Source organism: Azospirillum agricola (assembly GCF_017876095.1).
In the GTDB taxonomy this organism is placed as follows: Bacteria; Pseudomonadota; Alphaproteobacteria; order Azospirillales; family Azospirillaceae; genus Azospirillum; species Azospirillum agricola.
Genome location: NZ_JAGINM010000007.1, coordinates 1 through 115,343, shown reverse-complemented (window position 1 = coordinate 115,343; position 115,343 = coordinate 1). Strand labels below are relative to the sequence as shown.

The window sequence follows — 115,343 nt, the reverse complement described above, 5'->3', positions numbered from 1 at the left end:
CGGCGGGAGATCAGGCCGTCGTCCACATCGACGGGGCGACGGCGCGGGCGTGGCGGGGGCGGTGGTTCGTCGTCCTCGAAATCGTCGAAGGCCGGCGCCGGCCGCCGCGCCGCGGGGCGGGGCGGCGGGGGCGGCTCCGGTTCGGGTTCGTCGAACAGCGACGGGCGGGGCGGCGGCTCGGGAAAGGCGGGCTCGTCCTTCCACGGATCCGGCTCCGGCTCTACGAAATCCGGCATCTCGGCGACCGGATCCTCCTCGACCATCTGGGTGAGTTCCAGAACGTCGTCGTCATCCTCCTCCTCCATCATCGGAGGGGGCGGCGGCGGAGGCGGTGGCGGGGGTGGCGGAGGCGGGGGTGGAGGCGACGCGGCCTCGGTCTTCGCGGGCTCGCCGTCCTCGGAAATGATCCGACGGATGGAGGCGAGGATTTCCTCCATCGATGGTTCTTGCTGGCCCTTATCGCTCATCGTCGAAAACCCGAGACGTCAACCCGCCCCAAACCTAGGGCAGACGTCGGTAAAAAGCCACAATACAAAAACGGCCCGCTTTCGCGGGCCGTCTCGTTTCACTCGGACACCGAGGTGCCGAACCATTTGCCCCGCGTCTTGTCGTAATTCGCCTGGGGATCGTAATACTGGATCGGCAGGTTGAGCTGCTGCGCCGTCAATTGTCCCGTCGCCGCGAGAACATTGAAGGCCGCGACCATTTCGTCACGCTGGGCGCGCACCAGGAAGACCCGGCCGTTCAGCAGTTCCTGCTCCTGGTTCAGCACGTCGAGAACGGTGCGGGAGCCGACCTGCGCCTCCTGCCGGACGCCTTCCAGGGCGATTTCCGCCGCCTTAATCTGCGCCGAGTAGGACTCGATGCTGGCGCGGGCGGTTTGCAGGGCCTGCCACGCGCTGATCGCCGATTCCGTGACGGACCGGCGCGCCTCCTCGATTTGCAGGCGGGCCTGGTTCGCCGTCTGCTTGGCCTCGCGGACCAGGGCTTCCGGCTGGCCGGCCTGATAGAGCGGGATGGTCACCTGGGCGGTGAGCTGCGCGCTGTCCGACCGCTTCAGGTCGACGCCCGACGAGCGGCCCGGATCGTAGTTGCGGGTGCCGGTGGCCGACAGGTTGACCGACGGCAGCATGCGGCCGAACTGCTGGTCGACCGTCGCCTGCTGCGCGGCCTCCGTGTAGCTCGCCGACAGGACGTTCGGGTTGTTGGCGCGGGCCAGCTCGACCAGCTCGTCCAGCGTCTTGGGCAGCTTGAAGGAGGGCTTGGGCGCCTTCAGGTTGCCGGGGGCGGCGCCGACGACGCGCTCGTAGGTCGCGCGCGAGGCCTTGAGCTGGCCGTCGGCCGAGATCTTCGAGGCGATGGCGCCGGCCAGACGCGACTCGGACTGGCTGACGTCGGTGCGGGTGTATTCGCCGACGCGGAAACGGTCGCGGGCGGCGTCGAGCTGGCGGCGCAGCACCTGCTCGTTGTTGTTCTGGAGCTGGAGGACCGCCTGGTTCTGGACGATGTCCAGATAGGCCTGCGCGGCGTTCAGAAGGATCGTCTGCTCGCTGGCGATCAGCGAGGCGCGCTGCGCTTCGACAAGCCGCTCGGCCCGGCGGACGGCAGGACCTACGGTCGCGTCGTAGACCGGCTGGCTGGCGCTGAGGCCGAGGCTCTTGGCGTTCGCCTCCGACCCGGTCGAACCCCCGTCGAACTTGCTTTCGCTGATCGAGCGGGTGACGCCGGCGGTGGCGCGGACGGTCGGACGGTAGCCGGACAGCGCCTGCGGAACGCCTTCGTCGACGGCGCGCAGGCGGGCGCGCTGGGCACCCAGCGTCGGGTTGTTGGCGTAAGCCTGGGCCAGCGCCTGTTCCAGCGACTGGGCCCACGCCACGCCGGCCCCGCCACCCAGCGTGGCGGTCAGGGTCAAGGCCGTCGCCAGCAAGGGGCGCGCAAAACGGCTTCGCACGGTCATGTTCAATAGACCTTCATGTTCGGGTCGATTCGGCGCGCCCAGGCATCGACGCCGCCATCGAGATTGATGGCGCGGTCGAAACCCTGGGAACGCAGCCACATGGTGACTTGCGCGCTGCGGCCACCGTGGTGGCACACGACGACGATGTCGCGGTCCTTCGGCAATTCCGCGACGCGGGCCGGAAGGCCGTTCATCGGAATGTGCAGGCTGCCGTCGATGGCGCACAGGCCATACTCCCACGCCTCGCGCACGTCGAGGACGAGGGCGCCGTCGCCGGCTTTCCGGCGGCGGTCCAGCTCTTCGACCTCGATCTCGATCTCGAACGGTGCGGGCATGGGGCTATCACTTTCGCGCAAGGGTACCGGCGACGGTAACGCAGAACCGCAAGGATGTGAACTGCACGGTTCAGTTCAAACGATCATCAGAACACAAAAGACGTCTTTTTCTCGAATCCCGGCAGCGCGTGGGGCTGCGCCTCGAACAGGATGCGGCTGGACAGCACGCCGCCGGCGCGCTGGAACAGCCGGACCTCGCCGACTCCGCGCTCGTCCCGCACGATGGCGACCAGACGGCCGTCCTCGGCGAGCTGCGCGGCCAGAGCCGCCGGAACCTCCGGAATGGTACCCTCGATGACGATGACGTCGTAAGGGCCGCTCTGGGCGTACCCCTCCGCCATCGGGGCGGTCACGATGGTGGCGTTGGCGACACCCTGGGCGGCAAGCGCGGCGGTGGCGGTGGCGGTCAGGCCCGCGTCGCTGTCGACGCCGACCACCGAGGCCGCCAGACGGGCGAGAACCGCCGTCGAATAGCCGCCGGCGCAGCCGACGTCGAGCACCCGGTCGGTTTCCTGCACGGAAACGAACTGGAGCATGCGGGCGAAGACCATCGGCTCGAGCAGATAGCGGCCATTACCGAGCGGCAGGTCGTCGTCGACATAGGCGACGCCGCGGGCGGATTCGGGAACGAAGAGCTCGCGGGGGGTTTCGGACAGGACATCGACGAGGCGATGGTCCGTGACCTTGTTCGGACGAATCTGTCCCTCGACCATGAAGAAGCGGGCGGCGGCGAAATCGGTCATGGCGGTCGCTTGTATGGATGTGTTGTGACGGCACCGGCACCAAGCCGACCACGAGACGGCTCCTGCCATGGCGGTTTATATAGCCGCAAAGCCTTCAGGAACACAACGTCACAGCCGCGCGGCTCCAGCTTCGGCGCCCGGTCGCGGCGGCGCGATGAAGGAAGGTGATAAAAGCGTCACCATTCGCCTTGACCGGCCGGCGGCGGGTCGCTATACCACCGCTCCACACCGCGACGCTCTCCCGACGGGAACGGCGTCGACGCTGACAGGATGGCGCGGTGGCAGAGTGGTGATGCAGCGGACTGCAAATCCGTGTACGTGGGTTCGATTCCCGCCCGTGCCTCCATCCTAAAAGACAATCACATCAGATGGTTGGCCCCGCTCCGGCGGGGCTTTTTGTTGGCCGGCGCACCGCGCGGACGCCCATCCCGCTCCCGCGTCCAAAAGGAAAAGGCTCCGGCGATGGCCCGAAGCCGGCACGAATCGGGCATCGGCCGGAAGCGCCCTGTTTCCGGAATTCCCGCCCTCTTCGCGCATCGCCCGGATTCCGGACGGCCGGCATCGGAAGAGGGAAGGATCGCCCGATGGGCCGGTGTAGGCTTGGGCGACCGCCCCATCCATACCGGCGAGGCACCAGATGACCGACGACGCGACGACCGATGACCGGCAGTCCCCGCGAATCCAGCGACTGAGACCGACGCCCTGCACGCGATCACCCTGGAGGCCGGCTCCGCCCGGTCCGCCCTGTGCGAACACGAGCTGGTCATCCGGCTCGACAACATCCTCGCGCTGGCCCAGGCGGCTCTCCGGGACGGCACCGCCTAGCCACGGTCATTCGCCCCAATCCATCTGGCCGTCCCAGCTGCTGTCGGACGAGCCGGCGGTGACGCCGTAACCGCTCTCGTAGGAGGTCGGGCTGCCGCCGGAGGAACCACTGACGGCTCCGCTCGCCCCCGGGGAGTTCCCCGGCGAATCCATCGACACGCCACTGCACGCCGCGGCCGACAGGCAAAGCACGGTGATCGACATGGCCTTCGCAAGCATCGCTTTGCTCTCCCCTCTTCCTCATGGGTTTGGTTGCCCACAGGGAACTGACGCGGGAATGCTGCGAAGCAACACCAGCCAGAAGCATATGTCCGAACGGGGGACCGAAACGGAGCGGGACTACACCCGCGTCGGTTTCCCCCGTGGAGGGAAACGGCTGGAGGTCGCCCCGGCGGCCGGACGGCGGTAGTCCGGCGCGTCGGGATCGGGCCCAGGCCCGGCCTTGGCCGCCTGCGCGTGGGCGATCGCCGCCTCCAGGTCGCGGATCCGTTCCTGCAAGGGCTGGATCAGGGCGGCTCCGGCGCCGCGCCCCTTGAACTGATCGAGATCCTGCTTCAGCCGGGCCGCCTGGCTCTTCATCTCGGCCAAGCTCGGCTCGCCGGGCTTCTTGCTCGTGCGGTAGACGCTTTCCTCATGTCGGCTCACGGGAAGAACCTCCTGATTGCGTTCGGTCGCGTCGGCAGGACCGACGCCCGCATGCTAATCCGCATCCGCCGGAACCGCAGCAAGCTTCCGCGGTTCCGGAGAAACAATCCTGCGATCCGGCCCCTTTCGTTCAGAAAGGCCCGTCCTCTTGCGATGCCGCCAAGCTCCACCGCCGCCGCCGTCACCGCCCGCCCCTTTACAAACCCCGGAATCGCATCGACCATGGGATGAGGCCGCCCGGCCTTGCTCTCATCGAACGACGCCTTTCCGGAACGAACGCGCAGCATGATCGATCCCGACAGCCGGTACACGCCCGTCCTCAACTGCATTCCGTCCCGCAACACGCAGGCGGACTGGACATGGCAAGCGGCGCTCGACAGCGGAGCGGTGCCGGCCGTCTCTTCCCGTCATCTGCCCGATTCGGTGGATCTGCGCGACGACCGCTGGCCGGTGAGTTGCCAGGGAGCGAGCGGCGCCTGCGTCGGCTTCGCCACGGCCGACGGCGTGCTGCGCTACCACTTCGCCCGGAAGGCGGTGATCGACATCGCGGTCCGGCTGTCGCCGCGCTTCATCTGGATGGCCGACAAGGAAACCGACGAACTCACCAGCTACCCGACGACCTTCATCGAGGCCGAGGGCGCCCAGCCGAAACGGGCGCTGGAGATCGCCCGGCAATATGGATGCGCGCTGGACGACGATCTGCCGATGGACGGGCCGCTGTGGCAGGGCACAGCCGAGGCCTTCTACGCCAAGGCGGCCAGATTCCGCATCGCCAGCTTCCACAATCTCGGCGTCAGCCCGGCGGTGTGGCGGAAATGGCTGGCCACCAACGGGCCGATCCTGACCCGCCTCGACGCCGACGACTCCTGGATGGGGGCCGGGGCGGACGGCGAACTCGAACGCCACGACCCGCGAAGCGTCAAGGGCGGCCATGCGGTCTGCGTCGTCGGCTACCGCCGCGACGGCAGCTTCATCGTCCGCAACAGTTGGGGGCCGGGCTGGGGCGACCGGGGCTTCGCCTACGCCAGCGCCGACTATGTCCGCTCGGCGTTCCGCGAAGGCTACGGGGTCGTGGTCTGACAAGCCGCAGGCCGACACCGCGCGTGACGGCCGGTTTCGACCGTCACGTCTCCCCGGAAAGGGGCGGCGGAGGCAGCGCTCAGTCGTCGCGCTGCGTGCGCTCCATGCGCTCGTGACGCTCCTGGGCCTCCAGGCTCAGCGTCGCGATCGGACGGGCGTCGAGGCGGCGGACCGCGATCGGATCCCCCGTCTCCTCGCAATAGCCGTAGCTGCCGTCCTGGAGACGCTCCAGCGCCGCGTCGATCTTGGAGATCAGCTTGCGCTCGCGGTCACGGGTGCGCAGTTCCAGGGCGCGGTCGGTCTCGGCCGACGCGCGGTCGGCGATGTCCGGTTCCTGGATGCCGCCTTCCTGGAGGCTGTTCAGCGTCCCGCTGGATTCCGCCAACAGCTCGGCGCGCCAGCGCAGAAGCTTCTGGCGGAAATATTCCCGCATGACCGGGTTCATGAACGCCTCGTCTTCCGACGGGGTGTAGTTCTGAGGCAGAAGCGGCGACGTCATCCGAAAGCATCCAGCGCAAAAGGGGTGATCCGGGCGGCGCGGAGTATAGGCAGGCGGACGCGCGTCCGCAACCCCGTGGTTGGGGGCCGGAACGATCAAACAAGCCCTTGGAATGAAAAAGATTTGTAACCTTTTTGCGACCGGATCGGCAACCGCCGGCTGCGTTGCGGCGCAGCATGGGCGGCGACCGTCATGAGGTCAGCTTCGCCAGCTCGACCTGGGCGCGCAGATCGATCTCGTCGAGAATCTCGGCGAGGTCGGGGTCGTCCACCTGGGCGCGGCGCGTCTGCACCACCTTGGCGAGATCCATCAGCTTCTGCGTGGACAGCGTGCCGGCCAGCAGGCCGTGCTGGATCTCCTCCAGCCGGTCGAGCATCTCCTCCGCCCGCATCTTTCCGCGCGAGGCCCGCGCGGTCGCGTCGTCGGCCGCATCGACCTCCTGCAAGGCGAGCACGCCCGAGACGCCGGACACCGACGCGGTCGCGCTGACGCCCTGGGGGCCGCCGCTCTCGCCGACGAGCTGCTTGGAGAAGGCCGCACCGGAGGAGCCTTCGGCCTTGCCGGTCCGGCGGACCGGACCGCCGCCGCGTATGTTGCCGGAGCCTTCGACTTTCATGATCCGTGCGACCGTCTGAGGTAAATGGATGCTGTAACACGCGTACTTTAGATGGGCCAAGCTTAACACCCGGTCAAGGTTTGCCGCAATCGGGCAAAAATTGCCGCGCCGGCGTGACCAGAAGGCGCCATTTCCCGGCCATTCTTCAGGACAAGCCGCCATCCGCGCCGAACCGGGTCTTTGGCATGGGGTTTGTATGGGGACGGGGTGCCCGTTCAGGAGTGTCCGCGTCATGCTGTCCACCGCCCTCGCCTTTCTGCGCCGTGCCGCCACGCTCTCCGGCCTCGTGGCCGGCCTCGTGCTCGCCCTGGCCGCGGCGCTGCCGGCGGTCCCGGCCGAGGCCGCCTCGGCGCGCATCAAGGACGTCGTCGATGTCGAGGGCGTCCGCGACAACATGCTGATCGGCTACGGCCTCGTGGTCGGGCTGAACGGCACGGGCGACAGCCTGAACAACTCGCCCTTCACCGAACAGAGCCTGGTCGGCATGCTGGAACGGATGGGCGTCAACACCCGCGGCACCAACCTGCGCACCAAGAACGTGGCGGCGGTGATGGTGACGGCCACGCTCCAGGCCTACGCGGCGCAGGGCACGCGCATCGACGTCACCGTCTCGGCGATGGGCGACAGCAAGAGCCTGCTGGGCGGCACCCTGCTGGTCACCCCGCTGATGGGCGCCGACGGCGAGGTCTACGCCGTGGCCCAGGGGCCGATCGCCGTGTCGGGTTTCTCCGCCCAGGGCCAGGGCGCCAGCGTGACGCGCGGCGTGCCGACCGCCGGCCGCATCTCCGCCGGCGCCATCGTCGAGCGCGAGATCCAGTTCTCGCTGGCCGAGTTGCCGGTTCTGCGCCTCAGCTTGCGCAACCCCGACTTCACCACCGCCCAGCGGGTGGCGACCGCCATCAACATCCAGCTCCGCGGCAACCGCGCCCAGGCGACCGACCCGTCCTCGGTCCTGCTGACGGTGCCGGAGGTGAGGCGCGGCGACATCGTCGGCCTGATCACCGAGATCGAGCAGCTTCGCGTCACTCCGGACCAGGTGGCCCGCGTGGTGGTCGACGAGAAGTCCGGCGTCATCGTGATGGGTGAGAACGTCCGCATCTCCACCGTCGCCATCGCCCAGGGCAACCTGACCATCCGCATCACCGAGACGCCGCAGGTCAGCCAGCCCAGCCCCTTCAGCCAGGGCCAGACCGCGGTGGTGCCGCGCACCGACATCCAGGTCGACGACCAGTCCAACAACCGCCTCGCCGTGATGAATTCCGGGGTGACGTTGCAGGAGTTGGTACAATCCTTGAATGCTCTGGGAGTGGGCCCGCGGGACATGATCGCCATTCTCCAGTCGATCAAGGCCGCCGGAGCCCTGCAAGCCGAGATCGAGGTGATCTGATGGACCTGAGCCCCGCCCTTCCGCCGCCGCCAGCCCCGCGCCTGCCGACGCTGATCGAACGGGCGAAGGCCGAGGGCTACGGCGTCCGCACCCAGGCAAAGATTTCCGACCTCGAGGCCAGGGTCGACCCGGCAAAGCTTGCCCAGATCCGCAAGTCCGCCAACGAATTCGAGAACGTCTTCGTGTCCCAGATGATGGGCCACATGTTCGAAGGCATCGAAACCGACGAGACCTTCGGCGGCGGACGGGGCGAGGAGATGTTCCGCCCGATGCTGATCGAGCAGTTCAGCAAGCAGGTCACCCAGCGCGGCGGCCTCGGCATCGCCAGCCAAGTCTACCAGGAACTTCTTCGCGCCCAGGAGGCCAGCCATGGATAAGGTCGACGTCCGCTTCCCGCAGCCGGCCAAGGCCGCGCCCTCCAACCTGCCGAAGAACGCCCTCGAGCGCGCCACCGCGCTGGTCGAGCTGATGGACCGGCTCGCCGCCCTGCTGGAGCGCGAGGCCGCCGCCGTCCGCGCCCGCCGCCCGGCCGCCGAACTGGCCCGGCTCGCCAAGGACAAGCAGCCGATGTCGCTGGTCTACGAGGAGATCTCCCGCCTGCTGCGCGTCGACCGCGAGGGGGTGATGGGGCTGCCGGCGGAGCTGAAGCTGGCGCTGAGGGAGGCCACCGGCAAGCTCTACGCCGCCACGGCCGATAACGCCGAGGCCCTGCGCGTCGGCGGGCAGGCCCAGAAGATCGTGGTCGACACCGTCGTCGCCGCCGTCAGCCGGGCCCAGAAGGCGCCGGTTTCCGCCTACGCCGCGCATATGGGCGGCGGGCGGGGGCACAGCCCGCAACCCAGCGGGCCGCGCACCGCCTCGGCGCTCAACACCCGGCTCTGACCCCGGAACCGCCAGTCGGAACCGCCAGTCCGGACCGCCACATCCAACGCATGGGGCCGCTCCACCCGGAGCGGCCTTTTCTTTTGCGGAAAGCTCGCGCCCGACGCGGCGCGGCAAGAAAAGCCGGGACGACCCGGCGGTTTTTGCCGCCCTCCGGCGGGAACTGCCGCATCGGAACGGCCCGCGGCCGGACGGGACGGCCGATCCCGCACACGAAGGCCGCCCGGCGGTTGGCCCGGCAGTTGCATTATTTCCGACGCGCCCCGCCGTCTTGAGGAACCGTCCCATGGAAATCCAATCGAACATCGCAGCGTCCTCCCTGTTCGACGGCCTTTCCCAGCCCCAGGCCCAGGGGACCGGCACCAAGGACGACCTGTTCTCCAAGATGATGGATCGCATGCTGAGCGACTCCATCGCCCGCAAGCGCGACCAGGCCGACGCGGCCGCCAAGGACGCGGCGAAGGACGCAGCCCGCGAGGCCCGCGACGCCAGGGCCGAGGCGCAGCGCAAGGCGCCGATCCGCGCCGAACGGCCGCGCCTCGACGCGCCCCCTCCCCCGCGCCAGCCGGAGCGGCCGGAGCCGCAGACCGCCGCGCGCGCCGAGACCACCCCGCCCGCCCGCGAGGCGGCGAAGGACGCGGCCCCCGCCAAGGCGGACGAGCCGGCGCGCAAGACCACGGCCGCCAGGACCGACAAGCCGGCCGCCAAGGACACGGCGAAGATCGCCAAGGACACCGCCGCGCCGGACAAGGCCGCCGGGACGGCCACCGACGCCGCCACCGGCGGGACGGACGGCGCGTCGGAGGCGGACGGCACCGATGTGCTGGCCGACGGCAACCAGACCACCGGCGACCGGGACATCGGTGACCAGACCACGGTTGTCGACGTGACGGTGACCGTCACCGAAACGGTGGTCGAGGTCGTGACGCCGACCGCCAGCGACACCCTGCTGGCGAGCCTGCAACTGACCGGCGTCGCCACGCAGGGTCCGGCGCCGGAGGCCGCCACCGCCGCAACGCCCACCGTCGACGGCGACGACGCCGTTGGCGCCGTGGCCCAGCCCCAGGCCGACCCGGCCGCGCAGCTCGCGGCACAGCTCGCCCAGGCCCGGCAGGCGGCGACGCAGGGTGCCGGACAGGCGGCCAACAAGGCCATGGATGGGACAACCGGGCAGGCCGCCGACGGCAAGGCCGCCACGGATGCGGCGCCGACGGGCGACGGCCTGCCACCCGCCGAGCTCGCGTCCGACGCCGGCCAATCCGTCGAGGCGCTGCCGACCGACGAGGATGCCGCGCTCCCCGCCAGCTTCGCCGACATGATCGCCGCCGCGAAGGCGAAGATGGGCGAAAAGGGCGGCGCGCGTCAGCCGGGCACCGAATCGGGAAGCCAGAACAACGGCCAGCCGCAGCCCCAGCCCAACATTGCCCAGGCCCAGGCCCCGACGCCCGCCGCGCCCGTTCTCGAATCGCTGAAGAGCACGGCCGACAGCCAGGCCGTCGGCGCGCTTGCCGCCGCCGCTCCGGCCGCCATCGCCGACTCCGGCGCGGCCCAGCAGACCGGCGGGTCGCACGCCCACGCGGCGCTCGCCGCGATGGAGGCCCCGCGCGCCGCCGCGTCGGTCGATCCGGCCCAGGCGGCGGCGGTGCTGCGGCCGTCGCGCGGCACCGCCGGCCCGCCGATGGGCGTGCCCGATCAGGTCGCCGTGCACATCAAGAAGAACGTCGCCAGCGACGTCGACCAGTTCACCATCAACCTGCACCCGGCCGAGCTGGGGCGGATCGACATCAAGCTGGACATCGGGGCCGACGGGCGCGTCAACGCCATGGTCGCGGTGGAGAAGGCCCAGACGCTGGAACTGCTGCAACGCGACAGCCGCGGCCTGGAGCGCGCCCTTCAGGACGCCGGCCTGCAAGCCGATTCGAACAGCCTGAACTTCAGCCTGCGCGGCGAGGGCAACCCGTTCCAGGGCAACGCCAAGGGCGGCTCGGGCAAGCGCGGCCGCGGCTTCGGCGGAGGCGACGAGGAGGTGGCGGAGGCCGGCACAGCCGCCTACACCGTGACGGTCGGCAACGGCCGCCTGGATATCCACGCCTGAGCCATCCACGCCTGAGCCATCCACGCCTGAGCCATCCACGCCCAAGCCCCCGCACCCCGCCTTTCCATTCGGCCGAACGACGGCCACCGAGTCTGAAGGACAACCGCCATGACCACCACCACCGGCACCTCCGATGCGGCGCTGAACCAGTACGGCACCTACGCGGGCACCAAGTCCACCGGCTCGAAGACCGTCACCAAGAACACCAACCTGACCGACGAGGACAAGACGGCCAGCGCCACGAAAGGTCTCGGCGACAATTTCGAGACCTTCCTGACCATGCTGACAACGCAGATGAAGAACCAGGATCCGCTGAAGCCGATGGACACGAACGACATGACCAAGCAGCTGGTCGAGTTCGCCAACGTCGAGCAGAACATCGGCACCAACAGCCGCCTGGACAAGCTGGTGAAGCTGCAAGGCGCCGGCACCGCCTCGACCAACCTCGCCTATCTCGGCCGCACCGTCGCCTACGAGGGCGACCGCTTCCAGTACACGGACGGCATGACGACCGCGCCGCTGGGTTACGAGCTGGCGACCGCCGCCAAGTCGGTTCGTGTCGACATCCTTGATTCGCAAGGGCGAATCGTCCGCTCGATGCCGGGTGAGACGACGGCCGGCACCAAGCACGCCGTCAATTGGGACTTCAAGGACGACAACGGCAAGGCGGTGCAGCCCGGCATCTACCGGCTGAACATCGCCCCGGTGGCGGAGCAGAAGGACACGACGATCAAGGCGACCACCTACACCTTCGGCACCGTCGGCGGCATCGGATCGGGCAAGGACGGCGAAACCGTGCTGACCATCAACTCGCAGGAAATCCCGCTGTCGAGCCTCACCACCGTCTACTGAGGCCGGACATTATCCACCCCGTCCGGGTAAGCTTCTACCCCGCGCGGACTCATTAACCCTTTCGTTTAGGTATTTGTTAAGTGCCGGCGCCTAAAGTACCCCGAAATCGTGGAATGCACAGTCTGGGTCGGAGCGTCCGCGCATGGCACTTATCGAGTATGAAACCAGCGAGGATTTAGCCGCTGGCACAGCGGTCATCGGCCCGGAAGGGCGCCCCATGACCGAGAACGATCTTCCGCCGCCTGACACCAAACGCTGGGTCATGCGTCGCAAGGCCGAGGTTGTGGCCGGTGTCCGTTCGGGCTTGATAAGCCTCGAGGAGGCCTGCCGCCGCTACACCCTGTCGGTGGAGGAGTTCCTGTCCTGGCAGCGGCTGATCGACAGCCACGGCATGCGGGGCCTGCGCGCCACGCGCCTCCAGGACTACCGTGGCGACGGCCAGTTCCAGGTCCGCCCGCGCATCGACGCCGCCGAGTAAGCGACGCCGCCATTCCGTTCCGGTCACGCCGCAGGCATTCCCTGCGGCGTTTGTGCATGGCCGTCCGGGCCACGTTGACCGCCGAACGACGCCGGGCGCCCGTCAGGCCATGCGCGCGCAGGCGGCGTCGATCAGGACCGCCGCCGCCGAGGCCACCATGCCGGAGTCGCCGTCCGGCCCCAATGTCTGCCCGGCCGAATAGGCCCCCTCCATCAGCACCTGGAGATGCCCGGCCAGCCGGTCGGGATCCGCCGCTCCGGCCGCCACCGCCAGCGCGCGCAGCCGGTCGCGCACCGCGCGTTTCTGCGCCAGCGCCACCCCGCGCGCCGGGTTGTCCGGATCGCGCAGTTCCGACGCCGCGTTGGTGAAGGGGCAGCCGCGGAATTGCGGATGCTCGATCCAATGGCCGAGCGAAACGAACAGCGCCTTCAACTGCGCCACGGGATCGCCGGGGTGGCGGGCGACGACCCGGTCCCACCAGTCCCGGTGAAGCGCCGCGTTTCGCTCCAGATAGGCGCGGACCAGATCCTCCTTGGACGCGAAATTGCGATAGAGGCTCATCTTGGCGACGCCGGAGCGGGCAATGATGGTGTCGACCCCGACGGCCCGGATGCCCTCGCGGTAGAACAGCTCCGCCGCCGTGTCGAGAATCCGCTCCCGCGCCGGCGTCCTGCGCGTCTGCGCCACCGTGTCCATCCCAACCCCTCCCCCGCATCGTCGCGCCGTCGGGTCGAGGCGCGATTCACCGGATTGACAATGATACAGACCTGTCTCTACCATGAAGAAAGAGACAGACCGTTCTCAATCATAAACGCCGACCGCAGGGAAAGGAACCAGGGATGCGCTATTACGAAGACCTGAAGGTGGGCGACCGCTTCAGCGGCGGGCCGCTGACCGTCACCGAAGACGACATCGTCGGCTTCGCCGCCCGCTTCGATCCCCAACCCTTCCATCTCGACGCCGAGGCTGCCAAGGGCACGTTGTTCGGCGGACTCGCGGCCAGCGGCTGGCATACGGCAAGCCTGACCATGCGGATGATCGTCGGCAGCGACACCGAACTGGCCGGCGGCTACATCGGCGTGGGGGTGGACAGCATCGCGTGGCCGAAGCCGACCCGTCCCGGCGACCGGCTGCGGGTGGAAAGCGAGGTCGTCGAGTTGCGGCTGTCGGGGAAGCGGCCGGACCGTGGCATCGTTCGTATCCGCACCGTCACGCTGAACCAGGCGGACGAGATCGTGCAGACGATGGTCGCCAACCTGCTGGTGCCCGCCCGCGCCGCCGCGGCGGCGGTGCCGGCGTAGGAAAAGGGCCCCGGCGGTGAACCGCCGGGGCCCTTGCGATGCCCGTCCGGGCGCGTCCGCTCAGCCGCGCTTGGCCCCGGCCGTGAAGACGAAGTTGTCGAAGGAGCTTTCGCCGACACGGAACCACAGATACTCCTCCTCGCGGAACTTCTTCCACGGCTCGAAGATCTTGGCGAATTTCGGGTTGCTCTTGGCGGTCTCGTCGTACAGCTCGAAGGCCGCCTTGTAGCAGGCCTCCATGACCTCGCGCGGGAACGGCTTCAACTGCGCGCCGCCGGCGACCAAGCGGCGCAGGGCGGCCGGGTTCTCCGCGTCATACTTGGCGTTCATGGTCAGGTTGGCCTCGAAGCAGGCCGCCTCCAGGATCGCCTGGTAGGTCTTCGGAAGCTGTTCCCACTGCTGCTGGTTGACGTAGAGCGAGACGTTGAGCCCGCCTTCCCACCAGCCCGGATAGTAGTAGTACTTGGCGACCTTGTTGAAGCCGAGCTTCTCGTCGTCGTAGGGACCGATCCACTCCGCCGCGTCGATGGTGCCCTTTTCCAGGGACGGGTAGATGTCGCCGCCGGCGATCTGCTGCGGCACGGTTCCGAGCTTGGCGAGCACCTGCCCGGCGAAGCCGCCGATGCGGAACTTCAGGCCCTTCAGATCCTCGACGGTCTTGATCTCCTTGCGGAACCAGCCGCCCATCTGGACGCCGGTGTTGCCCGCCGGGAAATTCACCACGCCGTAACCCTGGAAGAACTCGCGCAGCAGAGCCATGCCGCCGCCGTTGTAGATCCAGGCGTTCTGCTGGCGGGCGTTCAGACCGAAGGGAACCGTGGCGTCGAAGGTGAAGGTCGGATCCTTGCCGACGTAATAATAGCTGGCGGTGTGGCCGCACTCGACCGTGCCGTTCTGCACGGCGTCGAGCACCTGGAGGCCGGGAACGATCTCGCCGGACGCGAAGGGGCGGATCTGGAACTTGCCGTCGGTCGCCGCCGCGACGCGATGGGCGATGGTGTCGGCGCCGCCATAGATGGTGTCCAGGCTCTTGGGAAAGCTGGAGGCGAGACGCCAGCGGATTTCGGGCTGCGACTGCGCGATGGCCGGAGCCGCGAGCGTGCTGGCCGCGACGCCGACGCCTGCCGAAGTCAGAAAGGAGCGACGCTTCATGGACGTTTCCTCTTGGTTATAACAAGTCTCATAGGACAGATGCACAGCCCCATGAAACTCCACTCTGACGATATGCTCAATTAGATGGGGTTGTCAGAACAGCACAAATCCGCAAATTGCATGGCAATCATGCTTGTGGGGTATTTCACGGAAAGCGCATAGGATTACACTGAAACTTTTCGTCACAAGGGAAAGCACGAGCCTGTCCTTGACAATTCCCGCTTCCGCGCAGTGACGGAACACACACGGCAGACCATGCGGGCACACCACGGCAACCCGGCCTCCGAAGCGCACCCCCGCGCCATACCCAGGGGATCGGCTCGCCGCTTGTGGCGGCGATCGTTCGCATCGGGAACGGTATAAGCCGCGGACCGTCCAGCCCACCCCTACTTTCGTTTATGGGGTGAAGAATGCAAAGAGCCCGCCAAGCGCGGGGCATGGCGGGCTCTTGGACAGGCGGGGGCCTGGACCGGACCGTCACCAGTGGCGAAGCGGCCCGACGTCGACGTGGATGAAGTTGCTGTCGGGGTAATAGCCGACCCCGCCGCCACGCAGGCTCAGCGCCGCGCGCTGCAACTGACGGAGACCGAGGCCGGGAACCCGCAGGTCGATGGCCTTGCCCTGCATGTGGTAGCTGTTCTGGGCGACGCCCGATCCGTCGGCTTCGCGCAGCATCGCGTTGGTTTCCGGCGAGCGGTAGGCCGACACGATCTGGATCGGCCCGCGGTTGCCGATCTTGCGGCCGAGCGCGTGGACGAGGTCCAGCAGCTTCGGGTCGATGGCGTGGACAGCCCCGGTGCGATGGTCGCGCAGCAGCCGGTTGATCTCACGTATGCCGTCGCGCAGGTAACGGCCCTTGGCCCAATATTCGGCGCGGATGCGTTCGCCGGTGTGGAGATTGATCAGCGAGAGCTGGCGCGGGGGAGCGCGCAGCGCCGCCTCCGCCTCGACCGGCGCCAGCATGGCGGCGGCAGCCAGACCGAGACCGCCGCGCAGCAGATGGCGGCGGCCAAGCGGGCCAGCGGTCGGGTGGCCCATGGAATCGTCCGGGCGTGCCGTCGTTTCGGACAAGACGTCCGCGTCCTTGATCATGCTTCCTCGTGTCCCCTGTTCCGGCCCCCGCCGGATTCGCGCTGCGGCGCAATACCCCGAAGGGTGGGACACTTTTAGGCTGACGGTAACTCTTTGTGTCAAGGGACCAATGGTTAAGAACCGCCAAAAAGCTTGAAATCCCTGGATTTCCATGACATTGCGCGCAACGGCCCAGCCCCCGCCCCTTCATTGCCGGTCTGTAACAAATCCGGCATGGCCATCGATTCGCCCGTCGGGGCCTCCGCCGAGTCGCAACCGAGTCGCGCTGGTGTCCCGACGGAAACGCCCGCCCGCGCCGCGCCAGCCCCTCCCCATGCCTGCGAATGAAGCGTCAGCGGAGCTTCGGCGCACCGAAACGGAGTGGCGGGCGGCAACGGACCCGCCTCCCCGAAAGAGGACGCGCGAATGGAGAATCATTCAGCCTTCGGTAAGGAATCACGACGCATGATTGTCGCAGTGAAACCATCACGTGGCGTCGACTTCCCGTGCCCACGGCCACCATACCCACCATGTCCTCCGTGTCCTTCTTCCGGCCCGATCAACTGGCCGAGGTGCTGGACCGCCATGCCCGCTGGATCAAGGGCCAGCCGGGCGGCGTCCGTGCCAACCTCGCCATGGCCGACCTGGAAGGCGCCGACCTGTCGCAGCGCGATCTGCGCGGCGCCCGGCTGGTCGGGGCCAAGCTGGCGCGCGGGCGGCTGAACGGCACCAATCTGGCCGGCGCCGACCTGTTCGGGGTCGACCTGCGCGACGCCGACATCAGCCGCGCCAACCTGATGCAGACCGACCTGCGCGGCGCCCGGCTGCGCGCGGCGGATTTTTCCAACGCCAACCTCAAGGGCGCCGACCTGCGCAGCGGCACGCTGGAGCCGGGCGGCACCGCAAGGCGCGGCTCCGGCCCCGACGTGCAGGACGCCGAAGGGACGCGCCTGATCCACAAGGCCGCCCTCGCCCGCCTACAGAACGAGACGACGGCCACCGGCGGCATCCCGACCGACCTGACCGGCGCCGTGCTGCGCGGCGCCAACCTGTCCGACGCCGACCTCTCCGGCTCGATCCTTCAGAACGCCGACCTGTCGGGCGCGACGCTGAACGGCGCCAACCTGACCGGCGTGCGGCTGAACGGCGCCAACCTGTCCGGCGCCTCGCTGGACGGCACCCGCTTCGACAACGCCGATCTGGTCGGCACCCGGATGGCCGACTGCGACCTGTCGCAGGCCGACATGGGCACGGCGCAGATGACCCGCCCCATCGACAGCGTGGGGTCGGAGATCCAGCACGCCATCTTCGACCACGAGCGCTGGATCGACAGCTTCGGCCAGCGCGGGCGGCGCGCCGACCTCGATGGCGCCGACCTGCGCCGCGCCGACCTGCGCAACGTCAATCTGAGCGCCGCGTCGATGCGGGGCGCCGACCTGTCGGCGGCGGCACTGACCGGCGCCCGGCTGATCATGACCGATCTGTCCGGCGCCAACCTGGAGGGCGCCAACCTGATGGGCGCCGACCTGTCCGGCGCCAACCTCAGCTACGCCGTGCTGAACGGCGCCGACCTGACGCGGGTGCGGCTCGGCCCGGCGGAGATCAAGGATCCCTCGGGCCGGCCGACCGGCCGCTCCTGGGCCGCCAACCTGATGGGTGCCGACCTGCGACGTGCGTTGATGGTCGGGACCTGCCTGGTGCAGGCCAATCTGGCGGAGGCCAACCTGGAAAGCGCCGACATGGACGGCGCCGACATGGCGGGCGCCAAGCTGCAACGCGCCAATTTGCCCGGCAAGCCGCCGCGCCGGCGCTGACGCGCCGCCCTCCTCTCCCTCAGGGCAGCGTGATCGTCACCGTCGTGCCGACACCGGAGACGCTGTCCACATTCAGCGTGCCGCCATGCGCCTCGACGAAGCGCTTGGCCAGCGGCAGCCCCAGCCCGGTTCCCGATTCCGACTTGGTCAGGTAATTGTTGACCTGCCGGAACGGCTCCATGGCGATGGCCAGTTCCACCGCCGTCATGCCGATGCCGGTGTCGGCGATGACGATGACCGCCCCCTTGCCCCCGGCCCCCGCCGCCGCCTCGATCCGCACGGCGCCGCCGGCCGGGGTGAACTTGATGGCGTTGGACAGGATGTTCAGCACCGCCTGACGCAGCCGCACCCCGTCGACCACCACCATCAGGGCCGGATCGATGGTGCCGGCGGTCACCGCCACGCCCTTGCGCGCCGACAGCGCCTCCACCAGCCCCAGGCAGTCGGCCAACAGTTCGCCCAGCGCGATTCGTGCCGGGAACAGCTCCAGCCGCCCGGCCTCGATCTTCGCCATGTCCAGCAGCTCGTTGACGAGGTCGAGGAGATGGCGGCCCGACTGGTGGATCGCCCGGATGTACTCGGCGTGCTTGGGCGACGCCGGGCCGAAGATTCCGGACAGCAGCGCCTCGGTGAAGCCGATGATGGCGTTCAGCGGGGTGCGCAGCTCGTGGCTCATGTTGGCGAGGAACTCGCTCTTGGCCCGGTTGGCCGCCTCGGCGTGGTCCTTCTCGGCCTCCAGCCGGCGGCGCTGCTCGATCAGGAAGGCCTCGCGGGCGCGGCGCACCTCCTGCTCGGCCTTGCGGCGGCGGCGGAAGGAGCGCGACACCACCAGCGCCAGCGCCAGCGTGGCGGCGCAGGCGGCGGTCCCGCCCCCGACCACCGCCAGCCGCGTCGACGCCAGCCGTTCGTTCACCTGGCCGGCGGGCATGCCGAGCACGACCGTCCACTGCGTGTCCGGCGACCGATGGAAGACGGTGTACACGTCGTCGCCGTCCAGGGTCCTGGTGACGAACAGCCCCTCGTCGCCGCCCGACGACAGCCGGGCCTCCAGCGAGGGCGGGATGCGCTGGCCGAGATGCGCGGCGGCGTCGCGCGACCGGGCGGCGATCAGCATCGACGGATCGACGATGCCGATCGTCCAGTCCGACGGAACCGCACGGGTCTTGAGCACGCCGGCCAACCCTTCCAGCCCGACCGACAGCGAGAGCACGTAGCGCACGCGCTCCTCGTCGAAGATCGGCGCGCGCAGGACCAGGGCCGGGCGGCCGGGCGGCCCGCCGGGCGGCAGAACCCCGCCGATCACCGAACGGCCGCTCTCGATCACCTTGCGCGTGATCGGATCGAGCCGGGGCGGCGGCAGCGGCTGGACCCCCAGCGGGTAGAGGGTGTGGAAGACGAAGCGGTTGCTGTCGGCGTCGACCAGCCCCATCGCCAGCCAGCCGCCCTGGCTGTGGGCGGCTGCGGTCGCCGCGGCGTAAAGGCTGGGAACATTCTCGACGTCGGACTGTCCAAGGGCCGCCAGCAGCTCCAACGGCCGGAGCTGGCTCGCCAGCTCTCGGTCCACGCTCAACGACAGCGACTGGGCCAGCCCACGCAGGTCGTCCTCGAGTTCCGCCTGGTGCCGGACGTCGAGCAGCCACGCCATCGCCGCGGCGAACAGCAGCAGCGGCGCCGCAGCCGCCAGCCCAAGCGCCGGAAAGGAGGAAGGCAAACGCAACGGCCGAGGCTCCCGCCAGAATACATATGACCTGTGTAGCGAACCACGGCCCGGCGCACCAAACTATTCGCGGAAATAGGGGAAAATCACTAGAACCGCCCTCGCCTCGGGCAATCATCCACGCGCCGCCCAGCAACATTTCCCAACATGTTCATGACAACAATATGTCTCAACCGGCGCTGGTCAGCAGGCGGGTCAACTCGACCGCCGTCTTCACCCGCATCTTTTCGAACACGTGCGAGCGGTGAACTTCCACCGTCCGCATGCTGATGCCCAGCTCGTCGGCGATCACCTTGTTCAGCCGGCCGGCGACCACCAGTTCCATCACCTGCCGCTCGCGCTGGGTCAGGCTGGCGATCCGCGCGGCGACTCCGGCCTGCCCGGCTTCGCGCGCGCGCTGCTCGGCGTCGAAGGCCAGCGCCTCGATCACGCGGTCGACCAGGTCGTTGTCGTTGAAGGGTTTCTCGACGAAGTCGCGGGCTCCCTTCTTCAGGGCGCTGACCGCGCTCGGCACGTCGCCATGGCCGGTCAGGAAGATCACCGGCAAGCGGCAGCCCTGGGCGCGCAGCCGGTCGAACAGCTCCAGCCCGCTCATCCCCTCCATCCGGATGTCGAGCAGCAGGCAGCCCGCCGTCTCCGCCGTCCAGGCATCGAGGAACTCCCGCGCCGACGCCCACCCCGCCACCGGCACGCTGCGCGACTGGAACAGCCAGCCGAGCGCGTCGCGAATCGCCTCGTCGTCGTCGACGATGTGCAGGGTGGTCATTCGGCGGCCTCCAGGGACTTAGGAAGAGGATTCGGAGCACAGGGGAAGGGAGAACAGGAACCGGGTGCCGCCGCCGGGCGCCGCCTCGAACCACAGGCGTCCGCGGTGGTGCTCGACGATGGAGCGGCAGATGTTCAGGCCCATTCCCATACCCTCGCTCTTCGTGGTGAAGAAGGGGGAAAACAGCCCCTCGGCGATCTCCGGGGCGATGCCGCAGCCATGGTCGCGGATGGCGGTCAGCAGCGCGCCCTCGGCGCGTGTGACGGTGACCGACAGCCGGCGCCCGGCGCGCGGCGTCCTGGCCATCGCCTCGATGCCGTTGCGCATCAGGTTCAGCACCACCTGCTGCAACAGGATGCGGTCCCCCGGCACCGGCGGCAGGTCGGCCGGCGCGTCCAGCTCCACCCGCACGCCGAGCCGGGCGGCGTCGGCCCCCATCAGCCCGACGCAGTCCTCCAGCACTTGCGGCAGCGAGCAGGGGGCGACGTTCGGCTCGCTCTTGCGCACGAAGTCATGGACCCGGCGCACGATCAGCCCGGCGCGCCGCGCCTGGGCCGCCAGCTTGTCGAGCGCCGCCGCCACCTCCTGCGTGTCGAACCGGCCCGAGCGCAGGCGGTTCAGGCAGCCGGTGCAGTAGCTGGCGATGGCCGACAGCGGCTGGTTCAGCTCATGCGCCAGGGTGGACGCCATCTCGCCCATGGTGATCAGGCGGGAGGTCTGCTGCAACCGCTCCTGCTGCTGGCGCGCCAGCTCCTCCGACCGCTTGCGCTCGGTGATGTCGAGCACCGAGCCCATCCAGCCGGTGTGCCGCCCGTTGGCGTCGATCAGCGGCGCCTCGTAGATCAGCGCGTCGAAACGCTCGCCGTTGGCGCGCTGGAAACGCATCTCCAGCCCGCTTTCCGGCGCGCGGCCCGCCAGCACGTCGTGGAAGGCGGCCTCGGCGCGGTCGAGATCCTCGGGCAGCCAGTAGGGCATCGGCGGACCGCGGTCGACCATCTCCTCGGCGCTCAGCCCGACCATCCGGCAGAAGGCCGGGTTGACGTAGGTGATGCGGCCGTCGAGGTCGCGGGCGCGCATGCCCACCGTCAGGCTGTCCTCCATCGCCTTGCGGAAGGCGTGCTCGGCGCGCAGCGCCTCCTCCGCCCGCAGCCGGCCGGCGATGTGGCGGCGCAGCGACCACAGGCTCCACAGCGCCGATCCGGTCAGGCCGAAGATCGCCACCACCAGGATCGTCCGGGTGCCGTTGGAGTCGGTGGGATAGGCGGTGGCCACCAGCGCCACGCCGTGCCCCGGCGGGTCGAAGGGGATGACGTGGCTGCGCGCCGGATCGGGCGCCGCCCCCGTCATCGTTCCCGGCACCGCCATCCGCGACTTCGCCCCCAGCACCGTCCCCCGCGCGTCGACGACCTCCAACTGGTAGCGCTGGGCGAACCACCAGGGGACGTGGTGGGTCAGCATCGCCTCGAAGGAAAAGACGCCGACCAGCGCCCCGGCGAACACCCCGTCGCGGTGGAGCGGGAAGACCGCGTCGAATCCGGTGTCGCTTGGATCGACGCGGTAGGTCGCGCTGTAGGCGCGCAACCCAGACGCGCGGGCGATCCGGAAGGCGTCGTCGCGCGGCGACGGCCCCGACTCCCCATCCGGCACCGCCACCCCGCCGCCCGACGGCGGCTCGGCCATGCGGGTGCGCCCGTCGGCGTCGAGCCACAAGAGGCGCTCGATGGCCGGGTTGGTGTTCACGACCATCCGCGCCATGGCGGCGAATTGACGCAGATCGGGCTGCTCACGGTTCAGGGCGTCGGCCAGCCGCTCCAGCTTGTCCTCGTCGGACGTCAACTGGAAGTGGAGGTTCTGCTCGACCCACAGGGCGTCCTTGATGAGCGCCAGGGCCTCCTCGTCGCGCTCGCTCCGGTGAAGAAGCCAGAGGAAAGCGCCCAGAAGCACCACGACCAGCGCCATGGCGACGATCGGCATGACGTGCGGCGCCCCATGCAGGGAACGCGGTCCGAAGAGCGGCGGCGGCGGGGCGGCGGGGCTGGGCACGGGCGGCGGAACCGGAGGTGGATGAGACGGGCTGCGGATATCCACAATAGCCCCGACGGAGGGAGTATTGAAGAATAGCCAATAAGTCCGGGACCGAACATTCGGCCCTACGGAAAATTTCAAAGGAAGGGACGCACCCGATGAAACTCGTCAAACTGCTCTGCGCGGCCGCGGTCGGCTGCCTGATGTCGGCTCCGGTCGCCCTGGCGCAGGACCAGATCCTCATCAAGTTCAGCCACGTCGTCGCCCCCGACACCCCCAAGGGCAAGGGCGCGGAGAAGTTCAAGGAGCTGGCCGAGAAGGCCACCGCCGGCAAGGTGAAGATCGAGGTCTATCCCAACAGCCAGCTCTACAAGGACAAGGAGGAGCTCGAGGCCCTCCAGCTCGGCGCCGTGCAGATGCTGGCCCCGTCGCTCGCCAAGTTCGGCCCGCTGGGCGCCAAGGAGTTCGAGGTCTTCGACCTTCCCTACATCTTCCCGAACAAGGAGGTCCTGCGCCGCGTGACCGAGGGCCCGATCGGCAAGCAGCTCTTCTCGAAGCTGGAGTCGAAGGGCATCATCGGTCTGGCCTATTGGGACAACGGCTTCAAGATCATGAGCGCCAACAAGCCGCTCATCAAGCCGGAGGACATGAAGGGCCAGAAGATGCGCATCCAGTCCTCCAAGGTGCTGGACGCCCAGATGCGCGCGCTGAGCGCCCTGCCGCAGGTCATGGCCTTCTCCGAGGTGTACCAGGCGTTGCAGACCGGCGTCGTCGACGGCACCGAGAACCCGCCGTCGAACATGTACACCCAGAAGATGCACGAGGTGCAGAAGCACGCGACGCTGACCGACCACGGCTATCTCGGCTACGCGGTCATCGTGAACAAGAAGTTCTGGGACGGGCTGCCGGCCGACATCCGCACCGCGCTGGACGGCGCGATGAAGGAGGCCACCGCCTACGCCAACGACATCGCCCAGAACGAGAACGACGTGTCGCTGGCGCAGATGAAGGCGTCGGGCAAGACCCAGTTCCACGAGCAGACCAAGGAAGAGCGCGCCGCCTGGGTCAAGGCGCTGATGCCGGTCCACAAGGACGCCGAGTCCCGCGTCGGCAAGGACCTGATCGAGTCGATCTACAAGGAAGCCGCCGCCGCCGGCTTCAAGATGTAAGGCTGAGTCTACCCTGAATGCCTCCCTCTCCCGCCTCGGGAGAGGGAAGGGGCCCGCGAAGCGGGAAGGGTGAGGGGCAATCGGTGGCGGTCCTCGTATCCATGCCCCGATAGCCCCTCACCCTCCCCACGGCTGACGCCGTGGGTCCCCTCCCTCTCCCGGGACGGGAGAGGGCCAAATATCCCACGCCCCGCCTACCCCCGCCGAACCGGGAGTTTCCCCTTCATGCTCCTACGACTGCTCGACCGTCTGGAGGAGGCGCTGATCGCCTTCCTCATGGCGGCGGCGACGCTCGTCATCTTCGCGGCCGTCGTCCACCGCTACCTGTCCGGCGTTCCGGTGATCCAGGACTATGTCCTGCACTGGAACCTCGCCTGGGCCCAGGAACTCTGCATCTACATGTTCGTCTGGATGGCCAAGTTCGGCGCCGCCTACGGCGTGCGCACCGGCATCCATGTCGGCGTGGACGTCGTCATCAACCGGATGCGACCGGATCTCCGCGCCAAGTTCGTGCTGTTCGGGCTGGGGGCCGGTGCGCTGTTCACCGGGATCGTCGGGTCGCTGGGGGCGCGCTTCGTCTACCACATCGCGCAGACCGAGCAGGTCTCGGCCGATCTGGAGATGCCGATGTGGATCGTCTATCTGGCGGTCCCGCTGGGGTCCTACCTGATGTGCTTCCGCTTCCTCCAGGTCGCCTGGACCTTCGTCCGCACGGGTGAGCTGCCCCACCACGACCACGCCCAGGTCGACGGCATCGACCCGGTCGAAGCCGCCAAGGAAGGAGGCCCGGCATGAACGCCGCCATCATCTTCGGGCTTCTGCTCGCCCTCATGCTCACCGGCATGCCGATCTCGATCTCGCTCGGCCTGACGGTGCTGTCCTTCCTGTTCTTCCTGACCAACGTGCCGATCGACGCGGTGGCCCTGAAGCTGTTCACCGGCATCGAGAAGTTCGAGATCATGGCGATCCCGTTCTTCATCCTGGCGGGCAACTTCCTGACCCACGGCGGCGTCGCGCGGCGCATGATCAACTTCGCCACCGCGATGGTCGGGCATTGGCATGGCGGCCTCGGGCTGGCCGGCGTCATGGCCTGCGCGCTGTTCGCGGCGGTGTCGGGCTCCAGCCCGGCGACCGTGGTCGCCATCGGCTCGATCATTCTGCCGGCGATGGTGGCGCAGGGCTTCCCGAAGAATTTCGGCGCCGGCATCGTCACCACCTCCGGCGCGCTGGGCATCCTGATCCCGCCGTCCATCGTGATGGTGATGTACTGCGTCGCCACCACCGGCCACCCGCAGGCCCCCTCCATCGGCCAGATGTTCATCGCCGGCGTCGTGCCGGGCATCATGCTGGCCACGCTGCTGGGCTTCACCACCTGGTACCGCGCCCGCAAGTTCGGCTACCCGCGCCTGCCCAAGGCCAGCGGTGCCCAGCGGATCAAGGCGCTGCGCGAGAGCTTCTGGGGCCTGCTGCTGATCGTCGTGGTGATGGGCGGCATCTACAGCGGCATCTTCACGCCCACCGAGGCGGCGGCGATGGCGGCGGTCTACGCCTTCATCGTGGCGGTCTTCATCTACAAGGACATGCCGCTGAGCCGCGTGCCGAAGGTGCTGCTCGACAGCGCCAGCATGTCGGCGATGCTGCTCTACATCATCACCAACGCCGTGCTGTTCTCGTTCCTGATGACGTCGGAGCAGATCCCGCAGAACATGGCGGCCTGGATCCTCGACCAGAACATGGGCGTGTGGGTCTTCCTGCTGGTGGTGAACATCCTGCTGCTGGCGGCCGGCAACTTCATGGAGCCGTCCTCGATCGTCCTCATCATGGCACCGATCCTGTTCCCGGTCGCCATGAAGCTGGGCATCGACCCGGTGCATTTCGGCATCCTGATCATCGTGAACATGGAAGTCGGCATGTGCCACCCGCCGGTCGGCCTGAACCTCTACGTCGCCTCGGGCATCACCAAGATGGGCATCACCGAGCTGACCGTGGCCGTCTGGCCGTGGCTGCTGACGATGCTGATCTTCCTGGGCATGGTCACCTACATCCCGGCGATCACCCTGTGGTTCCCGCGTCTGCTCGGCTTCATGTAAAGCCACAGTCGGCAAGCGGTTTTTGAGTGAGAAAGGCACCAAGTCCTCCCGGTCCGGACTTGGTGCCTTTCTCTTTTGATGGTTGTCGCGTTCCAACGGCGCGCTCTACACTCCGGCTTTCCTGCCGCCATGCCAGCCCGGAGTGCCCGCCTTGCCGGCCCAGTATCTGCCCACCGCCTGCCCGCACGATTGCCCGAGCACCTGCGCCCTGGAGGTCGAGCAGCTGGCCCCCGACCGCATCGGCAAGGTCCGGGGCGCCGCCGACAACAGCTACACGGCCGGGGTGATCTGCGCGAAGGTCAGCCGCTACGCCGAGCGCGTGCATTCCCCCGACCGGCTGAAGACCCCGCTGCTGCGCAACGGCCCCAAGGGCTCCGGCCAATGGAAGGCGATCGGCTGGGACGAGGCGCTCGACCGCATCGCCGACTCCTTCCTGACCGCCGAGCGGACGCTGGGGGCCGAGGCCGTCTGGCCGCTCTTCTACGCCGGCACCATGGGGCTGGTGCAGCGCGGCGCCATCCAGCGGCTGCGCCACGCCAAAGGCTATTCCCGCCAGATCAGCACCGTCTGCGACACGCCGGCCAACATGGGCTGGCTGGCCGGCTACGGCGACATCCGCGGCGCCGATCCGCGCGAGATGGCCGAGAGCGACCTGATCGTCAACTGGGGCGGCAACCCGGTCGCCACCCAGGTCAACGTGATGACCCACGTCAGCCGCGCCCGCAAAACGCGCGGCGCCAAGCTGGTCACCATCGATCCCTACCGCACCGGCACCGCCGAAGTGTCGGACCAGCACCTGATGCTGCGGCCGGGCACCGACGGGGCGCTGGCCTGCGCGGTGATGCATGTGCTGTTCCGCGAGGGCTTCGCCGACCGCGCCTACCTCGCCCGCCTGACCGCCGAGCCCGAGCGCTTCGAGGCGCATCTCGCCAGCCGCACGCCGGAATGGGCGTCGGCCATCACCGGCCTCGGCGTCGCCGAGATCGAGGGCTTCGCCCGCCTCTACGGTTCGACCCCGCGCAGCTACCTGCGCGTCGGCTACGGCGTCAGCCGCACCCACAACGGTGCGGCGCAGATGCACGCGGTGTCCTGCCTGCCCATCGTCACCGGCTCCTGGCAGCACAGGGGCGGCGGCGGGCTCTACTGCTCGTCGGGCATCTACAACCTCGACAGGACGCTGTCGGAGGGGCTGGACCGGGTCGACACGCGCATCCGCGCCTTCGACCAGTCGCGCACCGGCGCGGTGCTGACCGGCGACCCGCGCGACCTGACCAGCGGCCCGCCGGTGACGGCGATGCTGATCCAGAACACCAACCCGGCGGCGATCTGCCCGGATTCCAACCGCGTCCGCCAGGGCTTCCTGCGGGAGGATCTGTTCGTCGCGGTGCACGAACAGTTCATGACCGACACGGCGCGGCTCGCCGATCTGGTCATTCCCGCCACCACCTTCCTGGAGCACGACGACATCTACCGCGGCGGCGGCCAGATGCACATCGTCATCGGCCGCAAGGTGATCGAGCCGCAGCACGAGGCGCGCGAGAATCATTGGGTCATCTCGGAGATCGCGAAGCGCGTCGGCGCCGAGCATCCCGGTTTCGGCATGAGCGCGCTGGAGATCATCGACGCCATGCTGAAGAGTTCCGGCCTCGGCGACGCGGCGACGCTGACCGGAAACCGCTGGATCGACGCCCAGCCGGATTTCGAGACCTCGCATTTCCTCAACGGCTTCGCCTTCCCCGACGGCAGGTTCCGCTTCGCGCCGGACTGGGCGGCGCTCGGCCCCTATGGCGGGATGCCGGAGCTGCCCGACCACATGCCGCCGGGCCGCGAGGCCGACGACGAGCACCCCTTCCGCCTCGTCACCGCCCCGGCCCGCCAGTTCCTCAACACCAGCTTCGGCGAGACGGTGACCTCCCAGCGCCGCGAAGGCCGCCCGACCGCGCTGATCCATCCGGAGGACGCCGCCGGCCTGAACCTTGCCGAGGGCGCGCCGGTGCGGCTCGGCAATCTCCAGGGCAGCGTGGTGGTGCACGCCAAGCCCTTCGCCGGGGTGCCGCGCGGGGTGGTGATCGTCGAGGGCATCTGGCCGAACACCGCCTTCGTCGAGGGCATCGGCATCAACAGCCTGACCTCGCCGGAACCGATCCCGCCAGCCGGTGGCGCCGCCTTCCACGACACGGCGGTGTGGCTGCGGGCGGCGTGAAAATCCATCACTGGAAGTGAACGCCGCCTTCTGAACAAGTCGTTGGTCGTGATGGGGCGGCGGGCGTAGCATCGCCGCCAACGACCAACGGACGGAGGCGGCGATGCCCGCGCACACGGAAACCTTGGACCGTCTGGGGCTGCGCTCCCCGATCATTCAGGCGCCGATGGCCGGCGGCGGCGACACCGCCGCCCTGGTCGCGGCGGTCAACGAGGCCGGCGGCTTCGGCTTCGTCGGCGCCGCCTACCTCACCCCCGCACAGATCGCCGAGCGCGCCCGCGACATCCGCGCCCGCACCGCCCTGCCCTTCGGCATCAACCTCTTCGCCCTGCTGCCGGAGCCGGCCCCCTCGCCGGTCATGGAGGAGGCGCTGACGCGGGTGGCGCCCTTCTTCGCCGAGCTCGGCCTGCCCGCCCCCACGGCGCCGGCCTATCCTGGCGACGCCTTCGCCGCGCAGATGCCCGCGCTGCTCGACAGCGGCGCGGCCGCCTTCAGCGTCACCTTCGGCCTGCCGCCCGCCGAGGCGGTGGAGGCGGCCAAGGCGCGCGGCCTGCGCGTGATCGGCACCGCCACCACGGTCGCCGAGGCCGTCGCGCTGGAGCGGGCCGGCGTCGACGCGGTGGTCGCGCAGGGCAGCGAGGCCGGGGGCCATCGCGGCAGCTTCCTCGGCGATCCGGCCGAGAACCTCGTCGGCACGATGGCGCTGGTTCCCCAGGTCGCCGACGCGGTGCGGGTGCCGGTCATCGCATCCGGCGGCATCATGGACGGGCGCGGGGTCGCCGCCGCGCTGGCGCTGGGAGCGGTCGCGGTGCAACTCGGCACCGTCTTCCTGACCAGCGACGAGGCCGGCGCGCCCGACGCCCACAAGCAGGCGATCCTCGACGCCAGTGAGGACCAGACCCGCATCACCCACGCCTTCTCCGGCCGGCCGGCGCGCGGCATCCTCAACCGCTTCATGGAGCGGGTCGAGGATCCGGACGCGGACGCGGCGGTCCTGCCCTTCCCGCTCCAGAACGCGCTGACCCGCCCCCTGCGCACCGCCGCCGCCCAGCAGGGCCGCGCCGCATTCCTGTCGCTGTGGAGCGGCCAGGGGCTGCGCATGGCCAAGCGCCGCCCGGCGGCGGAGATCGTCGCCGACCTGCTGCGGGACAGCGACTCGGTGATCCGCCGTCTGTCCGGCAGGGTCGGTTAGGCTTCCACCTGCACCCGGTTGCGTCCGCCGCGCTTGGCGCCGTAGAGCGCCTGATCGGCGCGGCGGATGAAGGCGTTCATCCCCTCCCCCGGCCGGAACTGGGCGACGCCGACCGACAGGGCGACGGTGCCGTAATTGGCGTTGCGCGCCTTGTTGACGATCTGCCGGCCGCCGACGAAGGTCCGCACCTGCTCCGCCACCTTCGCCGCGTTGTCCAGGCTGGTGCGCGGCAGGATGATCGCGAACTCCTCCCCGCCATAGCGGGCGGCGGTGTCGCGGCCCTTGATGCATTCCGTCAGCATGCGGGCGACCAGCTTCAGCACATGGTCGCCGACCAGATGGCCGTGCGTGTCGTTGAAGGTCTTGAAATGGTCGATGTCGAGCATCAGCAGCGACAGCGGCTGCCCGTCGCGCCCGGCCTCGTCGATGGCGTCGAGCAGCATCAGGTCGAAGGCCTTGCGGTTGGCGATGCCGGTCAGCCCGTCGGTCAGCGCCTCGCGCCGCGCGCTGTCGAGGCTGACCCGCATCTCCGCAAGCTGGTGGCTCGATTCCTGGAGCTGGAGCTGGAGCGCGGTCTGCCGCTCGACGATGGATGCGGTCTCGGCGGCGATGGCGGCGACCATGGCGCGCAGGTCGTTCAGACCGAGCGGCTGGGTCAGTTCGTCCTGGAAACCGCTCAGGGCGTGGCCGTAGCGCTCGGTCTCCGACCCGACGCTGCCGAGCTGCTCCAGGATGCGGCCCAGCGCGTAGCGCGCCTTGTCGGACGTCTCGCGGATCGCCTGGACCTCGGCGTCCAGCGTGAAGAAACGCTTGAACAGCTCCTCGCACAGGCTCTGCGACAGGGCGATGCCGTCGCGGCTGGCGATGTCCACCGCGCGGGTCAAATCCGGATTCTGGCCGCTGAAATAGACATACCAGAGGGTGAAGTGTTCCGGGCTCGGCGGCAGGCGGTCAGCCAACATACGATCCAGCGCCCTGCCGGCCAAGGCGCTGGCCCTCTCGAACTCATCCCTGCTGGTCACCGGCGCCGCCTGTCGAAGAAACAATTCGATCTCGAACGATACGCGGGCTTGGCCGTTTCGGCAAGCGCGTTCTGTTGCGAGACTTCAGGAAACCAATCTCTTTAGTTGCACTGGCCGACCGAGTTTTCCGCACAGATGCGCGCGCCGTCGATCCAGCGCGCCCCCGACAGGTCGGCGTGGCGGAAATCCGTCCCGCCCAGCTTGGCGCCCGTGAAGTCGGCGCGGGCCAGGGTAGCGCCGATCAACTTGGCGTTGCGCAGATCGGCGTCCCGGAAGGAGGCTCCCGTCAGGTCGGCGCGGGTGAAGTCCGCCTCGATCAGCCGCGCCCGGTCGAACCGCGCCCCCGGCGCCGCCGTGCTGATGAATTTGGAACGATAGCCGTCGGCCTCGCTGAGATCGGCGTTGGCCAGGGTGGAGCGCTGGAAACTGGTGTCGCGCAGCATCGCGCCGGTCAGCGCCACTCCCGTCATCGTCTGCCCTTCGAAGGCACAGCGCCGCCACGCCACCTTCGGCCCGGCGGGATCGGTGCAATCGGCAAGGGCCGGAACGGAGATCGACACGAGCGCCAGGGCGGCGACGGCGAACAGGCGGGGGGCGAAACGAAGCTTCATCCTTCAACAGATGGGGATGGCCGCGCCCAGGACAACATCCCCCAGCGCGTTGACCGGGCGCGTCAATCGGACGCATCAATCGGATGGCGCGAGGCGCCCCACCGCACGCCCGGCCTGGGACGGGCGCGGCAGGACGGCGTGCGCGGCGGCCTGCGCCGCCAACGCCGCGGCGACCGCCTCCGGGAACGGGCAGGTGCGCCGCTGCTCCAGATCGACATGCAGCAGCATGAACTCCGCCGTCGCCGCCAGCCAGCCCTGCTCCGCGTGGTGCATCTGGTGGAACAGGTGCAGCCGCTTGCCGTCCGCCCCCAGGACATACGTGGCGAAGCGCAGCGGCGCCCCCTCCGTCACCTCGCGCGCGTAGGTCAGATGGGCATCGACCACGAACAGCGAGCGCTCGTCCCGCTCCACATAGGCCTTGCCGAGCCCTAACCGGTCGAGCGCCGCATCCGTCGCCTGATCGAAAGCCAGCAGGTAATAGGCGACGTTCATATGGCCGTTGTAGTCGATCCACTCCGGCCGGACGGTGGCCCGGTGCAGGTCGAGCGGAGTGCCGCTGACGATTCCGCCGGAAAGCATGGTCATACGCAGACATCCTCGAAGGTTGCGGCGCGGCGCGCGGCACGGATTTCCCCGGCGGCGCCCCACAGCCACCCATTGCAGCGGGGCGCCGAAACCCGTCGGCGTCAGGCCCAGCACAGGCCGTTCTCCCCTTCAGCTTCCATGCCCGCCCACTCCCGCCGGCCTTCCCCGGCCTCACCCTTCCCGGTCGCTCCAGCCTCCAATCGTCTCATGATGGGTGGAGGAATCGCCACGCTTCGAAAGCAGCACCGCCGTTCGATCCCTCCTCTCCGTTCGAGCCTCCTCCGGCTCGCTCAAACGCTGAAATACTTGGCGCGCGGATGATGAAGAACGATGGCGGACGTGCTTTGTTCCGGGTGGAGTTGATCCTCGTCCGACATCTCGATGCCGATCCGCCCGGCGTCGAGCAGCTTCAGAAGCTGTTCCTGGTCCTTCAGGTTCGGGCAGGCCGGGTAGCCGAAGCTGTAGCGGGAGCCGCGGTAGGACTGCTGCAACAGCTTCTCCTTGTCGCGGCTGTCCTCGGCGCCGTAGCCCAGCTCCGAGCGGATGCGGGCGTGAACGTACTCCGCCATCGCCTCGGTCATCTCCACCGACAGGCCGTGCAGGTAGAGGTAATCCTGGTAGCGGTTCTCGGCGAACCATTCCCGCGCCACCTCGGCGCAATGCTGGCCCATGGTGACGACCTGGAGGCCGAGCACGTCGCGCTCAGGATCGGTCACGTCGCGCAGGAAGTCGGCGATGCACTCGCCGTCCTCCTTGGCCTGACGCGGCAGGGAGAAGCGCGCCGCCTCGGTGATCCCGTCCTCCTCGAACAGGATGACGTCGTTGCCGTCGGCCGCCGCCTTCCAATAGCCGTAGACGGCGGTCGGCCGCAGGATGGTCTCGGTCGCGGCGATGCGCAGGATGCGGTCGAGCACCGGCCGCAGCTCCTTCTTCGCCCACTCCTTGAACTCCTCGAAGGACTTGCCGTCCTTCCGGTACCCCCACTGGAGCTGGTAGAGCATCCGCTCGTTCAGGTAGGTGACCAGCGTCTTCAGCGGCACATGGTCGATCAGCTTCGGCCCCCAGAAGGGCGGGGTCGGCACCGGCACGCCGTCGGCCAGCCGGCGGCGGCGGGCGCGCACGGCGTCCTTGTCCACCGGGCCGGTGGCGGCGCTGGTCGCCTGCCCCAGCACGCGGCGGCGGTTGACCGCCTTGCCGGCGCGCTTGGCCTGCTGGATGGCGAGTTGCTGGTCGAAGCTGCCGCCGACCACCTGATCCATCAGCGTCAGCCCGTCGAAGGCGTCGCCGGCGTAGGCCACGCGGCCCGAGCCGTAGGAGGCCACGCAGTCGCCCTCGACATAGGCGCGGGTCAGGGCGGCGCCGCCGAGCAGCACCGGCACCTCCAGCCCCTCGCGGGTCATCTCGGCGAGATTCTCGCGCATCACCACGGTGGATTTCACCAGCAGGCCGGACATGCCGACGGCGTCGGCCTTGTGCTCCTTGGCGGCCTGGATGATGGTCGTCACCGGCTGCTTGATGCCGAGGTTGATCACCTTGTAGCCGTTGTTGGTCAGGATGATGTCGACGAGGTTCTTGCCGATGTCGTGGACGTCGCCCTTCACCGTGGCCAGCACCAGCGTGCCCTTCTGCTGGCCGTCGATCTTCTCCATGTGCGGCTCCAGCCACGCCACGGCGGCCTTCATCGTCTCGGCCGACTGCAGCACGAAGGGGAGCTGCATCTTGCCGGCGCCGAACAGCTCGCCGACCACCTTCATGCCGTCGAGCAGGTAGGTGTTGATGATCTCCAGCGGCGGGTGGGTCTTCATCGCCTCGGCGAGATCGTCCTCAAGCCCGGTGCGGTCGCCGTCGACGATGCGCTCCTTCAGCCGCTCCTCGACGGTCTCGGCGCGCGCCTTCTTCTTGGCGTCCGCCGCCTTGCGGCCCTCGAACAGCGCGATGAAGGCCTGGAGCGGGTCATAGCCCCCATCTCCATTATCGGGCGAGCGGCGGTCGAAGATCAGATCCTCGGCGGTTTTCACCTCCTTCTCGGGGATCTGGTGCAGCGGCAGGATCTTGGAGACGTGGACGATGGCCCCGGTCATCCCGCGCTTGACCGCGTGGTCGAGGAACACCGAGTTCAGCACATGGCGCGCCGCCGCGTTCAGGCCGAAGGAGATGTTCGACAGGCCGAGGATGATCTGGCAGCCGGGCATCTCGCGGGCGATGGCCTCGATGCCCTCCAGCGTCCAGACGCCGAGCTTGCGGTCGTCCTCGTTGCCGGTGGCGATGGTGAAGGTCAACGGGTCGAACAGCAGGTCGGCCGGCGCCAGCCCGTACTCGTTCACGGCGAGGTCGTAGAGGCGCTTGGCGATCTCGAGCTTGCGCTCGGGAGTCTTCGCCATGCCCTCCTCGTCGATGGTCAGCGCGATCACCGCCGCGCCGAACTTCTTGGCGAGCGCCAGACGCTTGCGCGCCGGCTCCTCGCCGTCCTCGAAGTTGATGGAGTTCAGGATCGCCTTGCCGCCATAGAGCGCCAGCGCCTTCTCCAGCACGATGTATTCGGTCGAATCGACGACCAGCGGCGCCGTCACCGAGCCGACGAAGCGCGAGACCACCGCGTCCATCTCCGCCACCTCGTCACGGCCGACGAAGGCGGTGCAGACGTCCAGCGAGTGCGAGCCCTCCTTGACCTGCTCGCGCGCCATCTCGACGCAGCCGTCCCAGTCATGGCGCTCCTGAAGCTCGCGCCATTTCTTGGAGCCGTTGGCGTTGCAGCGCTCGCCGATGGCGAAGAAGGCGTTCTCCTGGCGCAGCGTCACCTGGGAATAGAGCGAGGCCACCGCCGGCACCCAATGCACGGTGCGGCCCTTCGGGTTCGGCCGGTGCGAGCCGGCCGGCGCCAGCTTGCGCAGCATCTGGTTCGCCGCCGCGATGTGCGGGACGTTGGTGCCGCAGCAGCCGCCGACGAGGTTCACCCCGTCCTCCGTGACGAAACGCTCCAGCCAATGGGCGAAATCGTCGGCGCGCAGCGGGTAGTGGGTCTTGCCGTCGAGCAGTTCCGGCAGGCCGGCGTTCGGCTGCACCGACACCAGCCCCGGCCAGTTCTGCGACAGCCAGCGCACATGCTCGCTCATCTCCAGCGGGCCGGTGGCGCAGTTCAGCCCCATCAGCGGCACGTCGAGCGCCTGGATCACCGTGGCCGCCGCCGCGATGTCGGTGCCGACCAGCAGCGTCCCGGTGGTCTCCACCGTCACCTGCACGAAGACCGGCGTGTCGGAGCCGGCATCAAGCCGCGCGCGCTTGATGCCGTTGACGGCGGCCTTGATCTGCAACGGGTCCTGGCAGGTCTCCACCAGGATGGCGTCGGCCCCGCCGGCGATCAGCCCGGCGGCCTGGACGAAGAAGCTGTCCTCCAGCGGCTGGTAGGCGATGTGGCCCAGGCTGGGCAGCTTGGTGCCCGGCCCGATCGAGCCGATGACGAAGCGCGGCTGCCCGTCGGTGAAGGTCGAGGCCGCCTCGCGCGCCAGCTCGACGGCGCGCTGGTTGATCTCGAAGGCCTTCTCGGAGATGCCGAACTCGCCCAGCGTGACCGGGGAGGCGCCGAAGGTGTCGGTCTCCACCATGTCGGCGCCGGCCTCGAAATAGCCGCGATGGATCTCGCGGACGATGTCGGGGCGCGACAGCGGCAGGATGTCGGTGCAGTTCTCGTGCCCCCAGTAGTCCTTCTCGACGTCGAGGTCGAGCGCCTGGATGCGGCTGCCGAACCCGCCGTCGCAAAGCAGAACGCGGTCACGCAGGGTGTCGAGGATGTGAGCCATGGGGAGAGTTCTTATCCGTTGCTTCAGGCGTCTTCGGGAAGATCAGGAAAGACCGTGGCGGTTGACCGGCCACCAGTCGGTATCGAGGATTTGGTCGAGGGTGTAAGGGCAATCGGCGAGGACAAGCTCGACGGCTATTCGATCCTGCCCCAGTCCGTCGATGGCGTAGTCGCGACCACGCCGGTACGCTTTGCCGAGGTCCAGCTTGCCTCGAAGGCTCGGGCTGTCGTCCAGCGCATCGTTGGCCTGATCGCGCTGCTCACGGACCGACCGGCGCCATCCACCACGCGGCTCGACAGCCGGTGAATGCTCCAGCTTCAGGAGGTGCTCGATCACACGGACCAGCGCGCTTTCGACCGCGCGCAACTCCGACCGGCCCATGCTCTCGATCTCCTCGGCGACGTTCTCCCAATCGATGGGCGTGTTGACGCGTTCGCGTGCGGCCTCGCGCAGCAGACGGGCCTGCTCCTCGGTCCAGGCGAGGAAATCCGTGTCGTACCCGATCCGGTTGTCCATGGAATCCGCCCTCCGCGCCACCACGCCCGAGATTAGCACAGGGCCGCGTCAGCCGGCGACCGGCGCCGGGGTCGCCGCCTTGGCCTTCACCCCCAGCATGCGGCAGATGGCGATGGTCAGGTCGGAGCGGTTCAGGGTGTAGAAATGGAAGTCCGAGATCCCCTGCGCCTGCAACGCCTGGCACTGCTCCGCCGCCACCGTCGCGGCGACGAGCAGCCGGGTCTCCGGATCGGCGTCCAGCCCCTCGAAGGTGGCGGCGAGCTTCGCCGGCATCGAGGCGCCGCATTTGCCGGCGAACTCCACCGCGCGGGCGAAATTGGTGATCGGCAGGATGCCCGGCACCACCGGCACATGGATGCCCGCTGCCGCACAGCGGTCGAGGAAGCGGAAATAGGCGTCGTTGTCGAAGAAGAACTGGGTGATGGCGCGGGTCGCCCCGGCGTCGACCTTGCGCTTCAGGTTGTCGAGGTCGAACTGGGCGCTCGGCGCCTCCGGATGGCTCTCCGGATAGGCGGCGACCGAGATCTCGAAATCGGCGATGCGCTTCATCCCCGCCACCAGATCGGCGGCGTAGGCGTAGCCGCCGGGAAACGGCTCATAGCGGCCGCCGACGCCCCCCGCCGTCTCCGGCGGGTCGCCGCGCAGCGCCACCAGATGGCGGATGCCGGCGTCCCAATAGCTGCGGGCGATGGAGTCGATCTCCTCGCGCGTCGCCCCGACGCAGGTGAAATGGGCGGCGGCCGGGATGCCGGTCTCCGCCTGGATGCGGGTGACGGTGGCGTGGGTGCGCTCGCGCGTCGAGCCGCCGGCCCCGTAGGTCACCGAGACGAAGCTCGGGGCGAGCGGGGCCAGCCGCTGGATCGACTGCCACAGGCTCTGCTCCATCTTCTCCGTCTTCGGCGGGAAGAACTCGAAGCTGACGGACGGGGTGGCGGTCATGACGTGGCTCCGCTGTGCGAAAGGGCGGGTTGGGAGGCGGCGGCCGGCGCGCCCGCGAGGCGGGTCGCCGGCCAGATGGAGACGGTGAGCGGATCGCCCGGCAGATGCGCCACCGGGCCGCAGGACAGGCCCGACTGGCGACACCAGCCGGCGACCTCCTGGTCGGCGAAGCCCAGCCGGCGGTGCGCGTGCTCCTCGCGCAGCGTCTCCAGCGTGTGGGGCGCGAAATCGACCACCAGCAGCCGGCCGCCGGGACGCAGCACGCGCGCCGCCTCGGCGACGACCTCGGCCGGCGATTCGGTGAAGTGCAGCACCTGATGGATCACCGCGGCGTCAAAGGAGCCGCTCGGAAAGGGAAGCTGGTACATGTCGGCCTGCCGCACGTGACAGTGGCGCAGGCCGGCCTCCTCCAGCGTGGTGCGGGCGATCGCCAGCATCTCGCGCGACTGGTCCACCCCGACCGCGCGCTGCACCCGCGGCCCCAGCACCTCCAGCATCCGGCCGGTGCCGGTGCCGATGTCCAGCAATTCCTCGACCCCCTTGCCGTCGGGGCCGCCGGCCGGGAACAGGCGCAGCAGCGCGGCCTCGACCTCGTCCTCCGCCACATGCAGGGAGCGGATCTCGTGCCAGCGGGCGGCGTTCTCGCGGAAATAGGCGGCGGCGGTCTCGGACCGGCCGCGCTTGATCGCCTCAAGCCGCTCCAGGTCCAGCGTCAGGGTCGGGTCGCTGTCGGGGATGGCGTCGACCAGCACGCGCGCCAGCTCCGCCGAGGCGCCCTTCTCGGCCAGCCGGTAGAAGGCGAAGGTCCCCTCGCGGAAGCGGTCGAGCAGTCCGGCGTCGCACAGCAACTTCAGGTGGCGCGAGACGCGCGGCTGGCTCTGGCCCAGGATCTGGGTCAGCTCGGTCACCGTCAGCTCGCCATGCGCGCACAGCGCCAGCAGCCGGAGCCGTGTGGTCTCCGCCGCCGCCTTCAGAGTCGCAAGCAGATCGTCCATCGCCCCGCATCCATCCCGAATCGCCCGCCCGGATCACGTTTCCGGGCCGCGGCGCACCCGCAGCTTCGGATACAGATATAAAGATATCTTTATGCGTCGTAAATCGTTTTTCACCGCGCATCCCCGGCAACCCGCGGATTTCCGGTGCGGCAACGGTATCACAGTCCACGGCGGGAGCTGAGACCGGCCCGCCGCCCGCACTGGTCAAACGGCCAAGCCTGTGTTAGTCCACGAAAAGGTGGAAATTGGACGATTTCTCGCACAGTCTTCACCGTGAACGCGCCGCCGCCTTGCCAGAGTTGAGAACTCCAGCCGCGGGAGTCCTCGGATGATGGTTGGACGGGCCGGCGACCCGACCCGAGTTGAGCCTTCACACAAAGAGCCGACGCACCATGAAGCTGGCCAGCCTCTCCCGCTCCTTCCTCCGTTCGGCCACCGTCGCCGTCCTGGCCCTGACCGCGACGGCCTGCGCCAACCGGCCGGCCGACTCGGACGCCGCCTATGAGGTCAACGACCCCCTGGAAGTGCCGAACCGCTTCGTGTTCGCCGCCAACGAGGCCGTCGACGTGCTGGCCCTGCGCCCGGCGGCGGAGGTCTATGTCGGGCTGGTGCCGGATCCCGTCCGCGACGCGATCCACAACTTCATCGACAACCTGATGTCGCCGCTCTACATCGCCAACAACCTGCTTCAGGGCAATTTCGAGGGCGCGCAGTTCGCCACCGGCCGCTTCCTGACCAACACCGTGCTGGGCGCGGGCGGTCTCGCCGACGTGGCGACGGCGGCCGGCATCCCCGAGCGGCCCGAGGATTTCGGCCAGACCCTGGCGGTCTGGGGCGTCGGCGACGGCCCCTATCTGGTGCTACCGCTGCTCGGGCCGTCGAATCTGCGCGACGCCGCCGGCTATGGCGTCGACACCGTCGCCGACCCGGTCCGCATCTGGGCCTACGCCCATGACGGCCAGGGCCTGATGATGGCCCGCGCCGGCGTCAGCGCCGTCGACCGCCGGTCGGAGGTGCTCAAGTCGGTGGACGACCTGCGCCGCAATTCGCTCGACTTCTACGCCACGGTGCGCAGCCTGCACCAGCAGCAGCGCCGGGCGGACATCGCCAACAAGCCGGGCGGCGGTCCGGAATTCCCGGACTTCGGCACGGCCCCGAAGCCGTAAGGTCTCCCGACGGCGGCGCTCCACCGGGCGCCGCCGCCGCTGTTTCGGCGATCGCTTTTCCACCCTTGGCCAGAAGACCGTTGACAATGGCTCCCCAGCCGCCACTTTTGACCCTACCATGCTGACACGTCGCCTGTTTGTCGCGTGCGCGGCCCTGCTCGCGGTGAGCAGCTGGGCCGGGCGCCCCCTTCTCTCCCCCGCCTTCGCGCAAAACGCGGATCCGGGAGCCGGTGCGTTCATCCAGAAGCTGGGGAACGACGCCATCGCCACCTTCTCGGACAAGAGCACGCCGCGCGACCAGGCGCTGGTCAAGTTCCGGACTCTGCTCAACCAGGGCTTCGACGTTCCCTACATCGGGCGCTGGGTGCTGGGCCGCTACTGGAACCAGGCGACCGAGGCCCAGCAGGCCGAATACCAGAAGCTGTTCGAGCAGCTGATCGTCACGACCTACGCCGAGCGCTTCATCGAGTATTCGGGCGAGACCTTCCGCATCGCCGGCACCGCGCCGGAGGGCGAGACCGACACCATGGTCACGACCCAGATCGTCCGCCCCAACGGCCCGCCGATCAACGTGAGCTGGCGTGTCCGCAAGAAGGGCGCCGACTACAAGATCATCGACATGGTGGTGGAGAATGTCAGCATGGGCGTGACCCAGCGGCAGGAATTCGCCTCCGTCGTGCAGCAGAACGGCGGGAAGGTCGACGGGTTGATCCAGGCCCTTCGCCAGAAGGTCGGCCGGGCCGGCTGACCGCCGCAAGCCGCGCCGACACCGTGAAACCAAGACACTGTGAAACCAAGACACCGTGAAACCAAGGCCGCTCCCTCGGGAGCGGCCTTTTTCTTCGCCCCCGTCAGCCACGCTGCGGCGCCGGCACCGCCGGGGAGAACTCGGCGCCCGGCCGGGTTTCCGGCATGGCCAGCGCGAACAGCGCGAGCGCCACGCCGGCCACCGCCGCCAGGGTGAGGAACGCCGCGCTGTAGCCGGCGTGGACGACGACAAGACCGGCCACGCTGGTGCTCAGCGCGGCGCCGATGCCCTGCATGGTGGCGATGGCGCCCTGGCTGACGTTGAAGCGGCCGGTTCCCCGCGTCAGATCGGCGACCACGACCGGGAACAGCGCCCCGAACACCCCGGCCCCGATGCCGTCCAGGAGTTGCACGCCGACCAGCCAGTAGGGCGCGTCCGACAGGGTGTAGAGCACGCCGCGCAGGGGAAGGATCAGGAATCCGGCGAGGAAGATCGGCTTGCGTCCCCAGAGATCCGCCTTGGCGCCGACCAGCGCCGCGACCGGCACCATGACGAGCTGGGCCGCCACGATGCAGAGCGACATCAGCGTGGTGCCCAGGTTGCGGTCCTGGAGCGCCAGCTTCTGGCCGACCAGCGGCAGCATCGCCGCGTTGGCGAAGTGGAACAGCGAGGCGCAGGCGGCGAAGATCAGCAGCGGGCGGCAGGTCAGGATCACGCCCAGCCCGGACGGCTCGTCCCGCCCCTGCCCCGCTTCGCGGCGCTGCGCGGGGAACGCCTCGCCGTCCAGCCCACGCGCGACGTCGTGGTCGATGGCCCCGCCGTCGATCCTCGCGATGGCGACGATGCTGGCGATCGTCATCGCGGTCATCAGCCAGAACACGGCGATGGGACCGAACACGTAGGCGGCCAGGCCGGCCAGCGCGGCGGCCACGGCGTTGCCGGCGTGGTTGAAGGACTCGTTGCGTCCGATGCGCCGCGTAAAGGCACGCGGCCCGACCAGCCCCAGGCTGACGGCGGCGATGGCCGGCGGAAACAGGGCGCCGGCGGCGCCGGTGACGGCCTGCACGACCGCCACCAGCGAAAAGCCGGGCAGCAGGGGCAGCAGCAGCGATCCGCCGGTCACCAGCAGGGCGGCGCCCGCCATGACGGCCCGTTTCCACCGGGTGCGGTCGATCAGGGCGCCGGCCGGCATCTGCGCGACGATGCCCGCGATGCCGCCGATGGACATCACCACGCCGATGCTGGCCTCGTCCCAACGCTGGACGACCAGAAGGTAAATGGCGAGATAGGGGCCCAGCCCGTCGCGCACATCGGCCAGAAAGAAGTTGAGCCAATCCAGCGTCCGATGATGCGGACCTGCACCCATGATCATATCTCCGTTGGGGGAAGAGAAGCGGTCCCGACTGAACACGCCGGCCCGACGTTCGGCCAGCCCGGATCACACCCGAATCGCAAGGATGATCGGCCAGCCGCGAATCCGTGACGCGGAGGGGTGGAACGGCTATCTTGCTGTGTTGAGGCACTTGCCTTTCGTCATAGACGCAACCGGGACCACCGACGCCATGGCCGAACGCGATCCGAACGAGATCGAGGAGATCCGCAAGATCATCCTGGCCCATCAGGCGTGGCTGAAGCGGCCGGCCAGCGGCAAGCGCGCCGATCTCAGCTTCCGCGATCTGTCGCGGCTGAACCTGGAACGCGTGGCCCTGTCGGGGGCCAAGCTGGCCGGCGCCAACCTGTCCAACGCGCGCATGGTGAAGGCCGACCTGTCGCAGGCCGACCTGTTCGGCGCCGACATGGAGGGGGTCAACCTGTCCGCCGCCATGCTGGCCGGGGCCGACCTGCGCGGCGCCAACCTGCACAGGGCGCTTCTGACCGACGCCAATCTGCGCGGCGCCGATTTCCGCGCCGGCGAACTGCTGGACGACACCCAGAAGACCACGCGCGGCACCGGCACCACCCGGCTGACCGAGGCGAAAATGGAACGGTCGATCCTGGCCGGCGCCAATTTCGCCGGCTGCGACCTGACCGGGGCCGACCTGAACGACGCCGACCTGACCGGGGCGGAACTGACCTCGGCCGTGCTGATGGGCACCGATTTCGGCGGGGCGACGCTCGATGGCGCCACCTTCGGCAACACGGTGATGGACCAGGCGACGCTGACGCGGACCTACATCCCCTTCGCCCTGCCGCCCGACGCCATCGTCCAGCCCAACTACACCGCCATGCCGGTCGCCGAGTTCCTGGAACTGGTCGCCCGGCACGAGGCCTGGGTGGACAGCGGCGGAGCGGAAGGCGCGCGCCTTGACCTCGACCTCGTCTCGGTGGCGGGGGCCGACCTCAAGGGCCGGTCGCTGGCCGCCGCGCGGCTGCGCCGCTGCCGCCTGCCCGGCGCCCGCCTGACCAAGGCGAGCCTCGAAATGGCGGAGCTGTCCTACATCGACCTCGACGAATCCGATCTCAGCGGCGCGGTGCTGCGCGGGGCGACGCTGCGCCGCGCCTACCTGTCGCACGCGCTGCTGGTCGGCGCCGACGCCGGCCCGGCACAGTTGGCGGGCGGGCGGGCGTGGCCGACCAATTTCGACGGCGCCGATTTTTCCGACGCCGACCTGCGCGACGCCCGGATGGGCGAGGCGGTGGTGCGCGGGGCGGTCTTCACCAACGCGCTGATCGAGGGCAGCGGCATCGACGTCGCCGATAGCGTCACGCCCTTCCCTCCACCCCCGCTGGAGGAGCGGCGGCGCCAGAAGCGCTTCGTCCGTCCCGGACTGGTGGTTCACACCGAGCATGGGGTGTTTCCGACCCGCAACTGGTCGGTCGGCGGCCTGTGCCTGCTGGCGGTGGACCAGCCCTACCGCCGCGGCCAGACCTTCCAGGCCCGCGTGACGATGGCCGACCGGCAGGAGGTGACGGCGGTCGCCGATCTGCTCGTCCTCCACCGCGACGAGGAGCGCGGCCAGCTTTCGGTGCGCTTCCACCAGTATGGCGACGATCTGAAGGCGTTGCTGAAGGCGGCCTTTTTGGAACACCAGAAGCTGGCCGGCTGACCGCAGCCCCGGCACGGCGGGGCCGCCGAGTCCGGGAGAAAACGCATTCTTGTCCATTGCCTGCCGGATGGACAATCCAAAACACGAACATCCACCCCATGTTATGGCCATGCTATGATCGGCGAGGCCACTCCATCCGGTTGAACGGCAGACGGCGGGGGAAACGCATGGCGACCTTGAAGGAGTTCGAAGACGCCCTGAAGGCGGCGGGCAACACCGCGGCCCTGGCGATTCTGGAGACGCTGCGCGAGCGCGACCGCGCCACCCGGTCGGTCCGGCCGGCGCGCCGGCTGACCGGGCGCAAGATGACCCCGGAACTGGCGGCGGAAATCCTGTATTTCCATCGCAACACGGAAATGACCCAGCAGGAGATCGCCTTCCAGTTGGGCGTCAACCAGGGACGGGTGAACGAGGTCATCAAGCGGGGCAAATGGCTCGACGGCGACCCGGCCTCTCCCGAGGCCGTCGCCCGTGACAAGGCCCGCGACCGCGCCAGGAAGGGCGTCGGCGTCACGCCGAAACGGCCGGCGCCGAAGACAGCCGAACCGCGCAGACCGGCCGAGCCGCCTGTCCGCGATGCGGTTGCCAAGCCCGGAAAGCCGGAAAAAGGCAACCGAAGCCGAGCGGCGCGGCCATCGGGACAGTTGGCGCTCGACGGAATCTGAAGACCGCCGGTCGGCGACCGCATCCCCCATCCGCCCCGACACCGCAACGGTCCGGCCGCGAGGCCCGCGACGAACCGGCCTGTCCGCGCGATGGCACGCGAGAACGCGCAACCACACCCACAGAATGTCCGTCGCGAAATATTTCTCTTTAAAAACGAATGAAACGGGAGAGATAACTATCTTAGGATGCAAAAATCCTGTTGACCCGATCCAGCTATCTTTGGCGCCATGACCCTCCTCCGGTTGCCATTCCCGCATCACCGTCTCTTCCTTGCGATCAACAGGGCGGCCGGAAGCATGGAGGGAGAAGCATCTTGGCCGTCATCACTGGCGACGATTTCAACAATGTCCTGACCGGCACCGCCGAGGACGACACGCTGTACGGCTACGCGGGCAACGACACGCTGAACGGCGGTCCGGGGGCCGACACCCTGATCGGCGGAACGGGGGACGACGACTACATCGTCGACGACATCGGCGACGTGGTCGTCGAGGACACGGTGCCGGGCATCGACGAGGTGTTCACGTCGCTCAACGCCTACACCCTCGGCGCCATGGTCGAGAACGTCATCTTCACCGGCACCGGCAACTTCACCGGCCAGGGCAACGCCATCTCGAACTACCTGCAAGGCGGGGCCGGCAACGACACCCTGGACGGCGGCGCCTTCAGCGACACCATGTGGGGCATGGGCGGCGACGACGTCTACTTCGTCGACAACGACCGGGACATCGTGTGGGAGGATGCCGGCGGCGGCTACGACGAGATCCGCACCACCCTGTCGAGCCTGACGCTCGGCACCCACGACGTCGAGGCGCTGACCTTCATCGGCACCGGCAGCTTCGCCGGCACCGGGAACGCACTCGACAACCACCTGACGGGCGGGACCGGCGACGACACGCTCGACGGCGGCGACGGGCATGACCGGCTCGACGGCGGCCTCGGTGCCGACCTCCTGATCGGCGGGGCCGGACACGACGACTACATCGTCGACGACATCGGCGACGTGGTCGTCGAGGACGCGGTGCCGGGCATCGACGAGGTGTTCACCTCGCTGAACGCCTACAGCCTGAGCGACAACGTCGAGAATGTGATCTTCACCGGCACCGGCGATTTCACCGGCACCGGCAACGCCATCTCGAACTACCTGAAGGGCGGAGCCGGCAACGACACACTGGACGGCGGGGCCTTCAACGACAGCATGCAGGGCATGGGCGGCGACGACGTCTACATCGTCGACAACATCCTGGATCAGGTCTGGGAGAACGCGGGCAACGGCTACGACGAGATCCGCACCACCCTGTCGGGCCTGACGCTCGGCACCCACGACGTCGAGGCGCTGACCTTCATCGGCACCGGCAACTTCAGCGGCACCGGCAACACGCTCGACAACCGCCTGACGGGGGGAGCCGGCGACGACACCCTCGACGGCGGCGACGGTGACGACCGGCTCGACGGCGGGGCCGGCGTCAACCAACTCACCGGAGGGGCCGGCGCCGACCTGTACGTCTTCGGCCCGGCCGGCACGCAGACCGTCACCGACTTCGACGCGGCGGCCGACCGGATCGAGGTCCACGGCTTCGCCAGCGCCGGCGACGCCCTCGCCGCCATGCAGCAGGCCGGAAGCGACGTCCTGCTGGTTTCCGGAGCCTCGTCGCTGACCTTGTCCGGGGTGAATCTCGCCGCCCTGACGACGGCGAATCTGACGATCTTCGGGATGTAGAAAGACCGACGGCCCCTCCCCCGCATCCGGGAGAGGGGCCGTCGGACACCGATCGGAAACGGATCAGCTACGGACCAGCGGCTTGTACTTGATGCGGTGCGGCTGGTCGGCCTCGGCGCCCAGGCGGCGCTTCTTGTCCGCCTCGTAATCCTGGAAGTTGCCCTCGAACCATTCGACGTGGCTGTCGCCCTCGAAGGCCAGGATGTGGGTGGCGATGCGGTCGAGGAACCAGCGATCGTGGCTGATGACCACGGCGCAGCCGGCGAAGCCCTCCAGCGCGTCTTCCAGGGCGCGCAGCGTGTCGACGTCGAGATCGTTGGTCGGTTCGTCGAGCAGCAGGACGTTGGCGCCGGACTTCAGCATCTTGGCGAGGTGGACGCGGTTGCGCTCACCGCCCGACAGCTGGCCGACCTTCTTCTGCTGGTCGGGGCCCCGGAAGTTGAAGCTGGAGACGTAGGCGCGGCTCGGCATCGTCTTCTTGCCCAGCTCGACCAGATCCAGCCCGTCGGAGATCTCCTCCCACACCGTCTTCTTCGGGTTCAGCGAATCACGGCTCTGATCGACGTAGCCGAGCTTCACCGTGTCGCCGACGCGGAAGGTGCCGGCGTCCGGCCCCTCCTGCCCGGTGATCATGCGGAACAGCGTGGTCTTGCCGGCGCCGTTCGGGCCGATGACGCCGACGATGCCGCCCGGCGGCAGCCGGAAGGACAGGCCGTCGATCAGCAGGCGGTCGTTGAAGCCCTTGTTGATGTTCTCGGCCTCGATGACCACGTTGCCCAGGCGCGGCGGCACCGGGATGACGATCTTGGTCTCGCCGGCCTGCTCCTTGCCGCTCTCGGCCAGCAGCGTCTCGTAGGCGGAGATGCGGGCCTTGCTCTTGGCCTGGCGGGCGCGCGGCGACTGGCGGATCCATTCCAGCTCGGTGGCGAGCTGCTTCTGGCGCGACTCCTCCTGGCGGCCTTCCTGCTCCAGGCGCTTCTGCTTCTGCTCCAGCCAGGACGAATAGTTGCCCTCGTAGGGGATCCCCGACCCGCGGTCGAGCTCGAGGATCCAGCCGGTGACGTTGTCGAGGAAGTAGCGGTCGTGGGTGACGAGGACGACGGTGCCCTTGTAGTCCTCCAGGTGCTTCTGGAGCCACGCCACGGACTCGGCGTCGAGGTGGTTGGTCGGCTCGTCGAGCAGCAGCAGGTCGGGCTTTTCCAGCAGCAGCTTGCACAGCGCGACGCGGCGCTTCTCGCCGCCCGACAGCTTCTCGACGCTGGAATCGCCGGGCGGGCAGCGCAGGGCGTCCATGGCGATCTCGACCGTGCGGTCCAGATCCCAGGCGTCGGCGTGGTCGATCTTCTCCTGAAGGTCGGCCTGCTCGGTCAGCAACGCGTCGAAATCGGCGTCCGGGTCGGCCATCAGGTTCGACACTTCGTTGAAGCGGTCGATCAGGGCCTTGGTGTCGGCCAGCGCCTCCAGGACGTTCTCCTGGACGGTCTTGGTCGGGTCGAGCTGCGGCTCCTGCGGCAGGTAGCCGACCTTGGCGCCCTCGGCCGACCAGGCCTCGCCCGAATAATCCTTGTCCAGCCCGGCCATGATCTTCAGCAGCGTCGACTTGCCGGCGCCGTTGACGCCGAGCACGCCGATCTTCACCCCCGGCAGGAACGAGAGCCAGACATTGTCGAGGGTCTTCTTGCCGCCAGGATAGACCTTGGTCAGACCCTTCATGACATAAACATACTGATAGGACGCCATGCGCCGCTCCGACCTTCCCGGGTAAGAAAAAAAGCGCCGCCGGGCGGCGCCACTTCGCTGAGAGCAGGTTTTAGCGCATAAGGACGCCCGACGAAACCATGTTGAAACCGGGAATAGGGGGAGGGTGCCGTTGGTCGAGATTTACGTGGACGCCGACGCCTGTCCGGTGAAGGCCGAGATCTACAAGGTCGCCGGCCGCACCGGCTGCAAGGTGTGGATCGTCGCCAACAGCCCGCTGCGGCTGCCGACCGAGTGCGTGTCGGAGCTGGTGGTGGTCAGCGACGGCTTCGACGCCGCCGACCATTGGATCGCCGAGCGGGCGGGTCCGGGCGACGTCGTCGTGACCGCCGACATCCAGCTCGCCGACCGCTGCGTGAAGCGCGACGCGGTGGTGATCGGCCCGACCGGGCGGCCCTTCACGGCGGACAGCATCGGCTCGGCTCTGGCGACCCGCGCGCTGATGCAGGATCTGCGCGACATGGGCGTGGTCGGCGGCGGCAACGCCCCGATGAGCCAGCGCGACAAGTCGCAGTTCCTCCAGACCCTCGACCAGGCCGTCCAGGCGCTGAAGGCCGGCCGGCGGCCGAGGTTCCGCTGAGAGGGTTTCGCTGAATGCGGAAAGGCCCGGCTGCGGCAGCCGGGCCTTCAACGCGCATCAGCCGGAACGGGCGGGGATCACTCCCAGCCGGCGACCTTCTCGCAGGCCTTGCGGGCCTCCGGGTTGGCCTTCTCCCACTGGGTGATGGTCCGCGTCTCGTTGTTGTCCATCTTGTCGTTCATGCAGACGCAGTACTTGTTGACGATCGCCTCCGACACCTTGGCGTCGGCGTTGTCCTTCAGGCACTGCGCCACCCACTTGGCGTTGTCGTCGGCGCGGACCACGCCGCTGGCGAGCGTCATGCAGACCACGGCCAAGGATACGGCAACAAACTTCATCGGAGCCTCCGGAGTTTCCCACGGCGCCACGGGAGTGTCGCGCCGTACCGTTGACCGGCGTTCCGAAGTCTAGGCGCGATAATCTGCCGCGCTCAACGGCGAGCGTGAGCGCGGCCATTCACCCGCGATCAGACCCGCACCACCTTGCCGGGGTTCAGCAGGTTGTGCGGGTCGAGGGCCAGCTTCACCTCGCCCATCACCGCGTAGGCGTCGCCGGCCTCCTGCTCCAGGAAGGCCATCTTGCCATAGCCGATGCCGTGCTCGCCGGTGCAGGTGCCGCCCATCGCCAGCGCGCGGGCGACCATCCGGTCGTTCAGGCGCTGGGCCTCGGCCATCTCCTCCGGCTTGTCGGGGTCGATGACGTAGACGAGGTGGAAGTTGCCGTCGCCGACATGGCCGACCATCGGGGCCAGCATGTTGGATTCCGCCAGATCCTTCTTGGTCTCCAGGATGCAGTCGGCCAGCCGCGAGATCGGCACGCAGACGTCGGTCGGCCAGCCCTTCGAGCCCGGCCGCAGGGCGAGCGCCGCGTAATAGCCGTCATGCCGGGCCTGCCACAGCCTGGAGCGGTCCTCCGGACGGGTCGCCCAGGCGAACTCCATCCCGCCATGGTCCGACGCGATGGCGGCGGCCATCTCCGCCTGCTCCTTGACGCCGGCCTCGGTGCCGTGGAACTCGAAGAACAGCGTCGGGGCGACGGCGTAGTCGAGCTTGGAATATTTGTTCACCGCGTCCATCTGCACCTCGTCGAGCAGTTCGATGCGGGCGATGGGAATGCCGGACTGGATGGTCTGGATGACGGTGTTCACGGCACCATGGATGTCGGTGAAGGCGCAGACCGCCGACGAGATCGCCTCGGGGATGCCGTAGAGCTTCAGCGTCACCTCGGTGATGATGCCGAGCGTCCCTTCCGAGCCGACGAACAGCCGGGTCAGGTCGTAGCCGGCCGCCGACTTGCGCGCCCGGCCGCCGGTCTTGATGATCCGCCCGTCGGCCAGCACCACGGTCAGCCCCAGGACATTCTCGCGCATGGTGCCGTAGCGCACCGCGTTGGTGCCGCTGGCCCGCGTCGCCGTCATGCCGCCGAGCGAGGCGTCGGCGCCGGGATCGATGGGGAAGAACAGGCCGGTGTCGCGCAGATGCTCGTTCAGCCGCTTGCGGGTCACGCCGGCCTGGACGGTGACGTCGAGATCCTCCGGGCTGACGCGCAGGATCCGGTCCATGCCCGACAGGTCGATGGTGATGCCGCCGGCCAGCGCCGCGATGCCGCCCTCCAGCGAGGTGCCGGTGCCGAAGGGGATGATCGGCAGCTTGTGCTTCGCGCAGATCCTGACGATCGCGCTGACCTCCTCCGTGGACTGGGCGAAGGCGACCCCGTCCGGCGGGAAGGCGGCGTGGTAGGACTCGTCCTTGCCGTGATGCGCGCGCACCGGACCGGAGGTGCTGAACCGCTCGCCGAGCAGCGCCGTCAACTCCGCCCGCGCCTCCTCGGTAAGGGCGGCGCGCGGCTGGGTGGTGGCAATGGCGGTCATGGGCTTCGGCCTCCCCGATCGATGGCTCATTCGTATGACCAAGGGAAGCTACTAAGCCCGGCAAGCGCTTGGCAAGACGGGCAAAATGCAGGGGTGGGATGCCGCCGCGGCGGCGGCGCATACGAAGGTGGGCTCCAATTGACTCGAGGCGGGTTGCCGGGCGATGATGACACAACCCTGCGGAGAGCATCGATGGCCGAACCGACACTGACCGACGTCATGAACGCCATCCTCGACCTCGGCCGTCACTTCAACGAACGGCTGGACAGGACCGAAGAACGGTTGGACATACGGATCGACAGGCTGGATACGCGGATCGACAAGCTGGATGCACGGATCGACAGGCTGGATACGCGGATCGACGCCTTGCAGTCCGAAGTGAAGGAAGGCTTCAGCAAGGTCCATTCCGACCTGCGGGTGCTCGACGCCCGGCTGGACGAGCAGCGCCAGACCTTGAACGCCCTGATCCCCACCCGGATCGCCGCCATCCCTCCCGCGGCCGAGTAGCCGGCAGGCCGGAGCGGCCCGAAGGCCGCTCCCCGCCCCGCCTCACGCCTCGTCCTTCTCCCCATAGCCGCCGCCGCCCGGCGTCTCGATCACCAGCGCGTCGCCCGGCCGCACCGCCGTGTGGTCCTGCGGGGCCAACTCCTGCACGCCGCCGTCCGCCCGCTGGATCCAGGTGCGGCCCAGCGCGCCGTCCGCCCCGCCCTTCAGGCCGAAGGGCGCCACCCGGCGGTGGTTGGCGAGGATGGCGGCGGTCATCGGCTCCAGGAAGCGCAGCCGGCGCACCACCCCGTCGCCGCCGCGCCAGCGCCCCGCCCCGCCCGATCCGCGCCGGATGCGGAAGCTCTCGACCAGCACCGGGAAGCGCCATTCCAGCACCTCCGGATCGGTCAGGCGCGAGTTGGTCATGTGGGTCTGCACCGCGTCCGTGCCGTCGAAGCCGTCGCCGGCCCCCGAGCCGCCGCACACCGTCTCGTAATACTGGTGCCGCTCGTTGCCGAAGGTGGTGTTGTTCATGGTGCCCTGGGCCGACGCCATCACCCCCAGCGCGCCGAACAGCGCGTCGACGATGCACTGGCTGGTCTCGACGTTGCCGGCGACCACAGCGGCCGGCGCCTTGGGCGCCAGCATGCTGCCCTCGGGGATGATGATCTCGATGGGGCGCAGGCAGCCCTCGTTCATCGGGATGTCGTCGTCGACCAGCGTGCGGAAGACATAGAGCACCGCCGCCCGGCACACCGCCGACGGGGCGTTGAAGTTGTTGGCGAGCTGCGCGCTGGTCCCGGTGAAATCGACCTTGGCCGACCGGCTCTCGCGGTCGATCGACACCGCCAGCCGGATGACCGCGCCGTTGTCGAGCAGGACCGAGAAGGAGCCGTCGCCCAGAACGCCGATGGCGCGGCGGACCTGTTCCTCGGCGTTGTCCTGGACATGGCGCATGTAGGCGGTGACGGTGGCCAGCCCGTGGGTGCGGACGATGCGGTGAAGCTCGCGCGCGCCCTGCTCGTTGGCGGCGATCTGCGCCTTGAGGTCGCCGATGTTCTGCGCCGGGTTGCGCGCCGGGTGCGGGCCGGCGGACAGCAGCTCCAGCAGCTCGGCCTCGCGGAAGCGGCCGCCCCCCGCCCCGATCTCCACCAGCGGCACGCAGTCGAGCAGCACGCCCTCGTCGGCGATGGTGGTGCTGTCCGGCGGCATCGAGCCGGGGGTGACGCCGCCGACGTCGGCGTGATGCCCGCGCGAGGCGACGAAGAACAGCGGCTCGCGCCCCGCCTCGTCGAACACCGGGGAGACGACGGTGATGTCCGGCAGGTGGGTCCCGCCATGGTAGGGGTCGTTGAGCGCGAAGACCTCGCCAGGGACGAAGCTCCCGCCACGCCGCTCGACCACCGCGCGGACGCTCTCGCCCATCGAGCCGAGATGCACCGGCATGTGCGGCGCGTTGGCGATCAGCCCGCCCTCGCGGTCGAACAGGGCGCAGGAGAAGTCGAGCCGCTCCTTGATGTTCACCGAGCGGGCGGTCTTCTCCAGCGTCACGCCCATGCGCTCGGCGATCGCCATGAACAGGTTGTTGAAGACCTCCAGCGTCACCGGATCCACCCTGGTCCCGGCGGCGAGGCGCTGGCTCGCCGGCTCCAGCCGGGTCAGCACCAGATGGTTCCTGCGGGTGACTTCGGCCATCCAGCCGGGTTCGACCACCGTGGTGGCCACCGCCTCGGCGAGGATGGCCGGACCGACGATGCGGTTGCCGGGCTGGAGCTGGGCGCGGTCGTAGAGCGGCGCCTCGCGGTCCCGGCCGGCGCTGTGCAGCGTGACGGTGGCGAGCCGGCGCGGCAGCACGCCGGTCGGGCCGCCGAGCTCGGGATCCTCCACCACGTCGGTCAGGCCGACCGCCTCCAGCGTCACCGACTCCACCTCCAGCGCGGTGCCGGGGGTGAGGAAGCCGTAGCGCTGGCGGTGCGCCTCGGCGAAGGCGGCGGCCATGGCGATGCGCGAGCCGAAGGGCACCGCCAGCGCGGTGTCCGACCCCGACGCCTTGATGTGGACGCGGCGGTTGACGGTCTGGCGCTCCGCCGGGATGCCCTGGCGGGTCAGCTCGGCCCGCCCCTCGGTGTCGAGGTCGGTGAAGAGGATGGTCAGCCGGTCGACCACCGCGTCGCTCAGCGGTCCCTCGACCGCGCGCTCGCGGATGGCGACGGTGTCGGCCAGCCCGATGCCGTAGGCCGACAGCACGCCGGCCTGCGGGTGCAGGAACACCCGCGTCATGCCCAGCGCGTCGGCGACGGCGCAGACATGCTGCCCGGCCGCCCCGCCGAAGCCGTTCAGCGTGTAATGGGTGACGTCGTGCCCGCGTTCCACCGAGATCTTCTTGATGGCGTTGGCCATGTTGTCGACGGCGACGCGCAGGAAGCCCTCGGCCACCTGCTTGGGCGTCATCGCGGTGCCGAGCGTGGCGTTGACGGTCGCCGCCAGCTCCGTGAACTTCGCCGTCACCACCGCGGCGTCGAGCGGCTGGTCGCCGTCGGGCCCGAAGACCTGCGGGAAGAAGCGCGGCTGGAGCTTGCCGACCATCACGTTGCAGTCGGTGACGGTCAGCGGGCCGCCGCGCCGGTAGCAGGCCGGGCCGGGGTTGGCGCCGGCGCTGTCCGGCCCGACGCGGAAGCGGGTGCCGTCGAAGACGCAGAGCGAGCCGCCGCCGGCCGCCACCGTGTGGATGTGCATCATCGGCGCGCGCACCCGCACCCCGGCGACCACCGTGTCGAAGGCCCGCTCATACTCCCCGGCGTAGTGCGACACGTCGGTCGAGGTGCCGCCCATGTCGAAGCCGATGACCTTGTCGAAGCCGGCCATCCGCGCGGTGCGCACCGCCCCGACCACGCCGCCCGCCGGCCCCGACAGGATGGCGTCCTTGCCCTGGAAGCGCCGGGCGTCGGTCAGCCCGCCGTTGGACTGCATGAACATCAGCGGCACGCCGTTCAACTCGCCGGCCACCTTGTCCACGTAGCGGCGCAGGATCGGCGAGAGGTAGGCGTCGGCCACCGTGGTGTCGCCGCGCCCGACCAGCTTCATCAGCGGGCTGACCAGATGGCTGACCGACACCTGGGTGAAGCCGACGGCGCGGGCCAGCGAGGCGACCTGCCGCTCGTGCTCGGGATAGCGGTAGCCGTGCATCAGCACCACGGCGGCGGCGCGGAAGCCCAGCCGGTAGGCCTCCTCCAGCCCACGGCGGACGGCGTGCAGGTCGACCGGCTTCAGCACGCGGCCGTCGGCCATCACCCGCTCCGGCGCCTCGACCACGCGGGTGTGGAGCTGCTCGGGAAGGACGATGCGGCGGGCGAAGATCTTCGGGCGTGCCTGGTGCCCGATGCGGAGCTGGTCGCCGAACCCCTCCGTCACCACCAGCACGGTCGGTTCGCCCTTGCGCTCCAGCAGGGCGTTGGTGGCGACGGTCGTGCCCATCTTGACCGCCTCGACCGCCTCGACCGGGACCGGCTCGCCCGGCTTCAGCCCGAGCAGGTCGCGGATGCCCTGGACGGCGGCGTCGGCGTAGCGCTCCGGATTGTCGGACAGCAGCTTGTGGGTGACGACCGCACCGTCCGGGCGGCGCGCCACGATGTCGGTGAAGGTGCCCCCACGGTCGATCCAGAACTGCCAGCGGCCGATTCCACCGCCCTCGCCGTCCCGGCCCTTTCCGCCGCCGTCCATCGTCCCGTCCATGCTTCGCACCCACGCTCTCCCCGCGCGGCACCGCGCCGCGCTCGAGGGCGGAGTTTCGCGATCCGGCGGCCCGCGTCAACGATTGGATGGGGGATTGGATGGGGGATTGGATCGGGGGCCGGACGCCGCGGCGCTTCGAGCCCCCGGTCAGGCGGCGGCGCGGCGGTCCTGGTTGGAGGAGAAGCTGGCGAGGATGCTGTTGACGGCGCCCGAGCCATCCTCCAGCGCTTCCAGCGCGAAGGAGAACTGGTTGGGGGACGGCAGATCGAAGCGGGCGGTGATCTCGCCATACTCCATCGCGATGCTGCCGCCGAAACGCCGAGCCAGCGCCCGCATGCGGACGTTCTCGGCCAGGCACAGCATGTGGACGCGGCCGATCGAACGGTTGCGGGCGACGGTCAGGGCACGGCGGATCAGGGTGCTGCCGATGCCACGCCCCTGGAGTTCCTTCTCCACGCTGACGCCGAACTCGGCCTCGTCGGGCCACAGGATGCGGTCGCCGCACAGCTCCAGGGCGGCGCGCAGCTCGCCGTTCAGGAAGGCGCCGATCAGCGTGGTGCGCCCCCAGTCGATCGCCGCGCAATGACGCTCCAGCGACTCGTCCGAAACGGTTCCGGCGAAGCGGGCGTAGCGGTCGGCGCGATCGAGGCGAAGAAGGTGCGCCCGGTACAGGGGCAGTTCGGTCGGCAGGATCTTGCGGATGACAGGCATGGCTCTCGCTCACGGTTCTCGAGTGTCGAAAACGCATTGCGCAGAACGTTCGTCCCCAGGGAACCGGCGCCGGCCCTCTTGCCGGGGCGCGGTCGCCATGGGCCGCGGACTCGCCGCCGCCCTCTTTGTTGCACCGCAACATGGCGTGTTGCGTGGATTTCGCAAGCGCTCATTCGAACTTTGCAAAGCGAACACCGGCTTTCTGTTGCGGCAAAGTCACAGTTGGACAGGAACCGCCCCCGCCCGTTATGCTTGGGCCCGCTGCGCTGAGCCCAGTATGCCGGGTTCGAATCGACGGTATGGATGGCGGTGATGACGGTCTGGGGCAAGATTCTTGGTGGGGCGGCGGGTTTCGCCATCGGCGGGCCGCTGGGCGCCCTGATCGGCGCGCTGGCCGGCCATGCCGTCGACCGCCTGAGCGGGGAGGCCGCCGGCACCAGCCCCGCCAGCACCGACGCCGAGGCGCAGGCGGCGATGCAGACCGTCGCCTTCACCATCGGCGTGATCGCGCTGGCCGCCAAGATGGCGCGGGCCGACGGCGTGGTGAAACGGGTCGAGATCGACACCTTCAAGCGCCTTTTCCGCGTCCCGCCCGACGAGCTGGAGAATGTCGGCCGCGTCTTCGACCTCGCCCGCCGCGACACCCACGGCTTCGAGGAATATGCCCACCAGATCGCCGACCTCTTCGAGGACCGCCACGCGGTGCTGGAGGAACTGCTCGACAGCCTGCTGATGATCGCCGAGGCCGACGACGAATTGCACGAGACGGAGGTGGAGTATCTGCGGGCGGTCGCCGGCATCTTCGGCTTTGCCGAGACCGATTTCGAACGCATCCTCGCCGGCCACCACCGCGCCGGCACCCCGGACGAGACCGACCCCTATCAGGTGCTGGGCGTCAGCCGCTCCACCGACGACGCGGCGCTGAAGGCGGCGCACCGGCGTCTGGTGCGCGAACACCACCCCGACCTGCTGGTCGCCCAGGGCATGCCGCAGGAGTTCGTCGATCTGGCGACCCAGAAGATCGCGCTGATCAACGCCGCCTACGACCGCATCCGCAAGGAACGCGAAGGCGCCGTCGCGCTGTCGTGACGCGGCGCGAGAACGGGCGCCCGCCACGGCCCCCCGATTGTTTTTCCTGACCGGTTTTTCCATTTCCGTCCTATTCTCCCCCGGATGCCGGCCCCGCCCTGCCCCTCGCCCGCGGGGCAGGGCTGGGAAACGCGCTCCCGCCGACCGCCGTCCCGAGGGGAACCGACGAGCATGCCGCGCCCGACCATCGCCCTGTGCCTGGGCGTCATCATGACCCTCGCCCTGCCCTCCGGCGCCAAGGCGCAGGCGGCGCCCGACGGCCCCGTCATCCTCGGCCAGCCGGTCACCCTCAACCTCGGAGCCCCGTCGGCCGGCACCGACTGCCCGGCCGCCGCCGCCGGGCTGAACGCGCAGGGGCTGGTCCTGGTCGTCAACGGCCAGACCATTCCCGGCGCCCACGCCAGCTTCGGCTGCTCGGCCAAGGGCGAGGTCGTCGGCACCGCCTCCACCTCCATCGCCGGCAACAGCGCCGAGGCGGCGGAGCGCCGGGCGGCGTGGCAGAACGCCTTCGACGGCTTCTTCTCGCTCGCCCGCGCCAAATCCCTGCCGGTCGCCTTCGGGCCGGCCGGCGGCGGCGTCGCGACACCGCCCAAGCTCGTCGCCATCCAGGGGGCGAGCGACCGCGACCTGACGCTCGCGGCCGTCTGCTTCGCCCTGATCGGCCTGCTTTTCCTGCTGGCCTTCCTCCGCCATTTCGGCCGCGACGCCATCGACGGCTTCCCCGACGTGCCGAGGCCCGCCGGCTATGTGCCGCCCTACAGCCTGTCGCGCTTCCAGCTCCTGTGGTGGAGCGGCATCGTCACCGCCTCCTACGCGGCGCTGATCGCCGTCATCGGGTCGATGGACACCATCAGCACCGGCACCATGGCCCTGATGGGGATCGTCGGCGGCACCTCGGTGCTCGCGGTGTTCCAGGACAACCGGCCGAGCGACGACGACGACAGCCGCCGGCAGCACCGCGCCGCCTATCTCGCCGCCGCCCAGGCCAGCCCGCCCGACAGGGCGCGGATGGCCGCCGCCGTCGCCGCGATCTACCCGCCCTCCGAAGGGCTGCTCACCGACCTGCTGACCGACGTCCACGGCTACAACATCCACCGGCTGCAACTGCTGGCCTGGACCGTCGTTCTGGGAATCACCTTCCTCTACGAAGCCACCCGCACGCTCGGCATGCCGGAGCTGTCGGCCAACCTGCTGGCCCTGACCGGCATCAGCAACGGCACCTATTTCGGCTTCAAGATGCAGGAGCGGCAAGTGGCGCCACCGGCGCAACCCCTCCCCCCCTCCCCGGCCGCGCCGGCGCCGGTGCCGGCCGGCTGACGCGCAACCCGGCCACGGCGTTTTTAACCATCGCCGGATGGCGGACGGGCGCGGTATAACCCCCGCGTCCTTCCTCCCCTCCGCTTTCCGGCGCACGAACGGTCCATGGCTCCTCCCGCACCCATCACGGCGCTCCAGGGCGTCTCCGTCACCTTCGGCGGGCGTCCGCTGTTCGAGACCATCGACATGGCCATCGGCCGGGGCGACCGCGCCTGCCTGGTCGGCCGCAACGGCTCGGGCAAATCGACCCTGATGAAGGTGCTGGCCGGGCTGATCCAGCCGGACGACGGCGTGGTCTTCGTCCAGCCCGGCTCGCGCATCGCCTATCTGCCGCAGGAGCCCGACTATCGCGGCTGCGCCACCGTCCAGGATTACGTCGTGCAGGGGCTGCCGGCCGACGAGCAGGACGAGGCGCACCGGGTGGACGCCGTGCTCGACCGGCTCCAGGTCGCCGGCCACCGCGACCCGCTCAGCCTGTCGGGCGGCGAGTCGCGCCGCACCGCGCTGGCCCGCACGCTGGTCGGCAACCCCGACGTCATGCTGCTCGACGAGCCGACCAACCACCTCGACCTGCCCACCATCGAGTGGCTGGAGGAGGAGCTGCTGTCCTTTCGCGGCGGGTTGCTGCTGATCAGCCACGACCGCGCCTTCCTCAACCGGCTGGCCAAGCGGACGCTGTGGCTCGACCGCGGCACGGTGCGCGCCACCGAGCGCGGCTTCTCCGAGTTCGAGGCGTGGCAGGCCGAGGTCTTCGAGTCGGAGGAGGCCGCCGCCCACAAGCTCGACCGCAAGATCGAGGGCGAGATGAAGTGGCTGCGCGAGGGCATCTCCGCCCGGCGCACCCGCAACATGGGCCGCGTGCGCAACCTGATGGCGCTGCGCGGCGACCGCGCCGAACAGATCCGCGGCGGCCAGCAGGCCAAGCTCGCCATCGCCGAGGCCGAGCGCGGCGGCCGGCTGGTCATCGAGGCGACCGGCATCGCCAAGGGTTTCGACTCGGAGGAGGGGCGCAAGACCATCGTCAGCGGCTTCTCCACCCGCATCCTGCGCGGCGACCGGGTCGGGCTGATCGGGCCGAACGGCGCCGGCAAATCGACCCTGCTGAAGATGCTGACCGGCCAGCTGGAGCCCGACGAGGGCACGGTGAAGCTCGGAACCAACCTCGACACCGCCTATTTCGACCAGCGCCGCGAAGGGCTGGATCCGGAGGACACCATCCGCAAGGTGCTGTGCCCGTTCGGCGGCGACGCGGTGATGGTCAACGGCCAGTCGCGCCACGTCGCCGGCTACATCAAGGATTTCCTGTTCGACACCCGGCAGCTCGACAGCCCGGTCAAGGCGCTGTCGGGCGGGGAGCGCAACCGGCTGCTGCTGGCCCGCCTGTTCGCCAAGCCCAGCAACCTGATGATCCTCGACGAGCCGACCAACGACCTCGACATGGACACGCTGGACCTGCTGGAGGACGTGCTGGGCGACTACCAGGGCACGCTGCTGCTGGTCAGCCACGACCGCGACTTCCTCGACCGGCTGGTGACCAGCACCATCGCGCTGGAGGGCGACGGCACCGCCAGCGAGTACGCCGGCGGCTATTCCGACTATCTGGTGCAGCGCCCGGCCAAGGCGGCGCCGGCCGTCGTCGCGGCCAAGCCCAAGCCGGCCGCCGCTCCGGCCGCCGCCAAGCCGCGCGGCAAGCTGAGCTACAAGGACCAGCGCGAGCTGGACGACCTGCCGTCGCGCATGGACAAGCTGTCGGCCGAGATCGCCAAGCTGGAAACCGTCATCGGCGACCCCGACCTGTTCAGCCGCGATCCGGCGAAGTTCCAGAAGACCAGCGACCAGCTCCACGGCAAGCAGGCCGAGCTGGCGGCTGCCGAGGAGCGCTGGCTGGAGCTGGAGGCCCTGCGCGAGGAGCTGGAGGCCGGTCGGTGAGCTTCGCCCACGCGCTCCAGGCCCTGGCGGTGATGGCCCTGTGGGGGCTGAACTTCGTGGTGTCCAAATGGGCGCTGCTGGAGTTCCCGCCGCTGTTCGTGATGTTCATCCGCTTCGTCCTGGTCTCGGCGCTGATCGTTCCCTTCTTCCGCGTCCCGCGCGAGAAGCTGCTGCCGATCGCGGCGCTGTCGGTGACGCTGGGCAGCATCCATTTCCCGCTGATGTTCAACGGGCTGCGCGGCATCGACGCCGCCACCGCCTCGCTGGCGGTGCAGGCCCAGGTTCCCTTCTCGTCGCTGCTGGCGGCGCTGGTCTTCAAGGACAAGCTGGGCTGGCGGCGCGCCACCGGCATGATGGCCGCCTTCGCCGGCGTGCTGGTCATCGCCGGGGAGCCGCGGCTGGGCAACGCCCTGCCCTCGCTGCTGATGCTGCTGGCGGCCAGCCTCGCCTTCGCGGTGGCCAGCATCCAGATGAAGCTGATCGGCTCGGTGAACGGCTTCGCCGTCAACGGCTGGATGGCGTTGATGGCGGCGCCGCAGCTGCTGGCCCTGTCGCTGCTGTTCGAGCAGGGGCAGATGGAGTCGCTGGCGAACGCGACGTGGCTCGGCTGGGGGTCGATCGTCTACATGGCGGTGGCTGTGACCATCGTCGCCTACGGGCTGTGGTACCCGCTGCTCGGCCGCTACGACGTCAACCAGACCATGCCCTACCTGCTGACCGTGCCGGTGTTCGGCGTGGCGTCCGGCGTGCTGCTGATGGGCGACCCGGTGACGCTGAACCTCGCGCTGGGCGGCCTGCTGACCATCGGCGGCGTCGCGGTGATCGTGAAGCGCCGTCCGCGCACGGTCAGCGAGACGGTGACGAACCCGACATGACGCCGTCCCGGATCGAGCGCCCCTCCCCCAACCACGGCCCCCGGCCGGAGGGCGCGCGGGTCGAGCTGCTGATCCTCCACTACACCGGCATGCCGACCGCCCGCCACGCGCTCGACCGGCTGTGCGACCCGACCTCCCAGGTCAGCGCCCACTACACGGTGGACGAGGACGGCACGGTCTACGCCCATGTTCCCGAGGATCGCCGGGCGTGGCACGCGGGCGTGTCGCGCTGGCGGGGGCTGGGCGACGTGAACGGCCGCTCGGTCGGCGTCGAGATCGTCAACCCCGGCCACGAGTTCGGCTACCGTCCCTTCCCGACCGTGCAGATGGCGGCGGTGGCGGCGCTGTGCCGGGGCATCGTGGCCCGCCACGGGATCGCCGCCGCCGACGTGCTGGGACACAGCGACGTCGCCCCGGCGCGCAAGGAGGATCCGGGCGAGCTGTTCGACTGGCCCGGCCTCGCCGCCAAGGGAATCGGGCTATGGCCCACGCCGTCCCAGGCGGACGATGCCCCCGCCGGTGCCGAAGAGGTCGGCGCCCTGCTGGGACGCTATGGGTACGACCCGGCCGAGCCGCGGGCGCTGCTGTCCTTCCAGCGCCATTTCCACCCGGACGGCATGACCGGCACCGCGGACCGCGAGACCCTGCGGCGGCTGCGGGCGCTGCTGCGGCTGACGGGACGCTGATCCACCCTCGCCCTGTGCCGACGCAACGCATATATTGAGGAAACCGGAACGCCAGCGGGAGAGCCGCATGTCGGAAGCCTTCAAGCGCATGACCCTCGACGAGTTCCTCGTCTGGAGCGACGGCACCGACACGCGCTACGAACTGATCGACGGCGTCCCGGTGGCGATGGCGCCCAGCTACGGCGCCCATCAGATCGTTGCCGGCAACATAGCGATCGAGATTGGCAGCGCCCTGCGCAATCGCCCGCCCTGCCATGTCCGGTCGGAGGCCGGCATCCTCAAGCCGAACAGCTTCCGGAGCTACTTCCAGGCCGATCTCGCCGTCACCTGCTCGCCGCACCGGCACGGCCAGTACGACACCCCCAACCCGCTGGTGATCGTCGAGGTGCTGTCGCGCTCGACGGAGGAGCATGACCGGCGGGTCAAGCTGCCGGTCTACCGCTCGATCCCCTCGGTGCGCGAGATCCTGCTGGTCCACAGCGACGTCCTGTTCGTCGAACTGCACCGCCGTCTCGACGACAGCCGCTGGCAGTGCGACCTGCTGGTCGAGCCCGAGGCGGTGCTGCGGTTGGACAGCATCCCCGTGGAGATTCCGCTGGCGGCGCTCTACGCCAACGTCGATCTCGGTCCCGATCCGCAGGCGTGAGGCGATTTGGGGTTTGCCCCCACCGGCACAACTCTGTATGAACGGCCTCGCCAGATGGCCGGATGGCCGCCTTCGGTGAAAGCCGGGGGAGGAAAGTCCGGGCTCCACGGAAACACGGTGCCGGTTAACGGCCGGCGGGGGCGACCCTAGGGACAGTGCCACAGAGAGCAGACCGCCGATGTTTCGACATCGGTAAGGGTGAAAGGGTGCGGTAAGAGCGCACCGCGTTCCTGGCAACAGGAACGGCACGGTAAACCCCACCGGGAGCAAGACCGAATAGGAGCGGCCCGGCCACCCGTCCAACCGGACGGCATGGAGGCCAAGCGCGTTTCCGCGCCGTCGCTCGGGTTGGTCGCGCGAGGCGCCGGGCAACCGGCGTCCCAGACGAATGGCCATCGCCCGGACCCTCGGGTCCGGGACACAGAACCCGGCTTACAGGCCATCTGGCGCTTTCCACACACAAGACACTTCCCGCGAGGACTCCACCCAGCCCACGGCGGCTCCCGCGGCGGCCACCCCATGGCCTCCCACGGGATGGCGTGGGAGACCGCGTGCTCCTGGGATGGCGTGGGTCATAGGCCCTCGGAGCGCGCGTTGTTCCGGGACGGCATGAGCGAGGACGGGGCATAGCGACGCACCCCCGCCTCTCCACCCGCCTCATCCCCAACCCATCCCCAGCCTTTCCGCCCTTTCGTTCACCTTTTCCCCAGAACGATCCACAGGCGGTGGATAACTGTGGGGCCATTTCCCATGCCATCCCATGACTAACCCCGAATCCAGACCCGAAGGAATACCCCATTCGGCGAGGTCGATTCGCGCTGTGGAAATGTTATGACTCCGACGAATTCGCACAAATGCCTGGAACAATCACCGAACCGCTGTGGATAACGTTATCCACATCCGTCGAAACCGCCGGAATACTGCGGAGACTCGGAGATTCGGTTTGCATATTTGCTTCAAAGCCACAGGTGCGCCCAAAAGTCTTGACACCCCGAATTGAATACTAGGGGGGCCGTTGACGCCCATAGCGTCCCATGCTATCCCAAGAATGCCCATTTAAGGGGGGCTCATACCCATCCTGGTTAACACCGGCGAGGGGAGGGGCCATGGGCAAGGCGGGGCTGGCGCGGAAGAATCCGCGCGGGGGGATAGCGGGGGGACCACCGGGCCAATGGCCGTTTTCCTGTCCACATACGTCAACAAAGTTGACAGGAAAGGGCGCGTGTCCATCCCGGCACAGTTCAGGCAGTCGCTTGCCAAGACGACGGCGCCGAACATTGTGTATCTCTGGCCCTCCCTCAACCATCAAGCCCTGGAGGGAGCCGACCAGGACTATCTCGATGTCCTGTCCGACAGCCTCGAATCCCCCGATCTCGACGCCGACGAACGCGACATGATTGAGACCTTCATCTTCGGCAAGCTCGTTCCCGTCTCCCTCGACGCCGAAGGCCGCATCGTCCTGCCCAAGGAGCTGGCCGAATTCGCCGGCATCGGCGAGGAGGCGTCCTTCATCGGCCGCCGCAAGACCTTCCAGCTCTGGGAGCCCGAGGCGCTGAAGGCCCACGAGGCCGCGCTCCGCGAACAGGTCGTGCGCAAGGACATCTCGTTGAGCCAGATCGTCGCCAAGGCCTCGCGCGGCGCCGCCGGCCGGGCCGGAGGTGACGCATGACCGCCTCCCCCATCCACATCCCCGTCCTTCTCCACGAGGTCGTCGAGTCGCTCTCCCCGCGCGACGGCGGCGTCTATGTGGACGGCACCTTCGGGGCCGGCGGCTACAGCCGCGCCCTGCTGGAGGCGGCCGACTGCCGCGTCTGGGGCATCGACCGCGACCCCGCCGCGATCGAGCGCGGACGCGTCCTGGCCCGGCAGTTCCCCGGCCGGCTGGAGATCGTCGAGGGCTGCTTCGGCGACATGGAGTCGCTGCTGGCCGAGCGCGGCGTGAGCCGCGTCGACGGCGTGGCGCTCGACGTCGGCGTCTCCTCCCCGCAGATCGACGAGCCGGAGCGCGGCTTCTCCTTCCGCTTCGACGGCCCGCTCGACATGCGCATGGGACGCGACGGCCCGACCGCCGCCGACGTCGTCAACCACGCCGGCGAATCGGAGCTGGCCGACATCCTCTACCATCTGGGCGAGGAGCGCCGCGCCTATCAGGTCGCCCGCGCCATCGTCGCCGCCCGCCAGACCGCGCCGATCACCCGCACCCGGCAGCTCGCCGAGCTGATCCGGTCGGTGGTGCCGAAGGGGAAGGGCGACGCCATCGACCCGGCGACCCGCAGCTTCCAGGCGCTGCGCATCCATGTGAACGACGAGTTGGGCGAACTCCGGCGTGGCCTCGCCGCCGCCGAGTCGCTGCTCGGCCCCGGCGGCCGGCTGGCCGTCGTCTCCTTCCATTCGCTGGAGGACCGCGAGGTCAAGACGTTCCTGAAGGACCGTTCCTCGCCGCCGCCCTCCCCGTCCCGCCACACGCCCTCGGCCCCGGCCGCGGCGCGCTCCCCATCCTTCCGCCTGCTGTCGCGCAAGCCCGTGGCGGCCAGCGACACGGAAGCCCGAGACAATCCCCGCGCCCGGTCCGCCCGGCTGCGCGCGGCCGAACGCACCGAGGCCCCGGCTTTCCCGGCGCCCGGCAAGGAGGCGGCATGAAAGGCAAGACCTGGCTGTTCTGGGGCGGTCTGATCGCCGCCGCCGGAGGCGTGCTGTTCCAGACCAGCTACGACGTGCAGGATCTGGAGGAGAAGCTCGCCGGGCTGAACCGCAAGATCGTGACCGAGCAGGAATCCATCCAGGTCCTCAAGGCCGAGTGGAGCTACCTGAACGACCCGACCAAGCTGGAGGAGATGGCCCGCGCCCACCTCGCCCTGCAACCGGTCGAGGCGCGGCAGTTCCTGGCGCTCGACGTGATTCCGATGCGCCCCGCCCCGGCGCCCGACGCGCCGGTCCAGCCGCTTCCCGGTCGCGGCCTGACGCCCGCGCCGCTGCCGCCGATGGTCGCCGCCCCGGCGGCGCCGCAGATCGCGTCCGCCCGCGTCCCGGCACCGAAGACCCCGGCGCCGATCGAACAGGCGCTCGAGAAGGCGCCCGTGGTCATCCCGGCCGCCCTATCCTCCCCCAGGCCCGCCGCGGCGCCGGCCCGGACCGCGCCGATCAAGCCGTCGACCCTGGTCCCGGCGTCGGCCCGCGCCCCGGCGCTGCCGCCGGCCTCGGCGCCGCTGCCCCCAGCCCAGCCCTCGGCGGCCCCCGGCAAGCTGGCGCCCAACCAGCCGCTGCCCTCGCTGAACCGTCCGACCGACGTCGCCTCCCGGCCGCTGCCGGCCCCGGCGCCGAAGGCGGCCGCTCCGGCCCAGGCTCGGGCCGCGGCGCCGCAGCCCTACACGCCCAAACCCACCGACAGCCTCGGCCTCCTCGTCGCCCGGCTGGGGGCCAACCAATGAGCTATCCGCCGCCGCCCTACGGCCACCCCCCGCAGGACGCCCCACCGCCGCCGGTCGCCAAGCCGCGGACGACGCTGGCGGTGGCGATGGAGCAGAGCCGCTACCGGCTGCTGGTCACGGCGGCCGTGGTCACGACGGTATTTTCCGCGATCAGCGTCAAGCTGGTCGCCGCGACCCTGTTCGTGCAGGCCGGCGAACCGCGCCAGCACCACGCGCTGGAGCTGGACGGCACCACCACCAACCGGGCCGACATTCTCGACCGCAACGGCAACCTGCTGGCGACATCGCTGGTCACCCAGTCGCTCTACGCCGACCCAAAGCTGGTCTCGCGGCCCGACGAGGCGGCGCGCAAGCTGGTTTCGGCCCTGCCCGAGCTGGACTACAAGGACGTCCTGACCAAGCTCAGCGGCGAGAAGCGATTCGTCTGGCTCAAGCGCAACCTGACGCCCAAGCAGCAGGCGGCGGTGCACCGGCTGGGCATCCCCGGCGTGTCGTTCGAGCGGGAGGAGCGGCGCTTCTACCCGGCGGCCAACCTGACCTCGCACGTCGTCGGCTTCACCGGGGTCGACAACAACGGCCTCGCCGCGCTGGAGCAGTCCTTCAACAAGCGGCTGACCGAGGATCCGGGCACGCCGCTCCAGCTCTCCATCGACCTGCGGCTCCAGCATGTCCTGAAGAAGGAACTGGCGGCGACGGTGCAGGAGTTCAGCGCCATCGGCGCCGCCGGCATCATCTTCGACGTCCGCTCGGGCGAGGTGATGGCGATGACCTCCCTGCCCGACTTCGATCCGCATGATCCGACCGGGCTCGATCCCGACACGCTGTTCAACCGGGCGACGCTCGGCGTGTACGAGATGGGTTCGACCTTCAAGATCTTCAACTCGGCGTTGGCGCTCGATTCCGGCAAGATCCGGGTGTCGGATTACTTCGACGCGATCCACCCGATCAAGATCGGCCGTTTCACCATCAACGAGTATCACGGCCTCGGCCGCGCCCTGACGGTGGCGGAGGTGTTCCAGCATTCGTCCAACCTCGGCTCCGTCCGGATGGTGCAGCAGGTCGGCATCCCGGCGCAGAAGGCCTTCATGACCAAGATGGGCTTCACCCGGCCCACCGCGCTGGAGCTGCCGGAGAACGGCTGGCCGCTCGTGCCCAACCCGTGGCGCGAGGTCAACAGCATGACGATCTCCTTCGGGCACGGCATCTCGGTCAGCCCGATGCACACGGTCACGGCGGCGGCCTCGATCATCAACGGCGGCGTCATGCACCAGCCGACGCTCATCAAACGCGAGCCGGGCGCCCCGGTTCCCGGCGAGCAGGTCGTTTCGCGCCAGACCTCCGAGATGATGCGCCGGATGTTCCGCTTCGTGGTGACGGAGGGCACCGGCAAGTCGGCCGGCGTGAAGGGCTACGTCGTCGGCGGCAAGACCGGCACGGCCGACAAGCAGAAGGGCCGGCACTACCAGAAGAACTCGCGCATGTCGTCCTTCCTCGGCGCCTTCCCGATGAACGACCCGCGCTACATCGTCTATGTGCTGGTCGACGAACCGAAGGCGACGGCGAAGACCTACGGCTACGCCACCGGCGGCTGGGTCGCCGCCCCGGCGGTCGGCCGCATCATCAAGCAGGTCGGCCCGCTGCTGAACGTCCCGACACAGGACGAGAGCTCGCCCGAGATCCTGAACGCCACCTACCTGAACGCCGCCGGCTCCACCAACTGGTCGGCCCCGCCGCAGGCGCCCATGTCCGCAACCCCAGCCAAGGGAAGCACCGTTGCGTCTTTCCCAACTCCTGCCAAGTCGCAGCGCTGACCTCATCTCCGGCCGGCCCGACCCGGACGTGACCGGGCTGACCGCGGACAGCCGCGCGGTCAGGCCCGGTTTCGTCTTTGCGGCCCTGGCCGGCGCCAAGGCCGACGGGCGCGCCTTCATCGCCGACGCGCTGGCAAAGGGCGCCGTCGCCGTGCTGGCGGCCGAGGGCACGGAGCTGCCGGCCGGCTCCGGCGCCGTGTTGCTGACCGATGCGCAGCCCCGCCTCGCCTTCGCGCGGATGGCGGCGGCCTTCCACGGCGGCCAGCCCGAGACGGTGGTCGCCGTCACCGGCACCAACGGCAAGACCTCCACCGTCCAGTTCGCGGCGCAGATCTGGGAGCGGATGGGAGAGAAGGCGGCCACGCTCGGCACGCTGGGCCTGCTCGGCCCCGGCCTGGGCGGCTACGGCGCCATGACCACGCCCGACCCGGTGTCGCTGCACAAAAGCCTGCGGGCCGTCAAGGACGCCGGCATCGAGAATCTGGCGATGGAGGCGTCCAGCCACGGGCTCGACCAGTTCCGCCTCGACGGCGTCGTCCTCAAGGCCGCCGGCTTCACCAACCTGACGCGCGACCATCTCGACTACCACGGCTCGATGGAGTCCTACCGCGACGCCAAGGCGATGCTGTTCGACCGCGTGCTGCCGCCCGGCGGCACCGCCGTGCTGAACGCCGACAGCTACGACTTCCCTCATTTCGCCGCGATTTGTACCCAGCGCGGCCACAGGGTCCTGTCCTATGGTCTGGCCGGCACCGAGCTGAGGGTCAACGGGGTGCGGCCGCTGGCCCATGGCCAGCGCCTCGCCCTGACCGTGCTGGGCCGCGACGTCGCCGTCGACCTGCCGCTGGCGGGGCGCTTCCAGGCCTGGAACGTGCTCTGCGCGCTGGGTCTGGTCATCGGCGCCGGTGCCGACGTGGAGCGGGCGGTCGCCACGCTGTCCCTGCTGGACGGCGTGCCGGGCCGTCTCCAGCACGTCGCCACCCACCCGAACGGGGCGGCGGTCTACGTCGATTTCGCCCACACGCCCGACGCGCTGGAGACGGTGCTGACGGCGCTGCGCTCGCACGCCGCCCGCCATCTGGTGACGGTGTTCGGCTGCGGCGGCGACCGCGACCGGGGCAAGCGTCCGGTGATGGGGGAACTGGCGGCCCGTCTGGCCGACCGCGCCATCGTCACCGACGACAACCCGCGCACCGAGGATCCGGCCTTCGTCCGGGGCGAGGTGCTGGCGGGCGCAACCGGTTCGCTGGCGGGGCGCCTGGAGGAGATCGGCGACCGCGCCACGGCCATCCGGGCCGCGGTGCAGGGGCTTCGGCCCGGCGATGTCCTGGTCATCGCCGGCAAGGGGCACGAGCAGGGACAAACGATCGGCACCGAGGTCCGCCCCTTCGACGACGCGGACGAGGCCCGGCAAGCCGTAGCGGAGGTTGGAGCAGCATGAGCGACGACACCACCCCCACCCGGCGGGTTCTGTGGACCGCCGGGGACGCCGCCGCCGCGACCGGAGGCCGGACCGCGCAGGGCTGGGCCGCCACCGGCGTGACCATCGACAGCCGCAAGGTCGCCGCCGGCGACCTGTTCGTCGCCATCCAGGGGCCGAACTTCGACGGCCACGCCTTCGTCGGTTCGGCGCTGGCGGCCGGCGCCGCCGCCGCCCTGGTCTCGCATGTGCCCGACGGGCTGCCCGCCGACGCCCCCCTGCTCCGGGTCGAGGGCGACACGCTGGATGCCATGGCCGCGCTCGGCGCCGCCGCCCGCGCCCGCTGCACGGACGTGCGGATGGTCGGCGTCACCGGCTCGGTCGGCAAGACCGGCACCAAGGAGACGCTGCGCCACGTCCTGTCGGCGCAAGGGCCGACCTACGCCACCGAAGGCAGCCTGAACAACCATTGGGGCGTGCCGCTGTCGCTCGCCCGCCTGCCCGCCGACAGCCGCTACGGCGTGTTCGAGCTGGGAATGAACCACGCCGGCGAACTCGGTCCGCTGTCGCGGCAGGTCAAGCCCGACGTCGCGGTCATCACCACCATCGAGGCGGCGCATCTGGAGTTCTTCGCCTCGGTCGACGCCATCGCCGACGCCAAGGCCGAGATCTTCGAGGGGCTGAACCCCAACGGCGTCGCCGTGCTGAACCGCGACAACCCGCAGCACGGCCGGCTCGCCGCCGCCGCCCGCGCCCATGGGCTGACCCATGTCTGGAGCTTCGGCGGCCATGACGAGTGCGAGGCGCGGCTGCTCGACTTCTCGCTGCACGCGACGTGCAGCGCCGTCACCGCGCTGATCCGTGGCGAGCGCATCCAGTACTGCCTGTCGCTGCCCGGCAAGCATTGGGTGATGAACAGCCTCGCCGTGCTGCTGGCCGCCAAGGCTCTGGGCGCCGACGTCGCCATGGCGGCGCGCTCCCTCTCCACGCTCCAGCCGGTCAAGGGGCGCGGCACCCGCAAGCGCATCCATCTGGCGCAGGGCGCCTTCACCCTGATCGACGAGAGCTACAACGCCAGCCCGGCCGCCATGCTGGCGACGCTGGAGGTGCTGGGCAAGCTCGACCCCGGCGCCGGCGGCCGCCGCATCGCCGTGCTGGGCGACATGCGCGAGCTGGGCGAGCGCGCCGACGCGCTGCACGCGGCGCTGGCGGAACCGCTGCGCGCCGCCCATGTCGACGCCGTCTACGCCTGCGGCCCGCACATGCGGGCGCTGTTCGACCGGCTGCCGGCCGCCATGCGCGGCGCCTGGACCGAGACCAGCGTCGAATTGGCCCCCATCGTCACCGCCGCCGCCAAGGGCGGCGACGTGGTGATGGTCAAGGGCTCGCTGGGCAGCCGCACCGGCCTGATCGTCGAGGCGCTGGCCGCGCTCGACACCCGCACCGACACCGCTTCCACCCCGACCACCACCACAACAACGGCACAGCCGCAGGCCGCCAACGGTCAGCGAGGCTGATGGGACCCGATGCTCTACAACCTTCTCTTCCCGCTGGCGGATGTCTTCACGCCGTTCAACCTGTTCCGGTACCTGACCTTCCGGACGGGCGGCGCGATGATCACCGCGCTGGTCATCAGCTTCATGTTCTTCCCCACCCTGATCGGCTGGCTGAAGAGGAAGCAGGGTGAGGGCCAGCCGATCCGCGCCGACGGGCCGGAGACCCATTTCAAGAAGAAGGGCACGCCCACCATGGGCGGCCTGATGATCCTGATCGCCATGACGGTCAGCACGCTGCTGTGGGCCGACCTGACCAACGCCTATCTGTGGATCGTGCTGATGGTGACCATCGGCTACGGCCTGATCGGCTTCGGCGACGATTACCTCAAGCTGACCAAGCGCAACACCAAGGGGCTGTCCGGCCGCTTCCGGCTGGGCTGGGAGGTCGCCATCGGGCTGACCGCCTCGGCCCTGATCATGTGGGTGTCGGCCCCGCCGCTGTCGGGCGGCGTCGCCGTGCCCTTCGTCAAGGATTTCCTGATCCAGCTCTCCTGGTTCTTCGTGCCGTTCGGCGCCTTCATCATGGTCGGCGCCTCGAACTCGGTGAACCTGACCGACGGGCTGGACGGGCTCGCCATCGTGCCGACGATGATCGCCGCCGGCTGCTTCGGGTTGATCTCCTACCTGTCGGGCAACGCCATCTTCGCCAACTACCTGCAAATCCACCATGTTCCGGGTTCCGGCGAATTGGCCGTCTTTTGTGGCGCTCTTGTTGGTGCGGGATTGGGATTCCTCTGGTACAACGCGCCGCCCGCCATGGTTTTCATGGGAGATACGGGTTCCCTGTCGCTCGGCGGGGCTCTGGGTGCCGTCAGCGTGGTGACCAAGCACGAGATCGTGCTCGCCATCATCGGCGGTCTGTTCGTGTTGGAGACGGTTTCGGTCATCGTGCAGGTCGCGTCGTTCAAGCTCACGGGCAAGCGGGTCTTCCGCATGGCCCCGCTGCATCATCATTTCGAGAAGAAGGGCTGGGCCGAACCGACGGTGGTGATCCGCTTCTGGATCATCGCCTCGATCCTGGCGCTCGTCGGCCTGTCCACCTTGAAGCTGCGCTGAGGGGGAGCGGGCGATGATCGACCTTTTCTTCATGGATGGCCTGCCGGTCGCGGTGATGGGTCTCGGCAAGTCCGGGCTCGCCACCGCCAGGGCGCTCCGCGACAGCGGCGCCGACGTCCGGGTGTGGGACGACAACCCCGCCTCGCGCGCCGCCGCCGAGGCGGACGGCTTCCAACTGGTCGATCTCGCCACCACCGACCTGTCGGGCCTGACCACCATCGTCTGGTCGCCCGGCATCCCCCACACCTACCCGGCCCCGCACCCGGTCGCCGTGCGCGCCCGCGAGGCCGGCATCGAGCTGGTCTGCGACGTCGAGCTGCTCGGCCGGGCCGAGCGCGAGTCCGCCTTCATCGGCATCACCGGCACCAACGGCAAGTCAACCACCACGACGCTGGTCGGCCACGTCATGGCCGCCGCCGGGCGCCGGATCGCGGTCGGCGGCAACCTCGGCACGCCGGTGCTGACCTTCGACCCGCTGGGCGCCGACGGCACGCACATCCTGGAAATGTCGAGCTACCAGCTCGAACTGACCTTCTCCATCACCTTCGACGTCGCCGTCCTGCTGAACATCACGCCGGACCACCTCGCCCGCCATGGCGGGATGGAGGGTTACGTCGCGGCGAAAAAGATGATCTTCCACCGCCAGACCAAGCCGCGCACGGCGGTGATCGGCGTGGACGACGCGCTCTGCCGCAAGATTTACGAGGATCTCGCCGCCGTCGGCGACCAGCGCGTCTGGCCGGTCTCGGCGCGGGGCCCCGTCGCGGGCGGCGTCTACGCCGCCGACGGCTGGCTGGTCGACGACACCGACGGCGCCGCCGAGAAGGTCGCCGAGCTGGCCCGCTTCCCGGCGCTGCTCGGCACCCACAACTGGCAGAACGCCGCCGCCGCCTTCGCCGCCTGCAAGGCCGCCGGGGTTCCGGCCGCGACCATCGTCGCGGCGATGGAGAGCTTCCCCGGCCTCGCCCACCGCCAGCAGCTCGTCGCCAGCGTCGAGGGCGTGCGCTTCGTCAACGACAGCAAGGCGACCAACGCCGACGCCACGGAAAAGGCGCTGGCCACCTTCGACCCGATCTACTGGATCCTCGGCGGTCAGGCCAAGGAGACCGGGCTGGACGGGCTGGAGGGCTACATGGGCCGCGTCCGCCACGCCTTCCTGATCGGCGAGGCGCAGGACGTCTTCGCCGACTGGCTCGGCGCGCGCGGCGTCGCCTTCACCAAGTGCGGGACGCTCGACATCGCCACCACCAAGGCCGCCGGCCTCGCGCTGGCGGAGGGGCTGGAGGGCGCCTGCGTGCTGCTGTCGCCGGCCTGCGCGTCCTGGGACCAGTTCGCCAATTTCGAGAAGCGGGGCGAGGCCTTCGCCGCCTACGCCGCCGCCATCGCCAAGGCCCGGCAGCCGGCCCATCAACAGAGCGGGAGCGCGGACGAATGATCACCTTCGACCGCACCGACCAATCCATCTTCGGCCGCTGGTGGTGGACGGTGGACCGCTGGCAGCTCGGCGCCGTGGCGCTCCTGATGTTCCTCGGCACCGTGCTGATCACCGCGGCCAGCCCGCCGGTGGCCGAGCGCATCGGCATCCAGGACACCTTTTACTTCGTCGAGCGGCATCTGATGATGCTGGTCCCGACCATCGCCATCATGTGCGGCGTCTCGCTGCTCAGCCCGCGCGGGGTGCGCCGGGTGGCGCTGGGCGTCTTCCTGGTCGCCGTGGTGCTGGTCTACGCGACGCTGGTCGTCGGCGTCGAGATCAAGGGCGCCCGCCGCTGGATCCACATCCCCGGCCTGTCGATCCAGCCGTCGGAGTTCGTCAAGCCGGCCTTCGCGGTGGTCGCGGCGTGGCTGTTCTCGCTGTCGAGGACGTCGCCCGGCTTCCCCGGGGCGCTGGTCTCGATCGCGCTCTACGGGGTCACCATGGCCGGGCTGATCCTGCAACCCGACCTCGGCATGACCTTCGTGGTGTCGGCGGTGTGGTTCACCCAGTTCTTCCTGGCCGGGCTGAACATCATGCTGGTGATGGGGCTGGGCGGGCTCGGCGTCGTCGGGCTGGTCGGCGCCTACTACACGCTTCCCCACGTCACCAGCCGCATCAACCGCTTCCTCGATCCGGCGGCGGGCGACAACTATCAGGTCAACCGCTCGATGGAGGCCTTCGCCAACGGCGGCCTGCTCGGCACCGGGCCGGGCCAGGGGACCGTCAAGTTCTCGCTGCCCGACAGCCACGCCGACTTCATCTTCGCCGTCGCCGGCGAGGAGATGGGGCTGATCTTCTGTCTGGTGATGGTGGTGCTGTTCGCCTTCGTCGTGCTGCGCGGCTTCGCCCGCGTCTTCAACGACACCAACTATTTCGTCCTGCTGGCGACCGCCGGCCTGCTGATCCAGTTCGGGTTGCAGGCGGCGATCAACATGGGGTCCTCGCTGCACCTGATGCCGACCAAGGGCATGACGCTGCCCTTCATCTCCTACGGCGGCTCGTCGCTGCTGGCGCTCGGTTTCGGCATGGGCATGGTGCTGGCGCTGACGCGCAAGCGCTTCGGCCCGATGGAATGAGGGAGCCCGGCATGACGGACGCATCCAGCAAGGTCATCGTGCTGGCCGCCGGCGGCACCGGCGGGCACATGTTCCCGGCCGAGGCGCTGGCCCGCGAGCTGCTGGCGCGCGGCCGGGCCGTGGCGCTGGTCACCGACCGGCGCGGCCACGCCTTCGGCGACAGCCTGCCGGAGGTGCCGGTCCACCGCATCCGCGCCGCCTCCCCCGGCGGCGGCATCGTCGGCCGGCTGAAGGCCGCCCTCCAGATGGGGCTCGGCCTGCTGGAAGCGCGCGCGCTGCTGCGCCGGCTCCGGCCGGCGGCGGTGGTCGGCTTCGGCGGCTACCCGTCGGTCCCGACCGTCTACGCCGCCGCCCACGCGAAAATCCCGGCGCTGCTGCACGAGCAGAACGCCGTGCTCGGCCGCGCCAACCGCATGCTGATCGCCGGAGCCAGGCGGCTGGCCGTCGCCTTCACCGCCGTCGCCCGCATCGACGAGGGCGACCGCGCCAAGGCCGTCCGCACCCAAGTCATCCGGACCGGGAATCCGGTCCGCCCGGCCATCGCCGCCCGCCGGACCTCGCCCTACGCCGCACCGGCCGGCAACGGCCCGATCCGCCTGCTGGTGATGGGCGGCAGCCAGGGCGCGCGCGTCTTTTCGGAGGTCATTCCCCAGGCGCTCGCCCGCCTGCCGGAGAGTCTGCGCGCCCGCATCCACCTGTCGCAGCAATGCCGGCCGGAGGATCTGGAGGAGGCGCGCGCCGCCCTGTCGGGCCTCGGTCTCGGCGGGCTGGAGTTGCAGAGCTTCTTCCGCGACGTGCCGGAGCGGCTGGCCGCCTGCCATCTCGCCGTCACCCGCGCCGGGGCCTCCACCATCGCCGAGCTGACCTGCGTCGGCCGTCCGGCGATCCTGGTGCCCTACCCGCACGCCACCGACGACCACCAGACCGCCAACGCCCGCCAGCTGGCCGAGGCGGGTGCGGCGTGGCTCGTCCCGCAGCCGGACTTCACGGCGGAGACGCTGGCCGCCCGGCTGGGCGATCTGCTGGCCTCCCCCGCGACGCTGGGGGCGGCGGCCGACGCCGCCCACCGCTGGGGCACCGCCGACGCCGCCTCGTCGCTGGCCGACGCGGTGCTGGGGATGCTGGGCGGCGCCAACGCAAACCACCACGACCACAACGCCGATTCCATCGCCAAGGGGGCCGCGGAATGAACAAAGTCATGCGCAACCTCACACGGCCGACGCCGCGCCCGCTGCGGGACTACCCGGCGGACATGACGCGGACCGAGGGCGGTTGGTTCAACCGGCCACACTGCCCGCTGATTCCGCGCGCCATCGTCGGCGAGGGCTTCCTGCGCGACCGCCTGCATGTCATTCATGGCTCCCAACCGCTGCCGCCCGACCTCACCGACGGGGCGGTGGACGCCACTCTTCGCCTGATGCTTCGCCGCGGAAAGTAAAGTTCACAGACATGCGCGCCCTCCCCCTCTCCATCGGCACCATCCACTTCGTCGGCATCGGCGGCATCGGCATGAGCGGCATCGCCGAGGTGCTGCGCAACCTGGGCTACACGGTCCAGGGGTCCGACCTGTCGGAGAGCGCCAACGTCAAGCGCCTGCGCGACCTCGGCATCACCGTGTCGATCGGCCACCGGGCGGAGAACATCGCCGGGGCCGCCGTGATCGTCGTCTCATCGGCGGTCAAGCGCGACAACCCGGAGGTCGTCGCCGCCCGCGCCGCGCTGGTCCCCGTGGTGCGCCGGGCCGAGATGCTGGGCGAGCTGATGCGGCTGAAATGGGCGATCGCCATCGGCGGCACCCACGGCAAGACGACGACCACCTCGATGGTCGGCCACATGCTGGAACACGCCAATCTCGACCCGACCGTCATCAACGGCGGCATCATCAACGCCTACGGCTCCAACACCCGGCTGGGCACCGGCGACTGGATGGTGGTCGAGGCGGACGAGAGCGACGGCACCTTCGTGAAGCTGCCGGCCTGCATCGCCGTCGTCACCAACATGGATCCGGAGCATCTGGACTTCTACGGCACCTTCGACAACGCGCGGGCCGCCTTCGACAGCTTCGTCCAGAACATCCCCTTCTACGGCTTCGCGGCGCTCTGCATCGACCACCCGGAAGTGCAGGCGATGATCCCCCGCGTGTCCGACCGCCGCATCGTCACCTACGGCTTCTCGCCGCAGGCCGACATCCGCGCCGTCAACGTCGAGCTGGGTCCGGCGGGCGCCAAGTACGACGTGCTGATCTACGACCGCCACACGGGCGAGACCCGCGCCATCGCCGGCGTGCGGCTGCCGATGCACGGGCCGCACAACGTGCAGAACTCGCTGGCCTGCTTCGCGGTCGGCAACGAGATGGGGCTGCCCGACGTCGTCATGCGCGACAGCATGGCCAAGTTCCAGGGCGTCAAGCGCCGCTTCACCCAGACCGGCGAGGCCAACGGCGTCACCGTCATCGACGATTACGGCCACCACCCGGTGGAGATCGCCGCCGTCCTGAAGGCGGCGCGCACCGCCGGCACCGGCCGCACCATCGCCGTCGTCCAGCCGCACCGCTACTCGCGCCTCGCCAACCTGTTCGAGGATTTCTGCACCTGCTTCAACGACGCCGACGCGGTGATCGTCGCCGACGTCTACGCGGCCGGCGAGCAGCCGATCGATGGCGTCAGCCGCGATTCGCTGGTCGAGGGGCTGCGCATGCACGGCCATCGCCAGGTCGTCGCGCTGCAAAGCCCGCAGGAACTGGCCCAGCTCGTCCACGGGATGGTCAAGCCCGGCGACTTCGTGGTCTGCCTGGGCGCCGGCAACATCACCCAGTGGGCCAACGCGCTGCCGGGCGAGCTGACCGCGCTGCACGGGGCGACGGCATGACGATGGCGGCGTCCGGCGCGACCGGCCCTCACCTGATCGACCGCATGCCGGCCTGCCGTGGCCGGCTGAGCGCCGACGCCCCCCTGGCGCCGGTGACGTGGTTCCGCGTCGGCGGCCCGGCCGAGGTCATGTTCCGCCCGGCCGACGCCGACGACCTCGCCGAGTTCCTGGCGCAACTTCCGGCCGAGGTCCCGGTGACGGTGATCGGCGTCGCGTCGAACCTGCTGGTGCGCGACGGCGGCATCCCCGGCGTGACCATCCGGCTCGGCCGGGGCTTCACCGGCATCGCGGCGGAGGGCGACACCGTGACCGTCGGCGCCGCCGCCCTCGACCTCAACGTGGCGACGGTGGCGCGCGACGCCGGCATCGCCGGGCTGGAGTTCCTGTCGGGCATCCCCGGCACCATCGGCGGCGCGCTGCGCATGAACGGCGGCGCCTACGGCCGCGAGACCGCCGACGTGCTGGTCTCCGCCCAGGCGGTGGGCCGCGACGGCCGGCGGCTGGCGTTCGACCACGCCGGCATGGGCTTCACCTACCGCCACGCCGCAGCACCGGCCGACTGCATCTTCACCGGAGCGACCCTGCGCGGCGAGCCGGGCAACCCGCTGGAGATCGCGCGCCGCATGGCCGAGATATCGTCCAAGCGCGCCGACAGCCAGCCGATCCGCTCGCGCACCGGCGGCTCGACCTTCAAGAATCCCGACGGGCACAAGGCGTGGGAGCTGATCGACAAGGCCGGCTGCCGTGGCCTGTCGATCGGCGACGCCCAGGTGTCGGAGAAGCACTGCAACTTCCTGATCAACCAGGGCGCGGCCAGCGCCGCCGATCTGGAGGCGCTGGGCGAGGAGGTCCGCCGCCGTGTGTTCGAGACCTCCGGCGTGACGCTGGAGTGGGAAATCAAGCGCGTCGGGATTCCGGCGGGAGACACCCAATGACCGACGCCCTGTTCCCCCACAAGAAGCACGTCGCCGTCCTGATGGGCGGCTGGTCGGCCGAGCGCGAGGTCTCGCTGGTCAGCGGGGCCGGCGTCGCCCGCGCGCTGGAGGAGGAAGGCTACCGCGTCACCGCCGTGGACGTTCAGCGCGACTTGGCCGGACTGATGCAGGCGCTGACCAGCCCGCGCCCCGACGTGGTGTTCAACGCCCTGCACGGGCGCGGCGGCGAGGACGGGACGATCCAGGGCATCCTGGAGTTCCTCGGCCTGCCCTACACCCATTCCGGCGTCCAGGCCTCGGCCATCGCCATGGACAAGGCGATGACCAAGCGCGTGCTCGACACCGCCGGGGTCCGCTCGCCCCGGGGCATGGTGCTGACGCGCGGCGAGATCACCGGCGGCGCCCACCCGATGCCGGCCCCCTACATCGTCAAGCCGGTGGACGAGGGTTCGACCGTCGGCGTCACGCTGGTGCGCGAGGGGCAGAACAGCCCGGTCGGCGACGCCTGGACCTTCGGCGACCGCGCGCTGGTCGAGGAGTTCATCCCCGGCCGCGAGCTGACCGTCGGCGTCATGGGCGACCGCGCGCTTGCGGTGACGGAGATCGTCTTCGAGGCTCAGGTCTACGACTACACGGCGAAATACAGCGCCGGCCACGCCGTGCACACCATCCCGGCCGCCATCCCCGAGGCCGTCGCCGAGGAGGCGAAGCGGCTGGCGGTGCTGGCCCACCAGACCCTGGGCTGCCGGGGCGTTTCGCGCAGCGACTTCCGTTGGGACGACAGCCGGCCGGGTACCGACGGCCTGTACTTCCTGGAGATCAACAACCAGCCGGGCATGACGCCCCTGTCGCTGGTGCCCGAACAGGCCGCGCATGTGGGGATTTCCTACGGCGCGCTGGTCGGCTGGCTCGTGGAGAACGCCGGATGTCAGCTCGCCTGATGGCCAACCCGCAGTTCCGCCCGACGCTCGGCGGACGCGCGCCCCGCGACGAGATGCCGGCGCCGCCCCGCGCCATGGCGGCGTCGGCGCAGAAGGGCAACCGCCGCCGCGCCTGGCCGCGCTGGACCCGGCCCGCCGTCAAGGCGGCGCTGGTGCTGGTGCCCGTCCTGCTGCTGGCCGGCGCCGTCGGCACCGCCTGGAAGCGCGCCAGCCTCGCCGAGACGATGGCGGCGGCGCGCGACAGCCTGATCGACGCCAGCGGCGCGCTGGGCTTCTCGCTGAACGAGATCCTGGTGGTCGGCCGCACCGAGACGGAGCGCGACGCGGTGATGCAGGCGCTCGGCGTCCATCGCGGCGAGCCGATCCTCGGCATCGACCTCGCCGAGGCCAAGACCCGGCTGGAGGAGCTGCCCTGGGTGTCCTCGGTCTCGATTGAGCGCCGCCTGCCCGGCATCCTCTACATCAGCCTGTCGGAGCGCCAGCCGATGGCGATCTGGCAGCACGAGCGCCGCTTCACCGTCATCGACCGCGCCGGCCGCCCGCTGGCCGACGCGGTGGAACTGGCGCGGCGCGGCAACCAGCGCATCGACACGCTGCCCCAGGTGATCGGCGCCAACGCGCCGCAGCAGGTGCAGAGCCTGCTGGCCGCGCTCGACCGCGTGCCTGCGATCCGGCCGCGCGTCACCTCGGCAAGCTGGATCAGCGACCGCCGCTGGAACCTCCAGCTCGACAACGGCGTGACCATCAAGCTGCCGGAGGGCGACGGCATGCCGATCGCGCTCCGGCAGCTCGCGGAGATGGAGGCGACCGGCCGCGTGCTCGACCGCGACATCGTGGCCGTCGACCTGCGCCAGCCCGATCGTGCCATTCTGCAAACCAGCGACACCGCGCAGCTTCCGGGCTGGGAGGACGACTCCAAGAAGAAGCCGAACGGCAAGAAGACATGAGTGGGACGAACGGCGGCGGGCTGGGCTGAGAGGGCATGTTCGGCATGGGATTCAACGGGGCAAAGAAGCCGAAACGACCGGCGCGCGGCGGCATCGTCGCGGCGCTGGACGTCGGCTCGACCAAGGTGTGCTGCATCATCGCGCGGATGGACGAGCCCGGCTCGGTCCGCGTGATCGGTGTCGGCCACCAGATCGCCACGGGCATCCGCGCCGGCTCGATCATCGACATGGAGGCGGCGGAGACCTCGATCGGCGCCGCCGTCCACGCCGCCGAGCAGATGGCCGGCGAGACGATCCGCGACGTCGTCGTCAACGTCTCGATGGGCCATCCCCGCTCGCACGCCTTCAACGCCCAGGTCCCGGTCTATGGCCAGGAGGTGACGGAGGGCGACATCCGCCGCGCCATGGCGCACGCCCGCACGCTCCAGGCCGGTCCCGACCAGACGCTGATCCACACCATCCCGCTGGGCTTCAACCTCGACGCCAGCCGCGGCATCCGCGACCCCAAAGGGATGTACGGCAACCAGCTCGGCGCCCAGCTCCACGTCGTCACCGCGTCGGCCGGTGCCATCCGCACGCTGCACACCTGCATCGCCCGTTGCCACCTCGACATCGAGAGCATGGTGGTCAGCCCCTTCGCCTCCGGCCTCGCCTGTCTGGTCGAGGACGAGATGGAGATGGGCGCCGCCTGCATCGACATCGGCGGCGGCGGCACGACGATCTCCATCTTCTCCGAAGGCAATCTGGTGTGGACCGGCGCCGTGCCGCTCGGCGGGCGCCACGTCACCAACGACATCGCCCACGGGCTCGCCACCACGCTGGCCCACGCCGAGCGGCTGAAGGCGCTCTACGGCAGCGCCCGCGCCAACCCGGCCGACGAGCGCGAGATGATCGAGGTGCCGCAGGTCGGCGAGGACGAGCGCAGCGAGAGCGGCACCGCCAGCATGCCGCGCTCCTTCCTGGTCAGCGTCATCCAGGCCCGGATGGAGGAGATCTTCGAGGAGATCCGCGGCACGCTGGAGCAGTCGGGCTACGCCCGGCTGGTCGGCCGCCGCGTCGTCCTCACCGGCGGCGCCAGCCAGCTGCCCAACACGCGCGAGCTGGCGCAGCTCATCCTCGACAAGCAGGTCCGCATCGGTCGCCCGACCCGGATCGCCGGCCTCAACGAGGCGCATGGCGGTCCGGCCTTCGCGACGGCGGCGGGCCTCCTCCTACACGCCGTGCGCAACCCGACGGAACTGATGGTGACCGGCCAGGAGGCCGTCGCCAACACCGGTCTCCTCGGGCGCGTCGGCCTGTGGCTGCGGGAGAATCTCTGATGGTTCGCCCCGCCGCACCGCCCCAATTCCCGATCCGGCAGGCCCTGGACCCAACCGGGGACCGATCGAGCGAAGCCTTGAAACTCAAATCAAAACAGGTTGTGGAGAACCAAGAATGATCAACGTCACCATTCCCCAGATCGAGCCCGAACTGAAGCCGCGCATCACCGTCTTCGGTGTCGGTGGCGCCGGCGGCAACGCCGTCAACAACATGATCAAGTCGAACCTGGAGGGCGTGGACTTCGTCGTCGGCAACACCGACGCCCAGGCCCTGAAGGGCTCGCTCTGCGAGAAGCGCCTCCAGCTCGGCACCGCCACCACGCGCGGCCTCGGCGCCGGCTCCAAGCCGGACGTCGGCCGCGCCTCGGCCGAGGAGCAGATGGAGGAGATCTGCCAGTTCCTCGAAGGCGCCAACATGGTGTTCATCACCGCCGGCATGGGCGGCGGCACCGGCACGGGCGCGGCGCCGGTCATCGCGCGCGCGGCGCGCGAGCGCGGCCTGCTGACCGTCGGCGTCGTGACCAAGCCCTTCCATTTCGAGGGCGGCCACCGCATGCGCCTGGCCGAGGGCGGCATCGCCGAGCTCCAGCAGTACGTCGACACGCTGATCATCATCCCGAACCAGAACCTGTTCCGCATCGCCAACGAGAAGACGACCTTCGCGGACGCCTTCAAGATGGCCGACGACGTGCTGCATTCGGGCGTGCGCGGCGTCACCGACCTGATGGTGATGCCCGGCCTGATCAACCTGGACTTCGCCGACATCCGCTCGGTCATGACCGAGATGGGCAAGGCGATGATGGGCACTGGCGAGGCCAGCGGCGAGCGCCGCGCCATCGAGGCCGCCGAGGCCGCCATCTCCAACCCGCTGCTCGACGACGTGTCGATGAAGGGTGCGCGCGGCGTCCTCATCAACATCACCGGCGGCTATGACATGACCCTGTTCGAGGTCGACGAGGCGGCCAACCGCGTCCGCGACGAGGTCGATCCCGACGCCAACATCATCTTCGGCTCGACCTTCGACGCCTCGCTGGACGGCATGATGCGCGTGTCGGTCGTCGCCACCGGCATCGACGCGGCGGCGATGAGCAACCCGCGCCCGCTGCACCCGGTCAACCTGTCGCTGGTCTCCGACCGCGCCAAGAAGCCGGGCGCGCCCGCCGGCCTGACCACCGCCTCGCCGGCGATGCCGGCCGCCGCCCCGGCGATCCCCAGCGCCGCCACCACGCTGCGCCAGTCGCAGCCGGTGACCGCCGGCTCGAACGCCCTCCAGCACGACCCGGCGCAGCAGACCGGCCATTACGCCGCCCCGGCGCCGGAGAACGCCCCGGCCAAGCCGGCCTCCGGCCCGCTGCACGGCGAGAGCCAGGACGGCCATTTCTTCGCGCCCAAGCCGGCCGACGCCGGCCCGCGCCAGCCGGTGACGGTCGGCGCCCAGCCGGCCCCGTCCTACCCGCCGCAGCCGGCCCAGCCGCAGCAGACCCACCAGCCGGCCGCGCCGGCGATGAGCGCCCCGCCGCAGCCGCAGCACCACGCCGCCCCGGCGCCGCAGCACCACCCGTCCGGCCTGTCGGTCGGGCACGCTCCGGCCCCGGAACCCGCCCCGGCGCCGCGCAAGGGCAACTTCCTGTTCGGTCTGGTGACCGGCCTCGGCCGCAAGTCCGAGCCGGCGCCGCAGCCGGCCCCGCAGGCCCAGCCCTACCCGCCGGCCCCGCAGCAGTACCCGGCCGCTCCGGCTTACCCGGCGCCGCAGGCCGCGCAGCCGCAGTACCCGTCGGCCCCGGCCTATCCGGCGCCCCAGCCGCAGCAGCAGCCGGCCTACCAGCCGGCCCCTCAGCCGCAGCAGGCCGCCTACCAGCCGGCCCCGCAGCCGATGGCCCCGGCTCCGCGCCCGGCGGCCGAAGGCCAGCCGAAGACCGAACAGGAAGAGTTGGACATCCCCGCCTTCCTGCGCCGCCAGGCCAACTGACCCGGCGGCCAAGCGATCCCGGCGAAAGCCGGAGATAACCGCCGACCGCCGCCTCGATGCGGCGCCGGCGGCTCCACAACCTGACCGAAAATTTCGGCCCCCGGGGACGCGTCCGCGCAGCCCCGGGGGATTTTTTGTTTCCGTCCGGATGATCCGCCCCTACTCCTTTTGCTCTGCAACAAACGGTAACAATGAGTGATTTGCCCTGGTCCGGGGCCGGTGTTACCAAGACAGCATGGTCAAAGGCGGCAAGTGGCCAGCGCGGCGCCCGAAGCAGAGCGACGCAAGGTCACAGCGCCCCAGACCGGAACGAGACGAAGACGGACAGACATCGTGATCAACAATCGTGGTAATGCGGACGGATTGTTCCAGCAGACCCTGAAGAAGCCGGTGACCATCACCGGCATCGGGCTGCATTCGGGCGCCATCGTCACGCTGACGATTGCTCCGGCCGATGCGAATTCCGGAATCACCTTCATCCGCACCGACCTGCGCGGGGCCGCCGCGATCGTCCCGGCGCGCTGGGACGCGGTGGTCGACACCCGCATGTGCACCGTCATCGGCAACAGCCACGGCACCACCATCGGCACGATCGAGCATCTGATGTCGGCGCTGGCCGGCTGCGGCATCGACAACGCCGTGGTGTCGCTCGACAACATCGAAGTGCCGATCATGGACGGCAGCGCCGCCCCCTTCGTCGCCGCCATCGAGCAGGCCGGCATCGCCGTGTCCGGCGCGCCGCGCCGGGTGATCCGCATCCTGAAGCCGGTCACCGTCAGCGACGGCGTCAAGAGCGCCACCTTCACCCCCGACGAGACGACGGTCTTCAGCTTCGACATCGATTTCGACAGCGCCGCCATCGCCCAGCAGTCGCACGCGGTCGAGCTGGACGGCGACGTCTTCAAGGACGAGATCAGCCGCGCCCGCACCTTCGGCTTCCTGCACGAGGTCGAGGGGCTGCGCAAGATGGGGCTGGCCCGTGGCGGTTCGCTGGACAACGCCGTGGTCATTTCCGGCGACACGGTGATGAACGCCGACGGCCTGCGCTTCAGCGACGAGTTCGTGCGCCACAAGATCCTGGACGCCGTCGGCGACCTGTATCTCGCGGGCGCCCCATTCGTCGGGCGTTTCCATGGCGTGCGTTCCGGCCACGCGCTGAACAACCAGCTTCTGCGCGCGCTGTTCGCCGACCGCAGCGCGTGGCGCTACGACAGCGCCGTCGTGTCGCTGCCGGCGGCCCGCCGTGCGCTGGAGCAGCTCGCGGTCGCCTGACCGTTCAATTTTCCATCAATGCCTGCCCTGCCCTCCCCTCCGGGGAGGGCATTTTCTTTTGCGCCGATCCCCTCCCCTTCCGGCTGGGCGCCAGCCCAAAGAAAAAGCGCCCTCCCCTTTCGGAGAAGGCGCCGATGTCCGCAGCGCGCGTTTCGACGAGGCGCGTTCCATGCGATGAACTTATTTACGAATTATATCAATATTTTATGCAATTTCTTTGAGATATTGACTGAACTTCGGCAGGACTTTCGCCCCACCCTTCCCCGGACACTACCCCACCGCGGCCTGTGGCTCCCCGGTCGCGGCGTACTCGCCGAAGCGGGTGTCCTCCTTCAGAATGTGCTGGCCGAGCCAATCGGCGCAGAAGATGAACACCTCCTCGCCGGTGATGCCCTCGCGGTTGGCGCGGAAGCTGTCCCGGTAGGCCTCCACCTGCCGGGTCAGCGAATCGTGCAGCGCCTTGTGGGACGCGAAGGTCGGGTAGTTCGCCCGCAACATGCAGGCTTCCTCGGCGGCGAAGTGATGCCGGGTGTAGGCGATCAGCTCGTCGAGAATGGCCTCGATCAGAGCGGGATCCTGACGGTTGGCCTCGTCGAACAGCTTGTTGACGATGGCGATCAGCACGCGGTGGTCGGCGTCGAGATCGTCGTTGCCGACGCTCATCCAGCGCGACCACTGGATGGCGTCCATCTGCATGGAGTCCATGGCGCTTCCTTCTTCCCCAGGGCCTGTGCCGGCCGCGACGATGCCCCGCGGGTGTTGACCACCCGTCTCGTGGATATGGCATGGCGGAACAGCAGCGTTTTCTTATGTGACCCGCAAGGCTTTCTCCCGTCAACTCGGCCAGAGGTCGATGCGACATTATGGCCGCTGCGGCAAGGAAGCGCAGCGACGGTGGCCAACCACCCATGAGGCACCGCTCATGAGGCACCGCTCATGAGACGCGGATCATAAGGCCGTCCGCCATCACCCGCCGATCGTCTCCAGCCACTCGTCCTCGGTCAGGATCGTCACGCCCAGTTCGCGCGCCTTGTCGGCTTTGCTGCCGGCGTCGGCCCCGACCACCACATAGTCGGTCTTGCGCGACACCGACCCGGCGACCTTGGCGCCCAGCGACTCGGCCCGCGCCTTGGCCTCCGGACGGGTCATCCTCTCCAGCGAGCCGGTGAAGACCACCGTCTTGCCGGCCACCGGGGAGTTGCCGGCCCTCGGCGCCTCGGCCTCCAGCACGGTCAGGCGGGCGGCGAGGTCGCGGACGATGGTGAGGTTGCGTTCCTCCAGGAAGAAGGCGGCGACCTCCCCGGCGGCGACCTCCCCGACGTCGGGGGTGGCGACCAGATCGGTCCAGGCGGGGCCGGGCGCCTGCGCCACCGCCTCGGCCATCGCCGCCGCCCAGCCCTCCAGCGTCCCGTAGCGTTCGGCCAGCGCGCGGGCGGCCCTGACATTCAGCGGCTTGATGCCGAGCCCGCCGATCACCGTCTCCGGCCGCAGCAGCTCCTTGCCCGGATAATGCTCCAGCTTCTCCAGGTTGGCCGGCTCCCCGAACCAAGCCAGGATGGCGTTGACCGTGGTCGGCCCGACTCCGTCGATCTCGTGCAGGTCGCGCCACGCCGGACCGGGCATGGCGCGGCCCGCCTCGATCATGCCGTCGATCCAGCCCTCCATCGTCTTGCAGTGGCGGGCCAGCGACTTGGCCGTCACCTCGCCGACATGGCGGATGCCGAGCGCGAAGATGACCCGGTGCAGCTCGATGCCGCTGCGGCGCTGGTTGATCGCGGCGAACAGGTTCTCGACCGACTTCTCCTTCCAACCGAAGCGGCCGACCAGTTCCACTTGTCCTTCCTGGACGCGGCCCTCCAGCGTGAAGATGTCGGCGGGCGACTTGATGAAGCCCTCGTCCCAGAACTCCTCGATGATCTTCTCGCCCAGCCCCTCGATGTCGAAGGCGTTGCGCGAGACGAAATGGCGCAGCCGCTCCTTGGCCTGGGCGGCGCAGATCAGGCCGCCGGTGCAGCGCCGCACCACCTCGCCCGGCTCGCGGACGGCGAGACTGCCGCAGACCGGGCAGGTTTCCAGCGGCCGGTAGGGCGCGCTGTCGGCCGGGCGCTGCGACAGCACCACCTCGACCACCTGCGGGATGACGTCGCCGGCCCGCTGCACCACCACCAGATCGCCGACGCGGATGTCCTTGCGGGCGATCTCGTCCTCGTTGTGCAGGGTGGCGCGGCTGACGACGACCCCGCCGACGGTGATGTCCTCCAGTTCGGCGACCGGGGTCAGGGCGCCGGTGCGGCCGACCTGGATGGTGATCGCCTTCAGCCGGGTCTGCGCCTGCTCGGCCGGGAATTTGTGGGCGATGGCCCAGCGCGGCGCCCGGCTGACGAAGCCCAGCCGCTGCTGAAGCTCCAGGCTGTCGACCTTGTAGACGACGCCGTCGATGTCGAAGGGCAAGCCCGCGCGGCGCCGCCCGATGCCCTCGTAATAGGCCAACAGCTTGTCGGTGCCGTCGCACAGTTCGGCCGGACGGTTGAGCTGGAAGCCCCACGCCTTAAGCCGTTCCCGGATGTGCCATTGGCTGTCGGCGATCGGTTCCGACACCTCGCCCAGCGCGTAGCCGAAGAATCCGAGCGGCCGCGACGCCGTGATCGCCGAATCGAGCTGGCGCAAGGACCCGGCCGCCGCGTTGCGCGGGTTGGCGAACAGCGGCTCGCCCTTCTCGGCGCGGGCGTCGTTCATCGCGCGGAAATCGTCACGGTCCATGTAGACCTCGCCGCGCACCTCCAGCACATTGGGGAAGGGAGCGGTCAGGCGCTTGGGCACGTCACGGATGGTGCGGACGTTGGCGGTGACGTTCTCACCCTCGGCCCCGTCGCCGCGCGTCGCGGCCAGCACCAGCTCCCCCTTCTCGTAGCGCAGCGAGCAGGACAGCCCGTCGATCTTCGGTTCGGCCACGAAGGAAACCGGCGCATCCTCCTCCAATCCCAGGAAGCGGCGCACGCGCGCGACGAACTCGGCCACATCGCCCGGAGCGAAGGCGTTGCCGAGCGACAGCATCGGCACCGCGTGGCGGACCTTGCCGAAGCCGGCGGCGGGGGCGGCGCCGACCCGCAGGCTCGGCGAATCGGCGCGGCGCAGCTCGGGGAAGCGCGCCTCGATGGAGCCGTTGCGGCGGACCAGCGCGTCATAGTCGGCGTCGCTGATCTCCGGCTGATCCTGCTGGTGATAGAGCCGGTCGTGATGCGCGATCTCCGCCGCCAGGGCGGCCAGCTCCGCCTGGGCCTGCTCCAGCGTCAGCGCCTCGACGGGCACGGCGCGGGGGGTGGGAGGCGTGTCGAACAGATCCATCATGACGGTCTCTTGGTGCCGGATATCTGGTGCCGGATGTCGGCCGGCCGAAGCGTGGCCGGGGAGCCGGGGTTTGGCCGGGCAGCATAGCGCCACTCGCAGCCCGGTGGGAGTCGCGAGGGCGGTGCCCACCCGTGTATGATGCGACGCGAGAGACGACCGGACAGCCCGATGCCAAGACCGCCCGCCGCCAGCCTGACGATCGACGACCGGCTCGTCGTCGCCGCCGCGCTGGACCGAATCTTCTACGACGACCCCGACCATTTCGCCCCGGAAGACGCCGTGGCGGTGCGCCGGCTGATCCCGCAGGGCGGCTCCGGCTGGCTGCGCCTGGGGTTCCGCGCCGAGACGCGCGGCCCGTCGATGAAGGGCGAGGCGGCCGGGGTCGGCGATGTCCGGCTGGACGACGAGAAGACGGTGGTCGAGGGCAACGTCGGTGAATCGACGGCCTACCGCTGCGGCCAGTACAAGATCACCAACCATGGCGGCGACCTGGAAATCTGGCAGGTGATGAGCGACGAGTTCGCCCAGGAACCCAAGGGCGCCCGGCTGGAATTCGGAGCCGGCGGCGAGCCGGAACAGCTCACCTTCTTCCAGCCGCGCGACATCGAACTGCGCATCCCCTTCACCAGCTTCGCCATCGGCGTCCGGCTGGGCGGCTGGCAGTTCTGGAAGCGGGCGGCGCTGCGGCGCTGAGACCCAAGCTCCACCGCACCTGCCCCCAGCCTTGCTCCGGCCGCCGGCCTACCCGCGCCCGGCGATCAGGCTGTCGGCGGCCGCGCGGGCTTCGGCCGTCACGGTGGCGCCGGACAGCATGCGGGCGATCTCCTCGCGGCGCTCGTCGCCGTCCAACTCGGCGACGCCGGTGGTGACCTGCTCGCCCTTCTGCGATTTCTGAACCTTCAGATGCACGGCGCCGCGCGCCGCCACCTGCGGGCTGTGCGTCACCACCAGCACCTGGAGCCCGTGGCCCAGCGTCTCCAGCCGCTCGCCGACCGCTGCGGCCACGGCACCGCCGATGCCGGTGTCGACCTCGTCGAACACCAGCGTTCCGATGGTCGAGGTCTGGGCCAGCACCACCTTCAGCGCCAGCATGAAGCGGGCCAGCTCGCCGCCGGACGCGATCTTGTTCAGGGCGCCGGGCGGAGCGCCGGGGTTGGTCGCCACCTGGAAGGCGACACGGTCGATGCCCGACGCCCCCCATTCCGGCTCGTCGAGCGATTCGACCAGCGTGCGGAACTTCGCCTTGTCGAGCTTCAGCGGGGTCAGCTCGACCGCCACCGCCGCGTCAAGCCGGCCGGCGGCCTCGCGCCGCGCGGCGCTCAGCGTCTCGGCGGCGGCGTGGTAGGCGGCGCGCGCGACCGCCGCCTCCTTGGCGAGGCGGGTCAGCAGGTCGCCCTGGTCCTCGATCAGCAGCAGGCGGCCGGCCATGTCCTCGCGCAGCGCGGCCAGCGCGTCGACATCGACACCGTGCTTGCGGGCGGCGGCGCGCAGGGCGAACAGCCGCTCCTCCAGCTTTTCCAGGGCGCGCGGATCCATGTCGACTCCGCTGGAGGCGGATTGCAGGGCGGCGATGGCCTCCCCCGCCTCGGTGGCCGCACGGTCGAGCGCGGCGATCACCGGGTCCAGCGTGCCGCCGGCCTTGTCGGCGATGCGGCTCAGGGTGCGGATGGCCGAGGACAGGGACCGCTCGACACCGCGCTCCCCGGACAGCTCGGCGTAGGCGGCGTTCATGCCGTCCACCAGCTTTTCCCGGTGCATCAGGACGGCGCGCGTCTCGGCCAGTTCCTCCTCCTCGCCGGGCTTGGGCGACAGCGCGTCCAACTCGGCGACGGCGTGGCGGAGATACTCCTCCTCGGAGCGGGCGCGGGCGATCTCGGCGGCGGCGGAATGGCGGGCGTCCTCGACCTGCCGCCACGCCCGGTGCGAGGCGGCGACCTGCGCCGCCTGGGCGGCGAGCCCGGCGTAGGCGTCGAGCACGCCGCGATGGGTCTGCGGGTTCAGCAGGCCGTGGGTGTCGAACTGGCCATGGACCTCGACCAGCTCCTCGCCCAGCTTCCTCAGCAGCCCGACGCCGACCGCCTGATCGTTGACCCAGGCGCGGCTGCGCCCGTCGGCGCTGACGGTGCGGCGGACGACCAGACGCTCTTCCGCGTCCAGCCCCTGCTCCTTGAGGATGGCCAGCGCCGGGTGGTCGCCGGACAGCTCGAACTCGGCGGTGACGGCGGCCTGGTCGGCGCCGTGCCGCACCAGCCCGGATTCGGCCCGCGCGCCGAGCGCCAGCCCTAGGGCGTCGAGCAGGATGGACTTGCCGGCGCCGGTCTCGCCGGTCAGGGCGACGAGGCCCCGGCGGAAGGACAGGCTCAACCGTTCGATCAGGACGACGTCCCGGATCGTCAGGGAGGCCAGCATGGAGCGCCCTAGAACAGGGAGTTCCAGGCTTTGCTGAGCCACGATCTCTCGTTTCGCTCGGGACGCAGGTTGGCGTCCACCAGCAGTGCGTAGCTGTCCGTGTACCATTCGCTGCCGGGGAAGTTGTGGCCAAGCACGGCCGCTGCGGTCTTCGCTTCGTCGGTCACGCCGAGCGCCAGATAGCATTCCACCAGCCGGTGCAACGCCTCAGGGACATGGGAGGTCGTCTGGTAGGTTTCAATCACCGCCCGGAAACGCCCGATGGCCGCCGTGTACTGCTGCTGGCGCAGGTAGAAGCGCCCGACCTCCATCTCCTTGCCGGCGAGATGGTCGTTGGTCAGGTCGATCTTCAGCTTGGCGTCGCGGGCGTACTGGCTCTCGGGGAAGCGGCGCACCACCTCCGACAGGGCGTCGAGCGCCTGCCGTGTCATCTTCTGGTCGCGGCGGACGTCGGTGATCTGCTCGTAATAGGACAGCGCCCGCATGTAATAGGCGTAGGCGACGTCCGGGCTGCCGGGGTGAAGCTGGATGAAGCGGTCGAGCGCCAGGATGGCGTCGTCGTACTTCAAATCCTGGTAATGGGCGTAGGCGGCCATCAGCTGCGCCTTGCTCGCCGATTCCGAATAGGGATGCTGGCGCTCCACCTCGTCGTAGAGCTTGGCGGCCTTCTTGAACGACTCGTCCTTCATCGCCGCGTCGGCTTCGGACAGGAGCTGGTCGGCCGGACGCTCGACATACGCGTCCTCCTTGGTGGAGGAGCAGGCGGCAAGGGCGGCCGACAGAAGGATGGCCGTCAGCGGCAGGCGGGGGGAGCGGAAAAGCATCGTCGTCTTGGGCTCTTTCGGAGTTGCCCCTGTATAGCACGCCGGGGTGCGGGCGCCGCAAGCGGATCTCGGCGAAAGGGGAAGGAGAACAGCCCGCTGGAGGCAGGACGCAAAAACCTCCTCCCCATGCGCGGGAGGAGGTTCCGGTCATCCCGACAATCGGGCCGGTCAGCCGAACAGCGCGTCGATGTCGGCCTGGCTGATGTTGCCGCTGTCGGGGGTCGCCTCGGCCGGGCCGTGCAGGTCGAGATGCTCGTCCTTCTTGGTGACCGAGGGCGGCAGCGGCATCGCCTCGAACTCGCGCTTGTTCCACAGCCCCATCATGGCGTCGACGCGTTCCTCGATGAAGGACATCGCGCGCACGACCTTGGTGATGCGCTGGCCGGTCAGATCCTGGAAGTTGCAGGCCTCGTAGATGCGGACGATCACGTCGGTCATGTCGTTGACGCGGTCGCGGCTGTAGCCCTCGGGCAGCGACGACTTCAGCTCCGCCACCACCTCCTCCAGCTCCTCGGCGCAGGCCATGATGGTGTTGGTCGCCGCCTCGGTCGCCGAGACCACGGCGCTCAGTTCCTGGCTCGCCTGCTGGAACTTGTCCTCGCCGCCGGCCAGCGGGTGGCGGATGGCCGCCATCTCCACCTTGGTGGCCTTGATGCGGCCGGAGATGTCGGCGATCTCGACCTGGATCTGGTCGATCTGAGCCGCGTCCATGGTCAGGAAACGGTCGAGCTTGGCCCCCAGATCGCCGATCGCGCGCAGCACTTCCGTGTTGTCGAGCGCCACCGCCTGGGTCGGGCCGGCGATGGCGGGGGTGACCGCGACCGCCTCGTCGATGATCGCCTGGAAGGGGTTCCCCGTCTTGCGGGCCTTCTGAAGCTCGGCCATGAAGGGCTTGGTCATCTGCTTCATGCTCTGCGGTCCCGCCTCTGTGGAACGGCCGTTCTCGGCCAGGATGGTCGGAAGAGGCGCACGCAAGACAGGGCGCGCCGTCGCTCGGAACTATCGCATACGAACCTTAACGAGTGGTCCTTCGCACCCCTGCGGCTTCCCCCGACCGCCGCCCATCCGCCCTACCCGAACAGGGCGTCGATGGCCGCCTGGTCGAGCGGCGTCGGCGGCTCCTCGGCCGCCGGAGGCGGCGCCTTTGCCGCGGGCTTCGCCGCCTTGATCGGAGCGCTTGGCGGTTTCGGCACCGGCTTCTTGGCCGCCGGGGCCGCCGGGGCCGGCTTGGGTGCCGGCGCCGGCGCCGGGCTGTCGAACATGCTGTCGATGTCCGACTGACTCGCCTTCGCGGCGGGCGCCGGCGCATCGAACATGCTGTCGATGTCCGACTGACTCGCCTTCGCGGCGGGCGCCGGCGCATCGAACATGCTGTCGATGTCCGACTGGCTCGCCTTCACGGCGGGCGCCGGCGAATCGAACATGCTGTCGATGTCGGACTGACTCGCCTTCACGGCGGGAGCCGGTGCGTCGAACATGCTGTCGATGTCGGACTGACTCGCCTTGACAGGGACCACGGCCGGCGGTTCGGCCGGCGGAGCGGATGCGGGCGCCACCATCGGAGCCGGGCTGTCGAACATGCTGTCGACGTCCGCCTGGCTGACGCCGTGGCCGTCGAGCTGGGGGCCGTTCAGCAGATGGGCGTCCGGCCGCGTGTCGGTCTGCTCCTCCGCCACGGCGATGCCCGCCAGACCGTCCTCGCCCCAGATGTTGATCATGGCGATGACGCGCTGCTCGATGTAACGGAGCGCGTTGACGACCTTGCTGGTGCGCTGGCCGGTCAGATCCTGGAAGGAGCAGGCGGTGAAGATGTTGTTCACCTCCGCGTCGATCTCGCCGCAGAGGCCGGGGTCGGCGCCGGCGCCGCGCAGCTTGCCGGACAGGTCCATCAACCGTTCGGCCGCGTTCAGGATCTCGAAGGAGGCGCGCTCCGTCGAGATCACGATCGCATCCAGCTCGTTGGTTGCCGAGAGGATCTTGTCGCCGCCGCCGTCGGCCGGGCGCAGGGCCGCGACCTCGCGCCGGGCCTGCTCGATCGAGGCCGCCATCTCCATCAGTTCGCGCCGCAGGACGCCGACATGCTTGCCGGCCTCCACCGCCTCGCTCTGACGGTTCCAGGAGGTGCGGAACTCCTGGAGCATCGCGCGGACTTCTTCCGTCGCGGCCCCGAGGGACCGCCGATGGAGACGACGCAGAAAGGCCCGCCCCTTGGTCGACCGAGCGATCGCTTCTTCGATCTGCTCGAACTCTTCCTCGGACAGCTGTGCAAGCTGCTCCAACCTGTCCACTCCCCCCACCTAGGCCGTCCCCCGCTCGATCAAGCGACGACGAATCAACCGCCGATGACGGCCTGAATCTTCTGCTTCAGGGTGTCGGCGTTGAACGGCTTGACGATGTAGTTGTTCACGCCGGCCTGCTTGGCGGCGATGACGTTCTCGGTCTTGCTCTCGGCGGTGACCATGATGAACGGCGTCGGCGCCAGCTTGGCGTCGGCGCGGATTTCCTTGAGGAGCTGGAGGCCGGTCATCGGCTCCATGTTCCAGTCGGAGATGATGAGGCCGAACTTGCTCTCGCGCAGCTTCGCCAGCGCCGACACGCCGTCGCCGGCCTCGTCGATGTCGGTGTAGCCGATCTGGGTCAACAGGTTCCGCACGATGCGCCGCATGGTGGCGTAATCATCGACGACGAGGATCTTCATCTAGACGTCTCCGCATATGTCCGTTGCCGGTGGATGTCCGGCGTTACGCTCACCCGGCGCGGAACGCCGCGCCGTCTTTCCTGATCGGTGTACCGACTGTGATGCCCTAACTTTGCAGAAAAGTCATCCCCGCAGACACACTGAAGCAGCCGGGTAAAGAACGGGTTACCGAGTTCGCGGGACCTTGCCAGATTCGTTCCCGGAACGCACGGCGTTTCGCGCCCGTCATACAACTCTCAGCCGAGGGCCAGCGGCGCCGTCGCCCCGGCCAGCCACGCCGCGTCCCCGGCGTCGAGTTGCGGGGTCAATTCGTCGCGCACGCGGGCGTGGTAGGCGTCGACCCAGGCCAGCTCATCGCCGGTGAGCAGCGAGACCTCGATCAGCGTCCGGTCGATCGGGGCCAGCGTCAGCGGCTCGAAGCCCAGCATCGGGCGCTCGGCGTCCGCGATCTCCACCGGCTGGACCACCACGAGATTCTCGATGCGGATGCCGTAGGCGCCGGTCTTGTAGTAGCCGGGCTCGTTGGACAGGATCATGCCGGGCTGGAGGGCGACGCTGTTGCCGATCTTGGAAATGCGCTGCGGCCCCTCATGCACCGACAGGAAGCTGCCGACCCCGTGGCCGGTGCCGTGGTCGTAGTCCAGACCGGCCGCCCACAGCGGCAGGCGGGCCAGCGCGTCGAGCTGCGATCCGGTCGTGCCCCGCGGGAAGCGGGCGGTGGACAGGGCAATGTGCCCCTTCAGCACGCGGGTGAAGCGGTCGCGCATCTCCGGGCCGGGGCTGCCCACCGCCAGCGTCCGGGTGACGTCGGTGGTGCCGTCGAGATACTGGGCGCCGCTGTCGAGCAGGAACAGGCTGTCGGGGTCGAGCCGCCGGTCGGTCTCCGGCGTCACCCGGTAATGGACGATGGCGCCGTTCGGCCCGGCTCCGGCGATGGTGTCGAAGCTCAGTCCCTGGAAACGCTCGCCGCCGCGCCGGAAGGCCAGCAGCCGGTCGGCGACGGCGATCTCGGTCAGCCCGCCCTTCGGCGCCTCCGTCGCGAACCAGCGCAGGAAGCGCACGAGCGCGGCGCCGTCGCGGGCATGGGCGGCGCGGGTGCCGGCCAGTTCCGCCGCGTTCTTGCAGGCCTTGGGCAGCGCGCAGGGGTCGGTGTCGCGCTCGATCCTCGCGCCGGCCAGATGCAGGCGGTCGAGGATCCAGGCCGAGGTCGAGGCCGGGTCGGCCAGGACCCGCGCCGAGCCGCGCGCCACGGCGTCGAGCGCCGGTCCGAACTCCGGCACCGGGCGGACGCGGACCCGGTCGCCGAGATGGGCGGCGGTGCGCGGGGCGAGCTTGCGCGGGTCGAGGAACAGCTCGACCGCCCCATCCGCCGCCAGAATCGCGAAGGACAGCGGCAGCGGCGTGCAGGGCACGTCGGCGCCGCGAATGTTCAGCAGCCAGGCGATGCTGTCGGGCTGGGTCAGCACGGCGGCGGCGATGCCCTTGGCCGCCAGTTCCCCGGCGATGCGGGCGCGCTTGTCGGCCGAAGCCTCTCCCGTGAAGGCGATCTCCTGCGGCACCACCGGCGCCAGCGGGGCCGGCGGCTGGTCGGCCCACACCGAATCGAGCGGATTGCCCTCGCAGGGGATCAGATGGATGCCGGCGCGCTCCAGCACCGGGCGCAGCTTCTCCACCCAGCCGGCGGTGTGCAGCCACGGGTCGTAGCCGAGCCGGCCGCCCTCGGGCAACGCCTCGACCAGCCAGTCGGACAGGGGATCCTCGACGAGGTGCCGGTACTCGTAGAGGGCTGCGGGAACCTCGGCGCGGACCTGGATGGTGTAGCGGCCGTCGACGAAGATCGCGGCGCGGTCGGCGGTGACCACCGCGTTGCCGGCCGAGCCGTTGAAGCCGGTCAGCCAAGCCAGGCGCTGGGCACGCGGCGGCACATACTCGCCCTGGTGCTCGTCGCCGCGCGGCACGACGAAGCCGTCGAGGGAGCGGCGCTTCAGCGCGCCGCGCAGGGCGGCCAGCCGGGCGGCGGCGTCGGGGCGCGGCGCGGCGGGAACGGAGGCCAGCTCCGCCTTGAGCGCCTGGAGCTGTCCGGCCAGCGCGTCCGGCAGGCCCTCGCCCACCAGCGCCAGCCACGCCGCCGGATCCTCGCCCTCCGGCGCCGCCAGCACGCCGGCCACCAGCGCGCGGATGTCGGCGGGCGTGCGGCCGGTTCCGGCCTCGGTCAACAGGGTCGCAAGGGCGTCGTCGCCGCGGTACGCGCTGGGCACGGGGCTGTTCCTCGAACAATGGAGGCCGGTGGCCGGCCATGTCCTCCCAGGCTAGGGCACCCCGCGCCGCGCGCGCAAGCGGCGGAGCGTCCGCTACACCGGAAGACCGGCGTCGTCGGGCAGGCCGAGCCGGTGCAGCACCCGCTTGCGGGCCTCGCCCCGCTCGACATCGGAGACATGCAGCAGCCCGCCGATCCGCCGCAGCAGGCTGGCCTCCAGGTCGTGAAGCTCGCCGTCGGCGTAGGCGACCTCCCACAGCATCTCGATGATCCACAGCCGCTGGTCGGGCGGGCAGCGCTCCATGATCACCGAGACGTAGCGGTGGTAGGGCGAGGCGTCCTCGGTGTCGAACACGGCGGCGGAGAGCAGGTCCTGCGCCTCCTCCTCGCTCAGGCCGAAGCGCTGGCGGGTGACGGCGAGGATGCGCTCGCGCTCGCTCTCGGCGATGGTGTCGTCGGTGCGGGCGGCCTCCACCAGAAGGGCGGCGGCGGCGGCCTGGAGGGCGTCCTCGTCCCGCTCCGGCGGTTCGCGGGTTTCGAAGAACGCCTTGATTCGGTTCAGCATGAGGTCTTCCTCCGGGGCGCTAGAGCGTGCACCCCTGAGGAAGTCGAAACGAGCCCCCGAAGTTTCAACGGCCCGAAAATTTCAATGGCCTGACGCTTGGGGAGCCCGGCGCCCGGCGGCCCGAAAGTCCGGCGCCCGAAGACTCAGCGCTTGACGACGAGCGTCGTCCATTCCCCGACCGGGATGCGGGCGACCAGACGCAGGCCCTGGTTGCGGTGGGCCTGGATGACGTGCCGTTCCTGCCGGTTCAGCAGCCCGGCGAGCACGGCGTAGCCGCCCTTCTTCAGGTGGCGACGAAGCTGCGGCGCCATGCGGGCCAGCGGACGGGCCAGGATGTTGGCGGTGATCAGCGTGTAGGGCTTGTGCCGGCCGACCAGCCGGGTGTGGTAGCCGTCGCCGCCCTGGGCGCGGATGCGCCCCTTCATCCCGTTGATCGCCGTGTTGATCCTGGTGACGCGCACCGCCTCGGGGTCGATGTCGACCGCCGTGACCGGAATCCGCCAGCGCTTGGCCACCGCCAGCGCCAGGATGCCCGAGCCGCACCCCATGTCGAGCGCGCCGCGGCGGCCGCCGCGCGGCAGCTTCAGGTGGCGCGACAGCCGGTCGAGCGCCTGGAGGCAGCCGTTGGTCGAGCCGTGCTCCCCCGTGCCGAAGGCGGTCGCGGCGTCGACCAGCAGCGGGATGCTGCCGGCCGGCACGGTGCCCTCGTGGTGCGAGCCGTGGACGAAGAAGCGTCCGGCGCGGATCGGCGGAAAACCCTGGTAGCTGTGCGACACCCAGTCGATGGGCGGCAGGCGCTCGACGATCAGCTTGGGCTCCTCGATGCCGACGGCCTCGGCCAGCACGGCGACGCGGGCGGTGAGGCGGGCCTCGTCGGGGGGCGACTGGTCGGTGGCCTCGACCAGCCAGTCGCCGCCGTCCTCCTCCAGCTCGAAGGTCGAGACCGCATCGGCGTGATCCCCCACCGCCTCGGCGAAAGCCGGAGCGTGGGCCTCGGGAACGACGAGCGCGATGCGCCAGAGCGGGGTGCGGGACATGGGCGGAAACTTTCGGGGAGGACTCTTTCGGTATGTTCGGTTTGTAACCACGCCGACACGAAGACTCAAAGAAATTCACGATGGGGGGATCGCGTCCAAGCGTCTCAGCCGCCCCCCGGCCCGGACGCGGGAGAGGCCGCCCGCCCCCCGCCCACGCGATTCCACACCGCTCCCCGGAGCGGCTCAGCGTCCCGCCGACAACCGGTCGGCGATGTCGTCCATCCCCTGCTCGCGCAGCACGGCCTGCCGGTGGCGCAGCAGCCGCCGGTCGAGCGCCCTGGCCATGACCGTCCCGCCGAGCAACTGCCCGTCGGCGCCCTTCAGGCGTTCGGCCACCGTCTGGACCAGCATGGCCTCCGCCTTGGGATCGCGGCGGTCGAGCGGTTGGTCGCCGGCCAGCGCGCGGTGCAGCCGGTCGAGCAGGACCAGCCGGCCGAGCGGCGCCCGCCCCTGCCGCGCCAGTTCGCACACCCGCAGCAGGGCGGCGGTCGGGGCGGCCCCCGCCGGATCGGGGTCGCGGCCGTGAAGGGCGTCGGCCAGCGCGCACAGCCCCATGGCGAGGCTCGGCTGCGCGCCCAGCAGTTCCTTCAGGGTGTCGGCGGAACCGAGGATGTCGGCGACCACCCCGTCGAGCAGCGCCAGATGCCGCGCCTCGGCGTCGTCGTGCATCAGGGCCAGCAGCATGTCGAGCTTGCCCGACGGGGTGTTGCCCTCCACCAGATGCAGGGTCAGCAGCGCCAGGAACAGCGGGTCGTGCCCCTCCTCCCCCACCGCCGCGTCGATGCGCCGGCTGGTCGCCGAAAGGTCGAACGCGTCGAAGGCGGGCAGGCGCTTGCGTTCCGCCAGGAAATCCCGCGCGCGGGCGGCGGCGGCGTCGACCAGCCCGCGCAGCTCCTTCACCCGCGCCGGCACCGCGACGCCGTGGAGGTCGGCGTGATGGCGGGCGGCGGCGTGGATCGCCGCGCTGAGCAGCGCCCCCTGCTCGTCGAGCCGGCGGAAGCTGGACCAGGAATGCAGCAGCTCGGTCGGGGTGATGCGCTGGGCGTCGAGGAAGGGGCGGAGCAGCCGGCCGATCACCAGCCGGCTTTCGAAGCCGCACAGATCGTCCAGGGTCCGGCACAGCGGCGCGCCTTCCGCCGAACCGCCGAGCGCCATCGGCTTCCTCGCCACCCCCGGCGCCTTCTTGTTGAGGATGACGGTTTCCAGGCTGAGCCCGGCCAGCGAGCGGAACTTGACGACCTTGATCTCCTCGACCGCGCCGGCGGCAAGGCGGGAGCGGGCGCAGGACAGCGCCGCCTCCTGGTCGGTGAAGGCGCCCTCGATCTGCCAGCGGCCGTCGCGGCGGCACTGCACCTCGTAACTGCTGCTGCCCTTGCCGAACACGAATCCCGCTCCTCCGGCCGTTGGTCGTCGGAAAAAGCCTGCGCCGCCGGGACGGGGCGGCGCTGTGACGAGCGTCACAGGGGGACCCTTCGCCGCACCCCCGCCCTTACCCCGTCCTCATCCCGCCTTGTCGGCGGCCACCACGAAACTGTCCATCACCTTCTTGGTTCCCGAGTGGTCGAACTCGATCGCCAGCTTGTCCTGCTCCACCGCGATCACGGTGCCATAGCCGAACTTCTGATGAAAGACGCGGGCGCCCCTAACGAAGGGCGCGTCGGGACGCTGGCGCGGAGCGACCGCGTAGGCCCCCTGGTCCAGCGTGATGGTCTTCGGCGCCGGGGCCTGCCGGGTCGAGCCGCGGAACTGGAAACCGCCTCCCCCGAATCCCCCCCCGGCGAATCCCCCCCCGGCGGCGCCACCGAAGCCGCCCGCCGCGTCGCGATAGCCGGTCGCCCCGCCGCCGCCGGCGAACAGGCCGGCCGCCGCCTCGGCCTCCACGCTCTCCTTCGGCAGTTCGTCGACGAAGCGCGAGGGCAGCGCGCTGACCCAGTTGCCGTAGAGCCGGCGGTTGGCGGCATGGCTGACATAGGCGCGCTTGCGGGCACGGGTCAGCCCGACATAGGCGAGCCGCCGCTCCTCCTCCAGCCCGGCGATGCCGGTCTCGTCGAGCGCGCGCTGGTTGGGGAACACCCCCTCCTCCCAGCCGGGCAGGAAGACGCGGTCGAACTCCAGCCCCTTGGCGCCGTGCAGGGTCATCACCGTCACCTGGTCGATGCCGGCGGCCTCGGCGTTCTCCATCACCAGGGCGACATGCTCCAGGAATCCCGGCAGGTTCTCGAACTCCGCCATGGCGGTGACGAGTTCCTTCAGGTTCTCCAGCCGGCCGGGGGCCTCGGGGGTCTTGTCCTCCTGCCACATGCGGGTGTAGCCGCTCTCGTCCAGCACCATGCGGGCCAGATCGGTGTGCGGCAGCGTCGCCATCAGCGTGCGCCAGCGGAAGAAATCCTGGAGAAGACCGCGCAGGGTGGCGCGCAGCTTCGGCTTCAGCTCGTCGGTCTCGGTCAGCGCCCAGCCGGCCTCGGTCAGCGGAACGCCGCGCGCGCGGGCGGCGGTGTAGAGGCACTGCATGGCGGCCGGGCCGACGCCGCGCTTGGGCAGATTGACGATGCGCTCGAAGGCGAGGTCGTCGTCGGGCGAGTTGACGACCCGGAAATAGGCCATCGCATCGCGGATTTCCTGGCGTTCGTAGAAGCGCGGGCCACCCAGCACCTTGTAGGGCAGGCCCAGCGTGATGAAGCGCTCCTCGAACTCGCGGGTCTGGAAGCCGGCGCGCACCAGCACGGCGACCTGCGACAGCGGGACGCCCTTGCGCTGGAGGGATTCGATCTCCTCGCCGACCCAGCGCGCCTCCTCCTCGCCGTCCCACACCGCCTTGACGCGGACCGGCTCGCCGCCGTCGGCCTGGGTCCACAGCGTCTTGCCGAGCCGCCCCTGGTTGTGGGCGATCAGCCCCGACGCGGCGGCCAGGATGTTCCCGGTGGAGCGGTAGTTCTGCTCCAGCTTCACGATGGTGGCGCCGGGGAAGTCGGTCTCGAAGCGCAGGATGTTGCCGATCTCCGCGCCGCGCCAGGCGTAGATCGAATTGTGCGTCACGATCCCGTTGGCGATGAAGTTGTGCGTCCGTTCGACGTCGAGGTCGTGGACGGCCACCTCGCCCCGGCTCGTCCGGACCGACCGCACGGTCGCCAGCGTGCCGTCACCCCGGAACATCGACATGCCCGTCCGGACGGACCCGGCCGGGATCATCGGCAGGCTGGAACGGGTGCGGACGGACGGACGGTCCAGAACCGCGACGCCGCCATCGTCGGCCTCCCGTTCCGCCTCGTCCTCCACAGGGCCGGCCCCGCTGCCGAAACGGGCGAACTGCACGAGGGCGACCCCGTCCTTGAAGACTTGGCGGACCTTGTCCACGACGTCCATCACATCGGAAAGATTCGTCATGACCGTCTCATGGCGCCACCCCTCGTGCCCCTTCTTCACCGGACGCACGGACAGGCCGATGCCGCGGAGCGCGGCGGCGTCATCGGGGTCGCTGCCGATGATCGAGACCCGGTGCCGCGGCCGGCCACCGCTGCCGCCGCACAAAGTGACGGTGACGTTGCGACGCCGGCCGGTGTGGCTCTGCGGCCGGTAATGGGGACAGGCGCGGGAAAGCCCGTACAGCCCGAGCAGGTGGTCGCCGGCCTCCTCCGTCGGGATCTCGCCGAACAGCCGGTCCAGGATCGACTGGTCGTGAACGAGGCCGCCCGTCGATCCCCCCTTGCGGGCGACGAAGGGAAAGGTCGGAATGCGGTGCCTCAGCGAGAGGGTGTATCCCAGATAGCGCGCCTCGTTCTCGCTCGCGTGAGTCGCCAGGACCCAGACGGCGTCCGCGCGCTCCTGCCGACAGCGGAGTTCATAGCCGATGACCGGGGAAACCTGCCCTCGGGTGTAGGTCTGCGACGTGCCCAGGCGGAACCCGAAACCCTGCTTGTGCATCAGATAGGTGAAATGAAGCTGCGGCGCCGTTCCCAGCCGGTAGCCGGCGAAGTGGCGGTGCTCCGGCGTCGTGGTCAGGCGGGTGCCGTCGTCCAGCTCGATCTCCACCAGATCGCCCGACCAGTCGTGCCGATGGGTCCGCGTCACCGTCGACGGACCGAAAACGCCGCCGCCCTGCGCGGACCGCACGGCATCCCCGACCCGGATCGCCTCGACGGGCCGCTCCGAGCCGTCGGCCATCCGGATGAGCGTGCCCTCGACCACGCACTGGTCCTCGTCGCCGACGCAGCAGATGTTCTTGTGCGCCTGGGAAAGGATCCGCAACCAGAGATACTGTGCGACGTTGGTGTCCTGATACTCGTCGACCAGCAGATACTTGAACTTGCGGTGGTACTCGGCCAGCACGTCGGGGTGGCCCTGGAAGATCGCCAGATTGTGCAGCAGCAAATCGCCGAAGTCGCAGGCGTTCAGCGTGCGCAGCCGCTCCTGGTAGGCGCGGTAGATCGCCACCACCCGGCCGCCGGCGACGTCGCCGCCGTCACGGTCGTCCAGCCGGTCGGGAGTCAGGCCGCGGTCCTTCCAGCGCTCGATGGCGCCCAGCACCTGGCGGGCCGGCCATTTCTTCGAATCGATGTTCTCCGCCTCCAGCAGCTGCTTGATCAGCCGGACCTGGTCGTCGGTGTCGAGGATGGTGAAGTTCGACTTCAGCCCGACCAGTTCGGCGTGGCGGCGCAGGATGCGGGCGGCCAGCGCGTGGAAGGTGCCGAGCCACCAGCCCTCCGGCTCGATCCCGACGAGGTGGGCGACGCGCTCGCGCATCTCGCGGGCGGCCTTGTTGGTGAAGGTCACCGCCAGGATCTGGAAGGCCGCCGCCCGGCGCGTCATCAGCAGATGCGCCAGCCGGGTGGTCAGCACGCGCGTCTTCCCGGTTCCCGCCCCGGCCAGCACCAGCACCGGCCCGTCGAGCGCCTCGACCGCCGCGCGCTGCGAGGGGTTCAGCCCGTCGAGATAGGCGAAGCGTTGCGCCGGCGTCGGCCCGGCAGCGGGTGCGGCGGGTGCGGCGTGGCTGAGCGGATCGTCGTCGAAGGAATCGGACATGGGAAAGCTTTCTCTTGCGGCGGCACGCTATATAGCACGCGCGCGCCGCGACCGAAGCCCATCCGCGAGAACGCACCCGGCACGCCGCCAGCCCGCCCCACCCTGACGAACGGCCGAGCCGACGGTCTATGCCGTCATCACCCAACCGCCCAAACACGCCCTCGACGCCTTAGACCGCGAGGCCGATAAATCATTCACTTCCCTTCACCGGACGCATCATAGATGAATTTCAGAGATTTTCAGAAAATCCCTTTTCTGTCACAGGCCATTATTCCCACAGATACTCTGGTCGTATTTTTGTTCATAACCTGGTCTTATCTTGGCTTAGGGCATATGCCCATTGCGAGACGCGAATTTTACCTTAGAGAAATTTTTTGAAGCGCAAATCGGGGGTATGTTCAGTGCAGATCGTGGCACCCCCGAAACCGAACGGTCAGGCGCAAGCCGGTTCCAGGGAACGGACGGGGATGACACCGAAGCGCCACCCGGCGCGACGCTCGGAACGAAACAGCAGGTGGGCAGCGGCCATGGATGCCATCAACGTTTTCCTCATCGATGCGAACAAGCTTTTCCGTGAGGGCATGAAGCGTCTGTTCGAAGGCACCCCCTTCCATGTCGTCGGCGAGGCCGGCAGCCTGCGCGACGGCACCGTGCCGATGAACGCGATCGGCCCGGACGGCATCGACATGCTGCTGGTCGACCTGCCCAGCGGCCTCGACGACGAGGTCGAGGCGATGCGGGCGCTGCGCGAGGAGCATCCCCACATCAAGACGGTCATCCTGACCACCGACCTGGACACCCGCCGCCTGTCGGCCGCGCTGGGCGCCGGCGCCGGCGGCTACCTGCTGAAGGACATCGCCTGCGAGGCGCTGATGCAGTCGCTGAAGCTGGTGATGATGGGCGAGAAGGTGTTCCCGACCCATCTGGCCGAGCTGCTGGTCAGCGGCCGCACCGAGGATATGGGCGCCGAGCTGCCGACCCGCCGCAAGGGGCTGTCGCAGCGCGAGGTGCAGATCCTGCGCTGCCTGCTGAACGGCAACAGCAACAAGATGATCGCCAACCACCTGCACATCACCGAGGCGACGGTGAAGGTTCATCTGAAGAGCCTGCTGCGCAAGATCAACGCCTCCAACCGCACCCAGGCCGCCATCTGGGCGCTCAACAACGGCATCGGCGACCAGACCGCCGAAGCGGGCATCGCCGCGACCGTCTGAGGACGCCCGGCGGAACGGACGATGAGGGCGGGGGCCGCGCGGTCCGGCCCCCCTCACCTCGCTCCCCGCGGTGCGGCTGGGCGGGCATACGGGGTCCGGCCTAAGACCAAAAGCGCACTACTGCACGGAATCGAGGGTCCTTATGTGAACGCCATGGGCCGTCCGGCCCGGCCAATCCGGCACCCCATCGACGCTTCACTCGGGACATGCCAGCGATGAATGTGCTGATCGCCGACGATCACCTGTTGTTCCGCGATGGTCTGCGCCGGCTGCTGGCGCAATTCGACGACGACATGACCTTCTTCGAGGCCAGCACCTACGACGAGGTGCACGCGCTGTGCGACGGGTCGGTCGATTACGATCTCATCCTGCTCGATCTCGGCATGCCGGGATGGACGGGCTTCGACGCGCTGGGGGGCATCCACGCGCGACTGCCGAAGGCCCTGCTGGTCGTGGTGTCGGGTTCGGAACGGCGGTCGGACCTTCTGGCGGCGCTCGAGAACGGGGCGGCCGGCTACATCCCGAAATCCTCCAGCGCCAAGGTGCTGCTCGGCGCCCTGCAACTGGTCCTGGCCGGCGGCATCTATCTGCCGGAACAGGCGATCCGCAGCGGCGACCGTCTCGACACCGGAAGCGTCGCCGGCCATCATGGCCTTGGAGCCGAGCCGGCGGCCGACGAGGGCACTGGTTTCGGCAACGGTCACGGCGACCAGCTGACGCCGCGCCAGCGCGACGTGCTGACCCGGCTGCGCGACGGCAAGTCCAACAAGCAGATCGCCCACGAGCTGGGGCTGACCGAGGGAACGGTGAAGGTCCACGTCACCGCGATCCTGCGGCATCTCGGCGTGCGCAACCGCACCCAGGCCGCCCTGACCGCCCAGAGCCTCTGACGCTTCCCGCCGCAGCGGCGACGATTTCCGGAGCCTCGCCCCCGCCCGTCCTCTCCCGGCCCCCGGGAGAGGATCCTCGTCATCCGGATCTCGTCACCATGACCGGCGTCGGTGACGGGCCGGTCGTGGCCGCGTCAACATTTGCGCATCGCCAGTGACAAGGCCGTCAGATCCTTCAAGTCATTGAAGTAATTGAATTGGACGATCTGCCCGCACCGATAGCTGGTGCCATCGCTGACCCATGTGATGCGAACCTTCGCGTTGCCGGTGAACTCTCCCTTCCTGGTCATGTCGAGTTCGATCATCTGCCCGCCCCATTTGACGAAAAAGCCTTTCGACGTCACCATCTTGAGGCAGCCGGCCGGCATGTTCCTGGTCTTGCAGACCTCCGCTTCGGACGTCCATTTGGCGTGGGCCGGCATCACGACCATCACACCGGCGCACAGAAGAAACGAGGCAATCAAGGATCTGGGATCCGGCACGGCACACCCCTCTTGGACAATGGCTTCTGAAAAACGACAGGGTTGAGGCATCGGTCGGACCGGAGGCGTTCCCGTCACCGCAAGGGCAGGACGCAGGAGGGAACCATGCTGCGCGTCGTGCCTACGGGAGATCGCGGGCGACGCGGAATCCGATCACGCCGCTTTTTCGCCGACCGTCTGGCCCAGGAACGCTGCGGTCAGCACGGCACCACCAGGAAAACCGATCGTGGTCGCCACAAGATTGATTTCATGATTTATTCCGCTGCCCCCGACCGGGCATGCGGGCCCGTAGCGGCCCCGCATGCCCGGCCGTGGTCACGAGTCAAGCTTGTCCGGTAAAGCGAACCGGAGCAGCCCGGCCCGTTACCGGCACTGCGACGAGCTCATGGTCTGCGACGTGGCGGCCTGATGCCCCGCAGCCTTGCAGATCGCGTGGCCCTGACGGTCCACGATCGAGGCCGCCTCGGACGCGGAACCGGCGCGAATGGTGACGGACGTCGATCCGGACGGGCCAACGCAGTAAACGGTGCACTGATACTCCCCAGCGACTGCGGCGCCGGCAAAGGAAAAGATGGAAAACGCCAGAGCTGCGGCGATATTTCTACGCTTCATGATGTGCACCCATGCGATGGTTGGTGCGTTCATTTGAATTTTCCACCGCCCTCACTTCAACCGGGAATTTTCCCGGTTGAAGTGAGGGGCAATCCATGAACCAAATGCTTTGAGCAAGGCTCAAATCCTGCGGAATCGGAGATTTTCCGCCGAGGAAAGGCGCAGAACGCCTTTGATCGCCTGCGCCATCCCGATGGTGGGGAATGGAGAATTCATTGACCGTAAGGCACCTTTGGCCATGGGGCCGACGCGTTACCCTTCCGGAACCATGCAGCCCCCTCTCCAGGCAGGAGCGCCATGACAAGAACCCCGCACGCCGACAAAGTCCTCGCCGCCGCCATCGACGATTTCCGCCGCGCCACGTCATTCGACGAGCTGTGGGCGGCGCTGCACCGCCACCTGGAGGGGTTCGGGATTCTCCGGGTGATGTATGGCAGCAAGGCGTCCCTGCTCGCCCCGCAGCTCACGAACATCTACCGTTGCAGCTACGCGAAGGATTACCTGGAGGAGAAGGAGAAGGAGAAGGAAGGGCTGGCCGCCGACTACTGCGTCCAGGCGGTTCAGAGGGAGCGCAAGCCCATCTTGTGGAGCGACACGCGGCGCATAGCCGAGATCGCGCAGGAATCGACGCGCCGCTCGCTTGCGATCGATCGGAAATACGGCGTGATGACGGGGGTTTCCCTGCCGTTCCGCTTCAACGACAATCTGGGCGGCGGCGGTTTCGGCCTTCACGCTCCGAACATGGGGTGGAGCGAGTTCGATCGGATCTGGAAGGAACACGCCGCCACCATCCAGGCGATCTGCCGTGGCTTCGACATCCAGGTCCGCAAGAGCTGGGCTTCGACCCTCATGCCCCTCTCCGACCTCGAGAAGGAATGCCTGCGCCGGCTCGGTGCGGGGTATCAGGCGAAGCAGATCGCCCATCAGCTGGGCATCTCTGCCAAGGCGGTCGGCAGGCAGACGGACAAGGCACGCGACACGCTGAAGGCGAGCAACGCGACCCAGGCGGTCATGAACGCCATGGCGTACAAGCTGATTCCCGCCTGACGCGGCGGTCCTTCCCCCTTCGCCCAGGCTCCCTCGCCCAGGCTCCCTCGCCTCGCCCCCCTCGCCTCGCCCCCTCGCCCCGGCGCTACATCCGCGCGCGCTCCACAGCCGCGATCAGCGCAGCCAGCGCGTTGCGCAGATCCGGCGCGTGGGTGCGCGGACGCACCGCGGCGGCGTCCGGCACGGCGACCACGGTCAGGGTCCGGCAACCGGTCAGGCCGCTTTCCAGCACGGGCATGACCCCGGCCGGCGCGCTGCCCTGCATCAGGGTCACCGGCACCCGCAGGGCCGACAGCTCCGGCTCCAGCGCCCCCAGCCCATGGCCGTCCATCGGCAGGCCGATCAGCGCCGCCATCGCGTTCAGGCGGCGGCGCAGCGCCGATTCCGCCCCAACGTCGTCGACGATCATCACCCCGCCGACCGTTTCCGGATGGTCGAGAGCGGCACCCAGCGCGGCGGCGGCGGTCAGCACGCCGGCCACCAGCACCGGCTTGCGGCCGGCGCGCTCAACCAGCAGCGGACGCAGCGCGTCGCCGGGCGCCGGCACGGTCATCCACTCCTGGCCCGGAGGCACGCTGTGCAGCAGCCGCCACCAAGCGCCCTTGCCGGGATGCAGGAAGATCACCCGCCGGCCCCAGGGGTCGCCGGCCGTCCCGTCCGCGCGCGACGGCATGAACACCGAAGACCGGATGGGCGTGGGCCGGGTGACGGAGGGGGTGGAGTGGAAGAACAAGAGCGGGATCCCCCGGCTGGCGATTCCGCGATGGGAAGACCCCATCGCCGAATCCCACCCTAGCGGAGGCCGAAGCCGTTCGTCCCGTTCGATAAATTGGCCATAAACCTTAACGTCCCGTGACAGGAATGGGCCGCCGGCCGTGGCCGGCGTGGCCGGTCAGTGCAGGGTCACCTCGGTTTCGGCCTCGCCGTCCTGGTCGTCGCCCGGCTCGCGCCGCAGCTCGCCGGCCAGGCAGCGCCATTCCGGAGCGCCGCCAAGCTGCTGGAGAAGCTGGGTGGTGAAGGCGAAGACCGCGTGCTCCAGGGGGCCGTTGTCCTCGGCGTGGGCGTTGACGGTCAGGCAGGATTCGGCCGCGCTCTCGAAGATCGCGGCGGCGGCGGTGGCGCCCGGCCCCGGCAGGGGAATCGGGATGGCCTCCGGCTCCTGGCCGGTGGTGCGCAGCTTGGCCAGATTGTCGACCAGCAGCCGGGTGCGGATCGCGGTGTCGACGGCGGCGGCCATGGTGTAGCCGGCCTCCTCCTCGACGGTCGCGCGCAGCACCCGCAGGCCGGCGATCAGCCCACGGACGACGTCGCCCGCTTCCCCGCGCTTGGCGGCCGCCGCGACGGCGGTCCCGAGAATGGCGGCGACCACCGGGGACAGCGATTCGCCCTCGGCAGGCCGGTTCGGCGCCTCGGCGCCGGAGTCGGTGTTCAATGCCTCGTTCATGCGGCCTCCGATCCGTGGGATCCGGGACCGGGCGCTCCGCCGTCGGAACGCCCGCCCGGATGTGTCGTCACGTTGCCTGTTCTTCGATTTGTGGACCGAACCGGTCCCCTTCAAGCCGCCGAAAGCGACGGTTCCCCACTTCTTTCGCGTCACCGCATCTGGTCGGGGGCTCTCGCCATCCCCACATCTGCGGCGAAAGGAGAACCCCCTCATGCCTCTGGTCAGCTTTGTCCTCAACGTCCTGTGGGTCGTCACCGGCGGCATCTGGATGGCGCTCGGCTGGTTGCTCGCCGCCGTTCTGATGGCGGTGTCCATCATCGGCATTCCCTGGGCGCGCTCCGCCGTGACCATCGCCCGCTACACGCTGCTTCCCTTTGGGCAAACCGCCGTACGGCGCGATGAGTTCCGTGGCCGCGAAGACATGGGCACCGGCGGCGTCGGTTTCATCGGCAACGTCATCTGGTTCGTGCTGGCCGGCTGGTGGCTGGCGCTCGGCCATCTGATCGCCGCCGCCGGCTGTGCCATCACCATCGTCGGCCTGCCCTTCGCCTGGGCGCATCTGAAGCTGGCGCTGCTCGCCCTCTGGCCGGTGGGAACCGAGATCGTCACCGACGACGAGGTGGAACGCCGCCGCGTCTACGGCCGGGTGTGACGGCTGGCGCACTCCGGGAACGAAAAGACTTCAAGCCGGACAGTTTTTCGCGCCGCCGCACAGACGCGGTTCTCCCGCCGCCCCCCGCGCGCTTGCAAGCGCTGAACAGTCCGGCCTGGGACTCCCGTGCATGAACCGTCCGGCCGCGGCGCCGCCTAGCGCGGCGCTTCGGCCAGCCGGCGCGGGGCGATCACCTTTCGCCCGGCCTTCATCGCCTTCAGCATCACCGAGGCCCGCCAGAAACCCAGCCCGGCGCCATCGACGAAATGCACATGGCGGTCGGCCGCGAAATCGCCGACCAGACAGGTGACCGTCGTCGCGTCGGCCAGCGCGACGCCGTAATCGACCTCCCCCGCCTCGGCCGCCTCGGACAGCAGCCGCTCGATGTCCGCCGCCTCCGTCCCGGTGACGTCGAGCACCATGCGCGGCCCGCCGGCCGATTTGCGGAAGTCGGACCGCCGCGCCATCGAGCGGCGGTAACGCCCCGGGTCGAAATTCGCCAGCTTCAGCCCGAACCGCATCAGCGCGCACAGGATGCCGGATTTGACCAGCGCCCCCGCCATCCGATGGAACGCTTCGCCCGGCCGGCCGCCGCGCGCCTCCAACAGCAGCGAGCGCCACGCCGGCGGCCAATGCATCGCCAGCCGCTCGCCGGTGCCGAGTGGGGCGGCCCCCTCCGTCGGCACGATTCGCTCGATGGACTTCTGAATCCGGGCGAGCGCCGCCAACCCGGCCGGCCCCTCATCCACCGCGTCGACGATGACGCACAGGACGGTGCCCCGGCGCGGCTTCACCGGATTCCAGCGGCACGAGACATTCTCCAGCCCCGGCAGCGGACCGGCCGCCGGGTCCAGCCGCCAGCGCGCGTCGTCCTTCACCCAGGAATCGGCGGCCACCACCCCGGCGCCGAGGAACAGGCCGAAGGCGTTGCCGTTGCCGAAATCATGCAGCGCCGCCAGCACCTCCAGCCCCTGGTCGAGCAGGGCCTGGACCGGGACGATTCCGACCCGCAGCGGCACGTCCATCGTCCCGGCCGACCAGTGGGCCAGGGCCGCCAGCGCCGACCGCGCTTCCGCCTCCCGCCCCGGCGGCACGGCGGCGATGGCGCCGTCACCGCCGAACTGGCAGGCAACCGGCTCCTCCCCCGCCCGCATCGCCTGCGACAGCACGGCGACCACGGCGGCGGCGACGAAGTTCACGTCGCGGTGACGCCCCTCGCCGGCCAGCCGGGTGCTGCCGACCACGTCGGCGATGGCGAGCGACCACCCGCCGTCGAGCATGGCGTAGCGGCCGGGGTCCGACGCCTCGGCGGCAAAATCCTGGATCGCCGGCAACCGCGCCATCGCGCCACCTCCATCGGACGGGAACATCCCGTCCGCGACGGTAGCACAAGCCCGGCCGACCACGGTTTGGATCCTGCACCATCGGCGCGGATGGGCCGCCGGACGGTCCGCACCGATTGACGCCCTCGCGAAACCGCGACCGGCCGCCTCACAGCGTCTCGGTCAGATGGTCCATGACGGCCTTCTCGCGGTCGAGCACGGCCAGTTCCTCCCCGACGAAATCGCGCATCGACACGATGCCGACCACCCGCCCCTGCTCCACCACCGGCAGATGGCGCAGGGCGTTGGTCGCCATGCAGCGCAGCGCATCCCCCACCGTGGTGCCGGGGCTGGTGGTGACCGGACACGGCGTCATCACGGCCGAGAGCGGAGTCGCGTCGGGATCCAGCCCGTCGGCGACGACGCGGTCGGTCAGGTCGCGCTCGGTGAAGATGCCGGCGGCGCATGCGTCCGCCCCGGTGACGACGATGGACGCCACACGCTCCGCCTTCATGTGGCGGGCGGCGTCGCGGACGCTTGCCTGCGGCGGCAGGGCGACGATGCGATGGTTGCGAACCAGATCCCCGATGGTGCGGTTCATCACGGCGGTTCCTCCCTTTCCGGGCGCGGCGCCGGTCCGGCGGCCGCGCGGGATTCGTGCCGGCGCCGACACGTCTTCGCACGTGCAAAAATTCGCACACGCCCGTGCTTTCGCGTGCAAAGACAAGACGGGCCGATGGAAAATCCTAGGCCCCGCACGGGGTGATGACGAGCCTGTCGAGCCCAAGATGTCCGCATGTTGGCCATGCTGTTCCGGCATGCGACATAAGCGCCCGGATTTGCCGGTTGCCGCACGGATTGGCACGGAAAATCAACGATCGCCCAATAGGGGAAAACCATTAACCGTTACTAAACGAAATTTCCCGAAAACTGTTGCACCGTATCGGTAAGGTTAAAGCTTCCGGAAAGGGGCATCGGGCTTCATGTCGTGGCTGTCGAAAATCACCGGTGGCGGGAAATCCGCCGCGGCGTCGGGCTCCTCGGGAGCAGCGCAGCGCGAGCGGCCGGCGGCTCCGCCGATGATCGTGATCGACCATCACGAATACACGCCGGAGGAGTTCGCCCTCGGATCCTTCCGCATCCGCCCCTATGACGGCGACCTGATCGCCAAGCAGCAGTTCGACTTCCACCTGGTGTTCGATCTGGGCAACGACCCGGTCAACGTGTCGTGCCGCGGGCTGGTGGTGAAAATGAACGAGCAGACCGGCCTCGTCGCCCGCTACCAGAGCCCGCAGCCCTTCTACGAGCGCAAGCTGATCGACTACATCCGCGCCTGGAAGGGCGTGTAGGCGGAACGGGTTTCCGCCGAAGATGGTGGCTCCCGACGGGCGGAGCCACTATATCTGTACACATGCCGATCCGTCTCCTGCCTGAAACCCTGGTCAACCGCATCGCCGCCGGCGAGGTGGTCGAACGTCCCGCCGCCGCCGTGAAGGAGCTGGTGGAGAACGCGCTCGACGCCGGAGCCACCCGCATCGACGTGGTGGTGCGCGACGGCGGCAAGTCGCTGATCACCATCACCGACGACGGCTGCGGCATGACGCCCGACGAGCTGTCGCTGGCGGTCGAGCGCCACGCCACCTCCAAGCTGCCGGGCGACGACCTGCTCGACATCCGGTCCCTGGGCTTCCGGGGGGAGGCCCTGCCCTCCATCGGCGCGGTCAGCCACCTGACCCTGACCAGCCGCCCGCGCGGCGCCGACAGCGCCTGGAGCCTGACGGTGGACGCCGGCCTCAAGGGCACGCCGCAGCCGGCCGCGCTCGCCGCCGGGACGCGGATCGAGGTGCGCGACCTGTTCGCCGCCGTGCCGGCCCGGCTGAAGTTCCTGAAGGCGCCGCGCACCGAATACGACCACATCGCCGACTGCCTGGAGCGGCTGGCGATGGCGCATCCCGGCGTGGCCTTCACCCTGTCGGACGGCGGGCGCAGCGGCCTTCGGCTGAGCGCGGCGCAGGGCGACCTGCTCGACGCCCGGCTGGCCCGGCTCGGCGCCCTGATGGGGCGCGACTTCCAGGAGAACGCCGTCCCGGTCCAGGCGGTGCGCGAGGGCGTGACGCTCGCCGGCTGGATCGGCCTGCCGACCCTGCACCGCCCGACCGCGCGTCACCAGCATCTGTTCGTCAATGGCCGCCCGGTGCGCGACAAGCTGATGGTCGGCGCCGTCCGCGCGGCCTACGCCGATTTCCTGCCGCGCGACCGCCACCCGCTGCTGGCATTGTTCCTGGAGATCGACCCGCAGGAGGTCGACGTGAACGTCCACCCGGCCAAGGCCGAGGTGCGCTTCCGCGACCAGGGGCTGGTGCGCGGCCTGATCGTCGGCTCGTTGAAACACGCGCTGGCCGAGGCCGGTCATCGCGCCTCGACCACGGTCGGGCTGGCGACTCTGGGCGCCCTGCGGCCGGAAAGACAGGAGGACGGCGGCGCCCCGGACGGCGGCTTCATCACCCCCTCCCCCCTCCCCTACAACCGGGGCGGCGGTGGCGGGTCGTGGGGCGGCGGCTCCTGGGGCGGCAGCGCGGGCCAGCCGTCCTCGGCGGGGCCGCGCGGGCTGGCCGAGCGCTCGGCCGCCTTCCAGGCGCCTTACCAGAGCGGCCTGCCGCCCTTGCAGGGCCGCCTGTCGGGCTTCGCCCCGGCGGCGCGCCCGCCGGAATACGCCCCCGCCCCGGCCAATGCCCCGCCGCTCGACAGCCACCCGCTGGGCGCGGCGCGGGCGCAGGTCCACAACACCTACATCGTGGCGCAGACCGCCCAGGGCATCGTCATCGTCGACCAGCACGCCGCCCACGAGCGTCTGGTCTACGAGCGGATGAAGGCCGCGCTGCTGGAGGGCGGCGTCAAGCGCCAGGCCCTGCTGATTCCCGAACTGGTGGAGCTGGACGAGCCGTCGGCCAACCGCCTGCTGGGCCGCGCCGCCGAACTGGCCGAGCTTGGCCTTGCGGTGGAGGGCTTCGGCCCCGGCTGCGTGCTGGTGCGGGAGGTGCCGGCGCTGCTCGGCCAGTCCGACGTCAAGAGCCTTGTCCGCGACCTCGCCGAGGAGCTGGCCGAGCTGGGGGACGCGTTGTCGCTGAAGGAGCGGCTGGAGGACGTCTGCGGCACCATGGCCTGCCACGGCTCGGTGCGCGCCGGCCGCGCGCTTGGGGTGGAGGAGATGAACGCCCTGCTGCGCCAGATGGAGGCGACCCCCCACAGCGGCCAGTGCAACCACGGCCGCCCCACCTATGTGGAGCTGAAGCTGGCCGACATCGAGCGTCTGTTCGGACGGCGATAGGGTCGTCGGACCACGGACGGATTGAAGGGCGCCGGCTTTTCCGGAGGCCATCCGGTTTGAACGCCGCGATGGCCGCGCGCCCGTTTCGGGTGAAACGCGGGCCGGAACAGGTCCGTCAGAAGGAAAGCAGCATCCTGGCCTGAGCGGTCAGAGTGCCGCGGCTGGTTTCCGGCCCATCGGTGAGCGCCACGCCGACATTCATGCCGGCTTGCAGCATCTGCCCCAGCGTGTAATCGACGCCGGCCCCCAACCCCACCAGCGTGGTGTCGGCGCGTTCGCCGATGCTCCGAAGGGTACCGACATTGTGGTTGTGGCCGTGGCCGACGTCGAGAAACGCAAAGGGAGAAGCGGTGTCCTCCACCGGGCCGATCCCGGTCGCGCCGAAACGGCCCAGGACGGCGAAGGGCGGCAGCCGCACCTCGTTGCGCAGCACGAAACCGGAATCGACGCTGCCGTCGTTCAGCGTGTACCCACGGGTGGCGTACAGCCCGCCGATGGCGAGCTGTTCGGTTTCCGGCAGCGCCCTGTCCACCAGTTGGCCCGTGATCTCGGCGTTCCAGGAGACGTCGCCCAGCCACGGCACGCCGGTCAGCGGAGTCTCCCGTCTGAACACTCCATAGAGGTAGGCGTAATCGGCCTCCTCGACGCGACCGTTGGAAAAGCTGTTCCATGCCGCACGGCTGTTGCCGGGCACCACGCCGGCCCGGTTGACCACGGCGCGGAGGTCGACGATGGTCGAACCGCCGCCGGCCTGAAGCCAGGAGCCGCCCCAGCCGACCGTCAGGTCGAACACCCCGGCGGCCCCGCCGGCAAGCGCCGTTCCCTGGCTCAGCGCCTTGCGCGACAGCCACTTCGGCGTCACGCCCCCGTAAAGGTCCCCCCATCCGGCAAGCCCCCCGTCGATGTTGGACAGCGCCGAGCGGTAGAGGATCGGCAATTCGACGGTGGTGTTGCGGATGGTGAGAAGACCGCCGGCGCTGTCCTGGGAGGTGGCGACGAAGCTGGGGGTCAGGCTGAGCGCCTGCCGCGCGAAGGTCGGGATGATGATCCGCCCGGCGTGGCTGGCGTAGGACGGCCGCCGGTTTCCCGACAACCTCAGGGAGCCGGGATCGGACACCGCGTCGCGGCTGCCGGTCAGCTGGTAGGACAGGGTGAGGTCGTTGAGGGACTCGAGGCCGGCGGCGAAGCCGATGAAGACGCGGTCGAGACTCCGGCTGCGCAGGCTGCCGGTGTTGGACAGGCCGGCGAAGGCCTGCCATGGCCGGCGGCGGGTGATCTCCAGCGTCAGGTCGCTGGCCCCCGGATCGGACCCCGGTTCGAAGACCCCGTTCAACTGGCGGTAGGGGAAACGGTTCAACCAGTCGAGGTCCTCGGAAATCCGGTCGGCCTCGATCAGCGCGCCGCCGGGTGCCCGCACGGCGTCGGCAAGACCGGCGGCGGCCGGAGTGCCGTCTGCCTCCCTGACGCGGACTTTCCCGGTCCGGAAGGGCAGAACGCGGAGTTGCAGCACGCCCTTGGTGATCTCCTGGGGCGGGGCGGTGACCGAGACGAACGGCCGCCCGGCCTCGCGATAGGCTTTGGCGAGGGCTGCCTGGGCCTCCGCCAATCGCCTGCGCGAGAGGGGCTGGCCGAGGAACGGGCCGAGCGCATCGGCGATGCGCTGCCGGTCCAGCCCCTCCACCCCCGATGACGTGATCCCCGCCGGGGGATCGGGCGTCACCGGATCGGTCAGCCCGATAAGCCGGATGCCCGTGATGTCGACGCCGAACGGGGTGTCGTCGGCGTCGGTTGCCGGGCCGTCGGCGGTGCGCAGGCCGCCTCCCCCGCCCGCGACCGCTGGCGGCAGGTTGCGCTCCACCGATACGGGCGCCTGCGCCAACGCCGCGTCCGGAGACAGTTGCAGCAGGACGAGCAGGGCCGCCGGAACGGCAAGCCATCGTGAGGCGAGCCAGCGTGACGGTCCGGTCCGCCGGGCGAACGCCGCGGCGTCGCGATGGAAGACCGGGCGGATGACGGTGGAGCGTGCGGCGGCGATCATGGGCTGGCGATCATGGGCTGGAGTCGTCCTGTTCGTCAGGGCGTGGAGAAGCGAAGGAACCGGCCGAACCGCGTGTTCTCCGGATGGGGGGCCGCCGCGCAGGAGCTGCTGGCCGCGGCACCGCCGATGCAAGCCACGGCAACGCTCGCGGTCCCCTGGGAATCGGGGTTGCCCGAGGCCTCTCCGGACACGCCGGTGGCGGCGCTTGCGTTGCCGGACGCCATTTGAGGACCGGCGGACGAGAAGGGCGCCGGAGCGGCGTTGCCCTGGAAGGGCTGCGTCGCCTGCGAAGCCGTCGCCACCACCAGGTTTCGCGGCAGGATCGAATTCGCGAGCGCCTGCGTCAGCCCGTCCACCCGCGCCGGCCCCGATGGGTCGCGGCTTTCCGGAGTGGGGGACTGTGGTTCCACGGTTTCCCCGGCGGCGATCACCGTCAGCACCCCGGGCCTGAAGGTGAGGTCATAGTTGGGGGAAGCCGCCAGCGTCCCCCGGCCGATGGTGTAGGATCCGGCCGGCGAGGCGGCGGACGCGGCCGTGGTCAGGAAGCCGCCGAGCGTGTCGCCGTTGGCGAGCCCCCGTCCGTCGACGCTGTAGGTCAGGGTCGGGTTGGCGGTCCCGGCGGGACGGCTGAGGGTGTCCGCCGTCACCAGGATCGGGCGGGGAGACACCGTCAGCGCCCCGTCGACGTAGGTGACGGTGTAGTTCGACAGCCGCCCGCCCACGGCATTCGACGCGGCGATGCCGTAGCTGCCCACCCCCGCGGTGGCCGCGGCGCCGGCGCTGATCAGGCTGACCGACGACACGCTGTCGTCGTTCCTCAGCCCGGTCGCGGTGAAGCCGCTCAGCATGGCGGTGTCGCCGTAGGTCTTGCGCACCGAGTCGGCGGCGATGGTCAGCGCGGCGGGATCGACCGTCAGCGTGCCGCCCGCATAGGTGATGGTGTAATTCGACAGCCCGCTGCCCTGGGCCGACGAGGCGGTGACGGCATAGCTGCCGACCCCGGCGGTTGCCGCCGTGCCGGTGCTGGCCAGCGTCACGCCGGTCACGCTGTCGCCGTTCCTCAGGCCGGACGCGGTGAAGCCGCCCAGCGCGGCGGTGTCGCCGTAGGTCTTGCGCGCCGCGTCGGCGGCGATGGTCAGCGCCGCCGGGGTCACGGTCAGCCTGCCATCGGCATAGGTGATGGCGTAGTTCGACAACCCGCTGCCCTGCGCCGACGAGGCGGTGACGGCATAGCTGCCGACCCCGGCGCCAGTCGCGGCACCGGCGCTGGACAGCGTCACGCCGGTCACGCTGTCGCCGTTCCTCAACCCGGCCGTGGTGAAGCCGCTCAAGGTGGGAATATCGCCGTAGGTCTTGCTGGCCGAACCGGCGGCGATGGTCAGCGCCGCCGGGGTGACGGTCAGATGGCCATCGGCATAGGTGATGACGTAGTTCGACAGCCCGCTGCCCACGGCATCGGACACGGCGATGGCGTAACTGCCGACCCCGGCGGTTGCCTCCATGCCGCTGCCGGCCAGCGTCACCCCGGTCACGCTGTCGCCGTTCCTCAGCCCGGTCGCGGTGAAGCCGCCCAGCGTGGCGGTGTCGCCATAGGTCTTGCGCACCGCGTCGGCGGCGACGGTCAGCGCGGCGGGATCGACCGTCAGCGTGCCGCCCGCATAGGTGATGGTGTAGTTCGACAGCCCGCTGCCCTGGGC

The 115,343-nt window shown here is 69.6% G+C and carries 98 protein-coding genes, 1 tRNA gene, 1 other RNA gene and 1 pseudogene (1 of these 101 running past the window's edge); 54 read left to right on the top strand and 47 right to left on the bottom strand.

Translation table 11 applies throughout. From position 1 onward, the window contains the following. The 4 genes from J2847_RS12215 to J2847_RS12200 form a co-directional block, all read right to left on the bottom strand. Window positions 1-467: the 5' portion of a DUF2497 domain-containing protein gene (locus J2847_RS12215; protein WP_209779237.1), read on the bottom strand. It extends 226 nt beyond the left edge of the window; 467 of the gene's 693 nt are visible here — the first part of the coding sequence; the start codon lies at window positions 465-467; its stop codon lies off the left edge, out of view. Window positions 468-565: 98 nt separating this feature from the next. After that, window positions 566-1,957 carry a TolC family outer membrane protein gene (locus J2847_RS12210; protein WP_085557049.1) on the bottom strand — a complete coding sequence of 464 codons (1,392 nt, stop codon included), beginning with the start codon at window positions 1,955-1,957 and terminating at the stop codon, window positions 566-568. A 2-nt stretch (window positions 1,958-1,959) separates the two neighbouring features. Next, window positions 1,960-2,292: a rhodanese-like domain-containing protein gene (locus J2847_RS12205; protein ID WP_209779236.1), complete on the bottom strand. Its 333-nt coding sequence runs from the start codon at window positions 2,290-2,292 to the stop codon at window positions 1,960-1,962. Between the two features lie 86 nt (window positions 2,293-2,378). Next, window positions 2,379-3,035 carry a protein-L-isoaspartate O-methyltransferase family protein gene (locus tag J2847_RS12200; protein WP_209779235.1) on the bottom strand — a complete coding sequence of 219 codons (657 nt, stop codon included), beginning with the start codon at window positions 3,033-3,035 and terminating at the stop codon, window positions 2,379-2,381. Between the two features lie 272 nt (window positions 3,036-3,307). Here J2847_RS12200 and J2847_RS12195 point away from each other — a divergent pair. Then, window positions 3,308-3,381, top strand: a tRNA-Cys gene (locus tag J2847_RS12195). 485 nt (window positions 3,382-3,866) lie between these two features. Here the strand turns inward: J2847_RS12195 and J2847_RS12190 are convergent. Beyond that, window positions 3,867-4,079 carry a hypothetical protein gene (locus J2847_RS12190; RefSeq protein ID WP_209779234.1) on the bottom strand — a complete coding sequence of 71 codons (213 nt, stop codon included), beginning with the start codon at window positions 4,077-4,079 and terminating at the stop codon, window positions 3,867-3,869. A 120-nt stretch (window positions 4,080-4,199) separates the two neighbouring features. Continuing rightward, the gene (locus tag J2847_RS12185; protein ID WP_209779233.1) at window positions 4,200-4,505 is read right to left on the bottom strand and encodes a Gas vesicle protein V; all 306 of its coding nucleotides are present in this window, start codon (window positions 4,503-4,505) and stop codon (window positions 4,200-4,202) included. Between the two features lie 285 nt (window positions 4,506-4,790). Here J2847_RS12185 and J2847_RS12180 point away from each other — a divergent pair, with 285 nt between their 5' ends. Further along, on the top strand, window positions 4,791-5,585 hold the full coding sequence (locus J2847_RS12180) for a C1 family peptidase (RefSeq protein ID WP_209779232.1): 795 nt from the start codon (window positions 4,791-4,793) through the stop codon (window positions 5,583-5,585). A gap of 79 nt (window positions 5,586-5,664) precedes the next feature. On the opposite strand, the gene dksA is transcribed toward J2847_RS12180, so the two are convergent. Together dksA and J2847_RS12170 are read right to left on the bottom strand one after the other, a co-directional pair. Next, window positions 5,665-6,084, bottom strand: coding sequence for an RNA polymerase-binding protein DksA (gene dksA, locus J2847_RS12175; protein WP_085557056.1), 420 nt, complete (start codon window positions 6,082-6,084; stop codon window positions 5,665-5,667). Window positions 6,085-6,274: 190 nt separating this feature from the next. After that, the gene (locus J2847_RS12170; RefSeq protein ID WP_209779231.1) at window positions 6,275-6,700 is read right to left on the bottom strand and encodes a flagellar assembly protein FliX; all 426 of its coding nucleotides are present in this window, start codon (window positions 6,698-6,700) and stop codon (window positions 6,275-6,277) included. Window positions 6,701-6,932: 232 nt separating this feature from the next. Between J2847_RS12170 and J2847_RS12165 the strand changes: the two genes are divergently transcribed. The 6 genes from J2847_RS12165 (at window position 6,933) to sciP (ending at window position 12,394) form a co-directional block, all read left to right on the top strand. Continuing rightward, on the top strand, window positions 6,933-8,087 hold the full coding sequence (locus tag J2847_RS12165; RefSeq protein ID WP_209779230.1) for a flagellar basal body P-ring protein FlgI: 1,155 nt from the start codon (window positions 6,933-6,935) through the stop codon (window positions 8,085-8,087). Further along, window positions 8,087-8,464 carry a rod-binding protein gene (locus J2847_RS12160; RefSeq protein ID WP_209779229.1) on the top strand — a complete coding sequence of 126 codons (378 nt, stop codon included), beginning with the start codon at window positions 8,087-8,089 and terminating at the stop codon, window positions 8,462-8,464. The genes J2847_RS12165 and J2847_RS12160 overlap by 1 nt, the downstream gene beginning before the upstream one ends. After that, a complete protein-coding gene (locus J2847_RS12155; RefSeq protein WP_085557060.1) occupies window positions 8,457-8,969 on the top strand; it encodes a flagellar basal-body protein in 513 nt (170 codons plus the stop codon). Before J2847_RS12160 ends, J2847_RS12155 begins: the two co-directional genes overlap by 8 nt. Window positions 8,970-9,255: 286 nt before the next feature. Next, window positions 9,256-11,064: a flagellar hook-length control protein FliK gene (locus tag J2847_RS12150; RefSeq protein WP_209779228.1), complete on the top strand. Its 1,809-nt coding sequence runs from the start codon at window positions 9,256-9,258 to the stop codon at window positions 11,062-11,064. A gap of 108 nt (window positions 11,065-11,172) precedes the next feature. Further along, window positions 11,173-11,916: a flagellar hook assembly protein FlgD gene (locus J2847_RS12145; protein WP_085557062.1), complete on the top strand. Its 744-nt coding sequence runs from the start codon at window positions 11,173-11,175 to the stop codon at window positions 11,914-11,916. A 217-nt stretch (window positions 11,917-12,133) separates the two neighbouring features. Beyond that, a complete protein-coding gene (gene sciP, locus J2847_RS12140) occupies window positions 12,134-12,394 on the top strand; it encodes a CtrA inhibitor SciP (RefSeq protein WP_449658113.1) in 261 nt (86 codons plus the stop codon). A 102-nt stretch (window positions 12,395-12,496) separates the two neighbouring features. Here the strand turns inward: sciP and J2847_RS12135 are convergent, their stop codons facing one another. After that, a complete protein-coding gene (locus J2847_RS12135) occupies window positions 12,497-13,090 on the bottom strand; it encodes a TetR/AcrR family transcriptional regulator (protein ID WP_209779227.1) in 594 nt (197 codons plus the stop codon). A gap of 131 nt (window positions 13,091-13,221) precedes the next feature. Between J2847_RS12135 and J2847_RS12130 the strand changes: the two are divergent. After that, window positions 13,222-13,695, top strand: a pseudogene (locus J2847_RS12130) (MaoC family dehydratase); the annotation flags it as partial. 60 nt (window positions 13,696-13,755) lie between these two features. Here J2847_RS12130 and J2847_RS12125 read toward each other — a convergent pair. Next, window positions 13,756-14,847, bottom strand: a complete 1,092-nt coding sequence (locus tag J2847_RS12125; protein ID WP_209779225.1) for a TRAP transporter substrate-binding protein — start codon at window positions 14,845-14,847, stop codon at window positions 13,756-13,758. Between the two features lie 477 nt (window positions 14,848-15,324). Then, the gene (locus J2847_RS12120; RefSeq protein WP_209779224.1) at window positions 15,325-15,939 is read right to left on the bottom strand and encodes a DUF882 domain-containing protein; all 615 of its coding nucleotides are present in this window, start codon (window positions 15,937-15,939) and stop codon (window positions 15,325-15,327) included. 509 nt (window positions 15,940-16,448) lie between these two features. Between J2847_RS12120 and J2847_RS12115 the strand changes: the two genes are divergently transcribed. Then, entirely contained in the window at window positions 16,449-17,732 is a 1,284-nt protein-coding gene (locus tag J2847_RS12115) for a pentapeptide repeat-containing protein (protein ID WP_085557068.1), read from the top strand. A 19-nt stretch (window positions 17,733-17,751) separates the two neighbouring features. Here the strand turns inward: J2847_RS12115 and J2847_RS12110 are convergent, their stop codons facing one another. From J2847_RS12110 to J2847_RS12100, 3 genes are all read right to left on the bottom strand, one after another. Beyond that, a complete protein-coding gene (locus J2847_RS12110; protein ID WP_233474478.1) occupies window positions 17,752-19,449 on the bottom strand; it encodes a sensor histidine kinase in 1,698 nt (565 codons plus the stop codon). Window positions 19,450-19,618: 169 nt separating this feature from the next. Continuing rightward, the gene (locus tag J2847_RS12105) at window positions 19,619-20,215 is read right to left on the bottom strand and encodes a response regulator transcription factor (protein WP_085557069.1); all 597 of its coding nucleotides are present in this window, start codon (window positions 20,213-20,215) and stop codon (window positions 19,619-19,621) included. A gap of 18 nt (window positions 20,216-20,233) precedes the next feature. Continuing rightward, on the bottom strand, window positions 20,234-22,189 hold the full coding sequence (locus J2847_RS12100) for a PAS domain S-box protein (protein ID WP_209779223.1): 1,956 nt from the start codon (window positions 22,187-22,189) through the stop codon (window positions 20,234-20,236). A gap of 209 nt (window positions 22,190-22,398) precedes the next feature. On the opposite strand from J2847_RS12100, the gene J2847_RS12095 reads away from it, so the two are divergent. The 5 genes from J2847_RS12095 (at window position 22,399) to J2847_RS12075 (ending at window position 28,894) form a co-directional block, all read left to right on the top strand. Further along, a complete protein-coding gene (locus J2847_RS12095; protein ID WP_209779222.1) occupies window positions 22,399-23,409 on the top strand; it encodes a TRAP transporter substrate-binding protein in 1,011 nt (336 codons plus the stop codon). A 225-nt stretch (window positions 23,410-23,634) separates the two neighbouring features. Then, complete coding sequence (locus tag J2847_RS12090) at window positions 23,635-24,204, top strand: TRAP transporter small permease (RefSeq protein ID WP_209779221.1); 570 nt, start codon at window positions 23,635-23,637, stop codon at window positions 24,202-24,204. Further along, complete coding sequence (locus J2847_RS12085) at window positions 24,201-25,499, top strand: TRAP transporter large permease (protein ID WP_209779220.1); 1,299 nt, start codon at window positions 24,201-24,203, stop codon at window positions 25,497-25,499. Before J2847_RS12090 ends, J2847_RS12085 begins: the two co-directional genes overlap by 4 nt. Before the next feature lie 151 nt (window positions 25,500-25,650). After that, the gene (locus J2847_RS12080; RefSeq protein ID WP_209779219.1) at window positions 25,651-27,702 is read left to right on the top strand and encodes a molybdopterin oxidoreductase family protein; all 2,052 of its coding nucleotides are present in this window, start codon (window positions 25,651-25,653) and stop codon (window positions 27,700-27,702) included. A gap of 103 nt (window positions 27,703-27,805) precedes the next feature. Next, window positions 27,806-28,894, top strand: coding sequence for an NAD(P)H-dependent flavin oxidoreductase (locus J2847_RS12075; protein WP_209779218.1), 1,089 nt, complete (start codon window positions 27,806-27,808; stop codon window positions 28,892-28,894). Here J2847_RS12075 and J2847_RS12070 read toward each other — a convergent pair. The 7 genes from J2847_RS12070 to J2847_RS12040 form a co-directional block, all read right to left on the bottom strand. Further along, complete coding sequence (locus J2847_RS12070; RefSeq protein ID WP_143268519.1) at window positions 28,891-29,916, bottom strand: GGDEF domain-containing protein; 1,026 nt, start codon at window positions 29,914-29,916, stop codon at window positions 28,891-28,893. The genes J2847_RS12075 and J2847_RS12070 overlap by 4 nt on opposite strands. 101 nt (window positions 29,917-30,017) lie before the next feature. Beyond that, on the bottom strand, window positions 30,018-30,527 hold the full coding sequence (locus tag J2847_RS12065) for a pentapeptide repeat-containing protein (protein ID WP_209779217.1): 510 nt from the start codon (window positions 30,525-30,527) through the stop codon (window positions 30,018-30,020). Between the two features lie 75 nt (window positions 30,528-30,602). Further along, window positions 30,603-31,112, bottom strand: a complete 510-nt coding sequence (locus J2847_RS12060; RefSeq protein WP_233474477.1) for a thioesterase family protein — start codon at window positions 31,110-31,112, stop codon at window positions 30,603-30,605. A 290-nt stretch (window positions 31,113-31,402) separates the two neighbouring features. Then, entirely contained in the window at window positions 31,403-34,909 is a 3,507-nt protein-coding gene (gene metH / locus J2847_RS12055; protein WP_209779216.1) for a methionine synthase, read from the bottom strand. Window positions 34,910-34,951: 42 nt separating this feature from the next. Next, entirely contained in the window at window positions 34,952-35,425 is a 474-nt protein-coding gene (locus tag J2847_RS12050) for a DUF29 domain-containing protein (protein ID WP_209779215.1), read from the bottom strand. A 48-nt stretch (window positions 35,426-35,473) separates the two neighbouring features. Further along, window positions 35,474-36,364 (bottom strand): methylenetetrahydrofolate reductase [NAD(P)H], encoded by an 891-nt coding sequence (gene metF, locus J2847_RS12045; RefSeq protein ID WP_209779214.1) that lies wholly within the window; start codon window positions 36,362-36,364, stop codon window positions 35,474-35,476. Next, complete coding sequence (locus J2847_RS12040; RefSeq protein WP_209779213.1) at window positions 36,361-37,359, bottom strand: ArsR/SmtB family transcription factor; 999 nt, start codon at window positions 37,357-37,359, stop codon at window positions 36,361-36,363. The genes metF and J2847_RS12040 overlap by 4 nt, the downstream gene beginning before the upstream one ends. A gap of 392 nt (window positions 37,360-37,751) precedes the next feature. Between J2847_RS12040 and J2847_RS12035 the strand changes: the two genes are divergently transcribed. Continuing rightward, window positions 37,752-38,525 carry an MlaA family lipoprotein gene (locus J2847_RS12035; RefSeq protein ID WP_209779212.1) on the top strand — a complete coding sequence of 258 codons (774 nt, stop codon included), beginning with the start codon at window positions 37,752-37,754 and terminating at the stop codon, window positions 38,523-38,525. 118 nt (window positions 38,526-38,643) lie between these two features. Beyond that, complete coding sequence (locus J2847_RS12030; protein ID WP_209779211.1) at window positions 38,644-39,273, top strand: MlaC/ttg2D family ABC transporter substrate-binding protein; 630 nt, start codon at window positions 38,644-38,646, stop codon at window positions 39,271-39,273. A 103-nt stretch (window positions 39,274-39,376) separates the two neighbouring features. Here J2847_RS12030 and J2847_RS12025 read toward each other — a convergent pair whose 3' ends face one another. Further along, the gene (locus J2847_RS12025) at window positions 39,377-40,639 is read right to left on the bottom strand and encodes an MFS transporter (RefSeq protein WP_233474476.1); all 1,263 of its coding nucleotides are present in this window, start codon (window positions 40,637-40,639) and stop codon (window positions 39,377-39,379) included. A gap of 196 nt (window positions 40,640-40,835) precedes the next feature. Between J2847_RS12025 and J2847_RS12020 the strand changes: the two genes are divergently transcribed. From J2847_RS12020 to J2847_RS12010, 3 genes are all read left to right on the top strand, one after another. Next, window positions 40,836-42,320, top strand: coding sequence for a pentapeptide repeat-containing protein (locus J2847_RS12020; protein WP_209779209.1), 1,485 nt, complete (start codon window positions 40,836-40,838; stop codon window positions 42,318-42,320). Window positions 42,321-42,487: 167 nt separating this feature from the next. Continuing rightward, window positions 42,488-42,985: a hypothetical protein gene (locus tag J2847_RS12015; protein WP_233474475.1), complete on the top strand. Its 498-nt coding sequence runs from the start codon at window positions 42,488-42,490 to the stop codon at window positions 42,983-42,985. 314 nt (window positions 42,986-43,299) lie between these two features. Beyond that, on the top strand, window positions 43,300-44,706 hold the full coding sequence (locus J2847_RS12010; RefSeq protein ID WP_209779208.1) for a calcium-binding protein: 1,407 nt from the start codon (window positions 43,300-43,302) through the stop codon (window positions 44,704-44,706). Between the two features lie 63 nt (window positions 44,707-44,769). On the opposite strand, the gene ettA is transcribed toward J2847_RS12010, so the two are convergent. Next, the gene (ettA, locus tag J2847_RS12005) at window positions 44,770-46,446 is read right to left on the bottom strand and encodes an energy-dependent translational throttle protein EttA (protein ID WP_209779207.1); all 1,677 of its coding nucleotides are present in this window, start codon (window positions 46,444-46,446) and stop codon (window positions 44,770-44,772) included. A 130-nt stretch (window positions 46,447-46,576) separates the two neighbouring features. Here ettA and J2847_RS12000 point away from each other — a divergent pair, with 130 nt between their 5' ends. Continuing rightward, on the top strand, window positions 46,577-47,044 hold the full coding sequence (locus J2847_RS12000) for a YaiI/YqxD family protein (protein ID WP_209779206.1): 468 nt from the start codon (window positions 46,577-46,579) through the stop codon (window positions 47,042-47,044). 77 nt (window positions 47,045-47,121) lie between these two features. On the opposite strand, the gene J2847_RS11995 is transcribed toward J2847_RS12000, so the two are convergent. After that, window positions 47,122-47,382, bottom strand: coding sequence for a hypothetical protein (locus J2847_RS11995; protein WP_209779205.1), 261 nt, complete (start codon window positions 47,380-47,382; stop codon window positions 47,122-47,124). 128 nt (window positions 47,383-47,510) lie between these two features. Continuing rightward, window positions 47,511-48,914 (bottom strand): FAD-binding oxidoreductase, encoded by a 1,404-nt coding sequence (locus J2847_RS11990; RefSeq protein ID WP_209779204.1) that lies wholly within the window; start codon window positions 48,912-48,914, stop codon window positions 47,511-47,513. Between the two features lie 192 nt (window positions 48,915-49,106). Here J2847_RS11990 and J2847_RS11985 point away from each other — a divergent pair, with 192 nt between their 5' ends. Beyond that, window positions 49,107-49,421 (top strand): hypothetical protein, encoded by a 315-nt coding sequence (locus J2847_RS11985; RefSeq protein WP_209779203.1) that lies wholly within the window; start codon window positions 49,107-49,109, stop codon window positions 49,419-49,421. A 42-nt stretch (window positions 49,422-49,463) separates the two neighbouring features. Here the strand turns inward: J2847_RS11985 and J2847_RS11980 are convergent, their stop codons facing one another. After that, window positions 49,464-53,132, bottom strand: coding sequence for a hydantoinase B/oxoprolinase family protein (locus J2847_RS11980; RefSeq protein ID WP_233474494.1), 3,669 nt, complete (start codon window positions 53,130-53,132; stop codon window positions 49,464-49,466). Window positions 53,133-53,279: 147 nt separating this feature from the next. Further along, the gene (locus J2847_RS11975) at window positions 53,280-53,843 is read right to left on the bottom strand and encodes a GNAT family N-acetyltransferase (RefSeq protein WP_209779202.1); all 564 of its coding nucleotides are present in this window, start codon (window positions 53,841-53,843) and stop codon (window positions 53,280-53,282) included. Window positions 53,844-54,155: 312 nt separating this feature from the next. Between J2847_RS11975 and J2847_RS11970 the strand changes: the two genes are divergently transcribed. The 25 genes from J2847_RS11970 (at window position 54,156) to lpxC (ending at window position 82,460) form a co-directional block, all read left to right on the top strand. Then, window positions 54,156-54,932: a TerB family tellurite resistance protein gene (locus J2847_RS11970; protein WP_209779201.1), complete on the top strand. Its 777-nt coding sequence runs from the start codon at window positions 54,156-54,158 to the stop codon at window positions 54,930-54,932. Between the two features lie 171 nt (window positions 54,933-55,103). Continuing rightward, on the top strand, window positions 55,104-56,249 hold the full coding sequence (locus J2847_RS11965; RefSeq protein WP_233474474.1) for a hypothetical protein: 1,146 nt from the start codon (window positions 55,104-55,106) through the stop codon (window positions 56,247-56,249). 105 nt (window positions 56,250-56,354) lie between these two features. Further along, entirely contained in the window at window positions 56,355-58,178 is a 1,824-nt protein-coding gene (locus tag J2847_RS11960) for an ATP-binding cassette domain-containing protein (RefSeq protein WP_209779200.1), read from the top strand. Then, window positions 58,175-59,053: a DMT family transporter gene (locus tag J2847_RS11955; protein ID WP_209779199.1), complete on the top strand. Its 879-nt coding sequence runs from the start codon at window positions 58,175-58,177 to the stop codon at window positions 59,051-59,053. The genes J2847_RS11960 and J2847_RS11955 overlap by 4 nt, the downstream gene beginning before the upstream one ends. Next, window positions 59,050-59,739, top strand: a complete 690-nt coding sequence (locus J2847_RS11950; protein WP_209779198.1) for an N-acetylmuramoyl-L-alanine amidase — start codon at window positions 59,050-59,052, stop codon at window positions 59,737-59,739. The genes J2847_RS11955 and J2847_RS11950 overlap by 4 nt, the downstream gene beginning before the upstream one ends. 67 nt (window positions 59,740-59,806) lie before the next feature. Next, complete coding sequence (locus J2847_RS11945) at window positions 59,807-60,385, top strand: Uma2 family endonuclease (protein ID WP_209779197.1); 579 nt, start codon at window positions 59,807-59,809, stop codon at window positions 60,383-60,385. 50 nt (window positions 60,386-60,435) lie between these two features. Continuing rightward, window positions 60,436-60,836, top strand: an RNA gene (rnpB, locus tag J2847_RS11940) — RNase P RNA component class A. A 771-nt stretch (window positions 60,837-61,607) separates the two neighbouring features. Next, window positions 61,608-62,054: a division/cell wall cluster transcriptional repressor MraZ gene (locus J2847_RS11935; RefSeq protein ID WP_223677928.1), complete on the top strand. Its 447-nt coding sequence runs from the start codon at window positions 61,608-61,610 to the stop codon at window positions 62,052-62,054. After that, window positions 62,051-63,025 carry a 16S rRNA (cytosine(1402)-N(4))-methyltransferase RsmH gene (gene rsmH, locus J2847_RS11930; protein ID WP_209779196.1) on the top strand — a complete coding sequence of 325 codons (975 nt, stop codon included), beginning with the start codon at window positions 62,051-62,053 and terminating at the stop codon, window positions 63,023-63,025. Before J2847_RS11935 ends, rsmH begins: the two co-directional genes overlap by 4 nt. Continuing rightward, complete coding sequence (gene ftsL / locus J2847_RS11925; RefSeq protein ID WP_209779195.1) at window positions 63,022-63,813, top strand: cell division protein FtsL; 792 nt, start codon at window positions 63,022-63,024, stop codon at window positions 63,811-63,813. The genes rsmH and ftsL overlap by 4 nt, the downstream gene beginning before the upstream one ends. After that, window positions 63,810-65,624 (top strand): peptidoglycan D,D-transpeptidase FtsI family protein, encoded by a 1,815-nt coding sequence (locus J2847_RS11920; protein WP_209779194.1) that lies wholly within the window; start codon window positions 63,810-63,812, stop codon window positions 65,622-65,624. The genes ftsL and J2847_RS11920 overlap by 4 nt, the downstream gene beginning before the upstream one ends. Beyond that, window positions 65,587-67,065 (top strand): UDP-N-acetylmuramoyl-L-alanyl-D-glutamate--2,6-diaminopimelate ligase, encoded by a 1,479-nt coding sequence (locus J2847_RS11915; RefSeq protein ID WP_209779193.1) that lies wholly within the window; start codon window positions 65,587-65,589, stop codon window positions 67,063-67,065. Before J2847_RS11920 ends, J2847_RS11915 begins: the two co-directional genes overlap by 38 nt. Further along, complete coding sequence (locus J2847_RS11910) at window positions 67,062-68,561, top strand: UDP-N-acetylmuramoylalanyl-D-glutamyl-2,6-diaminopimelate--D-alanyl-D-alanine ligase (protein WP_209779192.1); 1,500 nt, start codon at window positions 67,062-67,064, stop codon at window positions 68,559-68,561. The genes J2847_RS11915 and J2847_RS11910 overlap by 4 nt, the downstream gene beginning before the upstream one ends. 9 nt (window positions 68,562-68,570) lie before the next feature. Then, on the top strand, window positions 68,571-69,656 hold the full coding sequence (gene mraY / locus J2847_RS11905) for a phospho-N-acetylmuramoyl-pentapeptide-transferase (RefSeq protein WP_085557105.1): 1,086 nt from the start codon (window positions 68,571-68,573) through the stop codon (window positions 69,654-69,656). Between the two features lie 13 nt (window positions 69,657-69,669). After that, window positions 69,670-71,091 carry a UDP-N-acetylmuramoyl-L-alanine--D-glutamate ligase gene (gene murD / locus J2847_RS11900; RefSeq protein WP_209779191.1) on the top strand — a complete coding sequence of 474 codons (1,422 nt, stop codon included), beginning with the start codon at window positions 69,670-69,672 and terminating at the stop codon, window positions 71,089-71,091. Continuing rightward, window positions 71,088-72,209, top strand: a complete 1,122-nt coding sequence (locus J2847_RS11895) for an FtsW/RodA/SpoVE family cell cycle protein (protein ID WP_209779190.1) — start codon at window positions 71,088-71,090, stop codon at window positions 72,207-72,209. The genes murD and J2847_RS11895 overlap by 4 nt, the downstream gene beginning before the upstream one ends. An 11-nt stretch (window positions 72,210-72,220) precedes the next feature. Then, window positions 72,221-73,399, top strand: coding sequence for an undecaprenyldiphospho-muramoylpentapeptide beta-N-acetylglucosaminyltransferase (murG, locus tag J2847_RS11890; RefSeq protein ID WP_233474473.1), 1,179 nt, complete (start codon window positions 72,221-72,223; stop codon window positions 73,397-73,399). A gap of 8 nt (window positions 73,400-73,407) precedes the next feature. Next, window positions 73,408-73,647 carry a hypothetical protein gene (locus J2847_RS11885; protein WP_233474472.1) on the top strand — a complete coding sequence of 80 codons (240 nt, stop codon included), beginning with the start codon at window positions 73,408-73,410 and terminating at the stop codon, window positions 73,645-73,647. A gap of 11 nt (window positions 73,648-73,658) precedes the next feature. After that, window positions 73,659-75,077, top strand: a complete 1,419-nt coding sequence (gene murC / locus J2847_RS11880; protein WP_209779187.1) for a UDP-N-acetylmuramate--L-alanine ligase — start codon at window positions 73,659-73,661, stop codon at window positions 75,075-75,077. A 2-nt stretch (window positions 75,078-75,079) separates the two neighbouring features. Continuing rightward, entirely contained in the window at window positions 75,080-76,012 is a 933-nt protein-coding gene (gene murB / locus J2847_RS11875) for a UDP-N-acetylmuramate dehydrogenase (RefSeq protein ID WP_233474493.1), read from the top strand. Further along, a complete protein-coding gene (locus J2847_RS11870; RefSeq protein ID WP_209779185.1) occupies window positions 76,009-76,953 on the top strand; it encodes a D-alanine--D-alanine ligase in 945 nt (314 codons plus the stop codon). The genes murB and J2847_RS11870 overlap by 4 nt, the downstream gene beginning before the upstream one ends. After that, complete coding sequence (locus tag J2847_RS11865) at window positions 76,938-77,900, top strand: cell division protein FtsQ/DivIB (RefSeq protein WP_209779184.1); 963 nt, start codon at window positions 76,938-76,940, stop codon at window positions 77,898-77,900. The genes J2847_RS11870 and J2847_RS11865 overlap by 16 nt, the downstream gene beginning before the upstream one ends. 44 nt (window positions 77,901-77,944) lie before the next feature. After that, window positions 77,945-79,219: a cell division protein FtsA gene (gene ftsA, locus J2847_RS11860; protein ID WP_209779415.1), complete on the top strand. Its 1,275-nt coding sequence runs from the start codon at window positions 77,945-77,947 to the stop codon at window positions 79,217-79,219. A 115-nt stretch (window positions 79,220-79,334) separates the two neighbouring features. After that, complete coding sequence (gene ftsZ / locus J2847_RS11855) at window positions 79,335-81,188, top strand: cell division protein FtsZ (RefSeq protein ID WP_209779183.1); 1,854 nt, start codon at window positions 79,335-79,337, stop codon at window positions 81,186-81,188. 333 nt (window positions 81,189-81,521) lie between these two features. After that, on the top strand, window positions 81,522-82,460 hold the full coding sequence (gene lpxC, locus J2847_RS11850) for a UDP-3-O-acyl-N-acetylglucosamine deacetylase (protein ID WP_209779182.1): 939 nt from the start codon (window positions 81,522-81,524) through the stop codon (window positions 82,458-82,460). Window positions 82,461-82,730: 270 nt separating this feature from the next. Here lpxC and J2847_RS11845 read toward each other — a convergent pair whose 3' ends face one another. Further along, a complete protein-coding gene (locus tag J2847_RS11845; RefSeq protein ID WP_233474471.1) occupies window positions 82,731-83,165 on the bottom strand; it encodes a bacteriohemerythrin in 435 nt (144 codons plus the stop codon). A 261-nt stretch (window positions 83,166-83,426) separates the two neighbouring features. After that, window positions 83,427-85,808 carry an NAD-dependent DNA ligase LigA gene (gene ligA, locus J2847_RS11840; RefSeq protein ID WP_209779181.1) on the bottom strand — a complete coding sequence of 794 codons (2,382 nt, stop codon included), beginning with the start codon at window positions 85,806-85,808 and terminating at the stop codon, window positions 83,427-83,429. 168 nt (window positions 85,809-85,976) lie between these two features. Between ligA and J2847_RS11835 the strand changes: the two genes are divergently transcribed. After that, complete coding sequence (locus J2847_RS11835; RefSeq protein WP_209779180.1) at window positions 85,977-86,501, top strand: hypothetical protein; 525 nt, start codon at window positions 85,977-85,979, stop codon at window positions 86,499-86,501. Between the two features lie 48 nt (window positions 86,502-86,549). On the opposite strand, the gene recN is transcribed toward J2847_RS11835, so the two are convergent. From recN to J2847_RS34115, 10 genes are all read right to left on the bottom strand, one after another. Then, window positions 86,550-88,217, bottom strand: coding sequence for a DNA repair protein RecN (recN, locus tag J2847_RS11830; RefSeq protein ID WP_209779413.1), 1,668 nt, complete (start codon window positions 88,215-88,217; stop codon window positions 86,550-86,552). A gap of 8 nt (window positions 88,218-88,225) precedes the next feature. Further along, window positions 88,226-89,041, bottom strand: coding sequence for an outer membrane protein assembly factor BamD (locus J2847_RS11825; protein ID WP_085557119.1), 816 nt, complete (start codon window positions 89,039-89,041; stop codon window positions 88,226-88,228). Window positions 89,042-89,209: 168 nt separating this feature from the next. Next, the gene (locus tag J2847_RS11820) at window positions 89,210-89,950 is read right to left on the bottom strand and encodes a protein phosphatase CheZ (RefSeq protein WP_085557120.1); all 741 of its coding nucleotides are present in this window, start codon (window positions 89,948-89,950) and stop codon (window positions 89,210-89,212) included. Window positions 89,951-90,111: 161 nt separating this feature from the next. After that, window positions 90,112-91,182 carry a protein phosphatase CheZ gene (locus J2847_RS11815; protein WP_233474470.1) on the bottom strand — a complete coding sequence of 357 codons (1,071 nt, stop codon included), beginning with the start codon at window positions 91,180-91,182 and terminating at the stop codon, window positions 90,112-90,114. A 191-nt stretch (window positions 91,183-91,373) separates the two neighbouring features. Then, a complete protein-coding gene (locus J2847_RS11810; RefSeq protein ID WP_085557122.1) occupies window positions 91,374-91,739 on the bottom strand; it encodes a chemotaxis response regulator CheY in 366 nt (121 codons plus the stop codon). A gap of 236 nt (window positions 91,740-91,975) precedes the next feature. Next, window positions 91,976-93,997: a M24 family metallopeptidase gene (locus J2847_RS11805; RefSeq protein ID WP_209779178.1), complete on the bottom strand. Its 2,022-nt coding sequence runs from the start codon at window positions 93,995-93,997 to the stop codon at window positions 91,976-91,978. Between the two features lie 93 nt (window positions 93,998-94,090). Further along, window positions 94,091-94,561, bottom strand: coding sequence for a tellurite resistance TerB family protein (locus J2847_RS11800; RefSeq protein ID WP_209779177.1), 471 nt, complete (start codon window positions 94,559-94,561; stop codon window positions 94,091-94,093). 143 nt (window positions 94,562-94,704) lie between these two features. Further along, window positions 94,705-95,598 (bottom strand): 50S ribosomal protein L11 methyltransferase, encoded by an 894-nt coding sequence (locus J2847_RS11795; RefSeq protein WP_209779176.1) that lies wholly within the window; start codon window positions 95,596-95,598, stop codon window positions 94,705-94,707. 183 nt (window positions 95,599-95,781) lie between these two features. Further along, window positions 95,782-96,981, bottom strand: coding sequence for a hypothetical protein (locus J2847_RS11790; RefSeq protein ID WP_209779175.1), 1,200 nt, complete (start codon window positions 96,979-96,981; stop codon window positions 95,782-95,784). A 117-nt stretch (window positions 96,982-97,098) separates the two neighbouring features. Further along, window positions 97,099-100,617, bottom strand: coding sequence for a UvrD-helicase domain-containing protein (locus J2847_RS34115; protein ID WP_233474469.1), 3,519 nt, complete (start codon window positions 100,615-100,617; stop codon window positions 97,099-97,101). A 527-nt stretch (window positions 100,618-101,144) separates the two neighbouring features. Between J2847_RS34115 and J2847_RS11770 the strand changes: the two genes are divergently transcribed. Both J2847_RS11770 and J2847_RS11765 read left to right on the top strand, forming a co-directional pair. Further along, entirely contained in the window at window positions 101,145-101,831 is a 687-nt protein-coding gene (locus tag J2847_RS11770; RefSeq protein WP_209779174.1) for a LuxR C-terminal-related transcriptional regulator, read from the top strand. A gap of 215 nt (window positions 101,832-102,046) precedes the next feature. Further along, window positions 102,047-102,721 (top strand): LuxR C-terminal-related transcriptional regulator, encoded by a 675-nt coding sequence (locus J2847_RS11765; RefSeq protein WP_209779173.1) that lies wholly within the window; start codon window positions 102,047-102,049, stop codon window positions 102,719-102,721. Between the two features lie 134 nt (window positions 102,722-102,855). Here J2847_RS11765 and J2847_RS11760 read toward each other — a convergent pair whose 3' ends face one another. Together J2847_RS11760 and J2847_RS11755 are read right to left on the bottom strand one after the other, a co-directional pair. Continuing rightward, the gene (locus tag J2847_RS11760; RefSeq protein ID WP_209779172.1) at window positions 102,856-103,203 is read right to left on the bottom strand and encodes a hypothetical protein; all 348 of its coding nucleotides are present in this window, start codon (window positions 103,201-103,203) and stop codon (window positions 102,856-102,858) included. Between the two features lie 363 nt (window positions 103,204-103,566). Beyond that, the gene (locus J2847_RS11755) at window positions 103,567-103,848 is read right to left on the bottom strand and encodes a hypothetical protein (protein ID WP_209779171.1); all 282 of its coding nucleotides are present in this window, start codon (window positions 103,846-103,848) and stop codon (window positions 103,567-103,569) included. A 264-nt stretch (window positions 103,849-104,112) separates the two neighbouring features. On the opposite strand from J2847_RS11755, the gene J2847_RS11750 reads away from it, so the two are divergent. Beyond that, complete coding sequence (locus J2847_RS11750; RefSeq protein WP_209779170.1) at window positions 104,113-104,862, top strand: helix-turn-helix transcriptional regulator; 750 nt, start codon at window positions 104,113-104,115, stop codon at window positions 104,860-104,862. Between the two features lie 85 nt (window positions 104,863-104,947). On the opposite strand, the gene J2847_RS11745 is transcribed toward J2847_RS11750, so the two are convergent. Together J2847_RS11745 and J2847_RS11740 are read right to left on the bottom strand one after the other, a co-directional pair. Further along, the gene (locus J2847_RS11745; RefSeq protein WP_179166252.1) at window positions 104,948-105,535 is read right to left on the bottom strand and encodes an alpha/beta hydrolase; all 588 of its coding nucleotides are present in this window, start codon (window positions 105,533-105,535) and stop codon (window positions 104,948-104,950) included. 219 nt (window positions 105,536-105,754) lie between these two features. Beyond that, window positions 105,755-106,306, bottom strand: coding sequence for a hypothetical protein (locus J2847_RS11740; RefSeq protein ID WP_085557132.1), 552 nt, complete (start codon window positions 106,304-106,306; stop codon window positions 105,755-105,757). A gap of 211 nt (window positions 106,307-106,517) precedes the next feature. Between J2847_RS11740 and J2847_RS11735 the strand changes: the two genes are divergently transcribed. Then, a complete protein-coding gene (locus J2847_RS11735) occupies window positions 106,518-106,958 on the top strand; it encodes a YccF domain-containing protein (RefSeq protein WP_209779169.1) in 441 nt (146 codons plus the stop codon). Window positions 106,959-107,113: 155 nt separating this feature from the next. Here J2847_RS11735 and J2847_RS11730 read toward each other — a convergent pair whose 3' ends face one another. Then, window positions 107,114-108,301, bottom strand: a complete 1,188-nt coding sequence (locus J2847_RS11730; protein WP_209779168.1) for a DUF3095 family protein — start codon at window positions 108,299-108,301, stop codon at window positions 107,114-107,116. 148 nt (window positions 108,302-108,449) lie between these two features. Next, on the bottom strand, window positions 108,450-108,881 hold the full coding sequence (locus J2847_RS11725; RefSeq protein ID WP_209779167.1) for a CBS domain-containing protein: 432 nt from the start codon (window positions 108,879-108,881) through the stop codon (window positions 108,450-108,452). Window positions 108,882-109,263: 382 nt separating this feature from the next. On the opposite strand from J2847_RS11725, the gene J2847_RS11720 reads away from it, so the two are divergent. Then, a complete protein-coding gene (locus J2847_RS11720; protein WP_209779166.1) occupies window positions 109,264-109,629 on the top strand; it encodes a hypothetical protein in 366 nt (121 codons plus the stop codon). A gap of 62 nt (window positions 109,630-109,691) precedes the next feature. Then, window positions 109,692-111,608: a DNA mismatch repair endonuclease MutL gene (gene mutL / locus J2847_RS11715; protein WP_209779165.1), complete on the top strand. Its 1,917-nt coding sequence runs from the start codon at window positions 109,692-109,694 to the stop codon at window positions 111,606-111,608. A gap of 115 nt (window positions 111,609-111,723) precedes the next feature. Here the strand turns inward: mutL and J2847_RS11710 are convergent, their stop codons facing one another. Both J2847_RS11710 and J2847_RS11705 read right to left on the bottom strand, forming a co-directional pair. Beyond that, window positions 111,724-113,646: a ShlB/FhaC/HecB family hemolysin secretion/activation protein gene (locus J2847_RS11710; protein WP_209779164.1), complete on the bottom strand. Its 1,923-nt coding sequence runs from the start codon at window positions 113,644-113,646 to the stop codon at window positions 111,724-111,726. A gap of 35 nt (window positions 113,647-113,681) precedes the next feature. After that, on the bottom strand, window positions 113,682-115,343 hold a 1,662-nt coding region (locus J2847_RS11705), incomplete at its 5' end, for an MBG domain-containing protein (RefSeq protein WP_267912520.1).

Coding starts and splice junctions, on each gene's coding strand:
- sciP (WP_449658113.1), top strand. CDS start 12,134: ATGACCGAGAACGATCTTCCGCCGCCTGACACCAAACGCTGGGTCATG.
- J2847_RS11750 (WP_209779170.1), top strand. CDS start 104,113: ATGACAAGAACCCCGCACGCCGACAAAGTCCTCGCCGCCGCCATCGAC.
- J2847_RS12105 (WP_085557069.1), bottom strand. CDS start 20,215: ATGACCACCCTGCACATCGTCGACGACGACGAGGCGATTCGCGACGCG.
- J2847_RS11735 (WP_209779169.1), top strand. CDS start 106,518: ATGCCTCTGGTCAGCTTTGTCCTCAACGTCCTGTGGGTCGTCACCGGC.
- J2847_RS12135 (WP_209779227.1), bottom strand. CDS start 13,090: ATGGACACGGTGGCGCAGACGCGCAGGACGCCGGCGCGGGAGCGGATT.
- J2847_RS11895 (WP_209779190.1), top strand. CDS start 71,088: ATGATCACCTTCGACCGCACCGACCAATCCATCTTCGGCCGCTGGTGG.
- murD (WP_209779191.1), top strand. CDS start 69,670: ATGATCGACCTTTTCTTCATGGATGGCCTGCCGGTCGCGGTGATGGGT.
- J2847_RS11870 (WP_209779185.1), top strand. CDS start 76,009: ATGACCGACGCCCTGTTCCCCCACAAGAAGCACGTCGCCGTCCTGATG.
- dksA (WP_085557056.1), bottom strand. CDS start 6,084: ATGACGTCGCCGCTTCTGCCTCAGAACTACACCCCGTCGGAAGACGAG.
- rsmH (WP_209779196.1), top strand. CDS start 62,051: ATGACCGCCTCCCCCATCCACATCCCCGTCCTTCTCCACGAGGTCGTC.
- murB (WP_233474493.1), top strand. CDS start 75,080: ATGGCGGCGTCCGGCGCGACCGGCCCTCACCTGATCGACCGCATGCCG.
- J2847_RS12050 (WP_209779215.1), bottom strand. CDS start 35,425: ATGGACAACCGGATCGGGTACGACACGGATTTCCTCGCCTGGACCGAG.
- J2847_RS12035 (WP_209779212.1), top strand. CDS start 37,752: ATGAAGCTGGCCAGCCTCTCCCGCTCCTTCCTCCGTTCGGCCACCGTC.
- J2847_RS11820 (WP_085557120.1), bottom strand. CDS start 89,950: ATGAAGCAGATGACCAAGCCCTTCATGGCCGAGCTTCAGAAGGCCCGC.
- ftsZ (WP_209779183.1), top strand. CDS start 79,335: ATGATCAACGTCACCATTCCCCAGATCGAGCCCGAACTGAAGCCGCGC.
- J2847_RS12190 (WP_209779234.1), bottom strand. CDS start 4,079: ATGCTTGCGAAGGCCATGTCGATCACCGTGCTTTGCCTGTCGGCCGCG.
- recN (WP_209779413.1), bottom strand. CDS start 88,217: ATGCTGGCCTCCCTGACGATCCGGGACGTCGTCCTGATCGAACGGTTG.
- J2847_RS12040 (WP_209779213.1), bottom strand. CDS start 37,359: ATGGACGATCTGCTTGCGACTCTGAAGGCGGCGGCGGAGACCACACGG.
- ettA (WP_209779207.1), bottom strand. CDS start 46,446: ATGGCGTCCTATCAGTATGTTTATGTCATGAAGGGTCTGACCAAGGTC.
- J2847_RS11710 (WP_209779164.1), bottom strand. CDS start 113,646: ATGATCGCCGCCGCACGCTCCACCGTCATCCGCCCGGTCTTCCATCGC.
- J2847_RS12065 (WP_209779217.1), bottom strand. CDS start 30,527: ATGAAGCTTCGTTTCGCCCCCCGCCTGTTCGCCGTCGCCGCCCTGGCG.
- J2847_RS11810 (WP_085557122.1), bottom strand. CDS start 91,739: ATGAAGATCCTCGTCGTCGATGATTACGCCACCATGCGGCGCATCGTG.
- J2847_RS11845 (WP_233474471.1), bottom strand. CDS start 83,165: ATGGACTCCATGCAGATGGACGCCATCCAGTGGTCGCGCTGGATGAGC.
- J2847_RS12090 (WP_209779221.1), top strand. CDS start 23,635: ATGCTCCTACGACTGCTCGACCGTCTGGAGGAGGCGCTGATCGCCTTC.
- J2847_RS12160 (WP_209779229.1), top strand. CDS start 8,087: ATGGACCTGAGCCCCGCCCTTCCGCCGCCGCCAGCCCCGCGCCTGCCG.
- J2847_RS12120 (WP_209779224.1), bottom strand. CDS start 15,939: ATGATCAAGGACGCGGACGTCTTGTCCGAAACGACGGCACGCCCGGAC.
- metH (WP_209779216.1), bottom strand. CDS start 34,909: ATGGCTCACATCCTCGACACCCTGCGTGACCGCGTTCTGCTTTGCGAC.
- ligA (WP_209779181.1), bottom strand. CDS start 85,808: ATGATGGATCTGTTCGACACGCCTCCCACCCCCCGCGCCGTGCCCGTC.
- mutL (WP_209779165.1), top strand. CDS start 109,692: ATGCCGATCCGTCTCCTGCCTGAAACCCTGGTCAACCGCATCGCCGCC.
- J2847_RS11725 (WP_209779167.1), bottom strand. CDS start 108,881: ATGAACCGCACCATCGGGGATCTGGTTCGCAACCATCGCATCGTCGCC.
- J2847_RS12095 (WP_209779222.1), top strand. CDS start 22,399: ATGAAACTCGTCAAACTGCTCTGCGCGGCCGCGGTCGGCTGCCTGATG.
- murG (WP_233474473.1), top strand. CDS start 72,221: ATGACGGACGCATCCAGCAAGGTCATCGTGCTGGCCGCCGGCGGCACC.
- J2847_RS11990 (WP_209779204.1), bottom strand. CDS start 48,914: ATGACCGCCATTGCCACCACCCAGCCGCGCGCCGCCCTTACCGAGGAG.
- J2847_RS12165 (WP_209779230.1), top strand. CDS start 6,933: ATGCTGTCCACCGCCCTCGCCTTTCTGCGCCGTGCCGCCACGCTCTCC.
- J2847_RS11825 (WP_085557119.1), bottom strand. CDS start 89,041: ATGCTTTTCCGCTCCCCCCGCCTGCCGCTGACGGCCATCCTTCTGTCG.
- J2847_RS12210 (WP_085557049.1), bottom strand. CDS start 1,957: ATGACCGTGCGAAGCCGTTTTGCGCGCCCCTTGCTGGCGACGGCCTTG.
- J2847_RS11920 (WP_209779194.1), top strand. CDS start 63,810: ATGAGCTATCCGCCGCCGCCCTACGGCCACCCCCCGCAGGACGCCCCA.
- murC (WP_209779187.1), top strand. CDS start 73,659: ATGCGCGCCCTCCCCCTCTCCATCGGCACCATCCACTTCGTCGGCATC.
- J2847_RS11980 (WP_233474494.1), bottom strand. CDS start 53,132: ATGGACGGGACGATGGACGGCGGCGGAAAGGGCCGGGACGGCGAGGGC.
- mraY (WP_085557105.1), top strand. CDS start 68,571: ATGCTCTACAACCTTCTCTTCCCGCTGGCGGATGTCTTCACGCCGTTC.
- J2847_RS11995 (WP_209779205.1), bottom strand. CDS start 47,382: ATGAAGTTTGTTGCCGTATCCTTGGCCGTGGTCTGCATGACGCTCGCC.
- J2847_RS12075 (WP_209779218.1), top strand. CDS start 27,806: ATGCCCGCGCACACGGAAACCTTGGACCGTCTGGGGCTGCGCTCCCCG.
- J2847_RS11800 (WP_209779177.1), bottom strand. CDS start 94,561: ATGCTGAACCGAATCAAGGCGTTCTTCGAAACCCGCGAACCGCCGGAG.
- J2847_RS11745 (WP_179166252.1), bottom strand. CDS start 105,535: ATGCCGTCGCGCGCGGACGGGACGGCCGGCGACCCCTGGGGCCGGCGG.
- J2847_RS12085 (WP_209779220.1), top strand. CDS start 24,201: ATGAACGCCGCCATCATCTTCGGGCTTCTGCTCGCCCTCATGCTCACC.
- J2847_RS11910 (WP_209779192.1), top strand. CDS start 67,062: ATGAGCGACGACACCACCCCCACCCGGCGGGTTCTGTGGACCGCCGGG.
- J2847_RS11740 (WP_085557132.1), bottom strand. CDS start 106,306: ATGAACGAGGCATTGAACACCGACTCCGGCGCCGAGGCGCCGAACCGG.
- J2847_RS12205 (WP_209779236.1), bottom strand. CDS start 2,292: ATGCCCGCACCGTTCGAGATCGAGATCGAGGTCGAAGAGCTGGACCGC.
- J2847_RS11970 (WP_209779201.1), top strand. CDS start 54,156: ATGACGGTCTGGGGCAAGATTCTTGGTGGGGCGGCGGGTTTCGCCATC.
- ftsA (WP_209779415.1), top strand. CDS start 77,945: ATGGGATTCAACGGGGCAAAGAAGCCGAAACGACCGGCGCGCGGCGGC.
- J2847_RS11965 (WP_233474474.1), top strand. CDS start 55,104: ATGCCGCGCCCGACCATCGCCCTGTGCCTGGGCGTCATCATGACCCTC.
- J2847_RS12150 (WP_209779228.1), top strand. CDS start 9,256: ATGGAAATCCAATCGAACATCGCAGCGTCCTCCCTGTTCGACGGCCTT.
- ftsL (WP_209779195.1), top strand. CDS start 63,022: ATGAAAGGCAAGACCTGGCTGTTCTGGGGCGGTCTGATCGCCGCCGCC.
- J2847_RS12015 (WP_233474475.1), top strand. CDS start 42,488: ATGGCGACCTTGAAGGAGTTCGAAGACGCCCTGAAGGCGGCGGGCAAC.
- J2847_RS12145 (WP_085557062.1), top strand. CDS start 11,173: ATGACCACCACCACCGGCACCTCCGATGCGGCGCTGAACCAGTACGGC.
- J2847_RS11815 (WP_233474470.1), bottom strand. CDS start 91,182: ATGCTCCAGGAGTTCCGCACCTCCTGGAACCGTCAGAGCGAGGCGGTG.
- J2847_RS12125 (WP_209779225.1), bottom strand. CDS start 14,847: ATGAAGCGTCGCTCCTTTCTGACTTCGGCAGGCGTCGGCGTCGCGGCC.
- J2847_RS12155 (WP_085557060.1), top strand. CDS start 8,457: ATGGATAAGGTCGACGTCCGCTTCCCGCAGCCGGCCAAGGCCGCGCCC.
- J2847_RS11765 (WP_209779173.1), top strand. CDS start 102,047: ATGAATGTGCTGATCGCCGACGATCACCTGTTGTTCCGCGATGGTCTG.
- J2847_RS11945 (WP_209779197.1), top strand. CDS start 59,807: ATGTCGGAAGCCTTCAAGCGCATGACCCTCGACGAGTTCCTCGTCTGG.
- J2847_RS11865 (WP_209779184.1), top strand. CDS start 76,938: ATGTCAGCTCGCCTGATGGCCAACCCGCAGTTCCGCCCGACGCTCGGC.
- J2847_RS11835 (WP_209779180.1), top strand. CDS start 85,977: ATGCCAAGACCGCCCGCCGCCAGCCTGACGATCGACGACCGGCTCGTC.
- J2847_RS11795 (WP_209779176.1), bottom strand. CDS start 95,598: ATGTCCCGCACCCCGCTCTGGCGCATCGCGCTCGTCGTTCCCGAGGCC.
- J2847_RS11770 (WP_209779174.1), top strand. CDS start 101,145: ATGGATGCCATCAACGTTTTCCTCATCGATGCGAACAAGCTTTTCCGT.
- J2847_RS11885 (WP_233474472.1), top strand. CDS start 73,408: ATGCGCAACCTCACACGGCCGACGCCGCGCCCGCTGCGGGACTACCCG.
- J2847_RS11720 (WP_209779166.1), top strand. CDS start 109,264: ATGTCGTGGCTGTCGAAAATCACCGGTGGCGGGAAATCCGCCGCGGCG.
- metF (WP_209779214.1), bottom strand. CDS start 36,364: ATGACCGCCACCCCGTCCGTCAGCTTCGAGTTCTTCCCGCCGAAGACG.
- J2847_RS11950 (WP_209779198.1), top strand. CDS start 59,050: ATGACGCCGTCCCGGATCGAGCGCCCCTCCCCCAACCACGGCCCCCGG.
- J2847_RS11755 (WP_209779171.1), bottom strand. CDS start 103,848: ATGAACGCACCAACCATCGCATGGGTGCACATCATGAAGCGTAGAAAT.
- J2847_RS12200 (WP_209779235.1), bottom strand. CDS start 3,035: ATGACCGATTTCGCCGCCGCCCGCTTCTTCATGGTCGAGGGACAGATT.
- J2847_RS12030 (WP_209779211.1), top strand. CDS start 38,644: ATGCTGACACGTCGCCTGTTTGTCGCGTGCGCGGCCCTGCTCGCGGTG.
- J2847_RS12020 (WP_209779209.1), top strand. CDS start 40,836: ATGGCCGAACGCGATCCGAACGAGATCGAGGAGATCCGCAAGATCATC.
- J2847_RS12060 (WP_233474477.1), bottom strand. CDS start 31,112: ATGACCATGCTTTCCGGCGGAATCGTCAGCGGCACTCCGCTCGACCTG.
- J2847_RS12100 (WP_209779223.1), bottom strand. CDS start 22,189: ATGCCGATCGTCGCCATGGCGCTGGTCGTGGTGCTTCTGGGCGCTTTC.
- J2847_RS11730 (WP_209779168.1), bottom strand. CDS start 108,301: ATGGCGCGGTTGCCGGCGATCCAGGATTTTGCCGCCGAGGCGTCGGAC.
- J2847_RS12170 (WP_209779231.1), bottom strand. CDS start 6,700: ATGAAAGTCGAAGGCTCCGGCAACATACGCGGCGGCGGTCCGGTCCGC.
- J2847_RS34115 (WP_233474469.1), bottom strand. CDS start 100,617: ATGTCCGATTCCTTCGACGACGATCCGCTCAGCCACGCCGCACCCGCC.
- J2847_RS11975 (WP_209779202.1), bottom strand. CDS start 53,843: ATGCCTGTCATCCGCAAGATCCTGCCGACCGAACTGCCCCTGTACCGG.
- J2847_RS11985 (WP_209779203.1), top strand. CDS start 49,107: ATGGCCGAACCGACACTGACCGACGTCATGAACGCCATCCTCGACCTC.
- J2847_RS12025 (WP_233474476.1), bottom strand. CDS start 40,639: ATGGGTGCAGGTCCGCATCATCGGACGCTGGATTGGCTCAACTTCTTT.
- J2847_RS12180 (WP_209779232.1), top strand. CDS start 4,791: ATGATCGATCCCGACAGCCGGTACACGCCCGTCCTCAACTGCATTCCG.
- J2847_RS12115 (WP_085557068.1), top strand. CDS start 16,449: ATGTCCTCCGTGTCCTTCTTCCGGCCCGATCAACTGGCCGAGGTGCTG.
- J2847_RS11960 (WP_209779200.1), top strand. CDS start 56,355: ATGGCTCCTCCCGCACCCATCACGGCGCTCCAGGGCGTCTCCGTCACC.